We start from the raw sequence: 108,449 nt of genomic DNA on the forward strand, positions 1-108,449 counted from the left end.
CATCCCCTGCACGAGAAGACGCCGCGTGCATGCTGGTCGTTCAAGGGGCTGGAATAGGGACGTTCGGTTCCGTCGTGCCGCATGACGCGCCAGGAGGCGTCGCCCAAGCGTCGTCGCCAATCCGCATCCGACACCCGACGATAGGACGAGGCGGCGTACTGACTTTCCCCGGCTTCGGACATCTCGGGCGAACAGGCGGAAAGAGCGAGCGCGCCGGCGCTCATCAGAAGGCCCCGGCGATGCAGGATCAGGGACTGGGTCATGTCCCTGATACGACGAAGGCCGCCGAATGGTTTCAGCGCCTCAGATCAGGCCTGTCGCCTCGTCCAGGCCCAGCATGATGTTCAGGTTCTGAACCGCCGCGCCCGAGGCGCCCTTGCCCAGATTGTCCAGCAGGGCGACCAGCCGCGCCTGTTCGCCATTGCGATCACCGAACACGTGCAGCCGCAAGCGGTTGGTGCCGTTCAGACCCTCGGGCTCGATACCGGCCATGGCCTCGGTCTCCTCCAGATCCGCGACCTCGACGAAACGCTGGCCGTCATAGGCCTCGACCAGGGCGCCGTGCAGCCGTTCGACCGAGGGCGTTTCGGGCAGCGCCGCCAGATGCAGCGGAACCTCGACCAACATGCCCTGGCGATAGGCGCCGACGGCGGGCGTGAACAGGACGTCGCGGCTCAGCCCCGCATGCCGGGTCATCTCGGGCACATGTTTGTGCTTCAGCGTCAGCCCATAGGCGCGATAGGCGGTCGCGGCGCCGGGCGCTTCGAACTCGGCGATCATGGCCTTGCCGCCACCGGAATAGCCCGACACCGCATTGACCGTGATCGGATAGTTGGCCGGAACCAGACCCGCCTTCACCAGCGGCCGCATCAAACCGATGAAACCCGTCGGATAGCATCCGGGATTCGACACGAACTGGGATCGCGCGATCAGCGCGCGCTGCCCCGCATCCATTTCTGGAAAGCCGTAGGCCCAGCCTGGCGCGACCCGATAGGCGGTCGAGGCGTCGATCACCTTCACGGACGGGTTCTCGACCATCGTCACGGCTTCCCTCGCCGCATCGTCGGGCAGGCACAGGATCACGGCGTCTGCACCGTTCAACGCCTCGCGCCGCGCCTCCACATCGCGACGACGCTCCCCCAGCAGGACCAGTTCCAGATCCGGGCGCGCTTCCAGCCGCTCGCAGATCTCAAGCCCCGTGGTGCCGGCCTCGCCGTCGATGAAGATGGTGTGGGTCATCTGTCTCTCCCGTCCCTTCTCCGCTTAAGGAGCAAAGGCGCAAGAAAAAGGGCGCTCCGGGTGTCCCCGAAGCGCCCAAAATCCGAACCGCGTGAACGCGATCAGCGCTTCGAGAACTGGAAGCTGCGGCGCGCCTTGGCGCGGCCGTACTTCTTGCGCTCGACGACGCGGCTGTCGCGGGTCAGGAAGCCGTGCGGCTTCAGAACCTTGCGGAGTTCCGGTTCGAAGTGCGTCAGGGCGTGCGACAGGCCGTGGCGGATGGCGCCGGCCTGGCCCGACAGGCCCGAACCCTCGACGGTGCAGATCACGTCATACTGGGTGGCGCGGTCGGCGACGTTCAGCGGCTGGGCCACCATCATCTGCAGAACCGGACGGGCGAAATAGGAGGCCACGTCCTTGCCGTTCACGGTGATCTTGCCGGCGCCGGGCTTCACCCACACGCGGGCGATGGCGTTCTTGCGCTTGCCGGTCGAATAGGCGCGGCCCTGCGCGTCCAGCTTCTGGACGTAGACGGGCGCGTCGTTCTCGGCCGAGGCCGACAGGCCCTTCAGGGCGTCAAAGCCGGTGGCGGTTTCGGTGTTGGTCACGTCGGTCATGCTCAGACGCTCCGGGTGTTCTTGGGCGACGCCGACTTGAAGTCGATCGTTTCCGGTTGCTGGGCTTCGTGGTCGTGCTGGCTGCCGGCGAACAGGCGCAGGTGCGTCATCTGCTTGCGGGCCAGGGGGCTTTCCTTGGGCAGCATGCGCTCGACGGCCTTCTCGAGCACGCGCTCGGGGAAGCGACCGCCCAGAACCTTTTCCGGGGTCGTCGACTTGACGCCGCCGGGGTGGCCCGTGTGGCGATAGTAGATCTTGTCGGTGTTCTTCTTGCCGGTGAACACCACCTTGTCGACGTTGGTGACCACGACGTAGTCGCCGCAATCGACGTGCGGGGTGTAGTCGCCGCGGTGCTTGCCGCGCAGACGGTTGGCGATGAAGGTCGCGAGGCGGCCCACGACGACGCCTTCGGCGTCGATGTGGATCCACTTCTTCTCGACCTCGGCCGGCTTCAACGAAGCCGTGGTGCTCTTCAGCATGAGGGGGTTCCTGGAGACGAAAATCGGGTCCGGCCCCCGAAGGAACCGAATGAAGGCGCGCTGATACCGGAGACGATCAGTCGCGTCAATGCGCAAGATCGGCGTCCGCATGATGTAAGTATCGGATTTTTATACATATTTGCAATGCGGTATCAAAATACCCGACTGCATAACCCGTATGGACGTTACAAAATAACAAATTCTGTCATCAAACCATGACGTTTTGCCGCCATCCGGGGCGCCAAGCCTTTCGGAGCATCCCATGCATCTTCATCGTCGCGGACTGATCGCCTCCAGCGCCGCCCTCGCCTTCTCGGGTCTAGCCCGAAGCGTCCAGGCGGCCGAGGAGACCTATCTGAACGAGGTCGAAGGTTATGGTCCGCTGACGCGCGATCCCAACGGCCTGCTGGATCTGCCGGACGGCTTTTCCTACCGAATCGTGTCCCAGGGCGGCGAGACCATGGCGGATGGTCTGCTGGTCCCCGGTCAATTCGACGGCATGGGCTGTTTCGGCCTGGGCGGGACGCGCGTCGCCCTGGTCCGCAACCATGAACTGAAAGGGTCGTCCGCCGCGCACCGCAACTGGGGACCGGGGGGCTATAATCAGCAGCGGATCGGCCTGCTGGATGCAACGTGCGCCTATGACACCTATAAGGACGGCCGCCCTCTGCCCGGCGGCACGACTACGGTGGTCTATGACCTGGCGACCGGCAAGACCGAGCGCCAGCACCTCAGCCTGGCGGGCACCAGCACCAACTGCTGTGGCGGGCCGACGCCCTGGGGTTCATGGCTGACCTGTGAAGAGACTCAGGAGACGCCTGCCGACGCCGACGTAAACAAGGCCCACGGCTATGTCTTCGAGGTGCCGTCGCGCGCCGAGGGGCTGGTGGATCCCATTCCCTTGACCGCCATGGGCCGGTTCGACCACGAGGCTGTGTGCGTCGATCCGCGCACCGGCATCGTCTATCTGACTGAGGATAAGCAGGACGGCCTGTTCTATCGCTTCATCCCCGAGAGGCCGAGAGAACTGGCCAGGGGCGGCCGGTTGCAGGCCATGGTCGTGCGCGCGCGGCAAGGGGCTGACACCTCCAACCACCAGGATCGGCTGTGGTCGGTCGGCGACTGGCTGGACGTGAACTGGATCGACATGGCCGAGGTCGACAGCCCCAAGGGCGACCTGCGCCAGCGGGGTCACACAGACGGCGCCGCCCTGGTCGCCCGGGGCGAAGGCGTCTGGTGGGGCGACGGCGAGCTTTATCTGACCGCCACCTCGGGTGGGCCGATCCAGCGGGGGCAGATACTGCGCTACGTCCCCTCGCCCGACGAAGGCCGTGCGGGCGAGGCGCGTCGACCGGGCCGGCTTCAGTTGTTCGTCGAAAGCACGAATGAGAAGACGCTCAACATGGGCGACAACATCACCGTCGCCCCTTGGGGCCATCTGATCGTATGCGAGGACAACTATTCCAGCGACATCAGGAACCACCTGAAAGGCGTGACGCCGGACGGCAAGATCTACACCCTGGGCCGCAATGTGTTTCAGGGAAACTCGGAGTTCGCAGGCGCGGTCTTCTCGCCGGACGGATCGACCCTGTTCGTCAACATCCAGTATCCCGGCATGACCCTGGCGATCACCGGCCCATGGCGCGCGGCCCGGACATGAAGATGCGGGGCTGGGCGCGCAGCACCAGCCACAGGTTCGCCGTCGCCAAGGCCAGGACGACGGCGGCCCCGCCCTGGTGCAGCACCCCCAGCCACACCGGCACGGCGTTGATCAGGGTGACTACGCCCAGCAGGGCCTGGGCCCAGATCGCGCCGGCCAAGGCGAAGGCGCCGAACCCCATGCCTTCGGCCACGCGCCAACGCCAGGCCTGGAAGGCGTAGACGGTGACGGCGATCAGCAGTCCATAGGCGACCATTCGGTGGTTGAACTGGGTCAGGGCCTGATCGTGCAGCAGGGCGCCCGCCCCCAGGCTCCAGTCAGCCGGCGGCAGGACCTGGCCGTTCATCAGGGGCCAGTCGGTATAGACCAGCCCGGCATGACCCCCGGCGACCAGGGCGCCCAACAGGCACTGCAGGAAGACCAGCCCCAGCAGCAGACCCGCGCCCCGCGCCCAGCCGGCAGGCGGACGACCGTGATCCTGGCCGCTCCAGGCCTCCAGCCCGGTCCAGATCAAGGCGGCGAACAGAACGAAGGCCAGGCCCAAGTGAGTCGCTAACCGCTCGGGCGCGACACTCACGCGCTCGGACAGGCCGCTGGACACCATCCACCAGCCGATCAGCCCCTGAAGCCCGCCCAGCGCCAGCAGAACCACACAGCGCCAGATCAGCCGATCCGGCATAGCCCATTGACGAAACACCGAGCGCGGCGGCGCGGCGCGGCACAGCAGGAAGAAGACCAGCGGCAGGGCGAACACCGCCCCGACCAGCCGCCCGATCAGCCGGTGCAGCCATTCCCACCAGAAGATGCCCCGGAACTCCCCCAGGCTCATGCCGGCGTTGATCTGGGCGTATTGGGGAATCTGTTTGTACTTCTCGAACGCCTCGTTCCACTGGGCGTCGTTCAGAGGCGGGATGGCGCCCATGATGGGCTTCCACTCGGTGATCGACAGGCCCGAACCCGTCAGGCGCGTAATGCCGCCGATGACGACCATCAGGAACACGATGACCGCCGTGGCGAACAGCCACGCGGCCACGGCGCGATTGCGATCTGGATTTCCGAAACGGTTCATTCGACGCCCGACGCTGACCCGGATATGCTGTCGCGCTCGACCATGACCAAATCGCGACCGTGGCGGTATGCCCCGGTCTCGACGCAAGATCGAGTCGGATTGAGTTAACGGCGCTGACGCCGCAGGAGATCAGGGTTGCAGTACGCCGATATCGCCGCCGCCATCGCAGGTGGATTGCTTCTGGCCTGGATCGCGGACCTGCTGACCGGGCGTCGCGGATTCGGCGGGACGTCGCTGGTGTCCGGGGTCGGCCTGGTCTGCGGCTGGTTCCTGGCGGTGCGGGTGTTTGCGATCGGCACGATGGACAGCTGGGTTTGGGTGCCCTGGGCCCTGGTCGGATCTGGGGTCTGCCTGGTCGCCTTCTTCCTATTCAGGAACAAGCGCTGATGCCGCCCCGCGCGCGTCGATTCGTCGCCGCGATCGGCGTGCTGGCCTTTCTGGTCTTCTGGGTCTGGAGCCTGATCGCCCTGCGCGGCCTGTTCCCGGCCTCGGCCTGGATCGACTTCATCTTCTTCGGCGTGGGCGGCACGGCCTGGGGCCTGCCGTTGATCCCATTGCTGAAGTGGGCCGAACGCGGCTGAGGCCGGATATGGCGATGGGGCCGCCCGCAAGGACGACCCCACCATCAACATTCTATTTTTCAAGAATGGTCGGAGCGACAGGATTCGAACCTGCGACCCCTTGACCCCCAGTCAAGTGCGCTACCAGGCTGCGCCACGCTCCGAAGGCGCTCCCTATAGACGGGGGAATCCGGGATCGCAAACGCTAAAACGACTTATCCACCTACCGCGCGAGAATGGCGTCCAGCCGGGCCTTGGCCTGTTCCAGATCGGCTAGAAGCCGCTGCAAACCGGAGGTTTCAAGTCGCGCCGCATCGGGGGTCGGCGTCTGTTCGCGCGGCCCGTCCTCGATCAGATCGGCGGCGTCGGCGCCCACCAGCTTTTTCAGCCCCTGCTCCTTGTGCAGACGCTGGACGCCGCGAATGGTCAGACCGTCGTCATGCAGCAGCCGCTTGACCGTCTTGAGCACCAGAACGTCCTGCGGTCGATAGAATCGACGCCCGCCGGCGCGTTTGACCGGCGTTACGAACTCGAACTTGGTTTCCCAGAATCGAAGCACATGCTGCGGCGCCCCGACCTCTTCGGCCGCTTCGGAAATGCTGCGAAAGGCGCCGGGGCTCTTGGCCACCAGCGTCAGGCCTCGACAACGGCGTCGTGAACCCGGCTTTTCATGATCTGGGAGGCGCGGAAGCTGATGACGCGGCGCGGATTGATGGCCGCCGGCTCGCCCGTCTTGGGGTTGCGACCCATGCGGGCGCGCTTCTCGCGAACCTGAAAGACGCCGAACCCCGACAGTTTCACCGTCTCGCCGCGTTCCAGCGATTCGACGATCAGCTCCAGCGTTCGTTCGACTAGTGCCGAACATTCCTGACGCGACAGACCGACCTCGTCGTGGACGGCCTCGCACAGATCCGCGCGGGTCACAGTCTGTTGGCTGGCCATCATATCCCCCGCTCGCGCGATCAACTCGTTGTCATAGGGACGCAAAGGCCCCGAAAAATCAATGCCGCTAGGCGACTTTAGAGCCGCAGGGCGCAGGCGCCCCAGGTCAGGCCGCCGCCCATGGCCTCAAGCAGCACCATGTCGCCCTTCTTGATGCGGCCGTCTTGGATCGCGGCGTCCAGCGCCAGCGGGATGGAGGCGGCAGAGGTGTTGGCGTGCGTGGCGACGGTCGAGATCACCTTGTTCTCGTCCAGCCCCAGGCGGTCGCCCACGCCCTTGATGATGCGCTGATTGGCCTGATGAGGCACGAACCAGTCGACGTCCGAAATCTGGATGTTCGCCGCTGCACAGGCCGCGGTGATTCCCTCAGCGATATTGACGACCGCATGACGGAAGACCTGGTTTCCGGCCATGCGCAGATGCCCGACCGTGCCGGTCGTCGCAGGCCCGCCGTCGACATAGAGAAGGTCGGTCTTGGAACCGTCCGCGCGCAAAGCGAAGCCCAGCATCCCCTGATCGTCCGATGTCCCCTGCCCTTCGCGCGGCTCCAGCACGACCGCGCCGGCGCCATCGCCGAACAGGACGCAGGTGGTTCGGTCGGTCCAGTCCATCAGCCGAGTCATTTCTTCGGCCCCGATCACCAGGGCGCATTTCGACAGGCCGCGCGCCACGAAACCGTCGGCGACGCTGAGCGCATAGACGAAGCCCGAACAGACCGCCTGGACATCGAAGGCCACGCCCACGCCGGCCCCCAGCTTGCTTTGAACGATGGAGGCCACGGCCGGGAAGGTCATGTCCGGCGTGGTGGTGGCCACGATGATCAGATCGACGTCCGTCGGCGTCTTGCCGGCGTCCGCCAGAGCTTTCCTGGCCGCCTCGACCGCCAGGTCGCTGGTCGGCTGGTCGTCGCGCGCCTTGTGGCGCTGCTTGATGCCGGTGCGTTCCTGGATCCATTCGTCGGAGGTGTCGACGATCTTGGCCAGATCGGCGTTGGTGACGATCTGCTCCGGCAGGAAGGAGCCGACGCCGGTGACGACGCTGCGGGTGACGCTCACTGGACGGTTTCTCCCACGGGGGCGGCGGCCTTGGCGTGATCGAACACGGCGTCCAGCTTGCCCAGGTTGTCCCCCACCTTGCTCATATAGTCGCTGCGGGCCAGATCGACAGCGATGCGGATGGCGTTGCCGAACCCCTTGGCGTCCGCGCCGCCGTGGCTTTTCACCACGATGCCGTTCAGACCCAGCAAGGGACCGCCGTTGATGGCGCTGGGGTCGATCTTCTGACGCATCTTCTTCAGGGCCGGCATGGCGATGGCGGCGCCCAGCTTTGACTGCAGATTTGAAGTCAGGGCTTCTTTCAGCAGGGCCGAAATATAGCGAGCCGTGCCCTCGGCGGTCTTCAGGGCGATGTTGCCGGTGAAGCCGTCGGTGACAACAACATCCACCGTGCCCTTGGCGATGTCGTCGCCCTCGACGAAGCCATGATAGTTCAGGTCGAACGGGCCATCGCGCAGGATAGCATGCGCCTCCTTGACCTGTTCATTGCCCTTCATGTCCTCGGAGCCGACATTCAGCAGGCCGATGGTCGGGCGCGCCACCCCGCGCACCGCCGCCTGGAAGGCCTCGCCCATGATGGCGAACTCGATCAACTGCTCCGCGTCGCTGCCGATGTTGGCGCCCACGTCCAGAACGGCGGTATGCCCCTTGAAGGTCGGCCAGCTCGCGACGATAGCCGGCCGTTCCAGGCCGGGCGCGGACATCCGCAGGATCAGCTTGGCGATGGCCATCAAGGCGCCGGTGTTGCCGGCCGAGACCACGCCACCCGCCTCGCCCGTCTTCACGGCCTCGATGGCGTTCCACAGGCTGGAGCCCTTGCCGCGCCGCATCGCCTGGGCCGGCTTCTCGTCCATAGCCACGACCTTTTCGGTGTGTCGGATGTCGATGATGTCGGCCGCCAGGTTGCAGCGGGCCAGCTGCGCCCGGATCTGGGTCTCGTCGCCATGCAGCAGGAACCGCACGCCCTCGCCATTGTGGGCGGAGAGGTAACTGCTGATGCCGGGAACGACGACGGACGGCCCGTGATCGCCGCCCATGGCGTCAAGCGAGATCGTAACTGGGGTGGGCAAATGGACCTCGTGTGGCCGCGTCGTCTTGTCGCGCGACGCTTTCAGATTGGGCGCTGGACGATAGCGCCGACGCCGGGGGATGCAACCACCCGGTCCCTACGTCAACCTCGGCCCCGCCTCAGGCCGGATCTTCGCGATCCTTCAAGGCCTTCAGAGCGGCGAACGGCGAGATTTCACTGGGTTCTTCCGGTTGCACGAACTCCGCGCCCGGCTTGCGGGGGAACGGGTCCAGCGACAGCACCAACTGTTCGACGGCGTACTGGCCCAGGTCGATCTTGCCATCCTCGATCAGGTCGGCGCCCTCCTCGTCCAGCGTGATCTCGATCTCGTCGGTTTCCTCGGCCGCCGCCTCGGCCATCTGGATCGAGAAGCGTCGGTCAACATCGACCGGCAGCGGCTCCAGCGTCAGACCGCAGGTCTGGACGGCGTGGGCGACGACCCGGCCCCTCATCGTCCATTCGCTGGTGGAAGGCGTGGGCTTTATCTCCAGATCGACGATGAAATCCTCAAGCCGCTGCAGATCCAGGGATTGAGCGATTCGTTTGCGGGTGTCGGCGTCCGGTTCCAGCCGACGGCTCAGGCCGGCGCCGATCTGATTGATGCGAACCACGTCGCTGAAAGGCTGCGTCATGCTCATCTCGTTAAACCTCGGCCCAGGCTGGCGTCGCCAGCACGGTCTTGTAATCTTGTGCGCCCAGCGCCGACCGGCTGGCCAGGGCGTAGTCCGCCAAGGCGGCGGCGTGATCAGCTTGCGTCTCCGCATAAACGTTGCGGGCCATGGCCTCGGCCAAGGTCGTGGCGTCGCCGGCCCTTAGCGGCGCCTCATAGGCGTTCATGCGGCCATAGACCGCTTCGCCCAGCTTACGCATCTTCTTGCCCACCGAGACGTCGCCCACGCCTTCCTCGCGCAACGCATTATCCAGCGCTGATACATAGACGTCGAATACCGCCTGGGCCGCGTCGCGTCCTTGGGCCGTGTCTTCATCGCGCAAGCGCAGCACCAGCAGCAGCACGTGCAACGTATAAAGCTCGAATCGGGCGTCTATGCGGTCGGCGACGCCCAACCGCGTGTAAAAGACGGGATTTCGCGCCTGAGACACGGCCTTGGCGTAAAGATCGTCGCCGATGCGCGGCCCAGATCTGGGTTTGAACAGGTTTTTCAGCATGGGTTCCTACGGCCCCTTTTCCGCCGCGCCGTTGAACTAGGACGCAGGTCCGTCTAGGTCAAAGACCTTGTTCTCTCGCAGGCGCCCGACCATGTCCCGTTTCGTCCCGCTTCTCGCCGCCGTTTCGCTGGCCGGTTTCAGCGCCGCCTGCGCGCCCGTTATCGGCTCCAACGGCTTCCAGGCCATCGACGCCAAGCCCCAGGACGTGGTCGCCGGGACCGACACCAAGGAGACGGTGCTGGCCAAGCTGGGCTCGCCCTCGACCACCTCGACGTTCGAACCTAACCAAGTCTGGTACTACATCAGCCAGACGACCGAGAAATACACCTACAACCTGCCCAAGGTCTCCAGCCGCACTGTGACCGAGATCACCTTCGCGCCCGGCGGCGATCAGGTGGCGGCGGTGCGGACCCTGGGTCTGACCGACGGCGAGGACGTCGCGATGAACCGTAACGAGACCCCGACGCGCGGCCGCTCGCTGACGGTTCTGGAGCAACTGCTCGGCAACGTCGGTCGCGGCCAATTGCCCCGCACGGAAGACGACACGCCCGGTCAGCGCCGCCCCGACTAAGTTCGCCCGCCTCCAGACAAGCGAACGGCCCGGAGATCGTTCTCCGGGCCGTCGTTGTTTCGGAACGGCTCTAACCGACCGAGCCGCTGGCCAGCATCGCCAGCAGAAGCAGGGCGACGATATTGGTGATTTTGATCATTGGATTGACCGCCGGGCCGGACGTGTCCTTGTAGGGATCGCCGACCGTATCGCCGGTCACGGCCGCCTTGTGCGCCTCCGACCCCTTACCGTGGACGACGCCGTTCTTGTCGGTGAAGCCTTCCTCGATCACCTTCTTGGCGTTGTCCCAGGCGCCGCCGCCCGAGGTCATCGAAATGGCCACGAACAGGCCGGTCACGATCACCCCCATCAGCATGGCGCCGAGGGCGGCGAAGGCGTTGGCCTTGTCCGAAATGCTCAGCACCGCGACGAACAGAACGATAGGCGACAGCACCGGCAGCAGCGACGGCGCGATCATCTCGCGGATCGCCGCCTTGGTCAGGATGTCGACCGCCCGCCCGTATTCCGGTTTGACCTGATAGGTCATGATGCCCGGGTTCTCGCGGAACTGCCGCCGCACCTCTTCGACCACCGATTCGGCCGCCCGCCCGACCGCCATCATCGACATGCCGCCGAACAGGAAGGGCAGCAGCCCCCCGAACAGCAGACCGACGACGACGTACGGATTGGTTAGGTCGAATGCGACCTCCCCCATATTAGCGAAGAACGGATAGTCCGCCGGATTGGCCGAGAAATACTGCAGGTCCGACGTGTAGGCCGCGAACAGCACCAGCGCGCCGAGACCCGCAGAACCGATGGCGTAGCCCTTGGTCACCGCCTTGGTCGTGTTGCCGACCGCATCCAGCGCATCTGTCGAATGGCGCACCTCAGCCGGGAGGCCGGCCATCTCGGCGATGCCGCCGGCGTTGTCGGTGACGGGACCGAAGGCGTCCAGCGCCACGATCATCCCCGCCACGCCCAGCATGGTCGTTGTGGCGATGGCGATGCCGAACAGGCCCGCCAACTGGAAGCTGACGATGATGCCGACGATGATCGTGAGAGCCGGGAGAGCCGTGGCCTCCAACGACACCGCCAGACCCTGGATGACATTGGTGCCGTGACCGGAGACCGAGGCGTTGGCCACCGACCGCACCGGCCGGAAGCCCGACCCGGTGTAGTATTCCGTCACCACCACGATCGCCGCCGTCACTACCAGTCCGACCATGCCGGACCAGAACAGCGCCATGGGCTGGATCTCCAACCCGCTGGCCGTGACGATAGGCCCTGTCACCATCTGGTTGATGACCCACCAGACCGCCCCAATCGATAGGACGCCGGTCACGATCAGGCCCTGGTACAGCGCGCCCATGATGTTGCGGCTCTTGCCCAGTCGCACGAAGACGCTGCCGACGATGGAGGTGACCACGCAGACGGCGCAGATCGCCAGCGGCAGGACCATCATGACATCCACATAGGGCTGGCCTCGGAAGAAGATGGCGGCCAGCACCATGGTCGCCACCGTCGTCACCGCATAGGTCTCGAACAGGTCGGCAGCCATGCCGGCGCAGTCGCCGACGTTGTCACCGACATTGTCGGCGATGGTGGCGGCGTTGCGGGGATCGTCTTCCGGGATGCCCGCCTCGACCTTGCCTACCATGTCGCCGCCGACGTCGGCGCCCTTGGTGAAGATGCCGCCGCCCAGACGCGCGAAGATGGAGATTAGCGATGCGCCGAAGCCCAACGCCACCAGCCCGTCGATGACGTCGCGTCCGGTCGACGCCAGCCCCAAATGCTGGGTCAGCACGATATAGTAGCCCGACACCCCGATCAGGGCGCCGCCCGCCACGAACATGCCGGTGATGGCGCCCGATCGGAACGCCAGGTCCAGCCCCTTTGCCAGACCTTGGGACGCGGCCTGGGCTGTGCGGACATTGGCGCGCACGGATATCAGCATCCCTGCATAACCGGCCGCCCCGGACAAGAAGGCCCCGATCAGGAAGCCGATGGCGGCATAGACGCCGATCAGAAAATAGGCCGCGATCAGGATCAAGATCCCGACCAGACCGATGGTCAGATATTGCCGTTTCAGATAGGCGGAAGCGCCTTCCTGAATGGCCGCTGCGATCTCTCGCATCTTGTCGTTTCCGGTGCTCGCCTTCATCAGCACGGCGGTCTGAACGGCGCCGTAAAGCACCGCCAGAACGCCCGCCGCGAAGACCAGCGTAAGTGAGTTCGTCATTGGCGTTTCCATGCCCTTGCAACCAGGCGCGCAGGCCATGGGCGGCGGTCGGGCGTTGTCGCCTCTGTCCGCCTTCCGGTCCCCCCGCACGCGGCGAACGCGTCAGTGCGTCCTTTGGGATTTGCATACCAACGGTGTCACGGCGGGAGTTTCGATGCAATCACACCAGGTGGCCGTGAGAGCGACCCGCTTCAAAACAACCTGAGACCGTTGCCACTTCGCGCAGATCGTGAGACCCTTCATGAGAATGAGGTTTTGCAAATGATCTTGAATGTCGCGTTTTTCGTCGCAGCCTTAATGGTTCAAGACCAACCGGCGGCGCCCGCACCGGCTACGGCCCAACCCGCGCCCACCACGCAGGCGGCGCCTCAAAGGTCGCGTCGGATCTGCGAAACGCGCGCTCCTACCGGCCGACGGCTGCAGCAGCGCATTTGCTATACGCCTGAGCAGCACGCGGCGCTTGTCGCGGCGAAGCGCAAGGAAGCGGAAGACGTGGTGGCCGGCGGGAACACCTTAGACGAGGAAGCCAAAATCCTCGGTGGCATCTAACGCGGCGTCGGTATCCCTGTCCGGCGACGCGGTGTCTGGCTGAGCACCTGGACACGCCGGATGGAGCCGCGCCCGGAAATCGCGGCCGAAGCCGAAACAAGGGCGGCGGAAAGGGCGCGTTCATCCAATCGGGTCCAGTCGCCGGGCACGGTGAAGGGCGTGCGATGGGCGGCGCGGACCAGGGCGTCGCGAAAGAAGGCTTCCTTGGGCTTGATCTGTTCCATCGTCTTGCCGGCGCCCAGTTCCAGTCGAAGCGCGACGAAGACGTAGTTGCGAAGCCGGCCGCCGTCGATGACCGGTAGGCCCAATCCGGCGATGCTCAAGGACGCAGGCGCGGCAGGTGCGTCGCTGGAGGCGGCGGGGCGCGGCAGGCCGCCTGCAAGGGCGACGGTCCCGGCGGCTATCAGGGTTCTGCGATCCATCACGACTCTTTAGCCGATGGGCGTTAGGATTCCCTTGCCGCCTCAGCCATGGGTCCAGCCGCGACGTCTCATTTCGATCGGACGACCGTCGTGGATCGCGGTCAGGCCGGCGCCGGAAGTTACGTCGCCTATTCGCGTCAGTCGGACCAGTCGCTTCTCGGCCTCGCGACGCAGCGCCTCCTCATGGCGGGGACGGGCGGTGAAGGCGATCTCGTAGTCGTCGCCGCCGCTGGCCAGGTCTTCCAACGACAGTTGAGCATCGACGCGGTCGTCGAACCACGCCTGGGCGGCGGCCGACAGCGGCAGAACGTTCAGGTTAAGGGTGACGCCGACGCCGCTGACGTGGGCGATATGGCCCAGGTCCGCCGCCAGACCATCGGACACATCCACCGATGCCGTCGCGAACTCTCGGATCGCCTGTGCGAAATCCAGGCGCGGCGTCGGCGTCCGGTAGCGGTCGATCAGAGCCGCGAGACGCACCTCGTCCAGCGACAGTTCACCCCGCGCCGCCCGCAGGCCCAGAAACCCATCGCCGATGGCGCCGGTGACGAAGACCAGATCCCCCACCTGCGCCCCCGCCCGCGAAACCGCCGCGCCCGCCGACACCCAGCCCAGGGCAGTCAGGGAGAAGCTGGCCGGTCCCGGCGTCCTGACCGTGTCGCCGCCCAGCAGGGCCACGCCGAACCTGGCCTGATCCTCGGCCAGACCCGCCGCAAAGGCTTCGCGCTCTGGCCAGCCGCAGCGTTCCGGCCAGAAGCAGGACAGCAGATAGCCGAACGGCTCGGCGCCCTTGGCCGCCAAGTCCGACAGATTCACCCGCAGCAGCTTCCTGGCCACGGTATTCATCGGATCGTCGGGCAGGAAATGCACGCCCTCGACCATGGCGTCCTTGGTCAGGACGAGGTCATGGCCGGGACGCGACGGCAACACAGCCACGTCGTCCATAAGCCCCCTCGCCCACTCGGGATGGGCCAGGGGCCTCAGCAGCCTCTCGATCGTCTCGAACTCGCCCGCGACGTCGAGCGCGGGCATTATTTGCGCGTGTCTTTGGCTACGCCGTCCAGCGCGGCGTTGACGAAGCGCGCCTCGGCGTCGTCGAAGAAGGCCTTGGCCAGCTCGACGTATTCGTCGATCACGACCTCGCGCGGCGTCTCGGGGTGTTTCATCAGCTCCCAGGCGCCCGACCGCAGAAGGGCGCGCAGGGTGGCGTCGATCCGCTCCAGCTTCCAGTTGGAGGCCAGGCGCGCCTTGATGGCGGCGTCGATATCGCGCTGGCTTTCGATCACGCCGCGCACGATGTCTGCGAAATAGGCCTCGTCGGCCTCGGCCAGGGCCTCGCCCTCGATGTCGGCGTCGAAGCGGAAGTTGGAGAATTCGGTGATCACCGTCTCCACGCCCTCGCCCGCAAGCTCCATCTGATAGAGCGCCTGCACGGCGGCGAGACGCGACACGGTTCGGGCGCGGCGCTGTTTGGAGGTCAGATTCGGCTCGGCGCGCTGCCTTTGGGCTTCGGCGAGTTGTTCGAGGACGGCTTTTACGCTGTTCGGTTCAGTCATGCGCCGACGCCTACGCGCAATCGCTTCTTCAAGGCAATCAGTTCCAGACAGGCTTTCGCCGCCCCGCCCCCCTTATCCCCTTCCGACAACCGCGCCCGATACCAGGCCTGATCCTCGTCCTCGGTCGTCAGCACGCCGTTGCCAATGGCCAGACCCTTGACCCCCAGGGCCATGATGCCGGCCGCCGACTGATCCGAGACGATCTCGAAATGATAGGTCTCGCCGCGGATGACCGTGCCGAGCGCGACATAGCCGTCATAGCGTGGCGCGGTCGGGAAGCGTCCCGCCTCTTCGGCCATGGCGATCGCGGGAGGGATTTCCAGCGCGCCGGGCACGGTGATCACGTCGAAGTCGGCGCCGCGCGCCTTCAGCGTCTCCTTGGCGCCCTCGAGAAGGGCGTCCGCCAGCTCGTCATAGAACCGAGCCTCAACGATCAGAATACGGGGGGCTTCGCTCACGCCTTGGTCTCTCCATCCATGTCCCGCCAGCCGACGATGCGCAGGCCGTAGCCTTCCAGCGCGGTTGGTTCGGGTCGGGTCGAACTCATCACGATCATGTCCTTGACGCCCAGGTCCAGCAGGATCTGCGCCCCGACTCCGTAAGCCCGCAGCGACCGATCCACCGCCGTTGGCCGGTCCGCCCCCGCCAGCCGCTCGGCCAGCGATGTCAGCGACGGGTCGCGCAGGAACACGACCACGCCGGGGCCCTCATGGTCGGTGATCTGGCGCAGGGCGCTGGGCACATAATCCTGGCGCGCCTCCACGTGACCCAGCAGGTCGCAGGCGAAATCGACCTGATGCATCCGCACCAGGGTCGGCTTGGACGGGTCGATCCGGCCGTGGACCAGGGCGACGTGTTCGGCCCCCTCGATGGTGTTCTTGTACAGCATCAGGCGGAACGGTCCGCCGTGCACACTGTCGAACGGGGTGTCCATAATCCGCTCGACGAAGCGTTCTGTGCGGCGGCGATAGGCGATCAGATCGGCGATGGTGCCGATCTTCAGCCCATGCAGTTGGGCGAAGGCCACCAGATCGGGCATCCGCGCCATCTCGCCGTCGTCCTTGATGATCTCGCAGATCACCCCGGCGGGCGTCAGGCCGGCCATGCGGCTGATGTCCACGGCCGCCTCGGTGTGGCCAGCGCGGACCAAAACGCCGCCATCGCGCGCCACCAGGGGGAAGATGTGGCCGGGTGAGACGATGTCGTCCATGCCCTTGGACGCATCGGTCGCCACATGGATGGTGCGCGAGCGGTCGGCGGCGGAGATGCCGGTCGTGACGCCCTCCTTGGCCTCGATGGAGACGGTGAAGGCCGTCTTCATGCTCTCGCGATTGTCGGCGGCCATCGGCGGAAGGCGCAGTTGCTGCGCCCGCTCGGCCGTCAGGGCCAGGCAGACCAGGCCCCGCGCCTGGCGGATCATGAAGTTGATCTGGTCCGGCGTGGCGAACTGGGCGGGGATGATGATGTCCCCCTCATTTTCGCGGTCCTCGGCGTCCACCAAGATGTAGGGACGGCCGTTGCGGGCGTCCTCCAGGATGTCCTCGATCGGACTGATTGGGCTGTCGTTCACATTGGCGGCCGGGACTTGCATCATGCCGTCTCCTGCCACCGCGCGAGGTAACGCGCCAGCATGTCGATCTCCAGATTGACCAGATCGCCGACCTTGAGCTCCCCCAGCGTCGTCACCGCCCAGGTGTGGGGGATGATGTTCAGCCAGAAGACCTGCCCCTCGACCGCGTTAACGGTCAGGGACACGCCATCAACGGTGATCGAACCCTTGCCGGCGATATAGCGATGCAAAGGGGACGGAGCCTCGACCCCGATCCGGTGCGATCCGCCCTCCGGCGTGATGGAAACGATGCGTCCCAAGCCGTCGACGTGTCCTGAAACGACATGGCCGCCCATCTCGTCGCCCAGTTTTGCCGCCCGTTCCAGGTTGACGCTGTCCCCCACGGCCCAGGAGCCAAGCGTGGTCTTGGACAAGGTCTCGTTCGACACCTCGACGGCGAACCAGCCCCCATTCTCGTCCAAGCCCTTCTCCGTCACAGTCAGGCAGCAGCCCGCATGACTGATGGAGGCGCCCAGGTCTATGCCTGCGGTGTCCCAGGCCGTCTCGATCTCATAGCGCAGGTCGCGGTCGGTCTCGCGAACGTCGCGGACGCGGCCGATGTCGGTGACGATGCCGGTGAACATTTGGCGTTGGCCCCTTTCGGACCCCGAAAACACAGTCTGAATAGTCTCAATCGTCTGAAATCGACATCACAGACGGACGTAGCGTTCCCACAGATCGGCGCCTACGGGCTCAACGCCCAGGCGACGGAACTTGGGGGCGTCGGACAGCTTTGCAAGAGCCAAGGCGGCGACGCAGGGCCGCCCCTCCCCTCCCAGCAGCATGGGCGCGCGGAACCATTCCAACGCATCGACGGCCTTGGCGCGCAGGAAGGACGCCGCGACCTGCCCGCCGCCCTCGATCAGAACCGAGGTCACGCCAGCGTCTTTCAGGGCCTTCAGCACAGCGGGGATGGCCGGACGGCCGTCTTCCGCTTCAACCCGCCGCACCTTGGCCGACCCGATGGCTTGGGGCTCGGCGGAGGTCAGGATCAGGGTGTTCTCGCCAGCGACCTTCGCTGTGCAAGGCGTCCGAAGCCGGCTGTCCAGCACAACCCGCAACGGCTGGTCCACGGCGCGGCCCGGCAGGCGGGCGGTCAGTTCGGGATCGTCGTGCAGCACCGTCGCCACGCCGACCAGAATGGCGTCATGGGCGGCGCGCAGCCTGTGGCCCTCCAGCCGCGCCGCCTCGCCGGTGATCCACTGGCTTTCACCCGAGGCCGTGGCGATCCGCCCGTCCAGCGAGGTCGCCAGTTTCAGGGTGACCCGCATCAGACCTTGCCGGTCGGCTCGTCCAACCCTTCGTCGCCCAGGAATTTTGCGAAATCGCCGGTGTGGCGGAAATCCTTATAGACCGAGGCGTAGCGGACATAGGCCACCTCATCCACGCCCTTCAGCGCCTTCATGATGAAGTCGCCGACGGTGCTGGACGGGATTTCCGTTTCGCCCAGACTTTCCAACTGGCGGACGATCCGGTTGACCATCTGCTCGACCTGATCGGCCTGGACCGGGCGTTTGCGCAGGGCCACGCCTAAAGAGCGTTCCAACTTGTCGCGTTCGAACGGGGTGCGTCGTCCGTTGCGCTTCAAGATGACCAGTTCGCGCAACTGGACGCGCTCGAAGGTCGTGAAGCGGCCGTTGCAGTTGGGACAGGACCGGCGGCGACGAATGGCCGAGCCGTCGTCCGACGGTCGGCTATCCTTAACCTGCGTATCCTGATGACCGCAAAACGGGCACTTCATCAGCGGCTTACCCGTAGATTGGGAAGCGATGCGTCAACTCGCGCACCTGAGCAGCGACACCAGCGACCACGGCCGGATCGGCTTCGTCGCCGCCGTTCATCGACGAGACGACGTCGGCGATCCAGTGACCGATCTGTTTGAACTCTTCTTCGCCGAAGCCGCGCGTGGTGCCTGCGGGGGCGCCCAGGCGGACGCCCGAGGTGACGGTGAAGGGCGCAGTGTCGAACGGCACGCCGTTCTTGTTGCAGGTCATCAGCGCCTTTTCGAGTTCATGCTCGGTCGCCTTGCCGGTCACACCCTTTGGCCGCAGGTCGACCAGGGCCAGGTGGCTGTCCGTGCCGCCCGAGACGATGGCCAGACCGCGCTCGATCAGCACGCCGGACAGGGCCTGGGCGTTCTTGACGATCTGTTGGGCATACAGCTTGAACTCGGGCTTCAGCGCCTCGCCGAAGGCCACGGCCTTGGCGGCGATGACGTGTTCCAGCGGGCCGCCCTGCAGGCCGGGGAAAACGGCCGAGTTGATCTTCTTGCCCAGATCAACGTCGTTAGACAGGATCATGCCGCCGCGCGGGCCGCGCAGGGTCTTGTGCGTCGTGGTCGTCACGACGTGGGCGTGCGGGATCGGGTCGGGATAGGCGCCCCCGGCGATCAGACCGGCATAGTGGGCCATATCGACCATCAGATAGGCGCCGACCGAATCTGCGATCTCGCGGAAGCGCTTGAAGTCGATGTGGCGCGAATAGGCGCTGGCGCCCGCCAGGATCAGCTTGGGCTTCTCCTTCTCGGCCATTTCGGCGACGTGATCGTAGTCGATCAGGTGGGTGTCTTCGCGAACCTTGTAGGTCACGGGGCGGAACCACTTGCCCGACTGGTTGGCTGGTGAACCGTGCGTCAGGTGTCCGCCGCAGGCCAGATCCATGCCCAGGAAGGTGTCGCCGGGCTGCAGCAGGGTGAAGAAGACGGCCTGGTTGGCCTGGGCGCCAGAGTGAGGCTGGACGTTGGCGAAGGCGGCGCCGAACAGCTTCTTCGCCCGCTCGCGCGCAAGATCCTCGGTGATGTCGACGAACTCGCAGCCGCCGTAATAGCGGCGACCGGGATAGCCTTCCGCATATTTGTTCGTCAGGACAGAGCCTTGCGCGTCCAGCACAGCCTGGGAGACGATGTTCTCGGAGGCGATCAGTTCGATCTGTTCGCGCTGACGGCCCAGTTCACCCTGGATGCCCTTGAAGACGTCCGGGTCGGCGTCAGCGAGCGTTTTGGTGAAATAGGCGTCGTGAGTGAAGGCCGTCACGCTGAAATCCCCGCAAATCAGAAGCTGGCCTATCTATCCCCAGCCGCGCGCGACCACAACATCTTGTGGCGCGGCGTTCAATGAATGGCCTGCGCCCGCTAGACTGTCGAAGTCTGTGGCACCCGCCACTCGCGCCGAAGCGCGCCATAGACCACCATGTCGCACAGCCCCTTGTGGGTCGTCTCGTGCTCCCTCAGACAGCCCTCCCGCACTAGGCCGAGGCTTTCGGCCAGAGCGATGGACGCGACATTCTCGGCGTCGATTTCCGCATAGACCCGTCGGCGGCCCTCGCGCGCGAAAAGATAGGAAATCAGGGCAGTCATACACTCCTTGGCCGCCCCACGACCCTGATGGTCGATGACCGTGACATAGCCGACTTCGAACACGCCCTCGTCTCGACCGGGAAAGGCGACGTATCGACCGGCGACGGCCCCTGTGGTTCGATCCACGGCGATCCAGCTGCGGCCTGGCCATGTCGGATCGGTCAGCCAGTCCGCCAGTTCCGCCTCGCTGCCGAACGCGCCGCGCGACATGTAGAGACACTGGGCGTCGTCGGACAGGGTGGGAAACAGCGCCGTTGCGTCCTGGCGAACCAGCTTCCGCATTTCGAAACGGGGTGTGTCGAGGGTGGGCGTATCAAGCATCGTCGTGTTCGAACCAGCGAGCGTGACGCGGGCTATGTCGCCAAGGCGCGTCGCAACTTGGCGATCGCCACCCGTTCGACGGACTTCGGCTCGTTCACCGGGCCCATGGCGCTGACCTCGCGGCCGGTGGCGACGTGGATGGCCGAGCATTTGACGTAGGGGCCGTTACGGGTGAACTCGACGATGACCTCACCGAGGTCGTCGCCGGTCGTCATGCGGCGACGGGACGGCGCGCCACGTTGCAGTGGGCGAACAGCTTGTCCATCGCCTGGACCAGATGGTCCATCATGGCGTCGGTGTGGTTCGGCGAGGGTGTGAAGCGCAGGCGCTCGGTTCCCTTGGGCACGGTCGGATAGTTGATCGGCTGAACATAGACGCCGTATTCATCCAGCAGCATGTCCGAGATCATCTTGCAGTGGATCGGATCGCCCACATGCACAGGCACGATGTGGCTCTCGCTTTCCATCACCGGAATGCCGGCAGCGGCGAAGCGAGCCTTCAGCGTCGCGGCGCGTTCCTGATGTTTTTCACGCAGTTCCGGATGGCTTTTCAGGTGACGCACAGAGGCTAGCGCCCCCGCCGTCAGGGCCGGCGGCAGGCTGGTGGTGAAGATGAAGCCCGAAGCCCAGCTGCGGACCGCGTCCACGATCACGGCGTCGGCCGCGATATAGCCGCCCATCACGCCGATGGCCTTGCCCAAAGTGCACTCGATGATGTCGATCTGGTTCAGAACGCCGTCGCGTTCGGCCACGCCCGCGCCCGTGCGTCCATACAGGCCAACGGCGTGCACCTCGTCGAGATAGGTCATGGCGCCGTATGTCTTGGCCAAGGCGATGGTGCCGGCCAGGTCGGCGATGTCGCCGTCCATCGAATAGACGCTCTCGAATGCGATCAGCTTGGGCGCGTCGGCGGGCGCGGCGGCCAGCAGGCTTTCCAGATGCGCCAGGTCGTTGTGCATGAACACATGACGCTCGCCCCCGCCATGGCGGATGCCGGCGATCATGGAGGCGTGGTTCACCGAGTCGGAGAAGACGATCAGGCCGGGCAGAATCTTCTGAAGCGTCGACAGCGTCGCCTCATTGCCCACATAGCCCGATGTGAAGAGCAGCGCCGCTTCCTTCTGGTGCCAGTCGGCCAGCTCGGCCTCCAGGTCCACCGCCGAACGGGTCGTGCCGGAAATGTTGCGGGTGCCGCCGGCGCCGGCGCCCACGGCGTCGATCTCTTCGTGCATAGCCGACAGCACCGCGTCGTGCTGGCCCATGCCGAGATAGTCGTTGGAGCACCAGATGACGACATCCTGTTCGGACCCATCTTCACGGCGACGCACGGCGAGCGGGAACTGGCCACGCACGCGCTTGAGATCGGCGAAGACGCGATAGCGTCCTTCGCTGCGAACCTGCTCCACGGAGCGGTTGAAGGCGGCCTTGTAATCGAACAACGCGGAGTCTTTCGCTTATGGCGACGGCTGAACGTTTTCTGCTCTCCCCGCGCCGCCTTGTCCATGTCCGCGACATGGACAAAACGACCCAAACCGTTAATTGATAACGGTTCTCACTAGCCTGAGCGGGTTAGCCCGGCTTGCGGAAGCGATAGACGAATTGGTCTGTCCTGCCGCGAATCCTCTCGTCGAAGACGTTCAGGCTGTGATCGTCGGCCGGGTTGGCGACGGCTGTGCTTTCGCCCTCATAGACAAATCCGGCCGCCTGGACCTCGCGCTTCAGATAGTCGCCTTCGATCCGGTGCAGGGTCTGGACCGCCGAAACGCCGGTTCCCGGCGCGGCCTGGTGGTCGATCAGGATGTAGCGACCACCCGGCCTCAGGGCGGCGAAGGCGGCGGCGTTCATCCGGGCGACGTCGGTGTTGAAACCGGGGATGTGGAAGTCGTGGTACTCCTGGCTCATGAAGATCATGTCCAGCGGCTCGGCGAAGGTCATGGAGTCCAACAGGCCGTTGACCCGCGCCACGTTCGGATAGGCAGCGGCCAGGGCGTCGGCACCCGCGTTTTCGCGCGCCATCGTCCGCTCGGGCACGAAGGCGTAGACGCGGCCAGTCGGGCCGACGACGTCGGAGAACAGGCGGGTGAAATAGCCGGAGCCGGGGCGGATGTCGGCGACCTTGTCGCCGGGCGCCAGCTGGGCGAAGGCCAGCATCTCGGCCGGATGACGCAGCGCATCGCGCGCCACCTCTTCGGCGGGACGCCTGGGGTCGGCGAAGGCCTCGGCGTACAGGTCGGCATAGCCTGCGGGTTCGGCGTCAGCCGCTGCCTGATCTGCCCTCAAGGCATAATCCGAAGCCGATCTGACGACCGTGCGCTCCCCACCGTCCGAGTCGATGATGATACAGCCGGATAGGCCCGCCGCCGAAGCCAAGGCCGTCACGTTCGTCGCCAATTTCCAGATCATCGCCGTCTCCCTTGATTGTCGCGATAGGCCCGCATTTCACCGATCCGCGCAAGCGGCGATCACGACCGAAACGATCCGACGCATCTCGCGATTTGCGCCGTTCGCCCTGCGGCGCTAGTCCCACGCCAGATTTCGCAAGGTCACGCCATGCTTCCGTATCAGCCCGCCCCCTTCCCGCTCGCCCGGCCGCGCCGCCTGCGCGCCAGCTCATGGGTGCGCCGCCTGGTGGCCGAAACCACCCTGACGCCGGCCGATCTGATCTGGCCGCTGATCGTGCATGACGGGGTGGAGGATCGTGTTCCGGTCGCCTCCATGCCCGGCGTGTTTCGGCTTTCGCCCAAGGCGGCCGCGGCTGCGGCGGTCCAGGCGCGTGACCTCGGCATTCCGATGGTGGCTCTGTTCCCCAATGTCGATGGCGCGATCAAGGATGCGGTCGGCACCGGGGCGACCGATCCCGACGGCCTGATCCCCGACTGTATTAAGGCGATCAAGGACGCTGCTCCCGAGATCGGCGTCATGACCGACGTGGCGCTGGACTGCTACACCGACCACGGGCACGACGGGGTGATGGAGGGAGAGCGGGTTTTAAACGACGCTTCGCTGGACCGCCTGGCAGAACAGGCCTTCATTCACGCCCACGCCGGAGCCGACGTCGTGGCGCCTTCCGACATGATGGACGGGCGCATCCAGGCGGTGCGCGAAGCGCTGGAGGCCAATGGATTTCAGGACACGCTGATCCTGTCCTACGCGGCCAAGTTCGCCTCGGCCTTCTATGGCCCCTACCGCGACGCCGTGGGGTCGTCCGCCATGCTGAAGGGCGACAAGAAGACCTATCAGATGGACTACGCCAACTCCGACGAGGCGCTGAAGGAGGTGGCCATGGACCTGTCGGAAGGCGCCGATGCGGTGATGGTCAAGCCGGGGATGCCCTATCTGGACATCGTGCGCCGGGTTTCGGAAACCTTCCGCGTGCCCACCTTCGCCTATCAGGTGTCGGGCGAGTATGCGATGATGCAGGCCTCCATCGCCAATGGCTGGCTGAATCAGGATCGTGCCATTCTGGAGACCCTGCATGGATTCAAGCGGGCCGGTTGCGCGGGCGTCCTGACCTATTTCGCCCCCCAGGCCGCGCGTTTGCTGGGCCGATGACCGTCGAGATTCGGCCGGTCACGGACGCCGACTGGCCGGGGCTCTGGCCGATCATCGAGGCCGTCACGCGCGCGGGCGAGACCTACACCTATCCGCTGGACATGACCGAGGCGCAGGCGCGCGGGTTTTGGACGCCGTCGGCTCCCGGCGGAACCCTGGTCGCGGTCGAGGACGGTCGGGTGCTGGGCGCCGCCAAGATCATCCCGAACCAGCAGGGAAACGGCGCCCACGTCGCCAACGGCAGTTTCATGGTCGCGCCCCAGGCGCGCGGACGCGGCGTGGCCCGCGCCCTGGGCGAGGCCGCCCTAGCCTTCGCCCGCGACGCCGGATTCAAGGCCATGCAGTTCAATGCGGTCGTGGAAACCAATACAGTCGCCGTCGCCCTGTGGCGAAAGCTTGGCTTCGACATCGTCGGGACGGTCCCCGAAGCGTTCGATCACCCGACGCACGGCCTGGTCGGGCTGCACGTCATGTATCGGCGCCTCTGAACCATCAGTTGCGAGGCTGCAGCCGCGCCGCCAGGCTGGAAGTGTCCCAGCGATTTCCGCCGATGCCCTGCACCTCGGCGTAGAACTGGTCGACCAGAGCCGTCAGGGCCAGTTTGGCGCCGTTCGACCGCGCCTCGTCGAGCACCAGACCCAGATCCTTGCGCATCCAGTCGACGGCGAAACCGAATTCGAACTCGCCCCTAGCCGCCGTCTTCCAGCGGTTGTCCATCTGCCAGCTCTGCGCCGCGCCCTTCGACACGGCCTCATAGGCGGCGTCGGTGTCGAGACCCGCGACCTGTGCGAAATGCACCGCCTCGGCCAGGCCCTGGACCACGCCGGCGATGGCGATCTGGTTGACCATCTTGGTCAGTTGGCCCGATCCCGCCGGCCCCATGTGTTTGATCGCCTTGGAATAGGCGTTCAGGGCGGGCTCCACCCTAGCCAGAGCCTCGGCGTCCCCGCCCGCCATGACGCTGAGCTGGCCGTTTTCAGCCCCGGCCTGACCGCCCGACACGGGGGCGTCCACGAAGCGGCGCCCCTGCCCCGCCGCCAGATCGGCCATCTCGCGCGCCAACTTGGCCGACGTGGTCGTGTGGTCGACGATGACGGCGCCCTCGGCCAAATGCGGCACGGCCTCGGTCACAACCGCGCGCACATCGTCGTCATTGCCGACGCACAGGACGAACAGGTCCACGCCTCGTACCGCCTCGGCCACGGTCATCGCAGCCCGCCCGCCGGTCGCGGCGGCCCAGGCCTGGGCCTTCGCGGGCGTGCGATTGAAGCCGGTCACGTCGTAGCCCGCCTGAACCAGATGACGCGCCATGGGGGCGCCCATAACGCCCAGGCCGGCGAAAGCGATCTTCATGTCAGGCTCCTGAAAGCGTTTGCGTCGGACTAGGCCGCGTCGCGGCGGCGTTCAAGGTCAACGCGCGGTTAACCTTGCCGGGTCAGAATGGGACACCACTCCTCGGGATGCATATCCATGTCCGTGAGCGATCGTCCGATCCTCATCAAGAAGGTCAAGAAGGTCTCCGGCGGGGGCCACCATGGCGGCGCGTGGAAGGTGGCCTATGCGGACTTCGTCACCGCAATGATGGCCTTCTTCCTACTGATGTGGCTGATCAACGCGACCGACCCCGAGCAGAAGAAGGGCATCGCCGAATATTTCGCACCGGCCAGCGTATCGGAGACCACCTCAGGCTCGGGCGGCATCCTGGGCGGTACGGCGTTGGGTGACGACGGCCCCAAGAGTTCCGGCTCCCAATCCGTGCTGCAGCAACTGGCGCCCGAGGCGCCGGCGACCGATCAGACTGGACCCAGCGCCAACCTATCCTCGGCCAGCGACGCCGCGCTCCAGGCCGAAATGCAGAAGCGCGAGGCGGCCGAATTCGCCAGCGCAGCCGAATCCCTGCGTCAGGCCATGCAGTCGATGCCGGAACTGGCCGAACTGTCCAAACAACTGATCGTGGACCAGACGCCGGAGGGCCTGCGCATCCAGCTGGTCGATCAGGAAGGTCGGTCCATGTTCGACAACAACTCCGCCCGCCCCAACGCACGGGCCCAGGTGCTGCTACGAGCGGTGTCCAAGGTCATCAATCAACTGCCCAATCGCATCTCCATCACCGGCCACACGAGCGCCACGGCCGGCTCCAATCGCGCCAGCGCGCCGGCGGACTGGAGCCTGTCGTCACAACGCGCCAACGCCTCGCGTCTGGTGCTGCAATCGGCCGGGGTCGACGCCGACCGTATCTATTCGGTGGCGGGCAAGGCGGGTTCCGATCCGCTTTATCCCGACGACCCCAGCCTGGCCGGCAACCGGCGGATCGCCATCGTCCTGCTGCGTGAGGCGCCCGTCCTGCCCACGGACACCTCGCTGTGACCCGCCCGGCTGCAACGCCGACGCTTGCAGCCGGCCCGCGAATGACGGCAAATCGCGCCATGAGCCTGATGTCGCAAAATCGGCAAGATCGGATGCGGACCTGAGGCCGTGACCCAGCACGTTCCGACACGACAGCTTCGCTTCTTCATGACCTCGGTGGCGCCCTGCCCCTATCTGCCCGGCAAGACCGAGCGGAAGGTGTTCGCCAACCTGCCCTTTTCCGACGGCGCCCACGTCAACGACGAACTGACCCTGGCCGGATTTCGCCGCAGCCAGAACATCGCCTATCGCCCGGCGTGCGAGGCCTGCGACGCCTGCGTTTCTGTGCGGCTGCCCGCACCGCGCTTCGACTTCAGTCGGTCGCAGCGCAAGGTGCTGGCCCGCAACGAGGACCTGTCGCGCGCCCTGGTCGAGGCCGAGGCCACCACCGAGCAGTTCCAACTGCTGCGTCGCTATCTGACGACCCGCCACCCGACCGGCGGCATGAGCGACATGGGCTGGCTGGACTATGTCGCCATGGTCGAGGACACGGCCGTCCGCACCCATCTGATCGAATACCGCCTGCCCTCCACCGATGGCGGGCCGGGCGATCTGGTCGCCGTGACCCTGACGGACCTGCTGAAGGACGGCCTGTCGATGGTGTACAGCTTCTACGATCCGACGATGGATCGGCGCAGCTTGGGACGGTTCGCCATCCTGGATCATGTCCGCCAGGCCGCGATCGTGGGCCTGCCCTATGTCTATCTGGGCTACTGGGTCAGGGGCTCGGCCAAGATGGACTACAAGGCCGACTTCCGCCCGATGGAGATGCTGGGCAAGCTGGGCTGGACCCCGCTGGAGGATCAGGCGACCTGACGGCCGCCTACCTGAACTTCCTGAGGCCGCGCGGGCCCTGACGACCGGCGCCGGCGCGTTTGCCCAGCCAGTCTTTCCAGTCAGGCCAATTGCGACGACGCCCGCCTCCGTCCGCCCATTCCGGCCCCTGCTCGGCGCTGAACACCGCGACATCGGCCAGACCGCCTTGTTTGAAGTTCTGCAGCTTGACACCCTTGCCGCGGCCCATCTCGGGCAGTTCCGCCAAGGGGAAGATCAGCGTCTTGATATTCTCGCCGATGGTGGCGATGTGGTCGCCCGTCACCCGCAGCATGGCCAGCATTTCGCCGTTCAGAACCTGTTTGCCGCCCCGCTTCTGGGCCAGGGTGTCGTCTTCCGGCGCGATGAAGCCGTAACCGGCCTTGGACGCGATCAGCAATTTTGCGCCCGGCTGGTGCGCCAACACGGCGATGATCTCGGCCTTCTCATCCAGATCGATCATCAGGCGCAGCGGCTCGCCATGCCCACGACCGGACGCCAGTTTGTCGGCGCCGATCGTGAAGATGCGCCCGTCCGAGGCCCCGACCAGCAGTTTGTCGGTCGTATAGGCCGGGACCAGATAGGCCAGTTGGTCGCCTTCCTTGAACTTCAGTTCCGATGGATCCTCGACCTTGCCCTTTGCGGCGCGAATCCAGCCGCGTTCCGACAGGATGACGGTGATGGCCTCGCGCGGGATGAAGGCCTCGGGAGCGACAAAGGCGGACGCATCCACAGCGTCGGCGATCAGGGTCCGGCGCGGGGAAATCAGCGCCTTGCGAACCGCCTCCAGTTCCTTGGAAATCGCCTTCCACTGCTTGCCTTCCGACGACGTCAGCGCCTTCAGGTTGGCCAGTTCGTCCGACAGTTCTTTGAATTCCTTTTCGATCGTCATCTCTTCCAGACGCGCCAACTGACGCAGCCGGGTGTCGAGGATGAAGTCGGCCTGAACCTCGGTCAGACCAAACCGCGCGATCAGGACGGCCTTGGGCTGTTCTTCCTCGCGGACGATGCGGATGACCTCGTCCAGATTCAGGAAGACGATCCGCAGACCTTCCAACAGGTGCAGCCGCTTCTCAACCCGCGCGATCCGCCATTCCGAACGGCGGTTCAGCACTTCGCGGCGGTGATCCAGGAAGGCCCGCAGACAATCCTTCAGCCCCATGACGCGCGGCGTGCCGCTGGCGTCCAGCACGTTCATGTTGATCGGGAAGCGGACCTCCAGATCGGACAGTTTGAACAGGCTTTCCATCAGCATCTCGGGCTCGATGGTGCGGTTCTTCGGCTCCAGGATCAGGCGGATGTCTTCGGCCGACTCGTCGCGCACATCGCCCAGCAGCGGCGCCTTCTTGTGCTCGATCAGGTCCGCCAACGCCTCGATCAGGCGCGACTTCTGCACCTGATAGGGCATCTCGGTGATGATGATCTGATAGGCGCCGCGATCCAGCTTCTCCTCGACCCATTTGGCGCGCAGTCGCACCCCGCCCCGGCCCGTCTCATAGGCGTCCAGAATCGAGGCGGCGCCTTCAACAGACACGCCGCCCGTGGGGAAGTCGGGACCGGGAACCAGTTGCACAAGTTCGGCGGTCGTCGCCTCGGGCCGCTCCAGCAATAGCTGGCAGGCGTCGATCAGTTCGCCGACATTGTGCGGCGGGATCGAGGTGGCCATGCCGACCGCGATGCCGGATGACCCATTGGCCAGCAGATTCGGGAATCCGGCCGGCAGGACGACCGGCTCTTCGTCCTGATCGTCATAGGTCGGGCGGAAATCGACGGCGTCCTGATCGATGCCGTCCAGCAGCAACACGGAGGCGGGCGTCAGCTTGCACTCGGTATAGCGCATGGCCGCGGCGCTATCGCCGTCGATATTGCCGAAGTTGCCCTGACCATCGACCAGCGGATACCGCTGGGCGAAATCCTGGGCCAGGCGCACCAGGGCCTCATAGATCGAGGCGTCGCCGTGCGGGTGGTATCCGCCCATGACCTCACCCACGACCTTGGCGCATTTGCGCGCCGCAGCCTGCGGGTTCAGCCGCATCTGGTGCATGGCGTACAGGATGCGCCGGTGCACAGGCTTGAAGCCATCGCGCACGTCAGGCAGGGCGCGGTTGGTGATGGTCGACAGGGCGTAGGCCAAATAGCGGCGGCTGAGCGCCGTCTCCATCGGCTCGTCGATGATGCGGCCGCCTTCCGGCGGCGGGGCGTGGATCGTCATGGCTCTGCGAATCGGGGATCGGAAGCGATAAGTCTAGCCCGCCCGGCCGCAGTTTGGGGGATAAGCCGACGCGGAGGGTGACCGAAAGTCTGCGCCGTTCGTATGAAGTCACACACTCTGCGTCAGGCCGTCCGATGATCCTGTTCCTGCTGTCCTATCTCGCCGGTGTTCTGACCATCGTCAGCCCCTGCATCCTGCCCGTTCTGCCGTTCGTGTTCGCTCGGGCGGGCCGGCCGTTCTTGAGAAACGGCTTTCCGCTGCTTGTCGGCATGGCCGTCACCTTCGCCGGGGTCGCCACCCTGGCGGCCCTGGGCGGCGGCTGGGCTGTGCGGGCCAATGCGGTCGGGCGCTGGATCGCCCTGGCCGTCATGGGCGTACTGGGCCTCAGCCTGTTATTCCCCGCCCTGGGTGATCGGCTGACGCGCCCGTTCGTGGCGGCGGGGTCCTGGCTGACGGACAAGGCCGAGCGGCATGGCGGAGACCAGGGCGACGTGCGGGCCTCCCTGTTGCTGGGCGTGGCCACGGGGCTGCTGTGGGCGCCGTGCGCGGGTCCGATCCTGGGATTGATCCTGACCGGCGCAGCGCTTCAGGGCGCGGGCGTGGGCACGACGGTCCTGCTGCTGGCCTATGCAGCGGGGGCAGCGACGTCGCTGGCCCTGGCCCTGCTGGTCGGGGGGCGGGTGTTCAAGGCTATGAAGGGCGCGCTGGGCGTTGGCGAATGGGTGCGCCGGGGCCTGGGTGTTCTGGTCATGATCGGCGTTGTCGTGATCGGCCTGGGAGCCGACACCGGCTTGCTGACCCGTATTTCGGTTGGCAGCACGGGCCGGATCGAACAGGCGCTGCTGGGCGGGATCGGTCGTGGGATGCCGACGAACGCCGCGCCGACGAACCTGGCCGATCTGCCGGTCGAGGGCGTGATGCCGCCGCTGACCGGCGCCACGACCTGGATCAACACCCCGCCGCTGACGACCGAGCAGTTGCGCGGCAAGGTGGTGGTGGTCGATTTCTGGACCTACTCCTGCATCAATTGCATCCGCTCCATCCCCTACGTCCGCGCCTGGGCCGAGAAGTACAAGGATCAGGGGCTGGTGGTGATCGGCGTCCATACGCCCGAGTTCGCCTTCGAGAAGTCCGAGGCGAATGTGCGTCAGAACATTCGGCGGCTGGGCATCGCCTATCCGGTGGCGATGGACAATGATTTCGCCGTCTGGCGCGCGTTCAGGAACCAGTATTGGCCCGCCCACTATTTCATCGACGCCAAGGGCCAGATTCGCCACCATCACTTCGGCGAAGGCGACTACGCCGGATCCGAGCGCGTCATCCAGCAACTGCTGAAGGAGGCCGGCGCGGCCGGTGTCGCCAATGATGTGGTCAGGGTTCAGGCCAGCGGGGCCGAAGCGGCCGCCGACATGGGACAGGTCGGCTCGCCCGAAACCTATGTCGGTTATGCCCGCGCCGAAAACTTCCGCTCGCCCGGCGGCCTGGGCCGCGACATCGTCAAGACCTATGCGGGCGCGCCGTTGCAACTGAACGACTGGAGCCTGGTGGGCGACTGGCGGGTCACGCGCGAACACGCCGATCTGCAGAACCCTGGCGGTCGCGTCGCTTTCCGGTTCAAGGCGCGCGACCTGCATCTGGTCATGGGCCCCAGCCAGACCGGCGCCACGCCCCGATTCCGCGTCACCATCGACGGCGCCGCCCTGGGCGTCGACGCCGGTTCGGACATCGACGCCCAGGGCCTGGGCCGCATTCAGGGTGAAAGGCTCTATCAGTTGATCCGCCAGGCGGGGCCGGTGCGCGAACGCACCTTCGAGATCGAGTTCCTTGACCCCGGCGTTCAGGTCTTCGCCTTCACCTTCGGCTAAAGCCGGCCGGCCTCGGCCAACTTGTCCAGCATCCAGACGCGGGCGGGCGGCAGAGGCCGGTTCTGGGGGTGGAACACGAACTGCTCCAGGAAGTGGCCGGTCAGGTCGAACCCGGCCCGAACATCGCCCTCGATCAACCCCGCCTGCGCGCCCAGCATGAAGGGCGGCAGCGCCAGCATCTTGTCGGCATAAGGAGCGCCGGCGTCACGGCTGACCGCCCGGCCGGTGCGGGGACTGACATAGATCAGGTCATCCGCCGTGCCGGTCGCCGCACATTTCGACAGGTCCAGACCAAAACCCAGATCCTCCAGCAGCCCGGCCTCGAACCGTACGAAGATGGCGGGCCAGACATCCGGCAGGGCGAAGGCCGTCATCAAGGCCTCGAACGCCAGGAAGACGCCGGGATGCGGCTCGCGCTCCGGCAAGGCGCCCTGCGCCACCCCGGCTGCGGCCGCCAGGCCTGTCAGGGCCAGGGCGTCGTCGAACAGGGCGCTGGGGCCCTCCCCCACAGGTTCCAGCCGCGCAGCGCCCAGATGGTCCGCTGTGCGCGCCCGGTAGTCCGCCACCACCCGCGCCCCTGCCTGCAGAAAGGGCCGCATCTTGCGCGACGCGCCACCCGCCACATAGGCCGAACGCCTTCCGTGCCCCTCGGTCAGCAGGTCGACAACCGCGCCCGTATCGCCGTGGACGCGGGCCGACAGAATATAGGCCTCTTCGTGGAAATCCATCGCCACGACTTAGCGCGGCCCCGCGAAGTTGGCCATACGTTCCGCCCTAATGCGCGGGCGCCGCGTCGCCCTTGATCAGGGCCACGACCGCATCGGCCTTGTCGTTAGGCACTGCGATGCTGAGCACATATTGTTCGATCTTCCACCCGTCGTCCGTCAGGCGCATGACGCCAGAGCCGCGCGTCTCGCCATAGGACGGGCTTGCCAGCTTCTCCTCGAACCAGGCGATGCAGCGGCAGTCGATCGGGGCGATGGTGATGGTGCGAGACATAGCGGGAAACGACCAGGCGCTGTCGTGCTTGAACCACGGCTCGGCGAAGGCGCGGAACTGCTCCATCGTCCAATGCTCACTGGCGTCGGTGCCGACGAAGCGGGCGTCTGGGGCGAACAGGTTGAAATAGGTCGCTTCGTCGGCGGTGGACGAAGCCTGGTTCAGGCGATCCAGCACCGAGGCCACCTGCGCCTCGGCGGTAGGGGCGGCTGTCGTGGACTGCGACAGGGCCAGGGCGGCGATCAAGGCGGTGAACATGGCGATCTCCCTTCGTCGGTTTGGGACGGTGCAGCCCCGGACGTCCTGCCGCAAGCCGCAATCGGGCGCTTAGTCCGCGCTTTCCGGCACGGGATAGGTATCCGGTTTCAGCACCTTGGCCAGGGCCAGCAGATTGCGCGCGGCGTTTCGGCCCACACGGTCGGCGTAGTCGTGGCCCTGGTCCGTCTCAACATAGTCCGGCCCCGGTCCCGGCCCCAGGTGCCAATAGGTCCAGCTTTGCGCCGGCATGGTGAACCCCATGTCGATCAGCGCCTGGGATACGGTGGCGACGATGTGGTGGGCGCCGTCCTCGTTGCCCGTGATCACGATGCCGCCCACCTTTCCGAAGGCGACGGGCCGGCCGCTATCGTCGGTCTCCTCGAACAGGGCGTCCATCCGCTCCAGGGCGCGCATGCAGACGCTGGACATTTGGCCAACCCAGGTCGGCGTGGCGAACACCACGATATTGGCCGCCATTATCTTTTCGTGGACCGCAGGCCAGTCATCGCCCTCGCCCTGATTAGTCTTCACGCCGGGCTTTAGGTTCAGATCGACCAGGCGGACCAGATCCGTGTCCGCGCCGCCCTTCTTCAATTCGTCGATCACCACCTGGGCCAGGGCCTCGGTGCTGGACGTCTCAGGCGACGGCTTCAGCGTGCAGTTCAGGATCAGGGCTTTCATCGGCGGGTCCTTTGATGGGCCTCCAGCTAACCGATGGCCGCATTCGGCGTTCCCCTTGATCGAGATCATGGACGGGGGGCGTCGTCTCGACCAAGGTCGAATGGATCACCGCCGTCGCCCCGACTAGCACCGGGCGGCCCCAGGCCCTCCCCGGCCGCAGCCCACAGCCGTCCATGTCATCGCGTATCCGCAACCAGGCCCTCAAATCCAAGGTCATGTCGGCCCACGACGCCGCCGCCCTGATTTCTCCCGGCTCGACCATCGGCATGAGCGGCTTCACCGGATCGGGCTATCCCAAGGCCGTACCGCCCGAGTTGGCCCGGCGGATCGAGGACGCCCACGCCGCCGGCGACGCCTTTCGCCTGAATCTGTGGACCGGCGCCTCGACAGGGCCGGAGTTGGACGGCGCCCTGGCCAAGGCCGACGGTATCGAGCTGCGACTGCCCTATAACTCCGACCCCATAGCGCGCGAGAAGATCAACGCGGGCCAGATGGAATACCTCGACATGCACCTAAGCCAGCTGGCGCCTGCCGTCTGGCAGGGTGTGCTGGGGGCGCTGGATACGGCGGTGATCGAGGTGTCGGCGATCAACGACGATGGCTCGCTGGTGCCGTCATCGTCCATCGGCAACAACAAGACATGGTTGGACCGCGCCGACCGCGTGATTCTGGAGGTCAACCGCTGGCAGAACGCGGCGCTGGAGGGGATGCACGACATCTACTACGGCACCGCCCTGCCGCCCGACCGCGTGCCTATTCCGCTGACGCGGCCAGACCAGCTGATCGGCCAGCCCAGCCTGCGTTGCGACCCCGACAAGATCGTCGCCATCGTCGAGACAGATGCGCCGGACCGCAACCTGCCCTTCGCCGCGCCCGACGCCACGGCGCGCGCCATCGCCGGTCATCTGATCGAGTTCCTGAAGCACGAGGTGAAGGTCGGCCGCCTGCCCGCCGGCCTGCTGCCGCTGCAATCCGGCGTCGGCAATGTCGCCAATGCTGTGCTGGCGGGCCTGATGGACAGCCCGTTCGAACGGATGGCCGCCTATACCGAAGTCATCCAGGACGGGATGCTCGACCTGCTTGACGCGGGCAAGCTGACGGTCGCCTCAGCGACCGCATTTTCGCTCAGCCCCGAGGCGGCGGCCGATCTGAACGGTCGGATGGCCCAGTTCCAGGGCAAGATCATCCTGCGCCCGCAGGAAATCTCGAACCACCCAGAGCTGATCCGTCGCCTGGGCTGCATCGCCATGAACGGACTGATCGAGGCCGACATCTATGGCAACGTCAACTCGACCCAGGTGATGGGATCGCGCATCCAGAACGGCATCGGCGGATCGGGCGACTTCGCGCGCAACGCCTTTATTTCCTGCTTCGTGACGCCCTCGACGGCCAAGGGCGGCAAGATTTCCGCCATCGTGCCCATGGCCAGCCACGTCGATCACATCACCCAGGACGTGCAGGTTCTGGTCACCGAACAGGGGCTGGCCGATCTGCGCGGCCTGTCGCCCAAGCAGCGCGCCCGGGTCATCATCGCCAACTGCGCCCACCCCGACTATCGCGACGCCTTGGTCGACTATTATGGCCGGGCGCTGAAGGGATCGTACGGCCTGCAGTCTCCGCATCTGTTGGACGAGGCCCTGTCCTGGCACCAGCGCTTCATCGAGACGGGCTCGATGAAACCGACCTAGCGCGCCAGGGTCGTCGGGAAGTCACGCCCGAGGGCCTCGGCCATGCCCTGTTCCGCGATCAGGAACACCTGGTCACGCAGATGATAGTTGTTGGACAGGACAATCACCGTCACGTCCTGATCCGGTTGATAGAGCATCAGGTTGCGAAACCCGCCCCAACTGCCGGTGTGATAAATCTGGCGGTCCTGGAAGCTGGGCCGAACCTGATCGCCCAGACGGTTCGAGAAGATGCCATATCCCCAGTCGCGGCGCGGATGGCTGCGCTCGTTCGGTTTGGTGTCGGCGGGCGCGTGGTCGGCCAGCATCTGCTGATAGCTGGCCGGCGTCAGCAGCGATCCGCGATGCAGGGCCCGCTGCCAGACCAGCAGGTCGTCCAGCGTCGAATAGACGGCGCCCGCCCCCGCCACGATGGAGGTGTTAGCGTTCGGCTGGGCCGCCAGGCCGCCAGGGAAGTTGGCGTATCCCATGATGACGCCGTGATCGCCGCCGTCCAGATCCAGCCCGGTCTCCTTCATACCCAGCGGCTTGAAGAAGGCGTCGCGCATATAGGTCTGGAACGGCTTCCCACTGGCCTTTTCAACAATCGCGGCGGCCAGGTTGAAGCCGGCGTTGTCGTATCGAACCTCGGTTCCCGGCTCGAACTGAAGGCCGAACCGCTTGGAATCCTCGGTCAGGTCCTCCAGCGTGGCGTGGGTTGTGCGACGCATCCCCCAGCCCGGCCGCGCCATCAGGTCTGGAATGCCCGAGGTATGCGACAGCAGATGGCCGATGCGGACGGCCTGCCACGCCGCCGGACACGGCTGAATCCATTTGCAGATCGGATCGGAGACGTTCAGACGGCCTTCGTCCTGAAGCTTCAGAATCGCTGTTGCGGTGAATTGCTTGGAGATCGAGGCCAGGCGGAATCGCGATTCCAGCTTCAGCGGCCGATCCAGTTCGTAGTTCGCCTTGCCGTACACCTGACGGAACAGCACCCGGTCGCCCTTGGCCACCAAAACCGCGCCCATGAAGCGCCCCGCCGCCGCTTCGCGATCAAGGCGGGCGGTCAGTTGCGGCAGGTCCTGGACGACTATGACGGGAGGACGCGGCGGAGCGTTTGCCCGTTCAGCGATCAGGGCCGTGTCGCTTTTGGGCGCGACGGTCGTGGCCACGCCCGCCCAAATCGCCGCGCCAAGGATCAGCGCCCCGAGGACGCCCAGAACGAGCCGGGGATGCCCCCCGGCGGTACGCGGCACTTCAAACACGGGAACTCAGACGTCGAAATCCAAACCGAACTGGGCGTACAGGGCGCGGCTGTCCTGCCATTTCGGATCGACCTTGACGGTCAGGAACAGATGGACCTGGCGGCCCAGGATATCGTTCAACTCCTCGCGCGCCTTCTGGCCGATCCATTTCAAGGTCTGACCGCCCTTGCCCAGCACGATGGGCCGCTGGCTCTCGCGCTCGACATAGATCGTTTGTTCGATGCGGGCCGAGCCGTCGGCGCGGTCCTCGAAACTGGTCGTCTCCACCGCCGCCGAATAGGGCAATTCCTCGTGGACGCGAAGATAGACCTTCTCGCGCGTGATCTCCGCAGCCAGCACGCGGACCGGAACGTCCGCCGCCTGATCCTCGGGATAGAGCCAAGGGCCCTTCGGCATCGAGCGCGCCAACCGCTGCTTAAGGTCTTCGACGCCGTCGCCGTTGGCGGCCGAGATCATATAGACCTCTTCATAGACGCCGCTCTCGAACAGTTTCTGCGACAAGGCCAACAGGGTGTCGCGGCGCATGCCGTCGATCTTGTTCAGCGCCAGGATGACCTTGGTCTGGGTGGCCTGAAGATTGGCGATGATGGTCTCGGTGTCCTCGGCCGAGCGGCGGTCGGCCGCCGTGCCCTCGCGCCCTTCGGAATCGATATGCGACTGGGCGTCGATCAGGTGAACCACGACATCGGCGTCCTCCGCCCCGCCCCAGGCCGAGGCGACCATGGCCCGGTCCAGCCGACGGCGCGGCGTGAAGATGCCCGGCGTGTCCACCATGACGATCTGGGCGTCGCCCTCCATGGCGATGCCGCGCACGGGAAAGCGGGTCGTCTGCACCTTCTGGGTGACGATGGAGACCTTGGACCCGGTCAGCCGGTTGACCAGCGTGGACTTGCCGGCGTTCGGCGCGCCGATGATGGCGGCAAAGCCTGCGCGCTGGTTTTCGATATCGGTCAAATGACGCCTTCACGTTTGAGCAGGGCCATTGCGGCCGCCTTCTCCGCCTCCTGACGCGAACGCCCTTGCGCGGTCAAGGGCTGCACGTCCTGCACCGTCACTTCGACGGTGAATGTCGGCGCATGATCCGAACCCGTCCGATCCGCCACGCGATAGGTCGGCAGCGGCCGTCCCTGCCCTTGCGCCCACTCCTGCAAGGCCGACTTGGGATTGGTCACGGTGCGGGACGGCGGCGCCGACAGTTCCTCAGCCCAGGCCTGTTCGAAGAAAACGCGCGCCGCATCCAGGCCGCCGTCCAGATAGACCGCCGCCAACAGGGCCTCGACCGCATCGGCGATGACGCCCGCCTTGCGACGTCCGCCGGTCTTGGTCTCGCCTGGCGACAGCCTAAGCGCCAGGCCGACGCCCAGGGCCTCGCCCACGCGGGCGCAGGCGTTCTTGTCGACCAGAGCGTGCAGACTGGACGACAACTGGCCCTCGTCGGCCGTGGGAAAGTCGCTGGACAGCCGCTCGGCCACCAGCAGCCCCAGCACCCGGTCGCCCAGGAACTCCAGCCGTTCGTTGTCGCGCGGGCCATGCACGCCCGCCGGCGCCCCCTCACCCACACTAGCGTGGGTCAGGGCGCGCTCCAGCAGCGCCTTTTCCTTGAACGCATGGCCGATACGGCGCTCAAGCGCGACGACCGCCTCGGCCCGCAGATTGGCCATCAGTGCAGGACGTTGAAGAACCGGTCCAGACGCACGTTGAACCAGCTGACGGGGTTCCACAGCGAGGAGCCGGGCTTCCACGAGAACAGGATGATCTGCGCCTTCCCGACCAGGTTCTCGGCCGGGACCATGCCTACGCCGCTGGACTGTTCGACGCGGCTGTCGATCGAGTTGTCGCGGTTGTCGCCCATCATGAAGTAATGGCCGGCAGGCACCTCATACGCGAGGGTGTCGTCCAGATCGTTTCCGGGACCGAAGTCCTGGGTCATGAAGCTCTTGCCCCCGGGCAGGGTTTCGCGGACCTCGGTGACCGGGCGCGGGCCGAAGATGTCCTCGATCTCGGTCCGGCTGACGATCACGTCCTGAACGGGCTTGTCGTTGATATACAGCTTGTTGGCGATCATCTGGATGCGGTCGCCAGGCAGACCGATAACGCGTTTGATGAAGTCGGTCTTGTTGTCGCGCGGCAGTTTGAACACGACGATATCGCCGCGCTTGGGCGCCGAGCCCATGATCCGACCATCGAACAGCGGCGGGCTGAATGGGATGGAGTGTTTTGAGAAGCCGTACGACCATTTCGACACGACGATATAGTCGCCTTCGTACAGGTTCGGCTCCATCGAGGCGGACGGAATGGTGAAGGGCTGGAACAGGAATATCCGCAGCACCATGGCGATCAGCAGGGCGAAGACGATGGTCTTGAAGATTTCGCCGGTCTCGCTGGCGGCCGACGCCTTTTTGCCGCGTTGGCCGGGCTTGTTGGCGTAAACCTTCTGGTTCGCCGTGGTCGGCTCCTGAACCGACTTGACCGGAGCGTCGGCTTCCGACGCCGCAAAACGTTCCTCGGGGGTGGCGTCGCGATTGGCGTCGTCGGGCTTTTGGTCTTCGCTCATGCGATCAGGCATCCTCGCCGCGTCCGCGCGGTCATCGGGCACGCCTATAACCTGATTACGACTGCGGCAAGGCTTCGATCACCACGAAAGCCAGTGCATAGGGATGTTCGTCGCTCAGCGTCAGGTGGATTTTCGCCTCGTGCCCCGCCGGCGTCAGACGCGCCAGATGCTCGGCCGCATGGCCGGTCAGCGCCATCGTCGGCTGGCCCGAGCGCAGGTTCACCACGCCCATGTCGCGCCAATAGACATCGGCCCGCATCCCCGTGCCCAAGGCCTTTGCGCAAGCCTCCTTGGCGGCGAACCGTTTGGCGTAGCTCCAGGCCGGGTCCGGTTTGCGGTCCGAGCGCGTACGTTCCAACTCGGTGAAGCAGCGGTTCTTGAAGCGATCCCCGAACCGATCCAACGACGTCTGGATGCGGCGGATGTCGGAAAGATCGGCGCCGACCCCGATGATCATGCCGCGTCCATCGCAGCGCGCATCCGGCGGATGGCGGCGTCCAGACCGATGAAGATCGATTCGCCGATCAGAAAATGGCCGATGTTTAATTCGCGGATTTCCGGGATAGCCAGCATGCGCGGAGCCGTGTCGTAATCCAGCCCATGCCCCGCATGGACCTCAAGCCCCAGGATGTCGGCCTGGGCGGCGGCGGCGGCGAGACGTTCGAACTCCACCTCGCGTTCGCCGGGATCGGTCAGATGGCAGTAGCGGCCCGTGTGAAACTCAACCACCTGGGCGCCGACGGCGGCGGCGGCCTTGACCTGAGCTTCGGACGGTTCGATGAACAAGGACACCCGGATATCGGCCCCGGCCAGCGTCTTCACGACGGGGGCGATAAGCGCCTCTTGACCGGCGACCGCCAGTCCACCCTCGGTCGTCACCTCCTCGCGCCGTTCGGGCACCAGGCAGGCGGCGTGCGGCCGGTGACGCAACGCGATGGCCAGCATCTCATCCGTCACAGCCATCTCCAGGTTCAACGGCTTGCCCGCGCGGGCACACAGGGCGCTCAGCACGTCGATATCGGCGTCGGTGATATGGCGGCGATCTTCGCGCAGATGGGCGGTGATGCCGTCGGCGCCGGCGGCCAGCGCCGCCTCGGCCGCACGGGCCGGATCGGGATGCGCCCCGCCGCGCGCGTTCCGTACGGTGGCGACGTGGTCGATGTTGACGCCGAGGCGGACGCGCTGGTTCATCTCAATTCCCGCTCATCCCGACGAAAGCCGGGACCCAGTTCTTTTGTATCACCGTCCGCCTGCCGACGGCCTGCGCGTCTAAGTTCCGCCCATCGCCCAAAGTGCCGGGTCCCGGCTTTCGCGGGAATGAGCGGACAGAGGATTTCACTTCGACAAACGCCGGCTGCCAGGATCTTCCACCGGCAGCGCTGCCAGTTCCGGCGGCAGGGCGTGGGCGGGATAGGCCGGTACATCCAGCGAGGCCAGGGCGATCAGGGGCACGCCCACATCCGCCTTTCCGCCCGAGCGATCAACGATACAGGCCGCCGCGATGACCTCGCCGCCGGCCGCCTGGATGGCCGCGATGCATTCGCGCGAGGACAGGCCGGTCGTGACGATGTCCTCGACCATGACGACCTTCTCGCCCGCCTCGACCGAGAAGCCGCGACGCAGTTTGAAAGCGCCGCCTTCGCGCTCGACATACATCGAACGAACCTTCAAGTGCTTGGCCGTCTCATAACCGGGAATGATGCCGCCCACAGCCGGTGAGATGGCGACATCCACCGGACCGACCTTGGCCACGATCTTCTCGGCCAATGCCTTGCACAGGCGCTCGCAGCGCGCGCCGTCCATGAAGACCAGGTTCTTCTGCAGGAAGACCGGGCTGTGCAGGCCGGAGGATAGGACGAAATGGCCTTCGCGCAGGGCGCCGGCGTCGCGGAATTCGTTGAGGACGTCTTGGGTGTTCATGACGGCGTTCTAGACCCGGATCGCGCGCGGATGAACCCACCCGCTGCGCTTCAGTCGATGTTTTCGTTCGGCCGCAGACCGCGCGCCAGAAGTTCCGCCCAGACACCCTCGGCGTCTTCCGCGAAACCGATCAGGTCCATATCCGAGGCCGCGATCATCCCGTGCTCGATCAGGGCCTCGAAACCGATCACCGACGTCCAATAGGCCTTGTCCACCAGAACGACGGGCACCGGCGGCGCCTTGCCCGTCTGGCGCAGGGTCAGGATTTCAAACATCTCGTCGAAGGTGCCGAATCCGCCCGGAAACACCACCAGGGCATTGGCGCGCATCGCCAGATGCATCTTCCGCATCGCGAAATAGTGAAATAGGAAGGTCAGTTCGGGCGTCGAATAGGCGTTCGGCTCCTGCTCGTGCGGCAGGGTGATGTTGAAGCCGACCGAGGGTGCGCCAGCTTCGAGCGCCCCGCGATTGGCCGCCTCCATGATGCCCGGCCCGCCGCCGGTGGCGATGACATTGTCGCGCGGTTCGCCGATCGATCCCCGAAACGCACCGCCCCGTTCGGACGCCAGCCGCCCAAAGGCCCGCGCCTGTTCGTACCAGCGATGGCCTTCGCGGATGCGGGCGCTGCCGAAGACGACGATGGTGGAGCGCACGCCCCAGGCCCTCAGCGCCTCCTCGGCCTTGGCGTATTCCATCAGGAACCGCACGCCGCGCATGGAATCGCCCATCAAGAAATCCTGATCCATCGCCGCCATGCGATAGGACGGCGACGCCATCTGGGCGGCGTTCGGCTTGGTCGTTTCGGTCATTCGCCGCGCGCGCGTTCCACGGAATCCACGGACGGATTGGCGCGCAGCGCCGCGATGATCATGGTCGCGTGCTTGGCGTCCTCGACCTCGACATCCACGTCCACGTCGAAGAAGTCTTGCTGACGGTGCGCCATCGACAGATTGATGATGTTGCCGCCAGCCTCCCCGATCAGGGTCGTCACCTGACCCAGCACGCCCGGCGCATTGCGAATCGTCGCACGGATGCGAGCGGCGGCGACCGCATCCGTCTCGGCCTGGGGCGTCCACTGCAGATCGTGCCAGACCGAATCGTCGTCGGCGAATGCCGCCAGGGTCTGGCAGTCGATGGTATGCACCGTCAGTCCGGCTTCCGGCTCCAGAATGCCCACAATTCGGTCACCCGGCACCGGGGTGCAGCATTGGCCGAAATGGACCGACACGCCGGGCGTCAGACCGCCGCCGCGCACGAACAGACGCGCCTTGTCGCCCTCGATCCGCTGCTTCTCCGGCCCGGCCTTCAGTCGTCCCTTCAGGGCGGGGAACAGAATCTCGGCCGTCGCGGTCGGCGAAAGACGCCCGCGCCCCAGCCCCTCGAACAGATCGTCCTCGCTGGTCGTGGCCAGGGTTTCCAGCACCGGCTTCAGCGACACGTCGGCCAGCGACTTGTCGATGCGCGCCAGGGTCTGGTCCAGGGCGACGCGGCCCAGCTTGACGAACTCCTCGCGCTCGGAGGTGCGGATATGACGACGGATGGCGGACCGGGCGCGGCCCGTCACGGTCAGGCTGCGCCAGTCGGCCGGCACCTCACGCTTGGAGCCGCGAATGATCTCGACCACGTCGCCGTTCTGCAGCGGCGTGCGCATCGGCTTCAGCTCGCCGTTGACCTTGACGCCAACGGCGGTGTCCCCGACCTCGGTGTGGACGGCGTAGGCGAAGTCAAGCGGCATTCCCCCGCGCGGCAAGGTGACCAGTTGCCCCTTCGGCGTGAAGACGAACACCTGATCCAGGTACATTTCCAGCTTGGCGTGTTCGACCCAATCCTCGCCGCCTTCGCCGTGTTCGATGACCTGAACCAGATGGCGAAGGTTCTGCAGCGGGTCGCGACCACCGCCCTGCTCCATCGCCTCGCGGTCGAAGCCATAGGACTGGTTTTTGTAGCGCCAGTGGGCGGCGACCCCGTCCTCGGCGACGCGGTCCATCTCCTCGGTGCGAATCTGCATCTCGATCCGCAGGCCGCGCGGGCCAACGACCGTGGTGTGCAGCGAGCGATAGTTGTTCGACTTCGGCGTGGAGATGAAGTCCTTGAACCGTTCCGGCACCATCGGCCATTCGCGGTGGATGACGCCCAGCGCGCGGTAACAGTCGTCTTCCGCCTCCACGATGACGCGGAAACCATAAATGTCGGACAGCGACGAGAAGCCGACCGACTTCCTCTGCAGCTTGCGCCAGATCGAATAGGGGGTCTTCTGCCGGCCATAGACCTTGGCCTTCAGCCCGGCCTCTGACAGCACTCGCTCGACCTCGCCCGCCACGCCTTCGATGGCGCGACCATGCTCTAGCTTCAGCGCTTCCAGCCGCCGCTCGATGGCGGTCTTGGCGGTCGGGTTCAGATGGGTGAACGCCAGTTCTTCCAGCTCGGACGCGATCGAGTGGATGCCGATGGACCGGCCCAACGGTGCGTAGACCTCCAGCGTCTCGCGGCTGATCCGCTCGCGCTTCTCGGGCTTCACGTACTGGAGCGTGCGCATATTGTGCAGGCGGTCGGCCAGCTTGACCAACAGCACCCGCACGTCCCGACTGATGGCAAGGATGAATTTGCGCAGGTTCTCGGCCTGGCGCGTGTGCTCGGCCTGAAGCTCCAGCCGCGACAGCTTGGTCACGCCCTCAACAAGGACCGCGACCTCTTCGCCGAACATGCCGGCGATGTCGTCGCGCGTCGCGGAGGTGTCCTCCACCACGTCATGCAGCAGGGCGGTGACGATGGTGGCGGTGTCGAGCTTGTAGTCTGTCAGTATGCCCGCGACCTGGATCGGGTGGGCGAAATAGGGATCGCCCGAGGCCCGCAACTGCGAGCCGTGCATTTTCATCGCATAGACATAGGCGCGGTTCAGCAGCGCTTCGTCGGCGGTTGGGTCATAGGCCTTTACGGCCTCGATCAGCTCGAACTGACGCAGAATAGGCGCGCGTTTCAACTTCGGAGCCGAATCGGCGGGCGCCGTCTGGGGTTCGTTTTTGTTTGCAGCTTGGGGCGCCGGCGGAACCGCGTCGGTCCGCGCCGGCAGAATAGTGACGCCAGGGGCTCCCTCGGGCGTCAGTACCGCTCCTCCTGGCCGCCGTCGCGGTCGCTTTGCAACGCGCGGATCAGCTCGGCCTCGGCCATGTTCATGTGCTGCGGTTCGGCCAGCAGGGCGACCGTTTCCGCCTCGTCCTCGGCTTCCGTCCGCTCATCGACGCGCTGCAGCGTGGTGATGATGGTCTCGCGCAGTTCGTCCGGCGCCACGGTGTCGTCGGCGATCTCGCGCAGGGCGACGACCGGGTTCTTGTCGTTGTCGCGGTCGATGGTCAGTGCGGCGCCGTTGGCGATGCTGCGAGCGCGGTGGCCGGCCATCAGCACCAGCCCAAAGCGGTTCGGAACCTTCTCGATGCAGTCTTCGACGGTGACGCGGGCCATGAAATTCCTCGAACGCGGGGGAGAACCGCGTCAAATACAGATGGAGACTGCTTTTTGCAACGCCACAGGGGCGGAAGTTGGGCGCAGCCGCCCTGCCCGGCTCACCTCGTGGGGCGCGCGTCCGATCCGACCGAAGCCGTGCCGGCCAAATCAAGCGCCCTTCTTCCATCGGTCGGATGCGTCCAGTCGGGCGCGATCTCTGCGATCGGCCCCATCACGAACCCTCGTTCGGCTGCGCGGGGATGGGGAAGGATCAGCCCGTCCAGATCGCCGCTCATCCGCCCATAAGCGATCAAGTCCAGATCAAGTGTGCGCGGGGCGTTGCGGACCGAACGCTGGCGGCCGAACGCGTCCTCGATCCGGCCCAGCGTCGCCATCAGAGCATGCGGGTCGTGGGCGGTGCGCACAATCGCAACCCCGTTCAGGAACGGCGGTTCGGATGGGTCGGGCCAGGCCAGGGACGACCACCAACTCGAACGCGCGACGATGTCTATCCCCTCGCTGCGGAACCGCGCCAGCGCCGCCTCCAGCGCTTCGCGGCACGAGGCCCATGCCCCCTTGTCATTGCAGCCCAGCGCAACGATGACTGCCTGATCCAGGTTCAGCGTCTCGTCGATTCCCACATCGGCGCGGGCCTTCGCCGGGGCGTCATTTTCTTCATTTCTTTTGTCGGCTTCAACCATGTTTCATTCCACCGACCGCCTGGCGATCTTCATCGACGGGTCCAATCTCTATTCCGCCGCTCGCGCGCTGCAGCACGACATGGACTTTCGCCGAATGCTGGACTGGTTCCGCGAGAAATCCGTCCTGACCCGCGCCTACTATTACACGGCCATAATCGAGGGCGAAGAGTTCTCGCCGGTGAAGCCGCTGGTGGACTGGCTGGACTACAACGCGTTTTCGGTCGTTACCAAGTCGGTGAAACGCTTCACTGACGGCGCCGGCCACAGCCGGATCAAGGGCAATATGGACATCGAGATCGCGGTGGACATGCTGGAGTTGGCCCCGCACATCGACCACGCCGTGCTGTTTTCCGGCGACGGCGATTTCCGCCGCGTGGTTCAGGCGATTCAGGCCAAGGGGGTGCGGGTCACGGTGATCTCCACCCAAAGGACCCAGCCGCCGCACATCGCCGACGAGTTGCGTCGCCAGGCCGACGCCTTCCTGGACCTGAACGACCTGATGGCCGAGTTCGGCCGCCCGAAGGCCGCGCAATGAGCCTGACGCCCGAGCCGCCTCGCGACTGCCCGCTGTGCCCGCGCCTGGTCGAATACCGCCGGGAGAATGCGCGCCGGAACCCCGACTGGTGGAACGGTCCGGCCGCCTCCTTCGGTGATCCGAATGCGCGCCTGCTGATCGCGGGCCTGGCTCCGGGCCGAACGGGCGCCAACCGCACCGGCCGCCCCTTCACTGGAGACCATGCCGGCTGGCTGCTTTACGACACGCTGAAGAAGGCTGGGTTCGCGCACGGCCATTACGATCCCAACGGGCACGACGACCTGACGCTGACGGATTGCATGATCACCAACGCCGTGCGCTGCGCCCCGCCTGGCAACAAGCCCCTGCCGATCGAAGAGACCAACTGCCGCCCCTTCCTGATCGACCGGCTGAAGCTCCTGCCCAATCTGAAAGTGATCGTGACCCTAGGCGACGTGTCGCGTCGCAACATCCTGAAGGCCTTCGGACGGCCGGCGTCAGCCATGCCGGCGGGCCATGGGGCACAGGGCGAAGCAGGCGGCTATATCATTCTGAACAGTTATCACTGTTCGCGATTGAACACGAACACAGGCCGGCTGACGCCCGAGATGTTCGAGGATATCTTCGCGCGCGTTCGCACTCTGATCGAGGGCTGACCTTCGCGGATCAGCCCTTGTCGCGCATCAGCCGGGCCTTGTCGCGCTGCCAGTCGCGATCCGCGCTGGCCTGCCGCTTGTCGTGCAGCTTCTTGCCCTTGGCCATGGCGATCTCGATCTTCGCCTTGCCCGCCTCGTTCAGATACAGCCGCACCGGAATGATGGTCTGGCCGTCGCGCTGAACGGCGCCGATCATCCGGTCGATCTGTTTGCGATGCAGCAGCAGCCGGCGCGGACGACGCGGTTCGTGGTTGAAGCGATTGGCCTGTTTATAGGGCGGGATGTCAGCGTTGATCAGCACCAGATCGCGCCCCTCGGGCGAGACATAGCTTTCGGCGATATTGGCCCGACCATCGCGCAGCGCCTTGATCTCGGTGCCCAGCAGTTGGATTCCCGCCTCGACGAAATCCTCCAGGAAATAGTCGAACCTGGCTCTGCGGTTCTCCGCCAGAACCTTGGTTTTCGGTTTTTCGGACGCCATCAGCCGACGCCCGCATCCGCCATGGCGCGGTCGATGATCGGCTTGACCGCTTCCGACGTCGGCGAAAGCGGCAGGCGCGCATCCTCATTGCACAGCCCCAACTTGGCCAAGGCGTATTTGGTCGGCGACGGGGAATTGTCCAAAAACAGCGCCTTGCACAGGCCGATCAACCGGCCTTGCCATTCCCGCGCCGTGGCGTAGTCGCCGGCCGTCATGGCGTTGTGAAGCGCGACCATGGCCTCGGGCGCCACATTGGACGCCACGGAGATCAGCCCCACGCCGCCATGCGCGTGATAGCCCAGATAGCTGGGATCATCGCCGGAGATCAGATCGAACTGGCCGGCGATATTGGCGCGCATCCAGCTGACGCGGCTCATGTCGCCCGTGGCGTCCTTGATGCCGACGATGTTGGGGTGGGCGGCTAGACGCGCCACCGTCTCGTTGGTCATGTCTGACCCCGTCCGTCCGGGCACGTTGTAAAGCAGGATCGGCAGTTGAACCGCGTCGGCGACGGCCTCGAAATGAGCGGCCATGCCCGCCTGAGACGGGCGGATGTAATAGGGCGTGACGATCAGCGCCCCGTCCGCGCCCACCGTCTTGGCGTGACGGGTCAGGTCGATGGCTTCCTTGGTGTAGGGCGATCCGGTTCCGGCGATGACGCTGACCCGGCCGGCGACGAGACGCACGCACAGTTCGATGACGTGCTTGTGCTCGTCCAGGTCCATGCTGGCGCCCTCGCCTGTGGTGCCCATTGGTACGACGCCGTGAACGCCTGCGGCGATCTGACGCTCGAGCAGTTTGGCGAATGCGGCTTCGTCCACGTTTCCGTCACGAAGTGGTGTGATCAGGGCGGTGATCACGCCCTTGAACAAGGGGGCGTTCATGAGACTAAGCTGGCCTGCGTGGGGAGTGACGATGGACGGATGTTCATCGCCTTTGCAATGAGCGCGGGACGTTAGGTCGCCAGCGGCTCCGCCGCAACCAGGATTGAATGGGAACAGGACAGATCATGATCGCGACCAGTCTGGCGGCGGCCCTCGCCGTCCTTGCGCCGAACCCGCAGGACGTCCTGCCCACCCAGCCTGTGCCCTATGCGTCGGCGTCCTCGTCCGTGCCCGGCTATTCCGCCACCTATCAGGGCCGCGTGCTGAACGATCAGGACACGGCGCTGTTTCGCCAGGGGCTGGCGGCGGCCCGCGCGCGCGACGTCTTCGGCGCCCAATCCGCCATGTCGCAGATTCGCGACGCCTCGGCCCGCAAGCTGGTCGAATGGGCCCTGATCGACACCTCGGGCGAACAACTGTCCTACGCCGATCTGGCGCGGGGCCAAGGCGATCTGGCCAATTGGCCCCGCGGCGAATCACGTCGCGCCGCCGCCGAGAAGGTTCTGGATCGGTCCGGCCTGGGCGCCGACGCAGCGCTGTCGCTGATGTCGGACGGCAAGCCGACGACGGTCGAGGGCGCCATCGCCTATGCCTCGGCGCTGGAGCAGCGTGGGCGCCAGGATCAAGCCCGCGATCTGGTGCGCGACTGGTGGCGCACGCGTTCGTTCGACGACGCGCCGCAGTCACGAATCCTGGCCCGTTGGGGCGCGTGGCTGACGCCGGCGGATCACGAGACACGCCTGAACATGTTGTTGCTCGGCCCGCACGGCCCGGCGACGCGCAGCATGGTCAATCTGGTGTCGCCCGAGCGCGCCGCCATCGCCAACACGGTCATGACCCTGCGCTCGGCCTACAGCCCCGACGCCGTCATCGCCAATCTGACGCCCGCCCAAGCGGCTGATCCGGCCGTGGTGCTGGAGCGCGTCCGTCTGTTGCGGTCGCAGAACCGCCAGTCTGAGGGCTTCGCCCTGCTCGCCAACCTGCCGCCCGCCCCGTCGCACACGACCGGCGATAACACCCTGTGGAGCGAGCGTCGCAACTATTTCCTGGACGCCCTGCAACAAGGCAACTGGCGCGCCGCCTATGACGCCATGAATGGCCACGGCTTCACCTCGGGCGACCGGATGGTGGACGCCGAGTTCTTCGCCGGCTGGGTCGCCCTGACCAAGCTGAACCAACCCGAGGTCGCGGCCCGCCACTTCGAGGCCCTGCGCACCGCCTCCTCCACCCCCATCACCCAGGGTCGCGCCTACTATTGGCTGGGCCGGGCGGCCGAGGCGCGCGGCGAACGCGACGCGGCGCTGGGCTACTATCGCAACGGCGCCCAGCACTGGCAGACCTTCTACGGTCAGCTGGCGGCCGAAAAGGCGGGCATGACCACGCTTCAGCTTCCCGGCGAACCCGTCCCGTCCCAGGCCGACATCGCCCGGTTCGAAGGCAATGAGATCGTGCGCGCCACACGCATCCTAGGCGAAACCGGCGAGATGAGCCTGCTGCGCGTCTTCGCCTATCAGCTCGACAACGATCTGCCCACCATCAACGATCTGGCGCTTCTGATGGACCTGTCACGCGGCTATGGCGAAGGCTTCACCGCGATGATGGTGGGACGCGCCGCCAGCCAACGCGGCTTCGTCATGCCCGAGCGGATGTATCCGGTGCGTATCCCGCCCCAGGTCGCCGGCGCGGCCCCGTTGGAGTTCACCCAGGCCATCACACGCCAGGAGTCCAGCTTCGATCCCCGCGCCCGCTCCGGCGCCGACGCGCGCGGCATGATGCAGTTCCTGCCGTCCACCGCCTCGGGCGTCGCTCGTCGCCTCGGCATGGGTTATTCGGCCGAACAGTTGTGGGATCCCGACTACAACATGACCTTGGGCAGCTATCATCTGGGCGAGCTGATGGCCGCCAACAACGGCTCCATGCTGCTGGCGACGGTGGGCTACAACGCCGGCCCGGCGCGTCCCAGCCAGTGGATCGCGCGCTGCGGCGACCCGCGCGGCGATGCGGTCAAGACCATCGACTTCATCGAATGCGCGCCCTTCACCGAGACACGCAACTATATGATGCGGGTGATGGAGAATATGGCGGTCTACAAGGCGCGCCTGAACGGCGGCACGGCCCCACTGACGCCCTCGGCCGACATATCGCGCGGCGCGGCGGCAGGCCCCAGGCCCTACGCGGGCTACTGAGCGCGGCGGGCCGTCAGCAGCGGTCCGTTCGGCCCTTCGACCCAGCCGCCGTCCAGCCCGAACGTCCGACGCAGGATGTCGGGCGCCAGGGCCTGCATCGGCGGGGCGTCGGCGACCACTTGGCCGTGAGCCAGCACCACAAGCCGGTCTGCGACGTTCGCGGCCAGGGCGAGGTCATGCAGACTGACCAGCACCCCGGTGCCGCTGTCGGCCCGCACCCTCAATCGCTCCAGTACCAGCCGCTGGGCATCCGGGTCCAGCCCAGCAATCGGCTCGTCGGCCAGCAGCAGCGGCGCATCGACCACCAGCGCCCGCGCCAGCAGGACCCGCGCCCGCTCGCCGCCCGACATTTCCGCCACACCGCGATCCGCCAGATGACCGGCCCCCACCTCCTCCAACGCCGCGCCGGCCCGCGCCAGGGCCTCGGCGCCCGACAGGAAGGGCGCGCCAAGGGCCGCCACCTCAATGGCCGGCAGGTTCCAAGCGATGCGTCGTTCCTGCGGCAGATAGGCCGCTCGTTCCGCGCGCTGACGATGAGACAAGTCGGCGATCCGCGTCCCGCCCAGCCTGACCTGACCGCCAGTGGTCGCCAGCAGGCCGACAGCCGCGCGAATGGCGCTGCTCTTGCCCGCCCCGTTCGGCCCGCACAGGGCGACGACCTCGCCGGCGGACACCGAAAGGTTGACACCATCCAGCACGACGGCCTTGCCCAGCCGCGCCTGAACATGCTCCAGCGACAGCAGGCTCACAGCCGCCACTCCCTCGCCGCGCGCCAGGCGATCAAGGCGAACAGCGGCGCGCCGATCAAGGCCGTGAACACGCCCAGCTTCAGCTCCTGATCCGTGGGCGTCAGCCGCGCCAGCAGATCCGCGACGACCAGCATCAGTCCGCCGGCCAGCGCCGAGGGCGCCAGTATCCGCTTCGCGTCCCCCCGCACCGCCGCCCGCACCAGATGCGGCGCCGCCAGACCGACGAAGCCGATGACGCCGGCCGCCGCAACCGCCGCCCCTGTGGCCAAGGCCGCCGCGATCAAAGCGAATGCCCTGAGCCGCCCCATGTTCAGACCCGACGACGCCGCGCCCTCGTCGCCCAAAGTCAGCATTCTCAGGCCCTGTCCAGACAGGACTGCGAATACGGCCGCGACGATCAACGCCGGCGTCACCCAGGCCACGTCGATCCAGCTTCGGTTCTGCACCGATCCCAACAGCCAGGACATGACCTCGGCCTGCGCAATAGGCGATGGCGACAGGTTGAAGATCAAAGCGGTGGCGGCGCCGGCGAAGCTGGACAAGGCCACGCCGAACAGGATCAACGCTTCCGGCGCCCGCATCGCTCTGGACGCGACGATCAACAGGCCGCCCGCCAGCGCGGCCCCCGTCAAGGCCGAAATTTCGATCAGGCCGGGCACAATCGCTGCGCCCAGGACGATGGCCAAGGCGGCGCCCAGCGCCCCCGTCGCCGACACGCCCAGCACGCCCGGATCGGCAAGCGGATTACGCAACAGCCCCTGCATCACCGCCCCAGCCAGCCCCAAGGCCGCGCCGACGACAAGGGCGCAAACCGCGCGGGGCGCCCGCACCTGCCACAACACTTCCGCCGGTCCCGACGTGGGATCGCCGAAGGCGGCGCCATACTGCGCCCCGGTGAACGCCGTTTCGCCCATCAGGATCGCCAGCGCCAAGGCCGCCGCGATCAGCAGTCCCAGGATAAGGCAGAGTCGCACCATGCCGCTCATGGCCGCCCCTCAGCCATCATCGCCACCGCATCGGCGGCGAACCAGGCTGGGCAGGTCAGGGTCGCTGCGGGCAGGCGCGCCGCCGTCCGCCCCTCGGCGGCCCGACGAACCACCGGATGTCGGCCCGGTCCGCGCAGGTCGGCCCGCAACTGATCGAAGAAGCCCAGGATGAACCGCGCCGGCGGGTTCATGGCGATCCGTTCCACGCTAATCGCGCCGAAACCGGGCGTCGTCGTCAGATTGCGGAAACCCGCCGCCCGCATCATGGCGTCCATCAAGGTTCCTGGTCCCGAGGTGAAGCCTCCCGAGGTCAGATAGACCGCGCCCGGCGCCTGGGTCGCACTTCGCGCAGGCGCGGCGTGGGCCAGCTTGGCGTCCATCCGCTGTTCCAGCCTGTTTCCGCGCTCCACCTGGCCCAGCCCGCCGGCCACCGTGCGAATGTTGCGGCGAACACCCTCCAGATCCACGGCGTCCTCGATCGTGATCACCCGGACCCCGCGCTGTTCAAGCGCCGTCAACAGCCGAGGCTCGCCGCCCCAATAGCGCACCACGACATCCGGCCGAAATCCGACGGCCGCCTCCAGCGTCGGCCGTAAACGCAGCCGCCCGGCGGCTTCGCGCCGCAGCCAGGCGTCGGGATCGTCGGCGCGGGGCGACAGCGCCAATCGCGCATCCGGCGAAAGCGCCAACACATATTGATCCGCACACTGATCAAGCGCCATGACGCGCAAAGGGTCGGCGTCGGCGAAGCCGGCAGCGCCCAGCAGCATCAGGCCCGCCAGAGCCCCCAAGGTCCGCCTCATGGTCTGGGCAGGCCGGCGAACACGGCGTCCAACATCGTGCCGACGAGCAGCTGACGATCCGCCCACGGAAAATACGGCTTGGTGATCATCAGCGACACCACGCCATGCGCTGTCGCCCATATGGCCTGGGCCAAAAGACTGGGGTCGCCCGTCAGCTCGCCCGCCGCCACCGCGTCGGCCACCGTCGCCTGCAACGTCGTGAACAGGCCGGCGCCCAGTTCGCGCGCCATGTCCTGGGCGCCCTCTCGCGCTTCCACCGGCCGCGTCAGATAGATCAGGCGATAGGCGTTGGGATGGGCGAAACCGAACGCGACATAGCCTTCGATCATGCGGCGCAAACGCTGAATCGGCGGCCAATCCTCGTCGGCCACCGCGGCATTGGCGGCGATCAGGCGGGCGAAAGCGTCGCGGCAGATTTCCTGCAGGATCGCGCCCTTGTCCGGGAAATGCATGTAGAGGGCCGTCGAAGACAGGCCGACCTCGTCCGCGATCTTGCGGATGGTGGCGCCTTCATAGCCGTGCTCGACGAAGATTCGCTCGGCCGCCGCCAGGATTTCGCCGCGCCGAGAATGGCCCTCGCCCTTGGGCTTTCGGGTCGTGCGCGAGGATGTCGAGGCGTCGGACAAACGGCTGCTCCAGATCGGGCGTCCTGAATAGCGACAATCCGTCCACGGCGCCAACCGGCTTGCCGAACGCGGTTGCTTGCCATAGCGATTACAGGTTGAACGCAGCGCGGGGGCGAGGTGGCGAAGGACTGGACGCATCCGGGCATCACGCCGCGCACCAGTGGGGCGTGGCGGCGTGCGCCCAGCGGATTTCAAGTCCTGGCGACGACGGTGATCGTCGGCGGCTATGTCTTCGCGGTGATCAGATGGCCTCAGACGGCATTCCTGGCCGGATTGCTGATCGTTCAGGCGGCCATCGTCCTGTCCGCTGTATGGAAGACGGTCATCGCCATCGCCAGCCTGCGACGTCCCAGGCCGGCGCCCGTGCCCATCGAATGGCCGCGCTACAGCATCCTTGCGGCTTTGCACGACGAAGCGGCGGTGGCGCCGGAGTTGATCGCCAATCTGGCGCGCATCGACTATCCGGCCCACCGGCTGGAGGCCTTCATCGTGCTGGAAGCCCACGACGCCGCGACCCTGGCGGCGGTCGAGGCGGCCCCCAGGCCCGCTTGGCTGAAGACCTGCATCGTCCCGCCCGGCCATCCGCTGACCAAGCCGCGCGCGCTGAACCATGCCTTGACCCAGGCGCGCGGCGACCTGGTCACCATCTATGATGCCGAAGATCGCCCCCATCCGCACCAGCTGCGCCGCGCCGCCGCGCGCTTCGTCGCCGAACCCCGGCTGGGCTGCCTGCAGGCGCCGCTACGGATAAGGCCCTCGGGCCGCGTGGGCTCGACCTTTCTGGACCGCCAGTTCGCCCTCGAATACGCGGCCCTGTTCGAGGTGACCCTGCCCGGCATGGCGCGCCTCGGTCTGCCCTTTCCGCTGGGCGGGACCAGCAACCACATCCGAATGACGGCGCTGCGCGCGGCAGGCGGCTGGGACGCGCACAATGTCACCGAGGACGCGGACCTGGGCTTTCGCCTGTGGTCGCTGGGCTGGACGCTCGATGTGATCGATTGCCCGACCTGGGAGACGCCGCCCGGCCCCCTGGATCGCTGGCTGCCGCAGCGCACGCGCTGGCTTAAGGGCTATATGCAGACGTGGGGCGTACATACCCGACGTCCGCGCCGGTTGGGGCGGCGCGGCCTGCTGTCGCTGGTCATGACCCTGGGGACGGCGATCCTGGCGGCGGGAGCCCATGCGCCCACCCTGGCCTGGCTGGCCTCTGCCGTGCTGGTCGGATTGCACGCCGGGATCGCGCCGGCGACGCCTTTGGCCTCCATCGCGGTTCTGGCGGCCGGGGTGATCGCCGCCTGGATGGGGTGCGCGGTCGGGGCGCGGCGCGCCGGGCTGGACTATCGGCTCGGCGACATGTTGGCGGCGCCCGCCTATTGGTCCCTGCTCAGCCTGGCCTTCGTCCACGCCGCCTGGCGGCTGATCGTCGAGCCGCACGTCTGGGACAAGACCCCGCACGACAGCGAGCTTCAGCCGCAAGAACTGGTCGTGATCTCTGACGACGCTGGACGCGAGGCGGCTTGAGCGCCTATCAGCCCGACGATGGCGCCCGTTCTCTCCAAGACCCCCGAAACCCTCGTGACCCGCGGCTGGTCGGACTACGCCCTGCTGGATTCGGGCGACGGCAAGAAGCTGGAACGCTACGGCCGCTATACGGTGGTCCGGCCCGAGCCGCAGTGTTTCTGGTCCCCGCACGATCCCGCCGCCTTCGAGGCCGCGACGGCCCTCTTCGATCCGCAGCAGGAGGAAGAGGATTCCGGCCGCTGGAAGTTCGACAAGCATGGCCCCGTCGACGCCTTCCCGCTGAAATGGCGCGACGTGAAGTTCACGGGCCGGTTCACCCCCTTCCGCCACCTGGCCTTCTTCCCCGAACAGGCCGCCAACTGGGAATGGCTGGACCAGCGGGTCCGCGACTTCCCGCAATCAGCGGGCCGCGCCCTCAAGCTGCTTAACCTGTTCGGATACACCGGGGTCGCCAGCTTGGCTGCGGCTGCGGCCGGCGCCGAGGTCACCCACGTCGACGCCTCCAAGAAGTCCGTCGCATACGCCCGCGAGAACGCGGAACAGTCAGGCCTGGGCCAGCATCCGATACGCTGGATCGTCGAGGACGCCCGCAAATATGTCGCGCGCGAGGTTCGTCGGGGCTCGAAATACGACGGGATCATCCTGGACCCGCCGAAATACGGTCGCGGACCGACCGGCGAAGTCTGGCGTCTGTTCGAAGATATGCCGGGCCTGCTGAAGGACTGCGCCGGCCTGTTGGCCGACGACGCCGACTTCCTGCTGCTGAACGCCTATGCCGCCCGCGTGTCTGGTCTGTCACTGGCGCACCTGATGGCCGAGGCGACGCATGATCGCGGCGGGCGCATCGACTGGGGTGAACTGGCCCTCTCCGAAGACGGGCCGCACGCCCGCGCCATCGGCCTGTCCTTCTTCGCGCGGTGGTCGCGATGAGCGCGCGGGACGAATACCGCGTCATCACCTCGCTGACGAACGACACCATCAAGGCCATCCGCGCCCTGCATATGCGCAAGGAACGCGACCTGACGGGCACCTTCCTGGCCGAAGGTCTGAAGTTTATCGGCGAGGCGCTGGATCAGGGTCGTGCGCCGAAAATGCTGTTGGTCGGCGAGGACGCCCGCGCCCACCCGTTACTGGACCGCGCCAAGGCGGAAACGCGCAAGGCGGGCGGCGAGGTCATCATCGTCACCCACGCCATCCTGGAAAAGATCAGCCGGCGGGATAACCCCCAGACCGTGCTGGGCGTATTCGAACAGGCCTATGCGCCGCTCGACAGCCTGAACCCCGCCGAGGCCCCCTGTTGGGTCGCGCTGGAGCAGGTGCGCGATCCGGGCAATCTGGGCACCATCATCCGCACGGCGGACGCCGCGGGCTGCGGAGGCGTCATCCTGATCGGCGACTGCGTCGATCCCTATTCGGTCGAGGCCGTGCGCGCGACCATGGGCTCGGTCTTCGCCGTTTCGATCACCAGGACGACGCCGGAAGCCTTCGTGGCGTGGCGCCAATCTTGGCCCGGCAGCGTCGTCGGCACCCGCCTCGACGCCACCGTCAGCCACCGCTCGGCGGTGATGCGCAAGCCGGCCCTGATCCTGATGGGCAATGAACAGGCAGGCCTGACCGACCAACTGGCCGCCGCCTGCGACGTCAACGTCAAGATCCCGATGCGCGGCCGGGCTGACAGCCTGAACCTGGCCATCGCCACCGGCATCATGGTCTATGCTGCGACGGACGAGGCCTAGCGCTTCTCTTCCGGCACAACCCAGCCCATGCCCCACAGGGCGGCTATGGAGATCAGGGCTGACAAGGCCAGGTAACCGCCCACCGCCGCCGGCCCGAACCCCTCGGCCAGTTTCAGCGCGATATAGGGCGCCAGCGACGCGCCCAGAATGCCCGCCAGATTGAAGGCCATCGACGCCCCGGTGTACCGCACCGCTGTCGGGAACGGTCGGGCCATGGCCGCGCCGATGGGTCCATAGGTGCAGCCCATCAGGGCGAACCCCAGCGCGAAGAAGATCAACAATCCCGTCAGACCGCCGCCGAACAATGGCGCGAAGAGGAAGCCGAACAGGCCGATCCCGACTGACGACGCGATCAACACCCTCACCTGTCCATATCGATCCGCCAGCAGGGCCGTCACCGGAATGAAGGCGGCGAAGAACAGCACGCCGATCAGCTGGATCGGCAACACGTCGGCCCGCGCCAACCCCATCCCCGTCGTCGCCCATCCCAGGGCGAAGACCGTCATCAGATAGAATAGGGTGAAGGTGGTCACGCCGCTAAATGTCCCTAGAACAAGTGCGGCCTTGTGATGCGAAAACAGGGTCACGGCCGGGGCCTTGACCCGCTCGTCGCGGTCCACGGCCTTCTGGAACTCAGGCGTCTCGGTGATCTTCAGCCGCACCCACAGGCCGACGAACACCAGGATGGCGCTGGCCAAGAAGGGCATGCGCCAGCCCCAGCTCTCGAACGCGCCTTCGCTCAGGGTCGAGGTCAGGGCGATGAAGGCGGTGGTGGACAGGATGAAGCCGATGGGCGCGCCCAGTTGGGGGAACATGCCGAACCATGCCTTCTTGCCGGGAGGCGCATTCTCGGTGGCCAGAAGGACCGCCCCGCCCCACTCTCCGCCTAGACCCAGCCCCTGTCCGAATCGGCAAAGCGCCAGCAGCAGGGGCGCCAGCAGGCCGACCTGCTGGTGCGTCGGCAACAGACCGATGGCCACGGTCGACAGGCCCATGGTCATCAGCGCCGCCACCAGCGTCGCCTTGCGCCCGACCCTGTCCCCGAAATGTCCAAACGCCAAGGCGCCGATTGGCCGCGCGAAGAAGGCGATGGAGAAGGTGGCGAACGACGACAGCAGCGCCGTGCCCGGATCCTCGCCCGGGAAGAACAGCGTCGGAAACACCAGCACCGCCGCCGTGGCGTAGATGTAGAAGTCGAAGAATTCGATCGTCGTGCCGATCAGGCTGGCGAACAGCACGCGACCCGTGGAGTTCTTGGGCAGGACTTCGGACATGGTTTCGGCTCCCAACAGCCCCTGCGATGCCCGCAAGCCGGCCATGCCGTCAAGCCGATCAGGTTCCGCGCGGCTTCACCCGGTTCGTCGGTTGCGCCTGGGCCGGATTCTCGGGCCAGGGGTGCCGCGGATAGCGGCCCCTCATCTCGCCCCGCACCGCCGCCCAGGACCCGGCCCAGAAGCGCGGCAGGTCCTTCGTCACCTGCACCGGCCGGCGCGCGGGGGACAAAAGCGCCAGGGTCAGGGGGACGCCGTTCGCCACGGTCGGATGGGTCGTCACCCCGAACAGTTCCTGCACGCGAATGTCCACGCGCGGTCCGCCCTCGGCCGAATAGTCGATGGCCGCCGATCCCAGCGGCGTCACCAGCCGCGCCGGCGCCAGTTCGTCCAACCGACGCTGCAAGTCCCACGGGATCAGCCCGCGCAGCGCTTCCGCCAGTCGCGCGTCGCTGATGGCGTCCAAAGCCTTCGCACCCTCCAGCAAGGGCCACAGCCAGTCTTCGCGCGCCGCCAGTAGAGCGGCGTCCGATACATCCGGCCAGCCAGCGTCCTGACCGTGCAGAAAGGCCAGTCGCGCCCTGAGGCCCGTCGCCTGTTCTCCCCAGCGCAGCGCGCCCAGACCCTCGGCCTCCACCTCTGATCGCAGGGCGGCGGCCAGCATCTTCGCGTCAGGCGCGCCCATCACCTTCTCATCCAGAACGATGGCGCCGATCCGTCGAGACCGCCGGATCACCGCCCGGCCGGACGGTTCGCGCGCCATCCGGTCCTCGGTCGTGATCAGACGCGCCAGCTTGGTTTCCACTTCGGCGGCGTCGAGAGCAGCCGCCAATCGCACCCGGTCGCGCACATCGCCGCCGCTCAGCTCGGCGACCGCCAACCACGGCGCGCGCGCCAGATGGTCGGACGGCTCCAGCACGGCGCCCCGTCCGCTGGCCAGCAGCAACTCGCCAGACCTGCCCCGCGCCTTCGCGATCCGCTCGGGGAAGGCCTCGGCCAGCAAAAGCCCTGGATGGACCGTTTGGCCCGACCCGCCGCCCGCCGCCTTGGCCCAGCGATCCGCCAGTTTCAGGGCATCACGCGCGCGGGGCGACCGATCCCGCGTCAGGCCGACCAGACGGTCCGAAAGATCGACGCCTGATCCGCCCAGCCCGGGCTCACTCAACACCGCCGCGATCCGCGCGCCGGTCAGGGCGTCGCCCCGATCCGAGGCGACCGCGACCATATGGGCCAGGCGCGGCGACAGCGGGATCTTCGTCAACCGCATCCCATGTGCGGACAAGCCGCCATCAGCGTGCAGCGCGCCCAACCGGGTCAGCACCTTTCGCGCCTCGGCCATCGCGCCAGTTGGCGGCGGGTCCAGCAGCGCCAGTGCTTCGACCGACCGCGCGCCCCATCGCGCCAGATCCAGCGCCAGGCCGGTCAGGTCCGCCTCCTGGATCTCGGGCCGCTGGTGAGCCACAAGCCCCCGCGTCTGCTCCTCTTCCCACAGGCGGTAGCAGACGCCAGGCCCTGTCCGCCCCGCCCGCCCGCGCCGCTGTTCCGCCGAGGATCGGCTGACCTTGACCGTCGCCAGCCGCGTCAGGCCGCTCGACGGTTCGAAACGCGGCACGCGCGACAGGCCGCCGTCGATCACCACCCGCACGCCCTCGATGGTCAGACTGGTCTCCGCGACCGAGGTGGCCAGCACAAGCTTGCGCCGTCCCGGCGCCGCCGGCGCGACGGCGCGGTCCTGTTCGACGCGATCCAGCCCGCCGTAGAGCGGTGTTACGTCCACGTCGCCCAGCCTCAGACGTTCCTTGACCAGACGCGAGACGCGGTGGATTTCCCCCTGCCCCGGCAGGAAGACCAGGATCGACCCGCTTTCCTCGCCCAAGGCGGTCAGGCAAGCCCCCGCCACCGCCTCTTCGAGCCGCTCCGCCGGATTGCGGCCCAGATAACGGGTTTCGACCGGAAACGCGCGGCCTTCCGCCTCGATCACCGGCGCGCCGTCCAGCAGACGCGAAACGCCGACCACATCCAGCGTCGCCGACATGACCAGCAGACGCAAATCCTCACGCAACAACCCTTGCGTCTCGCGCGCCAACGCCAGGCCCAGGTCTGCGTCCAGACTGCGTTCGTGAAATTCGTCGAACAGGACCGCGCCAACGCCCTCCAGTCCCGGATCGTCCAGAATCATGCGGGTGAACACGCCCTCGGTGATCACCTCGATCCGGGTCGTGGCCCCGATGCGGCTTTGCAGACGTGTGCGATAGCCCACCGTCCCGCCGGCCTGCTGGCCCAGCGTCGCCGCCATCCGATCCGCCGCCGCCCGCGCCGCCAGCCGCCGCGGTTCCAGCACCAGCACCTTGCCGTCGCCCAGCCACGGCTGGTCCAATAGGGCCAGCGGCACGACCGTCGTCTTGCCCGCGCCGGGCGGCGCCGCCAGCACAGCCGTGTTTCCGGCGCCCAAGGCGGCCTTCAGCGGGTCCAGAACGGCATGGATCGGCAACATATCCGGCCTGTAGCCGACCCTGGGGCGATCACGAAAGCGTCGTCCGGCCTTTACTGCGCCGTCATGCGCGTTGCGCACCGTCACATCCCCCGCTAGCGTCCGCCCAAACCCAGCCGAGGGGCTGGCTTATAATGTGGGGAATAAATCTATGTGGCGCGTCAAATCGTTGGATGCGATTCTCGCATCCGCGGAGAAAAAATCGCTAACCCGAACCCTGGGCCCCGTTCAGCTGACATTGCTGGGCGTGGGCGCGATCATCGGCACCGGCATCTTCGTCCTGACCTCCGAGGCCGCCCAGAAGGCCGGCCCCGGCATGATGTGGAGCTTCGTCATCGCCGCTGCGGTCTGCGCCGTAGCGGCGCTTTGCTATTCGGAAATCGCTTCGATGGTGCCGGTCTCCGGCTCGGCCTACACCTACACCTATGCGGTGATGGGCGAGTTGCTGGCCTGGATGGTGGGCTGGGCGCTCATTCTTGAATACGCCGTCGCCGCCTCGGCGGTCTCCGTCGGATGGTCCGGCTATTTCATCGGCCTCCTGCAGAGTTGGGGCGTAACCTTGCCACAGGCCATAGCCGTCGGCCCCTACGCCGGCGGCATGATGAACCTGCCCGCCCTGCTGATCGCCCTGGTGATCACCGGCCTGCTGATGATCGGCACCAGTGAAAGCGCGCGCGTCAACGCCGTTCTGGTGGCGATCAAGGTCACGGCCCTGACGGTCTTCATTGTCCTGACCGTGCCGGTGCTGAAGGGCGCCAACTTCACGCCCTTCACGCCCAACGGCTGGTTTGGCGATGGTCATGGCGCGGGCCTTGGCGTCGTCGGAGCCGCAGCCTCGATCTTCTTCGCCTATGTCGGCTTCGACGCCGTTTCCACGGCGGCCGAAGAGACCAAGAATCCGCAACGCAACGTGCCCATCGGCCTGATCGCCTCGCTGGGCATCTGCACCATCTTCTATCTGCTGGTCGCCGCCGGCGCGATCGGCGCGGTCGGCGCTCAACCCCTGCTTGGTCCGAACGGCGAGGTGCTGCACGCCGGTTCGTCGGCCCTGGCCGCGCAGTGCTCAACCTTCTCGTCGATGCAGGAGCCTCTGGTCTGCTCGCGCGAAGCCCTGGCCCACGTTCTGCGTGTTGTCGGTCATGAGCGGATCGGCGACCTGATCGGAATTGCCGCCTTCCTGGCCTTGCCGTCGGTCATCTTGATCATGCTGTTCGGTCAGACCCGCATCTTCTTCGTGATGGCGCGCGATGGCCTGCTGCCCGGCTTCCTGGCCACCATTCACCCTAAGTGGAAGACGCCGCACGTCGTCACCATGATCACGGGCGCGGCCGTAGCCGTGTTCGCCGCCTTCCTGCCCGTCGGGCAGTTGGCGGACATCTCCAACTCCGGCACCCTGTTCGCCTTCTTCATGGTGGCGATCGCGGTGATGATCCTGCGCGTGACCCAGCCGAACCGTCACCGCCCGTTCAAGACGCCCCTGGTGTGGATCATCGCCCCGCTGGCGGTGCTGGGCACCCTGGGCCTGTTCTTCAACCTGCCGACGGAATCCAAACTGGTTCTGCCGATCTGGGGCGCCATCGGCCTAGTGGTCTATTTCGCCTACGGCTATCGCAAGAGCCACGTCGGACGCGGTCTGGTCGAGGTCCACGAGACGGACAGCGACGCGCCTCCGCCGCCTGTTCCGCCGATCAAATAAGAAGAAAGGCCCCGGAGCGATCCGGGGCCTTTTTTACTTTGGTGCGGATGAGAGGACTCGAACCTCCACGCCTCTCGGCGCTGGAACCTAAATCCAGTGCGTCTACCAGTTCCGCCACATCCGCATTCAGGTAGGCCGTCGCCTCTAGAGGCTGGCGACCGTCAGGGCAAGGGTCAACGACGCCCCGCCACCAGTTCATTGCGGATATTGCGCCCCAGCGGATCGCGCGCTTGCCAGCTGTCGCCAACGTCGGCCTCGACCATTCGGCTGCAGAAGCGCGGCAGGATCTGGCGCGGAGCGAACTCGCTGAGACAGATTCGACCATTCTCGGCCGTCCAACGCGCGTTCAGCCGCCGCCCGTCTGAAAACTGGGACGTGTATCGCCCGTCAGGCTCGAAGAAATGCTTCACCCATTGTCCGTTGGGATAGTGGGACACGATGGTGTTGCCAAAGGCGTTCGACATGTCCGCGCTGGCCGTCGATGCGGCAGCCAAGCCCGCCAGCGCCAATCCGCCGATCCAGATGCCGTATTTCAACCCGTCCCTCCTGCGCTGTCCCCGGACACGACTATCGACGTTCCATAAGACAGCACAAGCGGGACGGTTCCGCCGTCAGCCGTTGCCGCGACGCCCCGATTCGAAGAGGAACCAGACGCGCTTCTCGCTCTCGTCGATCCAGTTTTCCAGCAGGCTGGCGGTGGCGATGTCGTTATGCTCGTCGCACAGGTCGTGCGCCTCGCGCATCCGGGCGATCAACTCGCCGTTGTCGTCGCGAAGCTCGGCCAGCATGTCCAGCGGATCGACATAGTCCGCATCGTTGTCGGCGACGCGCGTTTCCTTGGCGATCTGACCGATGGAGCGCAATGTCGTTCCCCCGATCTTACGCGCGCGCTCGGCCATCGGATCCGTCATGGCCAGGATTTCCGCCGACTGGTCGTCCAGCAGCAGGTGATAATCCCGGAAATGCGGCCCCGACACGTGCCAGTGGAAGTTCTTGGTCTTGATGTAGAGCGCGAACGTATCGGCCAACAGCGCGGTCAGAGCAGCGGAAATGTCCCGCGTCGCCTCTTCCGACAGGCTGGTTGGCGTCCTCAACGGCGCCAGACGTTTCTCACGGGCGGTGACCATTCTCGTTCTCCTCAGCAACGGCTGCCGTCTAGCTAGGAAGCGGACAAGCCCAACGGAAGCCCTGCATCGGACGATAATGCTGAAACCATTAAAGGTGATCGGCGTCGCGGACCTTTGTCGGCGGTGGCTGGGGAACTAGGATTGTCCTCTTAACCGAAATTCTTGAGCAGTGTCAGTCGCTTCCCAGTCACCCAACGGGGGTTTTGGCACGGTTATTAGCAGCGGTCATTAGCAGCCGATTCGGCTCCTCCCACAAAGAACTACGAGGCATGGATTTATAGGTGACACAGCCCTGATCTGACCGACAATGCCCCCTTCCCAACCCGGAGGTCTCTTGAGCCAGCACACCATCGTCTTCGACCTCGAAACTGTGCCCTGCACGGAGACGCTTGCCCGCCTTCACGGCCGCGAAGCCCTCACCGACGATGAAGCTGCCGAAATCCTCGGCGAGAAGTTCCCGAAGCTTCCACTCCACAAGGTCGCCGTGCTTGCCGCCCTCGTGGCCGAGCGCGTCGATGGCGTCTGGCGTGTCAAATCACTCGGTGCCCCACATAGCGAGGAGCGGACCGAGATCGATCTGATCTCGGCTTTTGCCGCCCGCGTGGACACCCTCCGTCCGACGCTCGTCACGTTCAACGGAAACGGTTTCGATCTGCCCGTCTTGAGGTATCGGGCGATGGTCAACGGGATCGCTGCATCGGGTCTGACCTCCCGCCCCTACTTCAAGCGCTATGATCAGGCCCACGTCGATCTGTGTGACGAACTTGCCAGCTTCCAGTCGAACGCCAAGGCATCGCTGGATGACCTTTGCAAAATGATGGGATTGCCCGGCAAGCCCGACGGGATTGATGGCTCAAAGGTCTGGGAGCACGTTCGAGCCGGTCGCATCCAAGAATGCGCCGACTACGGAGAGACTGATGTCGTGAATACCTACCGCGTCTGGCTTCGCTACGAACTCTTTCGTGGTGCTATCACGCCGGAACAGATGTCAGAGAGCGAAGCTGACCTCACTTCGTTCATTCGGGCACGTTTGGCTGAACGGCCGCACCTTGCATTCCTCGTGGCGTGACGCTCTTCGGCACTGATCGCAACTCGCGGATTGGTTGAGCGGAAGCGTCGCGCTATACGAGAATAATGCCTACAAACGTCGCTTCAGAGATCGATCTCCAAATTGGAAAAACTGTCCGCGCCCGTCGTGAGAAGGCCGGGCTGACACAGGCCGATCTCGGCCACGCAATAGGCGTCACCTTCCAGCAAGTTCAGAAATATGAGCGGGGCACGAACCGGGTGTCGGCCGCTGCCATGATGAGGGTTGCCGACGCTCTCAAGTGCAGCGTCGCAGACCTCTACGACGATCCCGACCCAAGCGGCAGCAGCGTATCTGAACGCACCATCCTGAAACTCTGGGGGCAGCTTCGAGCGGCTGAACGCGATGCGGTCGTCGCGATGATCCGAGAGTTCGTGAAGCGGTAATGTGCGGGCGGTTCGAGACAACCGGGAAGTTCACATGGGCCGAAATTTATGAGGCTCTCTCCACCATCGCGCCCGTCACCACACCACCTCTGAACCTCCAACCCGACGACGATGTTCGTCCCACGACGATGCAGGCAACTGCACGACTGGAAAGCGACGGCTGGGTGGTCGAAAGGATGCGATGGGGCCTCGTGCCCCACTGGCGGACTGGCAAGCCGCTGAAGGACACGGAGAAGGGCAAAGACGACGGCTTCAAGCTCTCGACCTTCAACGCACGATCCGAGACGTGCGCTGGCACCGCCACCTTCCGTGAGGCGTATGCCAAACGTCGCTGCATCATCCCGGCCAGCGCATGGTTCGAATGGACCGGCGACAAGGGAGCCAAGACCAAGCACCGCTTCGCTCGGGCAGATGGCGATCTCCTATGGTTCGCGGGCTTGTGGGATCACGTCATCACACCCGATGCGGGGGAGTTCGGATCATTCACGATCCTCACTGGACCCTCGACGGGATGGCTAGGCGATTATCACACGCGGGCGCCGGTGATCCTCGATCCACACGATTGGGAAGCATGGCTGGACCCGTCCGTAGACGCTCGCGACCTGTTTGCGGCAGTGCGTCCTGAACGGTTTGTGCTGGGCTGACTCGATGACGACCAACACAGTTTGCGATATTGCGACCCATGGTTTCTTTCGACGATCTCGCCGCCGGTAGCGACATCCACATCGTGGTTCCGCTGGCAGGAGCAATCCTGATACAGCCTCGGCCAGAGTGTGAGGAAGAGTTCGATACGCTCGTAGCACACCTCTACGAGGTAGAGGGTCGCGGGTTCGCCATCTTCCCGAAGATGGGACCGGCCGGATTCTATGCGTCGGCCGAGGTCATGCGGCTGAACTAGGATCGGTCTCGTCGCTGTCGTTTTCAGAATTGAGTCGATCCATCTCGTCAGCGCGGGCCATCAACTCTGCTGACTGTTCTTCAATCGCTTTCAGCGCACGAGCGTCACTGGTGAACTTCGAGAGTTCGCGCGTTCGAAGTGCGTGTTCACGCAAGGCGTTGGAAGCGAATGACATGCGCTGCGAACCCGTCGCAAATCATCCGGTTCAGAATATTTCTGAAAATTCATGCACGAACTTCCATCAAATCACTGATCCGCGTCGTGTAGCGCGGCGAACGGTTGTTCGCCCGTGTAGACCATGGTGTCGTCTGGCGGATGCCTCCGGGCCGTAACGTCCCTCGACCGAACTTCGCATTCACCGCGTCTAGCGCGGTCATTAGCTTCTGGGATCGCACCGGATCGACGGTCGGCAACAGATCGCGCGGCGCATCTGCCTCGGCTTGTAGGTCCAGCAGAATCACCCCCGCCTTGGCGTAGCGTGTTTCTGGCTTCCACATCGACCGGCCCGCCGCGACCGCCTGACCGATTATCGCCAAACTGTCGGCAGTCGGCTCAATCTCGAACGACCGCTGGCCATGATACCAAGGGTCGCCGTTGTGCGGGTGCGTGTGGAAGAACACCTGCATCGCGTTGGCCACTAGCCCATGCTTCCGACACTTCTCCGCAGCGCGTGCAGCGTGGGCCGCTAGTGCCTCGCGCATGTCCTGCCATGTCTCGACCGGGTGATGTTTTCGATGTTGGGCGTCTTCGCCGAATTCGAACGAGCCATCCATAGGGAGCGCGTGCTTTCCGGGCTTCGTCGCACGACCAAGAAGAGCGGTCGAAAACCCATGCCTGACGACCGTGTGGAAGCGATCAGGAGGTCGTTGATCAACGGTCAGGGCATCCGCGCCACAGCCCGACTTCACCGGGCCTCCACGACCACTGTGACGACCATCAAGCGGTCTCTGGAGACGGTTTAGGAAGGCCGTCGCGAGCGTCGATGCAAATAAGCTACGCCGCTTGACGACGTGAGCCGAGACCGCTCCTGACGGACTTCTTGCCCTGCCGAGACCTTCACTATGTCAAGCCGACCCACCTGCCTCGAACGTGCCTATCAACTCGCCGAAAGCGGTTCGTGCCGTGACCTTCGCGAGATCGCCGCAGCCCTCAAACGCGAAGGCTTCACGGGCATCCGGGCGCAGCTTGAGGGTCGGTCGCTGACCAATGCGTTGCGTGCGCTCTACCGGTCGAACTTCCGTCAGGCGGACGAGGCCACGGGCTGAACCGGGAATGAAACCTCGACGACCAGACCAGCGGCCGTCCAATCGCGTTTCAACGACCATGTAGTCGTCGCGTGACGTTCGCCACCAGTTTGGAGCCTAACCAGAACCTCCAGACCGGTCGGGCGACCCTTGGGGGCTGACCCTCCGGGCAAGGATCGGAAGTCAGTCGGGCGTGGAGAAGGCAGCGTTTTATCCGCCCCCTCCTCCACCCACGAGATCAGGACTTGGAGGCGAGGGCGTCCTTGTTGACCGCCGCATCGGCGATGGTGGTCAGGTCTTCGTCCGTCTGCGACTCTTCGTTGAGCGTCTCTTCGAGGAGCTTGGCCGCATCCTTCAAACCAAGCACGTTGGCCCAGCGGCGCAGTGTGCCGTAGCGAGTGATCTCGTAGTGCTCCACCGCCTGCGCGGCGGCCAATAGACCGGCGTCGAGAGCAGGCGTGCCTTTGTATTCCTCCATGATCTCATCGCCCTCGGCGAGGATGCCCTCGATGGCGTCGCACGTCTTGCCGCGCGGTGCTTTTCCGATGATCTCAAACACCTGCTGAAGGCGCTCGATCTGGCCTTCAGTCTGATCCTTGTGCTTTTCGAAAGCGGCCTTGAGTTGCGGATGTTGAGCCGCGCGCGCCATTTTCGGCAGCGACTTCAGAATCTTCCGCTCGGCGTAATAGATGTCCTTGAGGGTGTCGTGGAAAAGGTCGTCGAGGGTTTTGTCGGCCACGGTTTTTCTCCTGATAACGTGCGGTTTGAAAATCGCCGCACTTCAAGGAAGTTCCAAAATTCCACCCGTCTGGAGGCAAGGTGTTGATGCGCTCATGCATGCCGCTGCGAGCCATCTGCGCGAGAAAGCCGAAGTGCTCGACCAAGATGCAGAGCCGCAGATTGGCGGGACAGATCAGCGATAGGCCGACCTGATGGGCGGACTATCGTGCCCCTGCCGTAGGCCTAAGCCAGCGCCAGCTTTGCGTTCACCTGATCTTCCTCGCGGCTGAACTGGAAGCGCACCTCGACGCCGCCATTGCCGAGCGGGTAGTGCGGCCAGTTCGACGGCTCGATACCGATAGCTATCACTACCGCCTTCGCACGGTCGGCCAGCACCTGTTCCGCCCGCACGTTCAGCGACAGCTTGCCGACATCGTAGCCAACGCTTTCCAGCACGTCGGCCAGAAGCTGCTCTTCTGCGTCAACATCGGACGCCGTGCCAGCATCCAGATCACCGCCGACCGATACGGGCACCTGTCGGCCGACGATCTCGTGGATATGGTGGATGGCCTCGCCGCTGCCTAGTTACAGTATCGCCGGTCGCAGCGGACGTTTAGGTTGCTGAGGTCAAGCGTTGGCTCATATCTTCTCCGAGATACAAAATGCTATCGCTTCGTCCATGTTGAAAAAGCTCTCATCGCTGCAATCAGGAACGCTAGGCGAACTGCTCGCGGTGGCCAAGCTAAACACACTTGGATTTGCGGCTTATATCAGCCCGGAGGGAGCACCCGGCCACGATATCATCGTCGTTGTTGATGGTCAGGCGAAATCAATCGAGGTTAAGACCCGACAATTCTTGAGCCGACCCTCGGAGATAACGCGCTGGCCCGTCGATATGGAAGCTAAACGCGACGCCGATTTTTTTCTTTTTATAGAACTCGACTTACGAACATTGTCACCAAACTTCTATTTGCTGACGAATATTCAGGCTCGTGAAACTTACAAAAACTATGTCGGCGGTGGAAATTGCATCCCTCCTCATGTGAGGCGATTGGTGACCCCGAACGATTTTTCAGCCCTCGACGGGAAAGCACACTCATAGTCACGGGCATCGATTAAGCGCCCAGCGAACGCCCGTAATGAGTCGGACTGCGAAGTCTGGGAGTCAGAAAGCAGACATCAGGAAGTTTAGACTTCAAAGTCACGCCAGCTTCGGAAACGTAGGGAAGTCGATCTTGTCGATGGCTTCCACCAGCACATCGAACTCTGCCCCATAGCCATACTTCCGGCCCTCTGACGCGATGCCTTTGTGGCCAGAGAGAATGTCGCTGATGTTCTCTTGGATGATGCCACGGGCCTGACGCTTGAAGCTGTGTCGGAACGAGTGGAACACCTTGACCTTCGGCTCGTCGAACCCTTGGCCTTTGACCTTGGCGTTCGCCGCCGTCCAGAAGCCCCACCATTTGGAGAACTGTTTGGTTGCAGCTTCCTCGTCGTTCGGATCGTGAGGGAGTTCGGGGAAGACGAAGCCACCCTTGGGCTGGTTCTTCACATACTCGATAAAGCCAAGTTCGATCAGCTTCTTGTGGACCGGCACAAAGCGGGCTGACGACTCGTTCTTAAGGTCTCGGCCAGTCCAGTCGAACGCCCAGCGGCTGCCGACTTTCACCAGTTCAGACACGCGAGCGCCGCCGATCTCTTCCATGCGGACGCCATGCCAGAGGGCGAAGATGGGGAGCCAGTAGTAGGCATCCTTGACAAGCACGGCGCCCGGCTCCTTGGCGTAGCCGTAGCGACCGCCCTTCCGGTCGAGCATCTTGTCCGCGCCATGGAACAAAGGTGCGGAGAAGATCGCGGCTACGTCGTCGGCATCGTAGGGCTTCCGCTTGATCGCAGCGGCCGGTTTCTTCGGCATGACCACACTGACGGGATTGAACGGAATGAGCCGCCGACCATGGGCGAAGGTCCAGACCATATTGAAGTGACGCCAATAGCCGTAGGTCGTCGTTTCCGACAGGCGCGGATAGCCCGGCTCGTCGCGCTCGAACTTGGCGATGACCTCTAGGAAGCCCAGCTTCGAAACGTCCTTCTTGGTGAAGGGGTATTTCCGCAGTTCCAGCTTGAAGCGGTCGAGGTCTTGGTGGTCGATGTCCGCCATCGGCTTGTCATTCAGGAAGCTGACCAACAGCTTGAAGTAGGCGCGGACCCGCTCGGGTTCCTTGGGCTGCTCGCTGGCGTTCCACATCTCGAACGCCTCCATGATCCGCAGGGAGTTGGCCGCAGGTTGCGTCAGCGCCACAGGAGCCGGAGCCGAGACATCTTGGATGATCGTCTCTGGCCAATGGTCGAAGTCACCTCCCCGGAAACGCTCGATGTGGCGTTCGACGTTGGCCCATGCATCGGCGAACAAGGTCGCCAGCTTGGGAAGGATCGGGTGAGCCGGATCGGCACCGACGCCTTGCGAGTTCAGGGCATCGGAAAACGTCGGATAGAATGTCGGGATGCTGCCGATGTCATGGACCGACAGCTTGTATCGAATGTCGGACAGGCGAACGGCTTCATCCGAGAACTTGGCGAAGGCCGGGGTCACGTCGTTCCAGTGTTCATCATAAGATCGCTGGATGCTGGCAATCCGCCAGCGCTCGATAGCCGCAAGGGCGTGGTCGCGAGGTATGATGATCCGTGTTTGGACGGCAGACGGGAGCGGGGTTGGTGCGACGTGAACGCTTGCGGCTTTCACCTGAGCTTCCAGCGCGGCCAAGATCGGAACAGCCCGGTTTCGGGCTTCAGTTTTGTCCTTAGTCCGAAGCGACTTCCAGACCTGATTCTTGCCCGCGAAGGCGTGGCGCGCGACAGGCGGAATGTTGAGGACGACGTAGTAGGTCGAACCCCGAAGCATGACGTTTTGCATGAAGGTCATTATTAGCAGATTTCTTTAGCACGATGGCCCGAAACCCTTGAAGATTGGGCTAATCGGGGCTGCGCCTGAGACTGCTAATCGGTGGCTGGGGAACTAGGACTCGAACCTAGAATGACGGTACCAAAAACCGTAGTGTTACCATTACACCATTCCCCAGCAGGACCGGCGTTTCCGCAGCGCTCTGTGCGGCGGAGGCGGTCAGATAGGCCAAACCGATTTGGGATGCAACACCCTCTTTCACGACTATTTTCGGTCTGTGCGAAGAAGGTCGAAATGGGTGCTTGCGGCCTCTCGAACCCATGGCTATAAGCCGCGTCCTCACTTCGGGGCGACGCCTTATGGCCCATCCCCACGGTCGGAGTGTGGCTCAGCCTGGTAGAGCACTGCGTTCGGGACGCAGGGGTCGGAGGTTCGAATCCTCTCACTCCGACCATCTTCTCCTTCGAGATTTCCGACGATCATGCGTCGCCCGACGCGCGGTCAATCATCGTTCGCCGCCGCCTCCATCGCCTGGCGCGCCACAGCGTTCAGATGCGCTCCGACCGACTCGATGGTCCGCAAGCCCAAGGCCGTTCGACGCGCCGTCAGATCGGTCGAACCGGCGTCGTAATCGGCCATCAGTCGGCGCACGAAGTCGCCGTCCTGAACCTCGACCAACACCTGATCCATCGCCTGTCGCGATTCCGGGCCGATGACGCGCGGGCCTGTCAGATAGGCGCCGTATTCCGCCGTGTTGGAAATCTTGGCGAAGGCGCCCGCGACGCCGCGTTCGTACATCAGGTCGGTCACCAGCTTGGTCTCGTAGAAGCACTCGAACCACGCCACCTCTGGCGGATAGCCGGCGGTCACCAGCTTCATGAAGGCCGCGTCGATCAGTTCGGCGATTCCGCCGCACAGCACCACCTGTTCGCCAAACAGATCGCTCTCGCACTCGTCGCGCATCGTGGTTTCAAGAATGCCCTTTCGCCCGCACCCCAGCGCCGCCGCATAGGACAGACCCAAGGCGTGGGCGTCGCCGGTGGCGTCCTGCTGCACGCCGAACAAGCAAAAAACGCCCTCGCCAGCCTCGTACAGGTCGCGGATGCGCGGCCCTATGCCCTTCGGCGAGGCCAGGATCACGTCCAGATCCGCGCGTGGTTCAACCAGTCCGAATCGGACCGACAGGCCGTGGGCGAACACCAAGGCCGCGCCCGGCCGCACGTTCGGCTCCAACTCGTCTCGCCACAGATCGCGGTGCGCCTCGTCGGACGTCATGACGGCCACCACATCGGCGCCCGCCGCCGCCTGACCGGCCGTCATCACCTCGAATCCATCGGCGCGCGCCAGATCGCGCGTCTTTGAGCCGGCCTTCAGCCCCACCACGATGTCGCTCACGCCAGAATCGCGCAGGTTCAGCGCATGGGTGCGGCCCTGACTGCCATAACCGATCATGGCCACGCGCTTGCCGCGAATGATCGAAAGGTCGCAGTCGCGGTCATGGAAGACGGGCAGAGGATTGGGTATGGTCTGGGTCATGGCCGTCTTCATAACCCCTTCCTCCGTCGTCGCCTTCTGGAAAGAGGCCGGACCCGAAAAGTGGTTCGCCAAGGACGATGCGTTCGACTCTCTTTTCCGCGAGCGGGGCCGCGACGTCCACTGGGCCGCCGCGCGGCGCGAACTGGACGACTGGATGGCGACGGCCGAGGGCGCCCTGGCGCTGCTAATCCTGCTGGACCAGTATCCGCGGAACAGTTTCCGCGGCACAGCGCATCAGTTCGCGACCGATCCGCTGGCGCTGATGTTCGCCAATCAGGCGGTGGCGCGCGAACTGCATCTGGCCGTCGAACCGGCGTTGAAGAACTTCATCCTGCTGCCGTTCGAACATTCCGAAAGGATCGAGGATCAGGACCGCTACATGGCTTTGATCGCCGGCGACGCGGAGTTGGAGAAGTGGGGCAAACTCCATCGCGACATCATCGTTCGCTTCGGCCGCTTCCCCCACCGAAACGCGGCACTGGGCCGTCAGACTACACCTGAAGAACAGGCCTTTCTGGACGACGGCGGATTCGGGGGCTGATTCGCCCACAAGTATCTCCAGCCCCTAGCGTATTGATAAAATTCAAGACGCGACCCTTTAGTTAGGAAGTTCTTAAGTGACTCAGCGCGGCCTTGGCCGAGGTTGGGGACATGATGATGGACGGCAGCGGGCAGTTTGCTACTGGATCGGACTTGAGGTCATCGCCCCTGAACGAGCCCCTATCCGCGCCGGCCGATCATCCTGAGCGTCAGTATCTAAATCTGCTGCACGACATCCTGAACAACGGCGTGAGGCGCGACGACCGCACCGGCACCGGGACCCTGGGCGTGTTCGGTCGCCAGATGCGGTTCGATCTGACCAAGGGTTTTCCTGTCCTGACGACCAAGAAGCTGCACCTGCGCTCCATCATCGTCGAACTGCTGTGGTTCCTGCGCGGCGAGACCAACATCGCCTATTTGAAGGATAACGGCGTCCGCATCTGGGATGAATGGGCCGACGCCGAAGGGGAGCTGGGGCCGGTTTACGGCAAACAGTGGCGTTCCTGGACCGCGCCCGACGGTCGGGTCATCGACCAGATCGAGAAACTGGTCCACGGCTTGAAGACCAATCCTAACAGCCGCCGCCACATCGTCACCGCTTGGAACCCGGCGGACGTGGACGACATGGCCCTGCCGCCCTGTCACTGCCTGTTTCAGTTCTTCGTCGCGGACGGCAAACTCAGCTGCCAGCTGTATCAACGCAGCGCCGACGTCTTCCTGGGCGTGCCGTTCAACATCGCCTCCTACGCATTGCTTACGATGATGCTGGCCCAGGTCGTGGGGCTGGAGGCGGGCGACTTCGTCCACACCTTTGGCGACGCCCACCTGTATCTGAACCATCTGGAACAGGCCGAGCTTCAGCTGACGCGCGAGCCCCTGCCCCTGCCGGTCATGCGGATCTCGCCCAAGACCGACCTGTTCGCCTTCGAGCTGAGCGACTTCACGCTGGAGGGCTATGAGGCCTGGCCGCACATCAAGGCGGCTGTGGCGGTCTGATGAACGTCAAGGACCTGCAGGCCGACGTCCTGCGCATTTCCGACATCTATGCGGCCGAACACGACATCGACCGTGATCGGGACTGGGCGATGTTGAAGCTGCAGGAAGAATTGGGCGAACTGACCGCCGAGCATCTGCGCCTGACCGGCCGTGCGCGGGGAGCGCCCGATACCCACGCGCTGGGCGACGAGGCGGCGGACGTGCTCGGGATGTTGCTGATCTACTGCGCTCGATCAGGCGTCGATCTGGAGCAGGCCATACAGCGCAAATGGCTGAAATGGCTGGAGCCGCAAGCCGCGCCCTAAACCTCCGGTGCAATCATGATCATCGGCTTCAGGCGCTGAACAAGGTCCTGGTCCGTCGTGATCCGATCCACCACGATGCGGTTCTTCATCATCCCCATCTGCATCGTGGCGCGGAAGGCGATCACCTCGCCGGGCGCGGCGATGAAGCCTTCCAGCGTCGGCTTGTTCTGCTTGCCGGCCAGGCCGCCGAACGCCATCGAAAGCTGGTGGCCGCCGGGCGCGACGGAGACGGCGGTGAAGCGCGGGCTCTTAAGCTGGGCCACGAACCGATCGTCCAGCGACAGATCCAGCCCCGCCGCCTTGCCCACGAAACCCTCGCGATAGACGATCAGCAGGGCCTGGTCGTGGGACTGGGGTCGGAACTCCAGCGTGGCCTGCTTCTGCTCCGGAGTCGCGGCCTTGCCCCGCTTCGTACCGACCAGATTGGCCATGATGTAGGCGGTGAACACGCCGAAGAAGGCGCCGGCCATGATTGGCAAAAACCCGGAACGCGCCCCCAGCGACGAGAAGAAGAACGCCAGGCCGAAGCTGACGGCGAAGCCGACCACCAAACCGATGATGATGGAGGGGATATACTTGCTCATGGCTGGGCTCGCGTTCATGGGTGGCCCACCTCAACGCAGCAGTACGGTCAAGGTTCTTGCCCCAGCCCATCATCTCCCTGGTTGTCGCGCGTGGACGCAACGGCGTCATCGGTCGGGACGGCGACCTGCCCTGGCGGCTGCGCAGCGATCTGCAGCGCTTTAAGGCCATCACCATGGGCAAGCCGTGCTTGATGGGGCGCAAGACCTGGGAGAGCCTGCCGCTGAAACCCCTGCCCGGCCGTCTGAACCTGGTCATGACCCGAGACGAATCCTACGAGGCCGACGGCATGGCCAAGGGCGCCCTGGTCTGCTCCACCCTGGACGAAGCCATCGAGATCGGACGCGAAACGGCCCAGGACGACGGCGTGGACGAAATCTGCGTCATCGGCGGCACGGCCCTATTCGCGGCCGCCCTGCCCCGCGCCAAACGCCTTTACATCACCGAGGTCGACGCCGCCCCCGAAGGCGACGCCGTCTTTCCCTCGTTCGACGAAACGGCGTGGGTCGAGGTATCGTCGGAGTCGCATCCGGCAGGCGACAAGGACGATCACGCCTTCACCTTCCGCATTCTCGAACGTCGCTAGGAGACTTCCATGTACGTGACACGACCAACGACCTGCCGGGCTTTCGCGTGACCCGCCACATCGGCCTGGTGCGCGGCGTAACGGTGCGTTCGCGCAATGCCATCTCGGACGCTATCGGCGGCGTGCAGTCCATGCTGGGCGGGCGCGTCGGCGCCTATGTCAAACTGGCCGAGGCCGGTCGCCAGGAGGCATACGACGAACTGGTCAAACACGCCGAGGCCCACGGCGCGAACGCCATCCTGGCCGTCCGCTATGACGCCACTGAGATCATGCCCGGCGTGACCGAGGTGTTGGCCTACGGCACGGGCGTCATCGTCGAGCCGGCCTGACCGGCTCGACGACGCTGAACGGTCAGGACAGGCTCATCAAGGCCGAACGTTCGAAGTTCTGAAGCTCATCGGTGCGGCCATCGCGCACCTTGGCCACCCATTGCGGATCGGCCAGCAAGGCGCGGCCAACGGCGACCAGATCGAACTCCTCCGCCTCCAGACGGCGCAGCAGGCCGTCCAGCGACGCGGGCTGTGACGCCTCGCCGCCGAAGGCTGCGATGAACTCGCCGTCCAGGCCGACCGAACCCACGGTGATGGTCGGCTTGCCGGTCAGCTTCTTGGCCCAGCCGGCGAAATTCAGATCGGAACCGTCAAACTCCGGCTCCCAGAACCGGCGTTGCGAACAGTGGAAGACATCGACCCCGGCCTCCGACAACGGCGACAGCCATTCGGACATCTGATCCGGCGTCTCGGCGATGCGGGCTGCGTAATCCTGCTGTTTCCATTGCGACAGACGCAGAATGACCGGAATGTCCTCGCCCACGCCGTCACGCACGGCCTTGACGACCTCCACGCCGAACCGGGCGCGGTCGGCGATGGTCGCCCCGCCCCAGCGATCTTCGCGCGTATTCAGCCCGCCCCAGAAGAACTGATCGATCAGATAGCCGTGGGCGCCGTGGATTTCGACGGCGTCGAAACCCAGGTCGCGCGCGGCGCGGGCCGAGCGGCCGAAGGCGGCGATCACGTCGGCGACGTCCTCTTCGGTCATCGGCTCGAACTTGGCCTTGCCCGGCGCGGTCATGCCCGACGGGCTGTCGACCTTGCCCAGCGGCTCCCACTCCGCGCCCTGACCGCGCGCCGAGCCGACGTGCCATATCTGCGGCGCGATCAGGCCGCCGGCGGCGTGGACCTCGTCCACCACGGCCTTCCATTGCGGCAGGGCCTCGCCGTGGAAGACAGGCACATTGACGTCATTGCGCGCAGCCGGCCGCTCGATCACCGTGCCCTCGGTCACGATCAGTCCGACGCCGCCCTCGGCCCGCCGACGATAGTAGCCGGCGACATCGGACGTCGGCACGCCATTTGGCGAGAAGGATCGCGTCATGGGGGCCATGACGATACGGTTAGGCAGGGTCAGCCCCTTGACAGTGAAGGGGCGAAACAGGGCGTCGACGCTCATTGGCTATCCTTGGCGATTGGCAGCACCCAAGGTGGCGAATAGGGTTGCCTTTGAAAACCCCCGGCCCGACGGATTTTTCTAAAGGTCGAGCGCAGAGGCCGTCGCCGCAGCGATGATGTCGAAACGGCTAGCCACGTCGCCCAGGGGATCCGCCGCCGCCAACGGTCGTCCCGCATCGCCGGCCTGACGCAAGGCGGCGTCCAGCGGCAGGTCGCCCAGGAAGGGAATGGACAGCCGCTCCGCCTCGGCCTCTCCGCCGCCGCGACCGAAGACGTCGCCGCTCATATTCTCGATCAGGCCCAGGGTCGGCACGCCCACCTTCTGGAACAGGGTATGCGCCCGTCGCGCATCGGCCAGGGCCACCTCCTGCGGGGTGGAGACGATCACCGCTCCGTCCAGCGGCGTCTTCTGGATCAGGGTCAGTTGAACATCGCCCGTGCCAGGCGGCAGGTCGATGACCAGGACGTCCAGCGGGGCCTCTGAAGTGCCCCACCGCGTTTGGCTCAGCATCTGGGTTATGGCCTGCGACGCCATGGGTCCGCGCCAGATCATGGCGTCGTCCATCCTGGTCAGCAGCCCGACCGACATGGCTTTCAGCCCATGCGCCTGATGCGGGATGATGGCGCCATCCTCATAAGCCGGCTGACCGGAGACGCCCAGCATGGTCGGCAGCGACGGCCCATAGACATCGGCGTCCAGCACGCCGACCGACAGACCGCGACGCGACAGGGCGACGGCCAGATTGACCGCGACCGTCGACTTTCCCACCCCGCCTTTCCCGCTGGCCACCGCCAGGACGCGCCGGACGTGGGCGGGACGATCTGTCGGAACGGGCGCCTTGGGCCGTCCCTGATCGACGGCCGCTTTCGACAGGCCGGCCGTGCGCGGCGCGGGCGCCGACGCCGCTTCCGCCGTCAGGATGACGGACACTCGCGCCATGCCAGGAATAGCCTTCAGCGCAGCCTCGGCCGCATCGCGCACCGGGGCGTAGGCGGCCGCCTGGCGACGATCGACCTCCAGCGCGAAACCCGCGCGGTCGTCGGTCACGACCAGGCCCTGGACAAGGCCGGCGGCGACCAGCCCCTGGCCCGACAAGGGGTCGATGACGGCGTCCAGAGCGGCGATGACGGCGGTGCGTTCGACCAAGACGATCTCCCAGAAGGCTTGCAGGCGATAAGGCGCGCGTTCTATCGCCGTCCAAGCCCTGCCGCGAGCCTCGATTTGCCCAAACCGCCATCCGTCACCTTGCTCGCCGGCCCCACTGCGTCCGGCAAATCCGCGTGGGCGTTGAAGATGGCGCTCGAAACCGGCGCGGTGATCATCAACGCCGACAGCCAGCAACTCTACGCCGACCTGCGCATACTGACGGCCCGCCCCTCGCCCGAGCATGAGGCGCTGGTCGACCATCGGCTGTATGGCGTGGTCGATGCGGCCGAGGCCTGGTCGGTCGGCAAATGGAGCCGCGCCGTTCTCGATCTGCTGGCCGAACTGCGCGACGAAGGCCGTCCGGCCATCCTGGTCGGCGGCACTGGCCTCTACTTCATGGCGCTGACGCGCGGTCTGGCCGAGATTCCCCCGGTGCCGTCATCGGTGCGTGACAGGACCGAGGCAGACTATCTGCAGGACGGCGAGGCCGCCTTCCGCCAGCGATTGGCCGAGGTCGATCCGGCCTCCGCGCTCGCCATCGAACAGGGCGACCGCCAGCGGCTGGTGCGGGCCATGAGCGTCCATGCCGCCACGGGCCGCACCATCAGCGCCTGGAAGGCGGAGACCCGGCCCCTCCTGTCGCCAAGCGACTGGACCGGCCTGGTGATCGAACCTGAGCGGGCGCGGCTTTACGAAAACTGCGACCGCCGCGTGGACCAGATGATGGACGAAAGCGTGCTGACAGAGATTCGGGCCCTGATGCAGCGAAACCTGGACCCCACGCTGCCCGTGATGAAGGCTGTCGGTCTGCGGGAACTGACCGCGCATCTATCGGGCGAAACCGACATCTCGACCGCCGTCGCCGCCCTGAAGCAGGCGACCCGAAATTACGCCAAGCGCCAGTTGACCTGGTTCCGAAACCAGACCGCGGAATGGTCGCGAATCCAAGGCCCTTAGACAACGCGCTTGGAAAGCGTCCGCCATCGCCCTATATTAGAACCGTCCGGTTTCGGCCGGACTATGGCGATAAACGCGCTTGTAATAAGCGGACCGGACCCGGGTGCGATTCCCGGCGGCTCCACCAACTTTCTCCCCGCGTTATCGGCGGAGGCGACATGGGGCCGACTAGCATCGACGGACGTGTAAAGAGGATTGCTTTCGCTCGTCCTGGCCCACCGTATCGGGCCATTTTCTAACTGCGAACGATAACTTCGCTGGAGAAGTCGCTCTCGCCGCGTAATGCGGTTCGGGTGATTTCGAACCTTAAGTCCTAGGGGTTCAGATCCTTGGGCGGGGCCTGTCGGGAGCCTGGCAACAGAATCCCGGCGCTTTACCGTAATGACATCTATCGTCCGCGCCCCAGCGCCGCTATCAGTCGCGCTCTGTTGCGAGGTGACGATGAGCGACCAGACCCCTCCGGTCGATGAGATGCAGTATGAGCGGCTGGCGCACGAGGCCCTTCGTGGCGTCATGCGCGCGGCGTTGGAACGGGTGCTGTCTGACGGCCTGCCCGGCGCACATCATTTCTACATCACCTTCAAGACCCGCGCTCCGGGCGTCAGCGTCGCCCCCGATATCCTGGCGAAATACCCCGACGAGATGACGGTCGTTTTGCAGCATCAGTACGAGGACCTGCGCGTCGAGGCGGACAAGTTCTCCGTCAAGCTGCGCTTTGGCGGCATGCCCAAGAGCCTGGTCATCCCCTATTCGGCCGTCACCCGCTTCTACGATCCCAGCGTGCAGTTCCTGCTGCAGTTCGAGGAGCCGGAGATCGTCGAGGTGGTCGAGGAAACGCCGGCCCCGCCCCACGACCCGTCGCCCGCTTCGGATGGCCCCAAGGTCGTCTCGCTGGACCAGTTTCGCAAGAAATAGGCGTCAGGGCCGACGCGGATAGGAGCGGATCACGATCCGCTCTCTGTCGCCCTCGTGCCGCTCGACCAGAAGCCGTGCGACCTGAGCGTCGTCGTGGAACAGATAGCCCTTGATCGAATCCAGCAGCGCCTTGGCCAGATTGTCCAGGTCCATCCACGGCGGTTCGCCGACATGCTCCATGCGGATTTCCACGACATGGTCGCCCCAGGAAGGCCGCGCGCCGCGCCACTCCTTGCGCATGAACTCATAGACCAGCGGCTTGTAGTATTTGGCCTGGGTCGTCAGGCCGTCGATCACGATCTCGACCGCGTCGCCGTCTTCGCGCGCCCTGACCTTGCCGGTCCCGATCCAACCGGCGGTCAAGGGCGTAGGCCCGCCGTGCAAACCTTGGGCGAAGGGTCCAGAAGTCGAGCCGAGCGGATGGCGACAGGCGGGATCAATCGTTCTTGGGCGTCGGCTGGCATCTTTTGTATTCGCCGCGCGACATCAAACCCCTGGATCACCTTACCAAAGGCGGCGAAACCCTGACCATCGGGATTACGCATCCCGCCAAAGTCGAGACTGGGCGTATCCTCGATCACGATGAAGAAACTGGAGGTGGCTGTGTCCGGCCCATCACGCGCCATCGACAGGGTTCCGGCGGTGTGGCGCAGGCCGGTGTCTCGCGTTCGCTCCAGCACGATGGGCGGACGCGAGTCGTCGTCACTGCCGCGCGGGGTCGCCGCCTGGATCACATCGATGGGGTGGGGATTGGCGGTATTGGTCGACCGGACGACGGTGCGGAAGAAACTGCCGCCGTCATAGTCCCCGAAGACGACATAGCCGATGAAGTTGCAGGCCGTCACCGGCGCCGCCGCGGCATCCAGCGCCAACACGATCCCACCGGCAGACGTCTCCAGGGCCACGCGGGGACGCTGTGGATCGACCTGGGTCGTCGCACAGCCTGCGAGCGCCAGCAGCGCCGCAGCCGCCATCGCCTCTCGCCTCATGGCCGTCCCCTCGCCTTGCCCTGCATGACGACCGTGCTACACCGCCGCGCAACCCATCGCCACGCCTGACAGACGAGATTTCCGCCCATGAGCAACGTCCGTATCGAAACCGACACTTTCGGCCCCATCGAGGTCGCCGCTGATCGTTACTGGGGCGCCCAGGCGCAGCGTTCGCTGGGCAACTTCAAGATCGGCTGGGAAAAACAGCCCCTGCCAGTCGTGCGCGCGCTCGGCATCGTCAAACGGGCGGCCGCCGAAACCAACCGCGACCTGGGCAAGCTGGACCCCGCCCTGGCGGAAGCCATAGTCAAGGCCGCCAACGAGGTCATCGAAGGTAAGTTGAACGACCACTTCCCGCTGGTCGTCTGGCAGACGGGTTCGGGCACCCAGTCGAACATGAACGCCAACGAGGTGATCTCGAACCGCGCCATCGAGATCCTGGGCGGCGAGATGGGCTCCAAGAAGCCGGTCCACCCCAACGACCACGTGAACATGAGCCAGTCGTCCAACGACACCTATCCCACGGCCATGCACGTCGCCTGCGCCGAACAGGTGGTCAACGACCTGCTGCCCGCGCTGAAGCACCTGCACGCTGCGCTGGACGCCAAGGCCAAAGCCTGGGCCCACATCATCAAGATCGGCCGCACCCACACCCAGGACGCGACCCCCCTGACGCTGGGTCAGGAGTTCGGCGGCTATGCCCAGCAGGTCGAGAACGGAATCAAGCGCATCGAACAGACCCTGCCCGCGCTTATGGAACTGGCCCAGGGCGGCACCGCCGTCGGCACGGGCCTGAACGCCCCCATCGGTTTCGCTGAAAAGGTCGCCGCCCAGATCGCCGAGATCACCGGCCTGCCCTTCACCACGGCGCCGAACAAGTTCGAGGCCCTGGCCGCCCACGACGCCATGGTCTTCAGCCACGGCGCCATCAACACGGTCGCCGCCTCCCTGTTCAAGATCGCCAACGACATCCGCTTCCTGGGCTCCGGCCCGCGTTCGGGTCTGGGCGAACTGGCCCTGCCGGAGAACGAGCCGGGTTCGTCGATCATGCCGGGCAAGGTCAACCCGACCCAGTGCGAAGCCCTGACCCAGGTCTGCGTCCAGGTGTTCGGCAACAACGCCGCCCTGACCTTCGCCGGATCGCAGGGCCACTTCGAACTGAACGTCTATAACCCCGTGATGGCCTACAACTTCCTGCAGTCGGTGCGTCTGGTCGCCGATGCGGCCATCAGCTTCACCGACAACTGCGTCGTCGGCATAGAGGCGCGTGAGGATAATATCGCGCGCGGCCTGAACAACTCGCTGATGCTGGTCACGGCGCTGAACGGCAAGCTGGGCTATGACATCTGCGCCAAGATCGCCAAGACGGCGCACAAGAACAGCACCACCCTGCGCGAAGAAGCCGTAGGCGGCGGCTATCTGACCGACGCCGAGTTCGACGAGGCCGTCCGTCCCGAGAAGATGATTTCCCCGGGCTGAGCCTCGAGACAGACCCATAAGGACACGGCCGGTTCTCGCAGGAGAACCGGCCGTTTTCGTTTCTGCAGCGACTAAGGCTTGTCGCGGATCGTGCGCCCGACCGGCGCCAGCGCCAGCTTGGCCAGTTCCAAATCTTTCAGAGCGAACGGAATGCCGATGATCGAAACGAACTCGGCGACCGCGATCATCAGATGAGACAGGGCGATGTACCAACCCGCGAACACGAACCAGATCACGTTCAGCACCACGCCCAAACACCCGGCCACAGGGTGCGCCTCCTGCCAGACGATCTCGCGGCCAAACGGCCAAGACGAGTAGCCGGCGATACGCCAAGCCGCGAAGGTCCACGGCAGACCAACCACGGTCAACGCCAGGATCGCGCCGCCAAGCAACCACAGCAGGCCCGACAGCCAGCCCCCGAACACGAACCACAGAATATTCAGGATCAATCGGATCACGGGGCGGCTCCAGCATGGCGGTTCTGCATGGCGAGATACCGAAAAGGCCCCGCCGGTGACAGCGGGGCCTCCATCCGTAACGCCTTCCTTGACGTCTAGTGCGGCTTTTCCGACCAGCGCGACTTGGCCTCGTCCTTGGTCAGGGTCAGATGGACGTGTTTGTCATCGACGCTGGCGACCCAGCTGACGGGGATCAAATGGTGTTTGAAACCCCCGGCCAAATCCATCTTCGCCAGTTCGATCTGGTCGCCGAGCACGTGGTCCACGCGACCGACATGACCGCCGTCCGAACCGACGACTTCCAGATGTTCCTTGATGAGTGAAACGTCGACCATGGTGTCTCCAATACAGGGTTTGTCCTGTCTGCGAGAACGTGAGCCTCCTGCCGGGGTTTCAAACGGCGACGCTTAGGAATGCGCCTTGTCTCTGGCGGCCGGAACCGTGACGCTGTATGTGACGGGCGTTCATACACACTGGAACTGAGCGAATGCGGCGGATCGGGTTTGGTCTTTTCGGCGTCGTTATGGCCTTGGCGCTGTCCGCTTGCGGCACGCTGGATCGGCCCACGGGTCCGCTCAGGATCGCGGACGGAACCTTGGTCAAGGCCGAGGATCCCCGTATTCGCAGCAACGACCAGGCGCGCCTGCAAGCCTTCACCCAGGAAATCGCCGGCCGTCTCCGCCCCGATCATCCGACAACCATCCTGGCGCTGTCTGGCGGCGGGGCCAACGGCGCCTATGGCGCAGGCCTTTTGACGGGCTGGAGCGAGCATGGGGACCGACCGACCTTCGACGTGGTGACGGGGGTCAGCACCGGCGCCCTCGCCGCCCCCTTCGCCTTCCTGGGCTCGGACTGGGATGACGAACTGCGCCACGCCTACACCAGCGGCGGGGCCAGCAATATCCTGAGCTGGCGCAGCTTCGCCGCCTTCCTGAACCCCAGCCTGTTCTCGTCACAGGTCCTGCGCAATCTGGTCGACGACAATGTCACCCCCGAACTTCTGCAAGCCGTGGCGCGCGAACACGCCAAGGGGCGTCGCCTGCTGGTCGCGACGACCGATCTGGACAGCGAGCAGACCGTCATCTGGGACATGGGCCTTCTGGCCAGCCAGGGCGACGACAATGCGCGCGAGTTGTTCAAGGAGGTGCTGGTCGCCTCGGCCAGCATTCCAGGCGTCTTTCCGCCCGTTCTGATCGCTGGCCTGCAGGGCCATGATAAGGTGGTGCTGGAGATGCACGTGGACGGCGGGGTGAACACGCCGTTCCTGGCCATTCCAGAGGACCTGATGCTGTGGACACGGCCTCGCGACGAGGGTCGCGTCGGCGCTCTCTACGTCATCATCAACGGCCAGACGGGCCGCAACGACGGCGTCACCCCTGGCCGTTTGTCGGGCATCCTGTCGCGCACCTACGACAGCATGAGCAAGGCGTCTCTACGCACCCATCTGGCGATCACCACGGCCTTTGCTCAGCGGAACGGCCTGGACATGTCGCTGTCGGCCATTCCCGACAATGTAGAGGCGTCCAGCCTGAAGTTCGATCAGGAAACCATGTCCGCCATGTTCGAACTGGGCCGTCAACGCGGCCGCGGCCCGGATGCCTGGACCCGGCTGGACAAGAAGCAGGCCGACCAGCCCTTCATCCCCCAGACCCGCGTGGACGAAAGCCAGGTGCCGGCCGTCCTGGCGCCCGAGCCGTCCAGAAAGCCTGACCAAGCCGAAACGCCCAAGACCTGATCGTGGGCGAGATCGTCAACCTGAACCGCGCCCGCAAGTCCCGGGCCAAGGCGAGCCAGAAGGCCGAGGCCGCCGCCAACCGGGTCGCCCACGGCCGCACGAAAGTCGAGAAACAGGCCGCCAGCCTGGATCAGGCCCGCGCGTCCCGCCTGCTGGACGGCAAGAAGCGCGAAACACCCGACGACTAGGTCTTAGGCGCTCGGATCAGCATGACCTGCCCCGCCAGCACCAGGCCCAGACCGATCAGGGCGCTCCAGCCGAAGCGCGCGCCTTCGAACATCACCGACACGAGCATGGCGATGGGCGGCGTCAGGGCCGAGATATAGCTGGCCAGGGCGTACCCCCGCTGGCGGGCGATGGTGAAATACAGGCCGAAGGCGATCACAGACCCGAACAGCGAAAGGTGCAACAACGACAGCAGATAGGCCGGCGTCGGCTCGATCCGCCACGTCACGCCCGTCGCAAATCCATACAGCGCCAGCATCGCGGCGCCGTAAGCCATCGCCCAGGCTGTCGCGGGCAGAACCGGCGCCCCCGCCTGTTGCGAACGCCAGGCGAACCAGTTGCCGAGCGCCGAAGCCAGCACCGCCGTCAAGGCGAAGGCCACGCCCAGTCCCGGATTGAGGCCCGCCCCATTCGTCGCCATCTGCCCATAGGACAGGACGCTGACCCCGATCACGCCGAACACCGCGCCCATCCAGGCCAAAGGCGCCGCCTTCTGTCCCGCCAGCACCCGGAACAGGATCAGGTTCACGAAGGCCAGGGCCGCGAAAATGACCGCCACGACGGCCGAGGCCACCTGCCCCTCGGCCGCATAGACAAAACCATAGCTCACCGCGAAGACGAAGGCGCCCTGGCCGATGGCGGCCATATGCTGCGGCCGTGTCAGCCCCAGCGGACGGCGCGTCGCCGCACAGAAGCCAAACAGCACGACGGCGGCCAGACCGAAGCGCCAAACGATGGAGACGACCGAATCCACCGGCCCCAGCTGCAGGGTGATCGCATACCAGGTCGTGCCCCAGATCAGGGCGCAGGCGGCGATGGCGGCGATGGCGAAGCGGCGGCTCAAGCGCGGTCTCCAGACAGGCGCGCCCCGCTTATCAGCCCCAAGGCCCTTCCGCCCCTCACATCTTGCGCCCGAGTGTGACATGCTGGCCCAAAAAAGGAGATCGTCATGCGAAACGCCGTCTTCGTTCTGCCCGCCGCCGTGGTGCTGGCCGCCTGCGCCACGCCGAGCCAAACGCCGCCGCCGATGACCACGGGCACGACCATCGTCAATGTCACCGCCCTCGATCGCGAACGGATCATGCTGCCGCCCGGCCATGTGCTGACGGTGCGGGTCGAGGATGTCAGCCTGGCCGACGCCCCCGCCCAGGTCCTGGCGGAAACGCGACAGACCCTGACTGGCGGACCGCCCTATTCGGTCACGCTGGGCTTTCCGACATCGCAGATCGATCCACGTCGCACCTATGCCGTGCGGGCCGAAATTCGCGATCCGTCCGGCGCCCTGGTCTTCACGACCGACACGCGCCACGCCGTCCTGACCCATGGCGCGCCGGCGTCGGCCGAGATCGTGCTGAAGTCCGCACGTTGAGCGGCCTGTCCAAACGTTCCGTCGCCCTTGCGGGTCATGCGACATCGGTGGCGCTGGAGCCCGAGTTCTGGGCCGTGCTGGACCGGATCGCGGCGACGCGCAGCCTCAGCAAGGCCCAACTTCTGGCCGAGATCGACGCCGGGCGCGGACGACGTCCGTTGGCTTCGGCCTGCCGCCTGCTTGCGCTGGACTGGGTGGCGGACAACGGGCACGCGGCATAACCTGGCGAGAATGGAGATGCGATCATGAGCGACAATCGTCTGGTCCCCGCTGCGTTGTTCGGCGGACTGCTCGCTGTCGGCTTTATCGGCGCGGGCGCCCTGATCGGCCAGGGGGTGATCCATGCCCGCGCCGGCGACCGCACGGTGACGGTGCGCGGCCTGTCAGAGCGAAACGTAAAGGCCGACCTGGCGGTGCTGCCGCTTCGGTTCACGGCCTCTGGCGATGTCCTGTCCGAAGTGCAGGGCAAGATCGACAATGACCTGGGCCTGGTCCGCCGTTTTCTGACCGGCCAGGGCTATCCCGCGTCCGCCATCGAACTGGGACGGCTGGAGGTCGCTGATACCCGGTCACGCGAATACGCCGCTCAGAACGGCGGCCCGCGCTTCATCCTGGCCCAGACGGTGGTGGTGCGGACCAACGACGTCGCGCGCGTCCAGGCCACGACCCGCGCCTTGAACGACCTGGTTCGCCAGGATGTGGTGCTACAGGACTTCCAAGGCCCGTCCTACATCTTCACCAAGCTGAATGACGTTCGGCCGCAGATGATCGCCGAGGGCACGGCCGCGGCCCGCGCCGGCGCCGAACAGTTCGCCAAGGACAGCGGAACGCCGCTGGGGCCCATCCGCCAGGCGACGCAGGGCTCCTTCGAGATCCTGCCCCGCGACGGCTCCGGCGACAACGAGGGCGCCTCGATCGACAAGAAGGTGCGTGTCGTGACGACCATCACTTACAGCCTGAAATAGCGCTGTCGTCACAGGCGTCTTGCGTGCCGATCACGGAAGCGGGGCGCTTGGCGGAAGGATCGGCCTCGGCGGCGCCGGGGCCGCCCATCTCGACCAGCACGACCCACGCCCCCAGCAAGACGAACATCCCGAGCATGCCCGCCGTAAAGGCGATCCAGCCGGAGCGACCCCTCTGTCGTTGGGCGCTCGACGCCGCCCGGTCGATGTTGGTCGTGCGTTGCATCGCAACAGGGAACCGGCCGTCGGACCGGCAGGTTCCGTGTTTTGATTGCGGCGCCGGCCCTGACATTGCCTTTCGGTCCCCTTATGTTCCGCTCTCGATTCTGCCTGACGCCCCTGAACGACGGATAGTTCTTCGCCCGTGACCGATCTTCCCGCCCCCCGTATTTCCGACCTGGCCCGCGCCCGCGCGCCCGAGGAGGCGCAGGCGCGCGACTATCTGGCCGGGCTGAACCCCGAACAGCGCGAAGCGGTGGAGACGACCGAGGGGCCGGTGCTGGTGCTGGCGGGCGCGGGCACGGGCAAGACGCGGGTTCTGACAACCCGACTGGCGCACATCCTTGCGACGGGCCGGGCCAAGCCGTGGGAGCTGCTGGCCGTCACCTTCACCAACAAGGCCGCGCGCGAGATGCGCGAGCGGATCACCCATCTGATCGGCCCATCGGCTGAAGGTTTGCGCTGGCTCGGCACCTTCCACTCCATCGCCGCCCAGATTCTGCGCCGGCACGCCGAACTGGTCGGGCTGAAGTCCACCTTCACCATCCTGGACACGGACGACCAGGAACGGGTGCTGAAACAGCTGTTGGAAGCGGCCAATGTCGACACCAAGCGCTGGACGCCCAAATCGCTGTCGGGCCTGATTGACCACTGGAAAAACCGCGGTTGGACGCCCGATAAGCTGCCGCCCGGCGAAGACTTCGCCAACGGCAAGGGTCAGGGCTTGTATGCCGCCTATCAGGCGCGGCTGCGCTCGCTGAACGCCTGCGACTTCGGCGACCTTCTGCTGCACAACATCACCATCCTGTCGCAGCACGCGGACCTGGCCGAAGAATACCGCCGTCGCTTCCGCTACATCCTGGTGGACGAGTATCAGGACACCAATGTCGCCCAGTATCTGTGGCTGCGGCTGCTGACGGCCTCGACCGGCAATGTCTGCTGCGTCGGCGACGACGATCAGTCGATCTATGGCTGGCGCGGCGCGGAGGTGGACAACATCCTGCGGTTCGAGCGTGACTTCCCCGGCGCCAAGATTGTCAAGCTGGAGCGCAACTATCGCTCGACCCGTCATATCCTGGGCGCAGCGTCCGGCCTGATCGCCGCCAACCGCGATCGTCTGGGCAAGACCCTGTGGACCGAGGACGACGGCGGCGACAAGGTGCGCGTGCGCGGCGTCTGGGACGGCGAGGCCGAGGCCCGGCTGATCGGCGACGAGATCGAAACCGCGCGCCGCCCCCACGCCGGCGAACCCGGCCTGAAATACAAGGACATGGCCATCCTGGTCCGCGCCTCGTTCCAGATGCGCGCGTTCGAGGAACGGCTGGTCATGCTGGCCATCCCCTACACAGTCATCGGCGGGCCGCGCTTCTTCGAGCGGGCGGAAATCCGCGACGCTCACGCCTATCTGCGTCTGATCCTGTCCGAAGACGACGACCTGGCGTTCGAGCGGATCGTCAATGTGCCGAAACGCGGCATCGGCGACACCTCGGTGCAGAAGATCCTTCAGATCGCCCGCGAACACGGCCTGTCGGCCCTGACCGCCGTGCGCGGCCTGATCAACACCGACGAGCTTCAGGCCCGCACCCGCACCGCCCTGTCCAACTTCGTGCGCGACATCGACCGCTGGCGCGTGCTGTGCGAGACCACGCCCCACTGGCAGGTCATGGAGACGGTGCTGGAGGAAAGCGGCTATACCGACATGCAAAAGGCCGACCGCACCAGCGGCCAGACGCGGCTGGAAAACCTGAAGGAGCTGGTTCAGTCGATGCAGCAGTTCGAGACGCTTCAGGCCTATCTGGAGCACGTCTCGCTGGTCATGGACCTGGAGCGCGCCAACAGCGACGATCCCAACGGCGACGGGGCGGTGCAGATCATGACCCTGCACGGCGCCAAGGGGCTGGAGTTCCCTCTGGTCTTCCTGCCCGGCTGGGAGGAAGGCGTCTTCCCCTCACAGCGCAGCATCGACGAGAAGGGCGAAAAGGGTCTGGAGGAGGAACGCCGCCTGGCCTATGTGGGCGTGACTCGCGCCAAGCAGGATGCGCGGATTTCGTTCGCCGCCAACCGGCTGGTCTATGGCCGCTGGACCTCGCAACTGCCCAGCCGCTTCGTCGACGAACTGCCCATCGCACACGTCGATCCGCAATCCGACACCGGCTACTACGGCGCCTCGGCCGGAATGAAGGAAGCCAAGAGCCGCTGGGACGACGCGCCATCGTTCGGCAGCGGCTATTCCTCGCCCGGCTGGAAACGCGCCCAGAGCTTCACCGCCGCCCAGACGCCCGCGCGCATTCCCGCCCGCAAAGCCGTCATCGAAGGCGACGGCCGCCTGGTCGCCACCGCCGTCAAATCAAGCTCGAAATGGGCCAAGGGCGAGCGGGTCTTCCACCAGAAGTTCGGCTACGGAAACGTCCGTGTCATCGAGGGCAACAAGTTGCTGGTCGAGTTCGAGAAGGCGGGAGAAAAGCGCGTGATCGACAGCTTTGTCGAGAAGGCCTAGATCTGGCGATCTACCGCAATTGAAATAGCCGCCCATAGCAGCCCTTTAGGCGGGCTAAGGCCGTTTACAGGATCGAAAAACGGCCCCGAAATCCATTTCGGGGCCGTTTGTGTGCCGGAATCAGAGGTGAATGGTGCGCCCGTAGGCGTCCAGCGCCGCCTCGTGCATGGCCTCCGACATCGTCGGGTGCGGATACACGATGCCGTGTATGTCCTCTTCCGTCGCCTCCATGGTGATGGCGGTGACGTAGCCCTGGATCATCTCGGTGACTTCGTGGCCCATCATGTGGGCGCCGATCAGGGCGCCGGTCTTGGCGTCGAAGATCACCTTGACGAAGCCGTCAGGCTCGCCCGCCGCAACGGCCTTGCCATTCACGCGGAAGGGGAAGCGGCCGATCTTGACGTCGCGCTTCTCGGCGCGGGCGGCCTGTTCGGTCACCCCAACCGAAGCGACCTGCGGCTGGGCGTAGGTGCAGCCAGCGATGGGCGAATGGACGTTCGGCGTCTTGTAGCCGGCGATGTGTTCGGCGGCGTGGATCCCTTCATGCGACGCCTTGTGCGCAAGCCAGGGCGCCCCGGCGCAGTCGCCGATGGCGTACAGGCCCTTGACGTTGGTCTGGCAGTGGCTGTCGGTCTTGATGTGGCCGCGGTCCAGTTCGACGCCCAGCGCCTCCAGACCGATGCCGTCGGTGTTGGCGGTGATGCCGACCGCAGAAATGCAGACCTCGGCCTCCAGCGTTTCGGCCTTGCCGCCGATCTCGACATCCACCTTCACACCCGTCGCGCTCTTGGTCACCTTGGTCACCTTGGCGCCGACCTTGAACTTGATGCCGCGCTTTTCGAACGACTTTTGCGCCGCCTTGGAGACCTCTTCGTCCTCCACCGGCATGATGCGGTCCACGGCCTCCACGACCGTCACCTCGGCGCCCAGGGCGCGATAGAAGCTGGCGAACTCAATGCCGATTGCGCCCGAACCGATGACGACAAAGGTCTTGGGCATTTTCTTGGGCGCCAGGGCGTCGCGATACGCCCAGATCTTGTCGCCGTCGGCTTCCAGACCGATCTGCGGCAAGGCGCGGGCGCGGGCGCCGACGGCCAGCATCACCGACTTGGCCTCAACGGTGCGCGATCCGCCCGCCTTCAGGGCGATCACGACCTTGGGCGCAGCCGCCCCCTTCTCCAGCTTGGCCGCGCCTTCGATCACCTCGATCTTGTTCTTCTTCATCAGGAAGGCGACGCCCTTGTTCATCGTCGCCGCGACGCCGCGCGAGCGCTGGATGATGGCGTCGAAGTCGAACGACGCGCCGGACGCCGACAGACCGTATTCCTTCAGGTGCGACAGGCTCTCGAACTTCTCGCCCGACTTCAGGAGGGCCTTGGTCGGGATGCAGCCCCAGTTCAGGCAGATGCCGCCCAGATTCTCGCGTTCCACGATGGCGACCTTCTGGCCCAGTTGACTGGCGCGGATGGCCGCGACGTAACCGCCGGGGCCCGAGCCGATAACGACGAGATCGAATTCAGCAGCCATTAGATCAACTTCTCGATGTCGGCCTTGATGGCCTCGGGTTCAGTCTGCGGGGCGTAACGGGCGACCACCCTGCCCTCGCGGTCGGTCAGGAACTTGGTGAAGTTCCACTTGATGGCCTGGGAGCGCAGGAAGCCCCGCTTCTGCTGGGTCAACCAGGCATAGAGCGGATGCCGGTTCGGCCCGTTGACCTCCACCTTGTCGAACAAGGGGAAGCTCACGTCGAAACTGGCGGCGCAGAAGGCGGCGATCTCCGCCGCCCGGCCGGGCTCCTGATTGCCGAACTGGTTGCAGGGAAAGCCCAGCACCTCGAACGGCGCATCCGCGAAATCCCGGTGCAGCTTCTCCAGACCGTCATACTGGCCGGTGAAGCCGCACTTGGACGCCGTGTTCACGATCAACAGCGCCTGACCGCGAAAGCGGTCCAGCGAGACGTCCGCGCCGTCGATGGCCCGGGCGGAGAAGTCATAGACCGAGGTCATGACCTCACCCTCCCCTTACGCCAGCATCGCGACGGGATCTTCGATCAGCGGCTTGAACGCCTGCAGGAAGCGGGCGCCGGTCGCCCCATCCACCACGCGGTGATCGCAGGTCAGGGTCACGGTCATGACGGTGGCCGCGACGATCTGGCCATCCTTGACGACGGCGCGCTGCTCGCCCGCGCCCACGCTCATGATGCAGCCCTGCGGCTCGTTGATGATCGAGGTGAACTGCTTGATGCCGAACATGCCCAGATTAGACACCGAGAAGGTGCCGCCCTGGAACTCTTCCGGCTTCAGCTTGCGGTCGCGGGCGCGCTTGGCTAGGTCCTTGGACTCGGTGGCGATCTGCGCCAGACCCTTGGTCTCTGCCTTCCTGATGATCGGCGTGATCAGGCCGCCATCGATGGCCACGGCCATGGAGACGTCGGCATTGTGATGCATGGCGATGCCTTCCGGCGTGTAGGAGGCGTTCGCTTCCGGCACGGCCTTCAGCGCCAGGGCGGCCGCCTTGATGACGAAGTCGTTGACGGAGACCTTGATCCCCTGCGGCTCCAGCATCTTGTTGACCTTGGCGCGCACGGCCATCAACTGATCGATCTCGACATCGATGAACAGCGGGAAGTGCGGCACGTTCTGAACGCTGTCGACCATGCGACGCGCCACGGCCTTCTTCATGCCGTCCAGCGGGATCAGGTCGTAGCTGCCGTCGGGAATGCCCATCTGAGCCAGCGATTGCGCCTTGCGCGGTTCGGCTGCTGCGGCGGCGGTCGTCGTCGCGGTCGACGCGGCTGCGGGCTGGGCCGAACCCTTGCCGGCGGCCTCCACGTCGCGCTTGACGATACGGCCATGCGGGCCGGTGCCCTTGATCGACTTCAGATCGACCCCGTTCTGGGCAGCGATGCGACGCGCCAGGGGCGAGGAGAAGATGCGTTCGCCGTTGTCGGACTTGGGCGCCGCCGGCGCCGGCGCAGCGGCGGCCTTCGGAGCCTCGGCGGCAGACGCAGCCTTGGCGGCCTCCTGCGGTTTGGCGGCGGGCGCGTCTTCGGCTTTGGCCGCGGGCTTGGGCGCAGCAGCGCCGTCCTCGTCCTTCAGGCGGGCGATGGGCGTGTTGACCTTCACGCCTTCAGTGCCTTCAGCGACCAGAATGTCGGTGACTTCACCTTCGTCCACGGCCTCGACCTCCATCGTGGCCTTGTCGGTTTCGATCTCTGCGATCACGTCGCCGGCGGACACGACGTCGCCGACCTTGACGTGCCACTTGGCCAGCACGCCCTCCTCCATGGTCGGAGACAGGGCCGGCATCAGGATATCGGTCATCAGGCGTTTCCCCCGGTTTGCGTGGTCGGCTCGGCGACGGTGCGGACGTCGTTCGCCTTCACCACTTCGCTGAGACCTTCGAGGATGCGGTGGTAGGCCGCGGTTTCATCGTGATCGTGACGCACGGCGTAGCCATGAGCCATGTGACGCGCCGCATAGGCCAGCAGACGGCCGAACTGGATCGGATCGGTGAAGGCGGGCTTGACCGCCATCACCGGCTCTTCCTTGGACCACCACATCCGCAGCAGTTCGATGGCCTGGGGATCAGCCGCGACGCTGTCCGGCGTCGTCAGCATGAACTCCGAAGCCTCGGTCACGCCATCACCTGCTTCACGGCGGCGACGATCTTGTCAGCGCCCGGCAGCGACAGGGCTTCCAGGTTGGCGGCGTAAGGCAGCGGCACGTCTTCCTGGTGAACGCGCAGCGGCGGCGCGTCCAGATAGTCGAAGGCGTGTTCGATCACGCGGGCCACGACCTCGGCGCCCACGCCCATCGGACCCCAGCCCTCTTCGGCCGAGACCAGACGGTTGGTCTTCTTGACGCTTTCGACGATGGTCTCGTGATCCAGCGGACGCAGGGTGCGCAGGTCGATCACTTCGGCCTCGATCCCTTCTTCGGCCAGCTTCTCGGCGGCTTGCAGGGCGAAACCGACCATGCGGCTGTGCGCCGTGATGGTGACGTCCTTGCCTTCACGCCGGACCTTGGCCTTGCCGATGGGCAGGACATGGTCCTCGACCTCCGGCACGTCGAACTCCAGGCCGTACATCATCTCGTGTTCGAGGAAGACGACGGGGTTAGGGTCGCGGATGGCGGCCTTCAGCAGCCCCTTTGCGTCGGCGGCGTCATAGGGCGCGATCACCTTCAGGCCCGGAACCTGTGCGTACCAGGCGGAATAGTCCTGGCTGTGCTGGGCGCCCACGCGGCTGGCGGCGCCGTTCGGACCGCGGAAAACGATGGGCGCCTTGATCTGACCGCCCGACATATAGAGCGTCTTGGCGGCCGAGTTGATGATGTGGTCGATGGCCTGCATGGCGAAGTTGAACGTCATGAACTCGACGATCGGCTTCAGGCCCGCCATTGCGGCGCCGACGCCCAGGCCGGCGAAGCCGTGCTCGGTGATCGGTGTGTCCACGACGCGCTGGTCGCCAAACTCCTGCAGCAGGTCGCGGCTGACCTTATAGGCGCCCTGATACTGGGCGACTTCCTCACCGATCAGGAAGACGCGGTCGTCGCGACGCATCTCTTCGGCCATGGCGTCGCGCAGCGCGTCGCGCACGGTCGTCTTGACCAGTTTGGCGTCAGCCGGGATTTCCGGGTCGCGCAGTTCGACCTTGGGCGTCGAGGTTTGCGACGGCGCCTTTTCGGGGTCGCCGGTCTTGCCGTCAGCCGTCGCCTTGGGCGCATCGGCTTCGGCCTTGGCGGATTCAGCCTTGGGCGCAGGCGCTGCGGCGCCGTCTTCGCCGGCCAGACGCGCGATCGGCGTATTGACCTTCACGTTCTCGGAACCCTCGGCGACCAGGATTTCCAGCACTTCGCCTTCATCCACGGCCTCGACTTCCATCGTGGCCTTGTCGGTTTCGATCTCGGCGATCACCTGGCCGGCCGACACGGTGTCGCCCGCCTTGATATGCCATTTGGTCAGCGTGCCCTCTTCCATCGTGGGGGACAGCGCCGGCATCAGAATGTCGGTCACGGATCAGGCCTCCACGTAGACGTCGGTATAGAGCTCGGACGGATCGGGTTCCGGGCTCTCTTGGGCGAATTGAACAGCTTCGGCGACGATCGCCTTGATTTCGTTATCGATGACCTTGAGCTCCTCTTCGGTCGCCTTGGCGGCCGACAGCAGCATCTTCAGATGATCGATCGGGTCGCGGGTCTTCTTGACCTCGTCGACCTCTTCCTTGGTGCGGTATTTCGCCGGATCGGACATCGAGTGACCGCGATAGCGATAGGTCTTCACCTCCAGGATGAAGGGGCCGCCGCCTTCGCGGGCGCGCTTCACCGCGCGGGCCGTGGCGTCGCGCACAGCAAGCACGTCCATGCCGTCCACCTGCTCGCCCGGAATGCCGAAGCTGGCGCCGCGCTGGTACAGTTCGGTCGTCGAGGACGAGCGTTCGATGCTCGTGCCCATGGCGTACTGGTTGTTTTCGATGATGTAGATGGCCGGCAGCTTCCACAGCTGCGCCATGTTGAAGCTCTCGTACACCTGACCCTGGTTCGAGGCGCCGTCGCCGAAATAGACGAAGGCCACCGAATCGTCGCCGCGATACTTGCCGGCGAAGGCCAGGCCGGTGCCCAGCGCCACCTGGGCGCCGACGATGCCGTGACCGCCGTAGAAGCCGGTCGGCACGTCGAACATGTGCATCGATCCGCCCTTGCCCTTGGACGAGCCGCCGCTGCGGCCGGTCAACTCGGCCATGACTTCCTTCGGATCCATGCCGGCGGCCAGCATGTGGCCGTGGTCACGGTAGCCGGTGATGATCTTGTCGTGGCCCTGTTTGACGCTCTCCTGAACGCCCACCGCCACGGCCTCCTGGCCGATGTACAGGTGGCAGAAGCCGCCGATCAGACCCATGCCGTACAGCTGGCCCGCGCGCTCCTCGAAGCGGCGGATCAGAACCATCTCGCGATAGAAGCGAAGCAGGTCTTCCTTGGACGCCGTCGGCGTATTGGGCAGTTTGTGAGGCGTGGTCGTCTGAGCGGATTTGGCTGGGGCTTTCGCCATCCGGTATCTCCCGGCTAGGCGTCGAAAAGCGACGCCTTCTTATCGTTACGGAAGGGGGCTTTAGCAGCCTTCCTTCCCGGAACGCAAAGGGGTGCGGGCCGGGCTGTAACAATAGTTCAAGTGGCTGGGGCGGCTTCAGCCCTGCTCGGCCGGCGCCGAGACGCGGATCACATAGTCCCGGGGGTCGGAGAAGCCCAGCACGGCGCGTGCCCGTTCCTCCAGCAGATCGCGCGACAGACTGTCGGTGCGCAGATATCGAACCCGGGTCTCCAGGTCGCGCCGCTGTTCCGTCAGATGCGCCAACTGATCTTCGCGTTGACCCAGCAACGCATCGCGCGAGGCGCCGCTCAGCAACCCGCGCTCACCCGTCAAAGCCTGCACGCCGAGATAGGCGAGCAACAGCAGCAGGGCACAGGATACGCGGTAAGGTTTCATCCGTTCGGGCACTAAAGACGCTCCTTCTGAGCGCGAGAACACAGTTCATGAACCGTGCCAGAAAATGCCTAACGAAATGTAGCTTGACCGTAAGAAAGTCGGCGAAGAACGCTGATTCTCCGCCGACAATTCCGATGCTTACTTCAACAGCATGCCGTCGCCGAAATAGACGCCCTGGTCACCCAGCATCTCTTCGATGCGCAGCAGCTGGTTGTATTTGGCCACCCGGTCCGAACGGGCCAGCGAGCCGGTCTTGATCTGTCCGCAGTTGGTGGCGACGGCCAGGTCGGCGATGGTGGAATCCTCGGTCTCGCCCGAACGGTGGCTCATCACGGCGGTGTAGCCGGCGCGTTGGGCCATATCGACCGCATCCAGCGTTTCGGAAAGCGTGCCGATCTGATTGACCTTGATCAGGATCGAGTTGGCCAGCCCCTCGCCGATGCCGGCCGCCAGACGCGCCGGATTGGTCACGAACAGATCGTCGCCGACCAGCTGGACCCGGTCGCCCAGACGCTCGGTCAGCAGGCGCCAGCCATCGAAATCATCCTCGGCCATGCCATCCTCGATCGATACGATGGGGAAGCGTTCGCACAGATCAACCAGATAGGCGGCCATGCCGTCGGCGTCGACGGTCTTGCCCTCGCCGGCCATGACGTATTTGCCGTCCTTGAAGAACTCGGTCGAGGCGACGTCCAGACCCAGATGGAAGTCCTCGCCCGCCAGATAGCCGGCGGCCTGCCCCGCCTTGGTGATGAAGCTCAGCGCCTCTTCGGCCGAGGCCAGATTGGGGGCGAATCCGCCCTCGTCGCCGACGTTGGTGTTGTGGCCGGCGTCCTTCAACTGCTTCTTCAGCGCGTGGAAGATTTCCGTACCCATCCGCAGGGCGTCGGTGAAGGTTTCCGCGCCGGTCGGCAGAATCATGAACTCCTGGATGTCGATGGGATTGTCGGCGTGGGCGCCGCCGTTGATGATGTTCATCATCGGCGTCGGCAGGACGCGGGCCGAGACCCCGCCGATATAGCGATACAGCGGCAGCCCCGACGAAATGGCGCTGGCCTTCGCCGCCGCCAGCGACACGCCCAGGATGGCGTTGGCGCCCAGACGGCCCTTGTTGGGCGTGCCGTCCAGTTCGATCATCGCCTCGTCCAGGCGGCGCTGGTCTTCGGCGTCCATGCCCGACAGAGCGTCGAAGATTTCGCCGTTCACGGCGTCGACGGCCTTCTGAACGCCCTTGCCGCCCCAGACTTCCTTGTCGCCGTCGCGCAGTTCCACGGCCTCGTGCGCCCCGGTGGACGCGCCCGAGGGCACCGCGGCGCGGCCGAACGAGCCGTCGTCCAGAATCACATCCACTTCGACCGTCGGGTTGCCCCGGCTGTCGAGGATCTGGCGGGCGACGATGTCGGCGATGTCGGTCATGGCTCGGCTCTTTGGCTCAAGGCGGAAGTGAAGTCAGACGGGTTTAGCCGCCCGTCCGTGAAAGGCCAATGCCGCCGTGCGCCGTCAGGTCAGGAACAGCCCTCGACCAGTTGGATCGACGGATCGCCCGCGTGGATAGCCATGACCTTGCCATCCGTTCCGATCTCATAACGGACGCCGCGCGCCGACGGATCTGTGACATAGTTTGTGGAGCCGCCACGGGCCCAGGCGAACAGGTCCTCGCCTGGCGCGGGCTGATATTTGTGGGGCTGGGCGAAGATCGCACCGCCATAGGCCTGCTTCACCGCCATGGCCGTATCGCCCAGGCCGAAGCCCCGGTCGGTCTTGATCTTGGCGTCGCGCATCAGGGTGATTCGCGTCAGCTTGCCATCCTGAATCATGACGTTGATCCCCTGCGGCGCGCGGACGGGATGGAACTGATCGCAGACCTCGGGCTCCGCGCCGCCGACGGCGTTCGGGTTGGCCCGGTCGCCCCAGGCTGCGACCAGATCGGTCTTGCTCATGCCGATCCGCGCGCTCCCCAGACCTTCGGCGGTCAAGATGTGGGGATCGGCGGCAGGTGTCGCGGCTGGAGACGTCTCTGCCGGCGTCATCGCGACCGGGGTCGCGTCAGACGGCGCCTCTCCAGTCCGCCGGTCATCACGTCCGCAGGCGGCGAGGGTCAAAAGCGCGCAGGCGCTGACGGCGGTGAGACGAATCATCATGCGGTGATCTCCAGTAGAAGCTTCACCGCGCACAACGCACGAAAACGGCGCGCGGATCACCGCGCGCCGCAAATTCTCGCTCGACCCTAAGGGCCGACGTCCGTGAAAGACCTAGTCTTCCTTGGGCGTGATGACCTGACGACCACGATAGGTGCCGGTCTTCAGGTCGATGTGGTGCGGGCGCTTCAGCTCGCCCGTGTCCTTGTCCTCGACGTAGACGTTCGAGGTCAGGGCGTCGTGGGCGCGGCGCATGTTGCGACGCGAGGGGGATACTTTGCGCTTCGGAACGGCCATGTCCGTCTCAATCTTCTAAGTCGGGCGCCGCCCAGAGCCTAAGCCTGTCTGGCGCGAAAACGATAGCGGCGGCCCCCAACCCTCATCAGAGGTATCAGAGCCGCCACGCGAGGCGCGGCTTATGCATGAACCGCGCGACGATTTCAAGGCGTTTAAGCAGGCGTCAGACGACGCACGATCCTGGCCGGATTGCCGACCACAACGACATCTGACGGCACGTCCCTGGTGACCACCGCGCCGGCCCCGATGACCGACCGATCGCCAATGGTCACGCCGGCCAGAACGATGCCCCCTCCGCCGATCCATACATCGTCGCCGATCACGATGGGCCGCGCCGTCTCCTTGCCCCGGCGGGCGACCGCATCCAGCGGATGCTCGGGCGTCAGCAGTTGAACGCCCGGCCCGGCCTGGAAGTTGTCGCCGATTCGAATCTCCGCGCAGTCCAGAAAAACGCAGTTGGCGTTGGCGAAGGCCCGCGAACCCAGATGGATATTGACGCCATAGTCGCAGAAGAAGCCCGGCATGATGACAGCCTTGCCGTCGGCGGCGTTGACCAGTCGGTTGACCAGGGCGCTGCGACGGTCGCGATCCGGTTCGGCGTTGATGGCGACGGTCAGGCCCACGGCGCGGGCGCGACCGTCCCGCAGGTCCGCATCGCCCGGATCATAGGGCAGGCCCGCCAGCATCTTCTCGCGTTCGGTCATTGGGTCTCCGTCAGAGTGTCGGCCACGGCCTCGCCGATGGCGAGGGAACTGGTCAGGCCGGGACTTTCGATGCCGAACAGGGCCATCAGGCCGTCGATGCCGTGATGCTCGCGCCCATGCAGCTGAAAGTCCGGCTGCGGCTCGCCCGGACCATGCAGCTTGGGTCTGATGCCCGCATAGTCCGGCGTCAGGGCGCCATGGGGCAGGCCGGGCCAGAAACGACGGATGTAACGCGCGAACTCAGCGGCCTTGGCCGGATCGACCGAATAGTCTTCGACCTCGACATAGGCCAGATCGGGGCCGAACACCCCCTGCCCGCCCAGGTCCTTGCGGTAGTGGGTGCCCAGGGCGCCGGGGATGGGCGGCGGATAGATCAGCCTATCGAACGGCGCCTTGCCCATCAGCCGGAAATAGACGCCCTTGCCGAAATGGCCGACGGGAATGTCCTGGGCTGGATAGCCCTCGATGCACGCCGCGACGGCCTGCGCCGACAGGCCGGGCGCGGTGATCAGAAGGCGGCTGGTGACGGTCATCGCCCCCTCCCCGCCGACGCGGACGGAGAACCCGCCGCCCGACATCGGCTCGGCGCCCTCGAACGGGGCGGATGTCACGACCGACCCGCCCGCATCCTCGATCTCGCCCTGCAGGGCCAGCATATAGCCGTGACTGTCGAAAAGACCGCTTTCTGGCGACAGGATGGCGGCGTGGGCGTTCAGTTCCGACTCCAACGCCCGCGCCTGGGCGCCTGTCAGATGCGCCAGCCCCTCCACGCCGTTCGCCGTCGCCTGTTCGAAGATGGCTTCGATCCGTCCGACCTCGGCCTCCTCGGTGGCCACGACCAGCTTGCCGCATTTCCAATGGTCGATCTTGCGACTGGCCAGGAAGTCATACAGCGTCCGCCGCCCCTTGACGCAGAACTTCGCCTTTAAGGAGCCGGTCGGATAATAAAGCCCGCCGTGGATCACCTCGGAATTGCGCGAGGAGACTCCCTGACCGATTTGGCCTTCCTTCTCCAGCACCAGCACCGTCAGGCCGCGCTTCGACAACGCCCGACCGCAGGCCAGGCCCACAGCCCCGGCGCCCACGACAGTCGCGTCGAAATCGAAGTCTTTCAGCAAAACGCAGCCATCTTTGTACTCACGAACAGCGACAGCGGCCACAAGGGCAGGATCGCAAAACCCCACCATGCGCGCGGCTCGTTACGAACGACGAATGCTCTCCACCCATTTATGAGCACGCCGATTATTGCGATCGGCAAAGTCAATGCGCTCATGATGAAGAGGTGTGCCGGCCATCCTGCACATGAATCACTCGCCATTCCGGACATGGCCGCGAACAGCAACAGCATGGGAGAGGCGAGAACGAAGGCGCAGGTCGACAAAACAAGAACCGTGAGCAGAACCCAGCTGCGACGCTTGTACAACACGGGCCTCGACATCGACATCGCGCGTCCTCAGCGAAACCGTCTAGCGGCTTCGCTTTCGAAACACCCTATCAGCTTTTCAACGGCATGGTCGAAGTTGGCCGACAGCATCAGGTCCAGCATTCGCGACTTGAAGGCGAAGTCGATCATGAACTCCAGCCGGGTCCCCTCGGGATGCGGGAAGAACTCCCAGCGGTTCTTCAGGTGTTTGAACGGCCCGCGCAGCAGGCCGACCTCGACCTTCGGCGCATTGCGGTCGTGCCGGACCCAGGTCGAGAACCGCTCTTTCAGCACCGCGAAGCCGACGCCTGCCTCGGCGTCCACCACGGTCACGCCGTCGCCCTCGACCCGGTCGTTCCAGACGCGCATCGATGTGACCCAGGGCACGAAATCGGGATAGGCCCGCACATCGGCCACCAGATCGGCCAGCTGTTCGGGCGCATAGGGCAATATGCGCGTGACGCGATGGACAGCCATTCCAAGCTTAACGCTTCAGCTGCGCCTCGCGCGCGGCCTTCAGCCGGGCGAAGTCGTCGCCGGCATGGTGCGACGAGCGCGTCAGCGGCGACGAGGACACCATCAGGAACCCCTTGGCGCGGGCGATCGCCTCATAGGCCTTGAACTCTTCCGGCGTGACGAAACGGTCGATGGCGGCGTGTTTGCGCGTCGGCTGCAGGTATTGGCCGATGGTGATGAAATCGACGCCGGCGGACCGCATGTCGTCCATCACCTGCATGACCTCTTCCTTGGTCTCGCCCAGGCCGACCATGATGCCGGACTTGGTGAACTGCTCGGGGTCGCGTTCCTTGACCATCTGCAGCAGGCGCAGCGAGTGGAAGTAACGCGCGCCCGGCCGGATCTTCAGATACAGGCGCGGAACGGTCTCCAGGTTGTGGTTGAAGACGTCCGGCTTGGCGTCGATCATCACGGCGGCCGCCCCATCCTTCCTCAGGAAGTCGGGCGTCAGGATCTCGATGGTGGTGTTCGGCGCCTGAATGCGAATCTGGCGCACGACCTCGGCGAAGTGGGCGGCGCCGCCGTCGGCGACGTCATCGCGGTCGACCGAGGTGATGACGACGTGGTTCAGGCCCATCTGCTGAACCGCCAGGCCTACCTTGCCGGGTTCGTCCGGGTCCAGCGGCTGCGGCAGACCGGTCTTGACGTTGCAGAAAGCGCAGGCCCGCGTGCAGGTGTCGCCCATGATCATCAGCGTGGCGTGCTTCTGGCTCCAGCACTCGCCTATGTTCGGGCAGGCCGCCTCTTCGCAGACCGTGACCAGCCCCTTGGAGCGGACGATGTCTTTGGTGGCGTTGTATTGACCCGAACCGGGCGCCTTGACCCGCAGCCAGTCGGGCTTCTTCAGAACCACGGATTCCGGCCGGTTCTGCTTTTCTGGGTGACGCAGCTCCGACGGCTTGCGCTGCAGGGTGTCGATCAGGGTGACCATGGCCGGTATTTCGGCTTTCCGCGCCCGGAAGGCAAGGCACAGCCGGTTACAGACCGCGACCTTACGGGAACTCACGCGACGTTACGCATCTTTTCAAGAAGACGCGGGGTCATTAATGACAGACGCCGGAAAAACAGCGAGGGCTTCTTGCGCCCTCCATAGGAGACGCGCTTGCGCCAGGCCCTGGATCCGTCGCTTTACGAAGAAACCCTGATCGACGCCTTGATCGAGGCGCGCGCACGGTTCGGCGACAAGGAAATCCTTGAAGACCAGGACCGTCATCCCCTGACCTATACCGGCCTGATCCGCGCGGCCTTCGTGCTGGGCCGCAAGATCGCGCAGATGACCGAACGGGACGAACGGGTCGCCATCCTGCTGCCGTCGTCGATGGGGGTGGTGGTCACCTTCTTTGGTCTGCACGCCCACGGCCGCGTGCCCGTGATGCTGAACTTCACCGCCGGCGAGGCCAATCTGAAGGCGGCCATCAAGGCGTCGGGCGTCAGGAAGGTGCTGACCGCCAAGCGCTTCGTCGACCAGGCCAAGCTGGACGATCTGATCGTGGAGCTGAAGACGGTCGCCGACGTCGTCTGGCTGGACGATGTGCGAAAGACCATCGGCCTGGCCGACAAGCTGTATGGCCTGGCCGCCGGCGCCGCGCCCAAGCGGTTCCGCGTCAGGACCGACCCGGATTCGCCGGGCGTCGTCCTGTTCACCTCGGGCAGTTTCGGCACGCCCAAGGGGGTGGTGCTGAGCCAGAAGAACCTGGTCGCCAATGCCCGTCAGGTCGCGGCTCACATCGACCTCGATCCGTCCTGGGTCATGTTCAACCCCCTGCCGACCTTCCACTGTTTCGGCCTGACCGGCGGCGTCATCCTGCCGCTGCTGCAAGGGCTGAAGGCGTTCCAATATCCCTCGCCGCTCCACGCCAAACAGATCACAGACCTGCTGCCCCAGGTGAACGCCTCGATCCTGTTTGCGACCGACACCTTCCTGAGCCAGTACGCCCGCGTCGCCGAACCGAACGATTTCGCCACGCTGAAGTTCGCCGTCGCCGGCGCCGAGAAGGTGCGCGAGGAGACCCGCACCCTGTTCAACACCAAGTTCGGCGGCGTCGAACTTCTGGAAGGTTATGGCGCGACCGAGGCCTCGCCCGTCATCGCCGTCAACCACCCGGACCGCAACGCGCCGGGGACCGTGGGCCAGATGCTGCCGGGCATTGACTGGAAGCTGGAGCCGGTCGAGGGGATCGAGGGCGGCGGCCGCCTGTTCCTGAAGGGTCCGAACGTCATGAGCGGCTATGTGACTTCGGCCGAGCCGCTGGCCTGGGATGCGGTCGGCGACGACTGGCTGGACACCGGCGACATCGTGGACGTGGACGCCGAGGGCTATGTCACCATCAAGGGGCGCGCCAAACGTTTCGCCAAGATCGGCGGCGAGATGGTGTCCCTGACCGCGGTCGAGGGCATAGCCGGCGCGGTCTGGCCCGAGCGTCGCCACGCCGTCGTCGCCATTCCCGACAGCCGCAAGGGCGAGAAACTGGTGCTGGTGACGGACCACGACACGGCCGAGGTCGCGCCCTTGGCCGAATGGGCCCGCACCAACGGCGCGCCGGAACTGATCGTGCCCAAGAAGATCGTCAAGGTCGCCGAGGTGCCCGTCCTGGGCACCGGCAAGACCGACTATGTCGCCATCCAGAAGATGGTCGAGGCGGAAAAGGCGGTCTGATCGGGCCGCCTCTGGGCGTCAGCCGATCCGCACGCCGGTCATCGAGATTGAACCGCCGTCGATGTGGTCCTTGAAGAAGCTGACGGGCTCGCCCGGCTGCTGCTGGGCGGCGATATAGAGGACCGGCAGATAGTGTTCGTCGGTCGGCACGCTCAGTTGCGCGTCTTCGGCCAGGCCCACCCAATTGATCAGGGCGTCGTGGTCTCCCCGTTCGAACGCCGCCTTCACCGCCCCATTGAAGCCGGTCGCCCAGGCATAGGGCTCGGCCCCGCCCTCGCGCTTCCAGGTGCGCAGATTGTGCACGAAGTCGCCCGATCCGGCGATCACGATCCCCTCGTCCCGCAGCGGCGTCAGTGTCCTGGCCAGATCGTAATGCTGGCGCGCCGTCAGATCGCGATCCAGCGACAGTTGCACCACCGGCACGTCGGCCTCCGGCCAGACGTGGCACAGCACCGACCAGGTTCCGTGATCCAGACCCCACTGTTGGGTCTGGACCGCGCCGGTCAGCGCCGACACTCGGGCCGCCAGTTCGGGCGATCCGGGCGCCGGATACTGCATCTCATGCAGTTCACGCGGGAAGTTGCCGAAATCGTGGATGGTTTCAGGCTTGTCCTGCGCCGTGACGCCCAGCCCGCGCGTCTCCCAATGGGCGGAGATCATCACCACGCCCCGGGGCTTGCCGATGGCCTCACCCAGGTGGCGCCAGGCGGCCCCATAGGGACCGCCCAACGCATTCATGGGCGAACCGTGGCCGAAGAAGACGGCGGGCTGGCGCATGGGGTCAGCCGTGCAGCTTCTTGGCCAGTTCGGCGATGTGCTTGCCCTGGAAGCGCGCGCCGCCCAGGTCGATGTCGCTGGGCTGACGCGAGCCGTCGCCGCCGGTGATGGTCGAGGCGCCATAGGGCGAACCGCCGTGGATCGCATCCAGCGTCATCTGCGCCTGATAGGAATAGGGCAGACCGACCACCGGCATCCCGTGGTGCATGAAGAAGTTGTGCAGCCCCTGGAAGGTGGTTTCCTGGCCGCCGTGCTGGGTCGCCGTGGCCGTGAAGGCGCCGCCGATCTTGCCGATCAGCGCGCCCGAGAACCACAGGCCGCCGGCCTGGTCCAGGAAGGCGCGCATCTGCGAGGCGGCCGAGCCGAAACGGGTGCCGGCGCCGATGATGATGGCGTCATAGTCCTTCAGGTCGTCGATCTTGGCGACCGGCGCCTTCTGATCCAGCTTGTAGTGCGAGGCCTTGGCCAGTTCTTCCGGCACGGTTTCCGGTACGCGCTTGATGTCGACCACCGCGCCTTCGACCTCGCGCGCGCCTTCGGCGACGGCTTCGGCCATGGTTTCCAGGTGGCCATAGGTCGAATGATAGAGGACCAGAATTTTCGGCATCGGGGAGAGGCTCCATTGAATGACAGGGGCCGTTATTTGCAACAACGACCGTTGCTAACTTGGCGCGTCATCCGGCTTGGCGCAAGTCCCAGGCTCGGTTTCCGGCTCGAACGGACACACGGCCGCGTAGAAGTCCGCCGATCCCGGCGCGACGCGGCCGCCCTGGCGATGAAAGCGATGCTCCATCACCATGGCCTGCTGCTCGATGTTCAGGTCGTCCCAGCGACAGGTCGCGACCGCTTCATAGGCGTAGGAGGCGGCCGTGTCGCCGGCCTTCAGCTTGGCCCACAGCAGATTGACGCCCTGCTGCGCCTGCCAGACGTGGGTCAGTTCGTGGATCAGCACGCCCTGCGCGCGCACCGACACGGCGGTGAAATCCGCGATCAGGTCCCGTTGCGGCCAGACGATCCAGTCGCGCCCGAACCAGCGCCCGGCCACGAAGGCGCGCCGGAACGGCCATCCGATCAGCCGGACGGTGTCCAGCCGCAGCGCGGCGCCGAACGCCTCGCGCGCCAGCGCCGCCTCGGCCTGCGTCAGGGCGCGAATGAAGAATCCCACGGCCGCACATACTCCCAATGCCACGGTTCATAGACGTAGGGGACGAATCCGAATCGACCCGCATTCTCGACCAGCCAGCGATAGGTCGCCGTCCGCGCCATATATTCGCGGCTGGCCGGGGTTGTAGAGTCGACACCCAGCCCCGGCGCCTGACCGACGTACAGATCGACCGCCGTTCCGGTGCGATGCGGCGAACAGACGGCGCGGCGCAGGCCATCGCAGTTGCCCTGCTGGGCGCAGCGCGCCGCATCCGCCTCAGGATCGCGGAAGCCCGAGAAGATCTGCAGCAGTTCGGGGTCGGCCGCGACCTCTGGAGCCTCGGCGCGGGCGGCGGCGACCAGCCGGCGATAGGCGTCCAGCACGTCGCGCCGCAACAGCCGCGTCAGCCGGTCGGCGTGTTCCTCTTCCGCGACCAGATAGCCCAGTTGGTTGATCGGCGGCGGCTCGGGGCACAGGCCGCCGACGCGCGCCATCACGAACGGCCGCCGCTCCTGCCACAGACCGCGAAACACCTGAAAGGTCGCGGCGTCCAAGAGGCCGGTCGGCGCCAGCCCGTGCGTCTGCTGGAACCCCGCCAATTGCGAGGCGAAGATCGGCGTGCCCGCCCCGCAGCGCGTGTGAAGCTCCTGCTGGATCAGCGGCAGATAGGGCCGCCACCCCCATTCCATCGCCCCGAACGGCGTCCAGGGCATGGCGTAGGCCGCCTCGGCATTGGCCAGACCTTGCGCGCGCCAGACGTCGGCGTTGGTGTGGCAAGGCCCCGCCGCCCTGGCCTGCCCGGCGAAGAGCGTTCCCAGGACCAGACCAAACAGGGCGAACAGGCGAAGCGACATGACCTCAGAAGGCCCCAAGCCGGCCGTGAAGTCCACCATACCGCTGACGCGCCAAAGCTGCGATGGTGCAGGAGGTCCGACTCATCCGGGCCGTTTCGGACCCTCTTTCATGACCGCCCGATCCGCGCCCGCCCGCGCCACGCCCCGCCGCTCCAACGCCGTTCTGGCCGCCTTCTCCGGCCCCTGCCTGCCCCTGGCGGCCTTCGGCGTGGCCCTGCCCGTCACCCTGCCCGAGTTCTACGCCACCTTCGTCGGGCTGGAGCTGGGCGTGGTGGCGACCGTCTTCATGGCGGTGCGCCTGATCGACATCGTCTTCGACCCCTTCATCGGCTGGGGCATGGATCGGACCAGGACCCGGTTCGGGCGCTATCGTCCGTGGATGGCGCTGTCGACGCCCATGCTGATGCTGGCCGCCTATATGATGTTCGTCGTGGTTCAGCCGGGCGCGCCGCCTATCTACCTGTTCGGCTGGCTGCTGTTTCTCTATCTCGGCTTTTCCATCGGCACCCTGGGCCAGTTGGGCTGGGCCGCCGTCCTGGCGCCGCAGTACGATCAACGTAGCCGCGTCTATGGCTGGTGGCAGGTGTTCAACATCATCGGCGTGGTGTTGATCCTGGTGCTGCCGACCGTGGTGGTTCAGACGGGGATCGGGACCTATGCCGACGGCGTGCGGATCATGGGCTGGGCCATCGTGATCGCCCTGCCCGTCACAATCGGCCTAGCCATGGTCGCCGTGCCCGAGCCGGTCACGACCGGCGGCCAGCCGCACGGCAGCCTGGGCGCCTATCTCAGCCTGTTCAAAAAGCCGGTGGTCAGAAAGCTGCTGCTGTCGGACCTGCTGCTGGGCGTGGCCCCGGGCATCACCGGCTCGTTGCTGTTCTTCTTCTTCGGCCAGATCAAGGGCTACGATCACACCCAGGCCGGGCTGTTCATGCTGTTCTATTTCGTCGCAGGTCTGTGCGGTGCGCCCTTCTGGGCCTGGTATGCGACCCGCGTCGGCAAGGATCGCGGCCTGGCGGCGGCCAGCGTGGTGTCCGCCGTCCTCTACGTCGGCGCGACCCTGGTTCCGGGCGGCAACTTCGTCTTGACGGCGGTGGTCATGTTCATCGCCGGCCTGCCCTATGCGGCGGGCCTGTTCCTGACGCGCGCCATGATGGCCGACGCCGGCGACGAGGAGCGGTTCGAGACCGGCGTGGACCGCACCGGCCTGATGCTGTCGATCCTTTCGGCCACCACCAAGATCGGCCACGTCGTCGCCCTAGTGCCCTATCTGATCCTGCAGGGCGTCGGCTTCCGCGCCCTGCCTGGCCCGGCCGGCAACAGCGACCTGGCCCTGCTGACGCTGCAGATCCTGTTCATCGCCGTGCCGGGTGTTCTGCTGGTCCTGGCGGGCGTGGTGTTGAAGAACTATCCGCTGACCGCCAAACGCCACGACGAAATCCGCGCCGCTCTGGAAGCCCGAGACGCCGGGGCCAGGGTATGAGGCCGATCGACCGCCTGCTGGGCGTGATGGAACGACTGCGCGACCCGGACGGCGGCTGCCCCTGGGACGTGGAGCAGACCTTCGCCACCATCGCACCCTACACCATCGAGGAAGCCTATGAGGTCGCCGACGCCATCGAGCGCAACGATCTGACCGAACTGAAAGGCGAGCTTGGCGACCTGCTGTTCCAGGTCGTCTTCCACGCCCGGATGGCCGAAGAACAGGGGCTGTTCGCCTTCGACGACGTGGTCACAGCCATCGCCGACAAGCTGGAACGTCGCCACCCCCACGTCTTCGGCGACGAGGCCCAGCGGTCGTCCAGGGAACAGAACGTGGCCTGGGAGGTCATCAAGGCCGCCGAGCGCAAGGACCGCCAGAAGCCCGGCGTCCTGGACGATGTGCCCGTCGGCCTGCCCGCCCTGACCCGCGCCGCCAAGCTGACCAAACGCGCCGCTCGCGTCGGCTTCGACTGGCCCTCGACCGACGAGGTGTTCGACAAGCTGGCGGAAGAGGTCGAGGAGTTGCGTGTCGAGATCGCCGCCGGCGACCGGGCCAAGGCGCGCGAGGAGTTGGGCGACCTGCTGTTCGTCGTCGCCAACCTGGCCCGTAAGCTGGATGTCGAGCCCGAGGATGCGCTACGCGCCGCCAACGCCAAGTTCGTTCGCCGTTTCGGCTTCATCGAAGCGGCGTTGGCCAGCGAAGGCCGCACGCCCGACCAATCCACGCTCGAAGAGATGGATCGCCTCTGGGACGCCGCAAAGGTCTCGGAGAAGGCCGCGCTCCACAGCTGAACGGCCCCGCGTGACCTACGACCTGATCATATTCGACTACGACGGCGTCGTCGCCGACAGCGAGGTGCTGAACAGCACCGTCATGGCCGAACAGCTGACCGCCCTCGGCCTGCCGACCACACTGGACGAGGTGCTGGGCGCCTATATGGGCAAGCGCTGGCGCGACAATCGCCCGGCGGTCGAGGCCCGTTTGGGTCGCCCCTGCCCGGACGACTTTCATACCACCTGGTTCGCCACCTGCCGCCAGCGGGCGCCGCATCAGCTGACGCCCGTTCCCGGCATGATCGACTTCGCCTACGCCCGGCCAGAGGCGCGCTGCATCGCCTCGTCCAGCGGCCCGGACTGGATCGGCGTCGGACTGGATCTGTTCGGCCTGACCGATCATTTCGACGGCTCGGTCTTCACAGGCCTGGCGGTCGAGCGTGGCAAGCCGCACCCCGATCTTTTCTTGCACGCCGCCCGGACCATGGGCGTTGATCCAGCCCGCACCGTGGTCATAGAGGATTC

Annotated in this window: 127 protein-coding genes, 4 tRNA genes and 1 other RNA gene (2 of these 132 cut by a window edge); 44 read left to right on the top strand and 88 right to left on the bottom strand. The window is 65.6% G+C overall.

The features are described from left to right. The 4 genes from msrB to rplM all read right to left on the bottom strand — a co-directional run. A protein-coding gene (gene msrB / locus KZX42_RS01770; RefSeq protein ID WP_248116505.1) for a peptide-methionine (R)-S-oxide reductase MsrB crosses the window boundary here: on the bottom strand, positions 1–263 show its 5' portion. Its footprint begins 241 nt before the window's first position; 263 of the gene's 504 nt are visible here — the first part of the coding sequence; it begins with the start codon at positions 261–263; the stop codon falls past the left edge of the window. Positions 264–303: 40 nt separating this feature from the next. Continuing rightward, positions 304–1,239 carry an N-acetyl-gamma-glutamyl-phosphate reductase gene (gene argC, locus KZX42_RS01775; RefSeq protein WP_248116507.1) on the bottom strand — a complete coding sequence of 312 codons (936 nt, stop codon included), beginning with the start codon at positions 1,237–1,239 and terminating at the stop codon, positions 304–306. Between the two features lie 101 nt (positions 1,240–1,340). Further along, positions 1,341–1,835 (bottom strand): 30S ribosomal protein S9, encoded by a 495-nt coding sequence (gene rpsI, locus KZX42_RS01780; protein WP_248116509.1) that lies wholly within the window; start codon positions 1,833–1,835, stop codon positions 1,341–1,343. A 2-nt stretch (positions 1,836–1,837) separates the two neighbouring features. Next, positions 1,838–2,314 carry a 50S ribosomal protein L13 gene (rplM, locus tag KZX42_RS01785; RefSeq protein ID WP_054765955.1) on the bottom strand — a complete coding sequence of 159 codons (477 nt, stop codon included), beginning with the start codon at positions 2,312–2,314 and terminating at the stop codon, positions 1,838–1,840. A 262-nt stretch (positions 2,315–2,576) separates the two neighbouring features. Here rplM and KZX42_RS01790 point away from each other — a divergent pair, with 262 nt between their 5' ends. Next, entirely contained in the window at positions 2,577–3,974 is a 1,398-nt protein-coding gene (locus KZX42_RS01790) for an alkaline phosphatase PhoX (protein ID WP_248116511.1), read from the top strand. Here the strand turns inward: KZX42_RS01790 and KZX42_RS01795 are convergent. Beyond that, on the bottom strand, positions 3,943–5,043 hold the full coding sequence (locus tag KZX42_RS01795; protein ID WP_248116513.1) for a COX15/CtaA family protein: 1,101 nt from the start codon (positions 5,041–5,043) through the stop codon (positions 3,943–3,945). The genes KZX42_RS01790 and KZX42_RS01795 overlap by 32 nt on opposite strands. 135 nt (positions 5,044–5,178) lie before the next feature. On the opposite strand from KZX42_RS01795, the gene KZX42_RS01800 reads away from it, so the two are divergent. Both KZX42_RS01800 and KZX42_RS01805 read left to right on the top strand, forming a co-directional pair. Next, a complete protein-coding gene (locus KZX42_RS01800; RefSeq protein WP_248116515.1) occupies positions 5,179–5,430 on the top strand; it encodes a transglycosylase in 252 nt (83 codons plus the stop codon). Then, positions 5,430–5,624 carry a DUF2842 domain-containing protein gene (locus KZX42_RS01805; RefSeq protein WP_248116517.1) on the top strand — a complete coding sequence of 65 codons (195 nt, stop codon included), beginning with the start codon at positions 5,430–5,432 and terminating at the stop codon, positions 5,622–5,624. Before KZX42_RS01800 ends, KZX42_RS01805 begins: the two co-directional genes overlap by 1 nt. 66 nt (positions 5,625–5,690) lie before the next feature. On the opposite strand, the gene KZX42_RS01810 is transcribed toward KZX42_RS01805, so the two are convergent. The 7 genes from KZX42_RS01810 to KZX42_RS01840 all read right to left on the bottom strand — a co-directional run bounded on the left by KZX42_RS01810 (position 5,691) and on the right by KZX42_RS01840 (position 9,836). Continuing rightward, positions 5,691–5,767: transfer RNA gene (locus KZX42_RS01810), tRNA-Pro, on the bottom strand. Positions 5,768–5,826: 59 nt separating this feature from the next. Further along, positions 5,827–6,231, bottom strand: coding sequence for a MerR family transcriptional regulator (locus KZX42_RS01815; protein WP_248116519.1), 405 nt, complete (start codon positions 6,229–6,231; stop codon positions 5,827–5,829). Positions 6,232–6,236: 5 nt separating this feature from the next. Then, positions 6,237–6,545: an integration host factor subunit alpha gene (locus tag KZX42_RS01820; RefSeq protein WP_248116521.1), complete on the bottom strand. Its 309-nt coding sequence runs from the start codon at positions 6,543–6,545 to the stop codon at positions 6,237–6,239. Between the two features lie 77 nt (positions 6,546–6,622). Continuing rightward, positions 6,623–7,600 carry a beta-ketoacyl-ACP synthase III gene (locus tag KZX42_RS01825; protein WP_248116523.1) on the bottom strand — a complete coding sequence of 326 codons (978 nt, stop codon included), beginning with the start codon at positions 7,598–7,600 and terminating at the stop codon, positions 6,623–6,625. Beyond that, on the bottom strand, positions 7,597–8,670 hold the full coding sequence (gene plsX, locus KZX42_RS01830; protein WP_282438745.1) for a phosphate acyltransferase PlsX: 1,074 nt from the start codon (positions 8,668–8,670) through the stop codon (positions 7,597–7,599). Before plsX ends, KZX42_RS01825 begins: the two co-directional genes overlap by 4 nt. A gap of 118 nt (positions 8,671–8,788) precedes the next feature. After that, a complete protein-coding gene (locus tag KZX42_RS01835; protein WP_248116524.1) occupies positions 8,789–9,301 on the bottom strand; it encodes a DUF177 domain-containing protein in 513 nt (170 codons plus the stop codon). A 10-nt stretch (positions 9,302–9,311) separates the two neighbouring features. Then, positions 9,312–9,836 carry a ubiquinol-cytochrome C chaperone family protein gene (locus KZX42_RS01840; protein ID WP_248116526.1) on the bottom strand — a complete coding sequence of 175 codons (525 nt, stop codon included), beginning with the start codon at positions 9,834–9,836 and terminating at the stop codon, positions 9,312–9,314. Between the two features lie 91 nt (positions 9,837–9,927). Here KZX42_RS01840 and bamE point away from each other — a divergent pair, with 91 nt between their 5' ends. Next, positions 9,928–10,407 carry an outer membrane protein assembly factor BamE gene (gene bamE / locus KZX42_RS01845; RefSeq protein WP_248116528.1) on the top strand — a complete coding sequence of 160 codons (480 nt, stop codon included), beginning with the start codon at positions 9,928–9,930 and terminating at the stop codon, positions 10,405–10,407. Between the two features lie 70 nt (positions 10,408–10,477). On the opposite strand, the gene KZX42_RS01850 is transcribed toward bamE, so the two are convergent. Next, a complete protein-coding gene (locus tag KZX42_RS01850) occupies positions 10,478–12,625 on the bottom strand; it encodes a sodium-translocating pyrophosphatase (protein ID WP_248116530.1) in 2,148 nt (715 codons plus the stop codon). 261 nt (positions 12,626–12,886) lie between these two features. Here KZX42_RS01850 and KZX42_RS01855 point away from each other — a divergent pair, with 261 nt between their 5' ends. Further along, a complete protein-coding gene (locus KZX42_RS01855) occupies positions 12,887–13,174 on the top strand; it encodes a hypothetical protein (RefSeq protein ID WP_248116532.1) in 288 nt (95 codons plus the stop codon). Here the strand turns inward: KZX42_RS01855 and KZX42_RS01860 are convergent. From KZX42_RS01860 to KZX42_RS01920, 13 genes are all read right to left on the bottom strand, one after another. After that, positions 13,171–13,596, bottom strand: coding sequence for a hypothetical protein (locus KZX42_RS01860; RefSeq protein ID WP_248116534.1), 426 nt, complete (start codon positions 13,594–13,596; stop codon positions 13,171–13,173). The genes KZX42_RS01855 and KZX42_RS01860 overlap by 4 nt on opposite strands. 42 nt (positions 13,597–13,638) lie before the next feature. Then, a complete protein-coding gene (gene thiL / locus KZX42_RS01865; protein ID WP_248116536.1) occupies positions 13,639–14,628 on the bottom strand; it encodes a thiamine-phosphate kinase in 990 nt (329 codons plus the stop codon). Continuing rightward, on the bottom strand, positions 14,628–15,152 hold the full coding sequence (gene nusB / locus KZX42_RS01870) for a transcription antitermination factor NusB (RefSeq protein WP_248116538.1): 525 nt from the start codon (positions 15,150–15,152) through the stop codon (positions 14,628–14,630). Before nusB ends, thiL begins: the two co-directional genes overlap by 1 nt. Continuing rightward, positions 15,149–15,610 carry a 6,7-dimethyl-8-ribityllumazine synthase gene (gene ribH / locus KZX42_RS01875; protein WP_248116540.1) on the bottom strand — a complete coding sequence of 154 codons (462 nt, stop codon included), beginning with the start codon at positions 15,608–15,610 and terminating at the stop codon, positions 15,149–15,151. The genes nusB and ribH overlap by 4 nt, the downstream gene beginning before the upstream one ends. Further along, positions 15,607–16,746 carry a 3,4-dihydroxy-2-butanone-4-phosphate synthase gene (ribB, locus tag KZX42_RS01880; protein ID WP_248116542.1) on the bottom strand — a complete coding sequence of 380 codons (1,140 nt, stop codon included), beginning with the start codon at positions 16,744–16,746 and terminating at the stop codon, positions 15,607–15,609. Before ribB ends, ribH begins: the two co-directional genes overlap by 4 nt. After that, positions 16,743–17,345, bottom strand: coding sequence for a riboflavin synthase (locus KZX42_RS01885; RefSeq protein ID WP_248116544.1), 603 nt, complete (start codon positions 17,343–17,345; stop codon positions 16,743–16,745). Before KZX42_RS01885 ends, ribB begins: the two co-directional genes overlap by 4 nt. Before the next feature lie 66 nt (positions 17,346–17,411). Next, positions 17,412–18,032, bottom strand: coding sequence for a RibD family protein (locus tag KZX42_RS01890; RefSeq protein ID WP_248116546.1), 621 nt, complete (start codon positions 18,030–18,032; stop codon positions 17,412–17,414). Beyond that, on the bottom strand, positions 18,032–18,502 hold the full coding sequence (gene nrdR / locus KZX42_RS01895; protein WP_248116548.1) for a transcriptional regulator NrdR: 471 nt from the start codon (positions 18,500–18,502) through the stop codon (positions 18,032–18,034). The genes KZX42_RS01890 and nrdR overlap by 1 nt, the downstream gene beginning before the upstream one ends. Positions 18,503–18,509: 7 nt before the next feature. After that, entirely contained in the window at positions 18,510–19,793 is a 1,284-nt protein-coding gene (gene glyA / locus KZX42_RS01900) for a serine hydroxymethyltransferase (protein ID WP_292046249.1), read from the bottom strand. Between the two features lie 98 nt (positions 19,794–19,891). Next, positions 19,892–20,437, bottom strand: coding sequence for a GNAT family protein (locus KZX42_RS01905; RefSeq protein WP_248116550.1), 546 nt, complete (start codon positions 20,435–20,437; stop codon positions 19,892–19,894). A 32-nt stretch (positions 20,438–20,469) separates the two neighbouring features. Next, on the bottom strand, positions 20,470–20,652 hold the full coding sequence (locus KZX42_RS01910) for a hypothetical protein (protein ID WP_248116552.1): 183 nt from the start codon (positions 20,650–20,652) through the stop codon (positions 20,470–20,472). Continuing rightward, positions 20,649–21,875 (bottom strand): 5-aminolevulinate synthase, encoded by a 1,227-nt coding sequence (hemA, locus tag KZX42_RS01915; protein WP_248116554.1) that lies wholly within the window; start codon positions 21,873–21,875, stop codon positions 20,649–20,651. Before hemA ends, KZX42_RS01910 begins: the two co-directional genes overlap by 4 nt. Before the next feature lie 130 nt (positions 21,876–22,005). Beyond that, positions 22,006–22,716: a hypothetical protein gene (locus KZX42_RS01920; RefSeq protein ID WP_248116556.1), complete on the bottom strand. Its 711-nt coding sequence runs from the start codon at positions 22,714–22,716 to the stop codon at positions 22,006–22,008. Between the two features lie 270 nt (positions 22,717–22,986). Here KZX42_RS01920 and hemB point away from each other — a divergent pair, with 270 nt between their 5' ends. Further along, on the top strand, positions 22,987–23,988 hold the full coding sequence (gene hemB, locus KZX42_RS01925) for a porphobilinogen synthase (RefSeq protein WP_248116558.1): 1,002 nt from the start codon (positions 22,987–22,989) through the stop codon (positions 23,986–23,988). After that, a complete protein-coding gene (locus KZX42_RS01930) occupies positions 23,985–24,476 on the top strand; it encodes a GNAT family N-acetyltransferase (RefSeq protein ID WP_248116559.1) in 492 nt (163 codons plus the stop codon). Before hemB ends, KZX42_RS01930 begins: the two co-directional genes overlap by 4 nt. Positions 24,477–24,480: 4 nt before the next feature. On the opposite strand, the gene KZX42_RS01935 is transcribed toward KZX42_RS01930, so the two are convergent. Beyond that, positions 24,481–25,341 carry an NAD(P)-dependent oxidoreductase gene (locus KZX42_RS01935; RefSeq protein WP_248116561.1) on the bottom strand — a complete coding sequence of 287 codons (861 nt, stop codon included), beginning with the start codon at positions 25,339–25,341 and terminating at the stop codon, positions 24,481–24,483. Positions 25,342–25,458: 117 nt separating this feature from the next. Here KZX42_RS01935 and KZX42_RS01940 point away from each other — a divergent pair, with 117 nt between their 5' ends. Together KZX42_RS01940 and KZX42_RS01945 are read left to right on the top strand one after the other, a co-directional pair. Continuing rightward, positions 25,459–26,355 carry a flagellar motor protein MotB gene (locus KZX42_RS01940; RefSeq protein WP_248116563.1) on the top strand — a complete coding sequence of 299 codons (897 nt, stop codon included), beginning with the start codon at positions 25,459–25,461 and terminating at the stop codon, positions 26,353–26,355. A gap of 108 nt (positions 26,356–26,463) precedes the next feature. Continuing rightward, positions 26,464–27,210, top strand: a complete 747-nt coding sequence (locus KZX42_RS01945; protein WP_248116565.1) for an arginyltransferase — start codon at positions 26,464–26,466, stop codon at positions 27,208–27,210. Positions 27,211–27,217: 7 nt separating this feature from the next. Here KZX42_RS01945 and parC read toward each other — a convergent pair whose 3' ends face one another. Beyond that, positions 27,218–29,419 carry a DNA topoisomerase IV subunit A gene (gene parC, locus KZX42_RS01950; RefSeq protein ID WP_248116567.1) on the bottom strand — a complete coding sequence of 734 codons (2,202 nt, stop codon included), beginning with the start codon at positions 29,417–29,419 and terminating at the stop codon, positions 27,218–27,220. Between the two features lie 134 nt (positions 29,420–29,553). Between parC and KZX42_RS01955 the strand changes: the two genes are divergently transcribed. Further along, positions 29,554–31,284: a cytochrome c biogenesis protein DipZ gene (locus KZX42_RS01955; protein WP_248116570.1), complete on the top strand. Its 1,731-nt coding sequence runs from the start codon at positions 29,554–29,556 to the stop codon at positions 31,282–31,284. Here the strand turns inward: KZX42_RS01955 and recO are convergent. The 3 genes from recO to KZX42_RS01970 form a co-directional block, all read right to left on the bottom strand. Continuing rightward, positions 31,281–32,012 (bottom strand): DNA repair protein RecO, encoded by a 732-nt coding sequence (gene recO, locus KZX42_RS01960; protein ID WP_248116572.1) that lies wholly within the window; start codon positions 32,010–32,012, stop codon positions 31,281–31,283. The two genes, KZX42_RS01955 and recO, sit on opposite strands and share 4 nt — an antisense overlap. Positions 32,013–32,058: 46 nt before the next feature. Continuing rightward, positions 32,059–32,541 (bottom strand): nuclear transport factor 2 family protein, encoded by a 483-nt coding sequence (locus tag KZX42_RS01965; protein WP_248116573.1) that lies wholly within the window; start codon positions 32,539–32,541, stop codon positions 32,059–32,061. 69 nt (positions 32,542–32,610) lie between these two features. After that, a complete protein-coding gene (locus tag KZX42_RS01970) occupies positions 32,611–33,222 on the bottom strand; it encodes a flavodoxin family protein (protein WP_248116575.1) in 612 nt (203 codons plus the stop codon). 173 nt (positions 33,223–33,395) lie between these two features. Here KZX42_RS01970 and KZX42_RS01975 point away from each other — a divergent pair, with 173 nt between their 5' ends. After that, complete coding sequence (locus tag KZX42_RS01975) at positions 33,396–34,910, top strand: acetyl-CoA hydrolase/transferase family protein (protein WP_248116577.1); 1,515 nt, start codon at positions 33,396–33,398, stop codon at positions 34,908–34,910. On the opposite strand, the gene KZX42_RS01980 is transcribed toward KZX42_RS01975, so the two are convergent. From KZX42_RS01980 to folK, 11 genes are all read right to left on the bottom strand, one after another. After that, on the bottom strand, positions 34,907–36,145 hold the full coding sequence (locus tag KZX42_RS01980; RefSeq protein ID WP_248116579.1) for a serine hydrolase domain-containing protein: 1,239 nt from the start codon (positions 36,143–36,145) through the stop codon (positions 34,907–34,909). The genes KZX42_RS01975 and KZX42_RS01980 overlap by 4 nt on opposite strands. A gap of 15 nt (positions 36,146–36,160) precedes the next feature. Then, positions 36,161–37,108 carry a GTPase Era gene (gene era, locus KZX42_RS01985; RefSeq protein WP_248116580.1) on the bottom strand — a complete coding sequence of 316 codons (948 nt, stop codon included), beginning with the start codon at positions 37,106–37,108 and terminating at the stop codon, positions 36,161–36,163. After that, positions 37,105–37,815: a ribonuclease III gene (gene rnc / locus KZX42_RS01990; RefSeq protein ID WP_248116583.1), complete on the bottom strand. Its 711-nt coding sequence runs from the start codon at positions 37,813–37,815 to the stop codon at positions 37,105–37,107. The genes era and rnc overlap by 4 nt, the downstream gene beginning before the upstream one ends. Continuing rightward, positions 37,815–38,708 carry a signal peptidase I gene (gene lepB, locus KZX42_RS01995; protein ID WP_248116585.1) on the bottom strand — a complete coding sequence of 298 codons (894 nt, stop codon included), beginning with the start codon at positions 38,706–38,708 and terminating at the stop codon, positions 37,815–37,817. Before lepB ends, rnc begins: the two co-directional genes overlap by 1 nt. A gap of 55 nt (positions 38,709–38,763) precedes the next feature. Continuing rightward, on the bottom strand, positions 38,764–39,165 hold the full coding sequence (gene acpS / locus KZX42_RS02000) for a holo-ACP synthase (protein WP_248116587.1): 402 nt from the start codon (positions 39,163–39,165) through the stop codon (positions 38,764–38,766). Then, the gene (locus KZX42_RS02005) at positions 39,162–39,899 is read right to left on the bottom strand and encodes a pyridoxine 5'-phosphate synthase (RefSeq protein WP_248116589.1); all 738 of its coding nucleotides are present in this window, start codon (positions 39,897–39,899) and stop codon (positions 39,162–39,164) included. Before KZX42_RS02005 ends, acpS begins: the two co-directional genes overlap by 4 nt. Positions 39,900–40,043: 144 nt before the next feature. After that, positions 40,044–40,628 carry an orotate phosphoribosyltransferase gene (gene pyrE, locus KZX42_RS02010; RefSeq protein WP_248116591.1) on the bottom strand — a complete coding sequence of 195 codons (585 nt, stop codon included), beginning with the start codon at positions 40,626–40,628 and terminating at the stop codon, positions 40,044–40,046. Between the two features lie 50 nt (positions 40,629–40,678). Beyond that, complete coding sequence (locus KZX42_RS02015) at positions 40,679–41,437, bottom strand: TIGR00730 family Rossman fold protein (RefSeq protein WP_248116593.1); 759 nt, start codon at positions 41,435–41,437, stop codon at positions 40,679–40,681. Next, complete coding sequence (locus KZX42_RS02020; protein ID WP_282438746.1) at positions 41,434–43,608, bottom strand: bifunctional (p)ppGpp synthetase/guanosine-3',5'-bis(diphosphate) 3'-pyrophosphohydrolase; 2,175 nt, start codon at positions 43,606–43,608, stop codon at positions 41,434–41,436. The genes KZX42_RS02015 and KZX42_RS02020 overlap by 4 nt, the downstream gene beginning before the upstream one ends. A gap of 119 nt (positions 43,609–43,727) precedes the next feature. Continuing rightward, complete coding sequence (gene rpoZ / locus KZX42_RS02025) at positions 43,728–44,087, bottom strand: DNA-directed RNA polymerase subunit omega (RefSeq protein ID WP_054765722.1); 360 nt, start codon at positions 44,085–44,087, stop codon at positions 43,728–43,730. Between the two features lie 101 nt (positions 44,088–44,188). Further along, a complete protein-coding gene (folK, locus tag KZX42_RS02030; protein WP_248116595.1) occupies positions 44,189–44,770 on the bottom strand; it encodes a 2-amino-4-hydroxy-6-hydroxymethyldihydropteridine diphosphokinase in 582 nt (193 codons plus the stop codon). On the opposite strand from folK, the gene KZX42_RS02035 reads away from it, so the two are divergent. Together KZX42_RS02035 and KZX42_RS02040 are read left to right on the top strand one after the other, a co-directional pair. Beyond that, positions 44,769–45,305: an NYN domain-containing protein gene (locus KZX42_RS02035; protein WP_248116597.1), complete on the top strand. Its 537-nt coding sequence runs from the start codon at positions 44,769–44,771 to the stop codon at positions 45,303–45,305. The two genes, folK and KZX42_RS02035, sit on opposite strands and share 2 nt — an antisense overlap. Beyond that, complete coding sequence (locus tag KZX42_RS02040; protein ID WP_248116600.1) at positions 45,302–45,940, top strand: uracil-DNA glycosylase; 639 nt, start codon at positions 45,302–45,304, stop codon at positions 45,938–45,940. The genes KZX42_RS02035 and KZX42_RS02040 overlap by 4 nt, the downstream gene beginning before the upstream one ends. A gap of 10 nt (positions 45,941–45,950) precedes the next feature. On the opposite strand, the gene smpB is transcribed toward KZX42_RS02040, so the two are convergent. Both smpB and dapA read right to left on the bottom strand, forming a co-directional pair. After that, positions 45,951–46,421 (bottom strand): SsrA-binding protein SmpB, encoded by a 471-nt coding sequence (gene smpB, locus KZX42_RS02045; RefSeq protein ID WP_248116602.1) that lies wholly within the window; start codon positions 46,419–46,421, stop codon positions 45,951–45,953. Next, positions 46,421–47,305, bottom strand: a complete 885-nt coding sequence (dapA, locus tag KZX42_RS02050; protein WP_248116603.1) for a 4-hydroxy-tetrahydrodipicolinate synthase — start codon at positions 47,303–47,305, stop codon at positions 46,421–46,423. The genes smpB and dapA overlap by 1 nt, the downstream gene beginning before the upstream one ends. Positions 47,306–47,430: 125 nt before the next feature. Between dapA and KZX42_RS02055 the strand changes: the two genes are divergently transcribed. Next, entirely contained in the window at positions 47,431–49,491 is a 2,061-nt protein-coding gene (locus KZX42_RS02055) for a lytic transglycosylase domain-containing protein (RefSeq protein WP_248116606.1), read from the top strand. On the opposite strand, the gene KZX42_RS02060 is transcribed toward KZX42_RS02055, so the two are convergent. Genes KZX42_RS02060 through KZX42_RS02075 form a run of 4 tightly spaced genes read right to left on the bottom strand, consistent with a single transcriptional unit; the run spans position 49,485 to position 52,655 of the window. Then, entirely contained in the window at positions 49,485–50,240 is a 756-nt protein-coding gene (locus KZX42_RS02060) for an ABC transporter ATP-binding protein (protein ID WP_248116608.1), read from the bottom strand. The two genes, KZX42_RS02055 and KZX42_RS02060, sit on opposite strands and share 7 nt — an antisense overlap. Beyond that, positions 50,237–51,226, bottom strand: coding sequence for an iron ABC transporter permease (locus KZX42_RS02065; RefSeq protein WP_248116610.1), 990 nt, complete (start codon positions 51,224–51,226; stop codon positions 50,237–50,239). The genes KZX42_RS02060 and KZX42_RS02065 overlap by 4 nt, the downstream gene beginning before the upstream one ends. Next, a complete protein-coding gene (locus KZX42_RS02070; RefSeq protein ID WP_248116612.1) occupies positions 51,223–52,029 on the bottom strand; it encodes an ABC transporter substrate-binding protein in 807 nt (268 codons plus the stop codon). Before KZX42_RS02070 ends, KZX42_RS02065 begins: the two co-directional genes overlap by 4 nt. Further along, positions 52,026–52,655, bottom strand: a complete 630-nt coding sequence (locus KZX42_RS02075; RefSeq protein ID WP_248116614.1) for a TetR/AcrR family transcriptional regulator — start codon at positions 52,653–52,655, stop codon at positions 52,026–52,028. The genes KZX42_RS02070 and KZX42_RS02075 overlap by 4 nt, the downstream gene beginning before the upstream one ends. A gap of 117 nt (positions 52,656–52,772) precedes the next feature. On the opposite strand from KZX42_RS02075, the gene KZX42_RS02080 reads away from it, so the two are divergent. The 3 genes from KZX42_RS02080 to KZX42_RS02090 are packed head-to-tail and all read left to right on the top strand — an operon-like array spanning position 52,773 to position 55,912. Further along, complete coding sequence (locus tag KZX42_RS02080; protein ID WP_248116615.1) at positions 52,773–54,176, top strand: glycosyltransferase family 2 protein; 1,404 nt, start codon at positions 52,773–52,775, stop codon at positions 54,174–54,176. Between the two features lie 18 nt (positions 54,177–54,194). Beyond that, the gene (locus KZX42_RS02085) at positions 54,195–55,106 is read left to right on the top strand and encodes a class I SAM-dependent methyltransferase (protein ID WP_248116617.1); all 912 of its coding nucleotides are present in this window, start codon (positions 54,195–54,197) and stop codon (positions 55,104–55,106) included. Further along, positions 55,103–55,912 carry an RNA methyltransferase gene (locus tag KZX42_RS02090; protein ID WP_248116619.1) on the top strand — a complete coding sequence of 270 codons (810 nt, stop codon included), beginning with the start codon at positions 55,103–55,105 and terminating at the stop codon, positions 55,910–55,912. Before KZX42_RS02085 ends, KZX42_RS02090 begins: the two co-directional genes overlap by 4 nt. On the opposite strand, the gene KZX42_RS02095 is transcribed toward KZX42_RS02090, so the two are convergent. Beyond that, the gene (locus KZX42_RS02095) at positions 55,909–57,186 is read right to left on the bottom strand and encodes an MFS transporter (protein WP_248116621.1); all 1,278 of its coding nucleotides are present in this window, start codon (positions 57,184–57,186) and stop codon (positions 55,909–55,911) included. The two genes, KZX42_RS02090 and KZX42_RS02095, sit on opposite strands and share 4 nt — an antisense overlap. Before the next feature lie 58 nt (positions 57,187–57,244). Further along, on the bottom strand, positions 57,245–59,677 hold the full coding sequence (gene hrpB / locus KZX42_RS02100) for an ATP-dependent helicase HrpB (RefSeq protein WP_248116623.1): 2,433 nt from the start codon (positions 59,675–59,677) through the stop codon (positions 57,245–57,247). Between the two features lie 148 nt (positions 59,678–59,825). Here hrpB and KZX42_RS02105 point away from each other — a divergent pair, with 148 nt between their 5' ends. Continuing rightward, positions 59,826–61,370: an amino acid permease gene (locus KZX42_RS02105; protein WP_248116625.1), complete on the top strand. Its 1,545-nt coding sequence runs from the start codon at positions 59,826–59,828 to the stop codon at positions 61,368–61,370. A gap of 39 nt (positions 61,371–61,409) precedes the next feature. Here the strand turns inward: KZX42_RS02105 and KZX42_RS02110 are convergent. The 3 genes from KZX42_RS02110 to KZX42_RS02120 form a co-directional block, all read right to left on the bottom strand. Next, positions 61,410–61,494 (bottom strand) — tRNA-Leu (locus tag KZX42_RS02110). 49 nt (positions 61,495–61,543) lie between these two features. Beyond that, positions 61,544–61,906, bottom strand: coding sequence for a hypothetical protein (locus KZX42_RS02115; protein WP_248116627.1), 363 nt, complete (start codon positions 61,904–61,906; stop codon positions 61,544–61,546). A 75-nt stretch (positions 61,907–61,981) separates the two neighbouring features. After that, positions 61,982–62,497, bottom strand: a complete 516-nt coding sequence (locus tag KZX42_RS02120; RefSeq protein ID WP_248116629.1) for a DNA starvation/stationary phase protection protein — start codon at positions 62,495–62,497, stop codon at positions 61,982–61,984. A 334-nt stretch (positions 62,498–62,831) separates the two neighbouring features. On the opposite strand from KZX42_RS02120, the gene KZX42_RS02125 reads away from it, so the two are divergent. From KZX42_RS02125 to KZX42_RS02135, 3 genes are all read left to right on the top strand, one after another. After that, positions 62,832–63,566: a 3'-5' exonuclease gene (locus KZX42_RS02125; protein ID WP_248116630.1), complete on the top strand. Its 735-nt coding sequence runs from the start codon at positions 62,832–62,834 to the stop codon at positions 63,564–63,566. A gap of 65 nt (positions 63,567–63,631) precedes the next feature. Beyond that, positions 63,632–63,970: a helix-turn-helix transcriptional regulator gene (locus KZX42_RS02130; RefSeq protein ID WP_088582866.1), complete on the top strand. Its 339-nt coding sequence runs from the start codon at positions 63,632–63,634 to the stop codon at positions 63,968–63,970. After that, positions 63,970–64,614 (top strand): SOS response-associated peptidase, encoded by a 645-nt coding sequence (locus KZX42_RS02135; RefSeq protein ID WP_088582865.1) that lies wholly within the window; start codon positions 63,970–63,972, stop codon positions 64,612–64,614. The genes KZX42_RS02130 and KZX42_RS02135 overlap by 1 nt, the downstream gene beginning before the upstream one ends. Before the next feature lie 237 nt (positions 64,615–64,851). On the opposite strand, the gene KZX42_RS02140 is transcribed toward KZX42_RS02135, so the two are convergent. Both KZX42_RS02140 and KZX42_RS02145 read right to left on the bottom strand, forming a co-directional pair. Further along, a complete protein-coding gene (locus tag KZX42_RS02140; RefSeq protein WP_146112063.1) occupies positions 64,852–65,043 on the bottom strand; it encodes a hypothetical protein in 192 nt (63 codons plus the stop codon). A gap of 49 nt (positions 65,044–65,092) precedes the next feature. Next, positions 65,093–65,641 carry a DUF4113 domain-containing protein gene (locus KZX42_RS02145; protein ID WP_348983603.1) on the bottom strand — a complete coding sequence of 183 codons (549 nt, stop codon included), beginning with the start codon at positions 65,639–65,641 and terminating at the stop codon, positions 65,093–65,095. Here KZX42_RS02145 and KZX42_RS02150 point away from each other — a divergent pair. Further along, positions 65,594–65,830 carry a hypothetical protein gene (locus KZX42_RS02150; protein ID WP_282438747.1) on the top strand — a complete coding sequence of 79 codons (237 nt, stop codon included), beginning with the start codon at positions 65,594–65,596 and terminating at the stop codon, positions 65,828–65,830. The two genes, KZX42_RS02145 and KZX42_RS02150, sit on opposite strands and share 48 nt — an antisense overlap. 99 nt (positions 65,831–65,929) lie before the next feature. Then, positions 65,930–66,133: a hypothetical protein gene (locus KZX42_RS02155; protein WP_184280365.1), complete on the top strand. Its 204-nt coding sequence runs from the start codon at positions 65,930–65,932 to the stop codon at positions 66,131–66,133. A gap of 217 nt (positions 66,134–66,350) precedes the next feature. Here KZX42_RS02155 and KZX42_RS02160 read toward each other — a convergent pair whose 3' ends face one another. Both KZX42_RS02160 and KZX42_RS02165 read right to left on the bottom strand, forming a co-directional pair. Then, positions 66,351–66,851: a ferritin-like domain-containing protein gene (locus KZX42_RS02160; RefSeq protein ID WP_184280366.1), complete on the bottom strand. Its 501-nt coding sequence runs from the start codon at positions 66,849–66,851 to the stop codon at positions 66,351–66,353. A gap of 224 nt (positions 66,852–67,075) precedes the next feature. Further along, positions 67,076–67,366: a hypothetical protein gene (locus tag KZX42_RS02165; RefSeq protein WP_248116634.1), complete on the bottom strand. Its 291-nt coding sequence runs from the start codon at positions 67,364–67,366 to the stop codon at positions 67,076–67,078. A gap of 145 nt (positions 67,367–67,511) precedes the next feature. Between KZX42_RS02165 and KZX42_RS02170 the strand changes: the two genes are divergently transcribed. Continuing rightward, positions 67,512–67,934, top strand: coding sequence for a DUF3883 domain-containing protein (locus KZX42_RS02170; RefSeq protein WP_248116636.1), 423 nt, complete (start codon positions 67,512–67,514; stop codon positions 67,932–67,934). A gap of 99 nt (positions 67,935–68,033) precedes the next feature. On the opposite strand, the gene KZX42_RS02175 is transcribed toward KZX42_RS02170, so the two are convergent. Then, entirely contained in the window at positions 68,034–69,752 is a 1,719-nt protein-coding gene (locus KZX42_RS02175) for a DUF6538 domain-containing protein (RefSeq protein WP_248116638.1), read from the bottom strand. Between the two features lie 82 nt (positions 69,753–69,834). Next, positions 69,835–69,908: transfer RNA gene (locus tag KZX42_RS02180), tRNA-Gln, on the bottom strand. 200 nt (positions 69,909–70,108) lie between these two features. Here KZX42_RS02180 and KZX42_RS02185 point away from each other — a divergent pair. Further along, positions 70,109–70,185: transfer RNA gene (locus KZX42_RS02185), tRNA-Pro, on the top strand. 47 nt (positions 70,186–70,232) lie between these two features. Here KZX42_RS02185 and ilvC read toward each other — a convergent pair. Further along, complete coding sequence (gene ilvC, locus KZX42_RS02190) at positions 70,233–71,267, bottom strand: ketol-acid reductoisomerase (RefSeq protein ID WP_248116640.1); 1,035 nt, start codon at positions 71,265–71,267, stop codon at positions 70,233–70,235. On the opposite strand from ilvC, the gene KZX42_RS02195 reads away from it, so the two are divergent. The 3 genes from KZX42_RS02195 (at position 71,266) to KZX42_RS02205 (ending at position 73,108) form a co-directional block, all read left to right on the top strand. After that, entirely contained in the window at positions 71,266–71,808 is a 543-nt protein-coding gene (locus tag KZX42_RS02195; RefSeq protein WP_248116642.1) for a DUF924 family protein, read from the top strand. The genes ilvC and KZX42_RS02195 overlap by 2 nt on opposite strands. A 152-nt stretch (positions 71,809–71,960) precedes the next feature. Continuing rightward, on the top strand, positions 71,961–72,803 hold the full coding sequence (locus KZX42_RS02200) for a thymidylate synthase (RefSeq protein ID WP_248116645.1): 843 nt from the start codon (positions 71,961–71,963) through the stop codon (positions 72,801–72,803). Continuing rightward, positions 72,803–73,108: a phosphoribosyl-ATP pyrophosphohydrolase gene (locus KZX42_RS02205; RefSeq protein WP_248116647.1), complete on the top strand. Its 306-nt coding sequence runs from the start codon at positions 72,803–72,805 to the stop codon at positions 73,106–73,108. The genes KZX42_RS02200 and KZX42_RS02205 overlap by 1 nt, the downstream gene beginning before the upstream one ends. Here the strand turns inward: KZX42_RS02205 and KZX42_RS02210 are convergent. Next, entirely contained in the window at positions 73,105–73,692 is a 588-nt protein-coding gene (locus KZX42_RS02210) for a hypothetical protein (RefSeq protein ID WP_248116649.1), read from the bottom strand. The genes KZX42_RS02205 and KZX42_RS02210 overlap by 4 nt on opposite strands. Positions 73,693–73,748: 56 nt before the next feature. Between KZX42_RS02210 and KZX42_RS02215 the strand changes: the two genes are divergently transcribed. Together KZX42_RS02215 and KZX42_RS02220 are read left to right on the top strand one after the other, a co-directional pair. Further along, on the top strand, positions 73,749–74,276 hold the full coding sequence (locus tag KZX42_RS02215) for a dihydrofolate reductase (RefSeq protein ID WP_248116666.1): 528 nt from the start codon (positions 73,749–73,751) through the stop codon (positions 74,274–74,276). A gap of 32 nt (positions 74,277–74,308) precedes the next feature. Then, a complete protein-coding gene (locus KZX42_RS02220; protein WP_282438773.1) occupies positions 74,309–74,605 on the top strand; it encodes a YbjQ family protein in 297 nt (98 codons plus the stop codon). A gap of 22 nt (positions 74,606–74,627) precedes the next feature. Here KZX42_RS02220 and KZX42_RS02225 read toward each other — a convergent pair whose 3' ends face one another. Both KZX42_RS02225 and KZX42_RS02230 read right to left on the bottom strand, forming a co-directional pair. Next, entirely contained in the window at positions 74,628–75,725 is a 1,098-nt protein-coding gene (locus KZX42_RS02225) for an NADH:flavin oxidoreductase (RefSeq protein ID WP_248116670.1), read from the bottom strand. Positions 75,726–75,803: 78 nt separating this feature from the next. Beyond that, the gene (locus tag KZX42_RS02230) at positions 75,804–76,871 is read right to left on the bottom strand and encodes an Mrp/NBP35 family ATP-binding protein (RefSeq protein ID WP_248116672.1); all 1,068 of its coding nucleotides are present in this window, start codon (positions 76,869–76,871) and stop codon (positions 75,804–75,806) included. A 75-nt stretch (positions 76,872–76,946) separates the two neighbouring features. On the opposite strand from KZX42_RS02230, the gene miaA reads away from it, so the two are divergent. The 3 genes from miaA to KZX42_RS02245 all read left to right on the top strand — a co-directional run bounded on the left by miaA (position 76,947) and on the right by KZX42_RS02245 (position 78,743). Then, the gene (gene miaA, locus KZX42_RS02235) at positions 76,947–77,828 is read left to right on the top strand and encodes a tRNA (adenosine(37)-N6)-dimethylallyltransferase MiaA (RefSeq protein WP_282438748.1); all 882 of its coding nucleotides are present in this window, start codon (positions 76,947–76,949) and stop codon (positions 77,826–77,828) included. Between the two features lie 5 nt (positions 77,829–77,833). Further along, positions 77,834–78,201: a transfer-messenger RNA gene (gene ssrA, locus KZX42_RS02240) on the top strand. Between the two features lie 68 nt (positions 78,202–78,269). Further along, positions 78,270–78,743, top strand: a complete 474-nt coding sequence (locus tag KZX42_RS02245; RefSeq protein ID WP_248116676.1) for a ClpXP protease specificity-enhancing factor SspB — start codon at positions 78,270–78,272, stop codon at positions 78,741–78,743. 3 nt (positions 78,744–78,746) lie between these two features. Here KZX42_RS02245 and KZX42_RS02250 read toward each other — a convergent pair whose 3' ends face one another. Both KZX42_RS02250 and KZX42_RS02255 read right to left on the bottom strand, forming a co-directional pair. Next, positions 78,747–79,106 (bottom strand): RusA family crossover junction endodeoxyribonuclease, encoded by a 360-nt coding sequence (locus KZX42_RS02250; RefSeq protein WP_248116678.1) that lies wholly within the window; start codon positions 79,104–79,106, stop codon positions 78,747–78,749. After that, positions 79,103–79,732, bottom strand: coding sequence for a peptidylprolyl isomerase (locus tag KZX42_RS02255; RefSeq protein ID WP_248116679.1), 630 nt, complete (start codon positions 79,730–79,732; stop codon positions 79,103–79,105). Before KZX42_RS02255 ends, KZX42_RS02250 begins: the two co-directional genes overlap by 4 nt. Before the next feature lie 87 nt (positions 79,733–79,819). On the opposite strand from KZX42_RS02255, the gene fumC reads away from it, so the two are divergent. Next, positions 79,820–81,211, top strand: coding sequence for a class II fumarate hydratase (fumC, locus tag KZX42_RS02260; RefSeq protein WP_248116681.1), 1,392 nt, complete (start codon positions 79,820–79,822; stop codon positions 81,209–81,211). Positions 81,212–81,282: 71 nt separating this feature from the next. On the opposite strand, the gene KZX42_RS02265 is transcribed toward fumC, so the two are convergent. Both KZX42_RS02265 and KZX42_RS02270 read right to left on the bottom strand, forming a co-directional pair. Continuing rightward, positions 81,283–81,669 (bottom strand): YccF domain-containing protein, encoded by a 387-nt coding sequence (locus KZX42_RS02265; protein ID WP_248116683.1) that lies wholly within the window; start codon positions 81,667–81,669, stop codon positions 81,283–81,285. Positions 81,670–81,764: 95 nt separating this feature from the next. Next, positions 81,765–82,004 (bottom strand): DUF2171 domain-containing protein, encoded by a 240-nt coding sequence (locus KZX42_RS02270; RefSeq protein ID WP_248116685.1) that lies wholly within the window; start codon positions 82,002–82,004, stop codon positions 81,765–81,767. A 152-nt stretch (positions 82,005–82,156) separates the two neighbouring features. On the opposite strand from KZX42_RS02270, the gene KZX42_RS02275 reads away from it, so the two are divergent. Further along, positions 82,157–83,404, top strand: a complete 1,248-nt coding sequence (locus KZX42_RS02275; RefSeq protein ID WP_248116687.1) for a patatin-like phospholipase family protein — start codon at positions 82,157–82,159, stop codon at positions 83,402–83,404. Between the two features lie 2 nt (positions 83,405–83,406). Next, a complete protein-coding gene (locus tag KZX42_RS02280) occupies positions 83,407–83,592 on the top strand; it encodes a DUF4169 family protein (RefSeq protein ID WP_248116689.1) in 186 nt (61 codons plus the stop codon). Here KZX42_RS02280 and KZX42_RS02285 read toward each other — a convergent pair. Continuing rightward, positions 83,589–84,473 (bottom strand): EamA family transporter, encoded by an 885-nt coding sequence (locus tag KZX42_RS02285; RefSeq protein WP_248116691.1) that lies wholly within the window; start codon positions 84,471–84,473, stop codon positions 83,589–83,591. The two genes, KZX42_RS02280 and KZX42_RS02285, sit on opposite strands and share 4 nt — an antisense overlap. A gap of 105 nt (positions 84,474–84,578) precedes the next feature. Between KZX42_RS02285 and KZX42_RS02290 the strand changes: the two genes are divergently transcribed. The 3 genes from KZX42_RS02290 to KZX42_RS02300 are packed head-to-tail and all read left to right on the top strand — an operon-like array spanning position 84,579 to position 85,963. Continuing rightward, positions 84,579–84,998, top strand: coding sequence for a YbaY family lipoprotein (locus tag KZX42_RS02290; protein WP_248116693.1), 420 nt, complete (start codon positions 84,579–84,581; stop codon positions 84,996–84,998). Next, a complete protein-coding gene (locus tag KZX42_RS02295) occupies positions 84,995–85,219 on the top strand; it encodes a ribbon-helix-helix domain-containing protein (RefSeq protein WP_248116695.1) in 225 nt (74 codons plus the stop codon). The genes KZX42_RS02290 and KZX42_RS02295 overlap by 4 nt, the downstream gene beginning before the upstream one ends. 24 nt (positions 85,220–85,243) lie before the next feature. Continuing rightward, positions 85,244–85,963: an SIMPL domain-containing protein gene (locus tag KZX42_RS02300; protein WP_248116697.1), complete on the top strand. Its 720-nt coding sequence runs from the start codon at positions 85,244–85,246 to the stop codon at positions 85,961–85,963. Here the strand turns inward: KZX42_RS02300 and KZX42_RS02305 are convergent. Continuing rightward, on the bottom strand, positions 85,944–86,186 hold the full coding sequence (locus KZX42_RS02305) for a hypothetical protein (protein WP_248116699.1): 243 nt from the start codon (positions 86,184–86,186) through the stop codon (positions 85,944–85,946). The genes KZX42_RS02300 and KZX42_RS02305 overlap by 20 nt on opposite strands. A 138-nt stretch (positions 86,187–86,324) precedes the next feature. Between KZX42_RS02305 and KZX42_RS02310 the strand changes: the two genes are divergently transcribed. Next, the gene (locus KZX42_RS02310; protein ID WP_248116701.1) at positions 86,325–88,676 is read left to right on the top strand and encodes a UvrD-helicase domain-containing protein; all 2,352 of its coding nucleotides are present in this window, start codon (positions 86,325–86,327) and stop codon (positions 88,674–88,676) included. 120 nt (positions 88,677–88,796) lie between these two features. Here the strand turns inward: KZX42_RS02310 and lpdA are convergent, their stop codons facing one another. The 15 genes from lpdA to lipA form a co-directional block, all read right to left on the bottom strand. Beyond that, positions 88,797–90,203: a dihydrolipoyl dehydrogenase gene (lpdA, locus tag KZX42_RS02315; RefSeq protein WP_248116703.1), complete on the bottom strand. Its 1,407-nt coding sequence runs from the start codon at positions 90,201–90,203 to the stop codon at positions 88,797–88,799. Beyond that, positions 90,203–90,682: a glutathione peroxidase gene (locus KZX42_RS02320; protein ID WP_248116705.1), complete on the bottom strand. Its 480-nt coding sequence runs from the start codon at positions 90,680–90,682 to the stop codon at positions 90,203–90,205. Before KZX42_RS02320 ends, lpdA begins: the two co-directional genes overlap by 1 nt. Positions 90,683–90,697: 15 nt before the next feature. Continuing rightward, positions 90,698–91,999: a pyruvate dehydrogenase complex dihydrolipoamide acetyltransferase gene (locus tag KZX42_RS02325; RefSeq protein WP_248116707.1), complete on the bottom strand. Its 1,302-nt coding sequence runs from the start codon at positions 91,997–91,999 to the stop codon at positions 90,698–90,700. Further along, positions 91,999–92,316 (bottom strand): DUF5076 domain-containing protein, encoded by a 318-nt coding sequence (locus KZX42_RS02330; RefSeq protein WP_248116709.1) that lies wholly within the window; start codon positions 92,314–92,316, stop codon positions 91,999–92,001. The genes KZX42_RS02325 and KZX42_RS02330 overlap by 1 nt, the downstream gene beginning before the upstream one ends. After that, on the bottom strand, positions 92,313–93,692 hold the full coding sequence (locus tag KZX42_RS02335) for a pyruvate dehydrogenase complex E1 component subunit beta (protein WP_248116711.1): 1,380 nt from the start codon (positions 93,690–93,692) through the stop codon (positions 92,313–92,315). Before KZX42_RS02335 ends, KZX42_RS02330 begins: the two co-directional genes overlap by 4 nt. A 3-nt stretch (positions 93,693–93,695) precedes the next feature. After that, entirely contained in the window at positions 93,696–94,724 is a 1,029-nt protein-coding gene (gene pdhA, locus KZX42_RS02340; RefSeq protein WP_248116712.1) for a pyruvate dehydrogenase (acetyl-transferring) E1 component subunit alpha, read from the bottom strand. Positions 94,725–94,859: 135 nt separating this feature from the next. After that, a complete protein-coding gene (locus KZX42_RS02345; protein WP_248116714.1) occupies positions 94,860–95,171 on the bottom strand; it encodes a septum formation initiator family protein in 312 nt (103 codons plus the stop codon). Positions 95,172–95,297: 126 nt separating this feature from the next. Then, complete coding sequence (gene eno, locus KZX42_RS02350; RefSeq protein WP_248116716.1) at positions 95,298–96,575, bottom strand: phosphopyruvate hydratase; 1,278 nt, start codon at positions 96,573–96,575, stop codon at positions 95,298–95,300. Positions 96,576–96,664: 89 nt separating this feature from the next. Then, entirely contained in the window at positions 96,665–97,300 is a 636-nt protein-coding gene (locus KZX42_RS02355; RefSeq protein WP_248116718.1) for a hypothetical protein, read from the bottom strand. Positions 97,301–97,411: 111 nt separating this feature from the next. Then, positions 97,412–97,594, bottom strand: a complete 183-nt coding sequence (gene rpmF / locus KZX42_RS02360) for a 50S ribosomal protein L32 (protein WP_026108365.1) — start codon at positions 97,592–97,594, stop codon at positions 97,412–97,414. Between the two features lie 152 nt (positions 97,595–97,746). Beyond that, positions 97,747–98,298, bottom strand: a complete 552-nt coding sequence (locus KZX42_RS17195) for a sugar O-acetyltransferase (RefSeq protein ID WP_282438749.1) — start codon at positions 98,296–98,298, stop codon at positions 97,747–97,749. Continuing rightward, the gene (locus KZX42_RS02375; protein WP_248116720.1) at positions 98,295–99,416 is read right to left on the bottom strand and encodes an NAD(P)/FAD-dependent oxidoreductase; all 1,122 of its coding nucleotides are present in this window, start codon (positions 99,414–99,416) and stop codon (positions 98,295–98,297) included. The genes KZX42_RS17195 and KZX42_RS02375 overlap by 4 nt, the downstream gene beginning before the upstream one ends. Then, positions 99,410–99,742, bottom strand: a complete 333-nt coding sequence (locus tag KZX42_RS02380; protein WP_248116722.1) for a hypothetical protein — start codon at positions 99,740–99,742, stop codon at positions 99,410–99,412. Before KZX42_RS02380 ends, KZX42_RS02375 begins: the two co-directional genes overlap by 7 nt. 9 nt (positions 99,743–99,751) lie before the next feature. Beyond that, positions 99,752–100,198, bottom strand: coding sequence for a type II toxin-antitoxin system RatA family toxin (locus KZX42_RS02385; RefSeq protein ID WP_248116724.1), 447 nt, complete (start codon positions 100,196–100,198; stop codon positions 99,752–99,754). 7 nt (positions 100,199–100,205) lie between these two features. Beyond that, on the bottom strand, positions 100,206–101,168 hold the full coding sequence (gene lipA / locus KZX42_RS02390) for a lipoyl synthase (RefSeq protein WP_248116726.1): 963 nt from the start codon (positions 101,166–101,168) through the stop codon (positions 100,206–100,208). Positions 101,169–101,339: 171 nt separating this feature from the next. Here lipA and KZX42_RS02395 point away from each other — a divergent pair, with 171 nt between their 5' ends. Continuing rightward, entirely contained in the window at positions 101,340–102,893 is a 1,554-nt protein-coding gene (locus KZX42_RS02395; RefSeq protein ID WP_248116728.1) for an AMP-binding protein, read from the top strand. An 18-nt stretch (positions 102,894–102,911) separates the two neighbouring features. On the opposite strand, the gene ygiD is transcribed toward KZX42_RS02395, so the two are convergent. The 4 genes from ygiD to KZX42_RS02415 are packed head-to-tail and all read right to left on the bottom strand — an operon-like array spanning position 102,912 to position 105,668. Beyond that, the gene (gene ygiD, locus KZX42_RS02400; RefSeq protein WP_248116730.1) at positions 102,912–103,670 is read right to left on the bottom strand and encodes a 4,5-DOPA dioxygenase extradiol; all 759 of its coding nucleotides are present in this window, start codon (positions 103,668–103,670) and stop codon (positions 102,912–102,914) included. Positions 103,671–103,674: 4 nt separating this feature from the next. Beyond that, positions 103,675–104,277 carry an NAD(P)H:quinone oxidoreductase gene (wrbA, locus tag KZX42_RS02405; protein ID WP_248116732.1) on the bottom strand — a complete coding sequence of 201 codons (603 nt, stop codon included), beginning with the start codon at positions 104,275–104,277 and terminating at the stop codon, positions 103,675–103,677. 54 nt (positions 104,278–104,331) lie between these two features. Continuing rightward, a complete protein-coding gene (locus KZX42_RS02410; RefSeq protein WP_248116734.1) occupies positions 104,332–104,835 on the bottom strand; it encodes a hypothetical protein in 504 nt (167 codons plus the stop codon). Then, positions 104,811–105,668: a D-alanyl-D-alanine carboxypeptidase family protein gene (locus KZX42_RS02415; RefSeq protein WP_248116736.1), complete on the bottom strand. Its 858-nt coding sequence runs from the start codon at positions 105,666–105,668 to the stop codon at positions 104,811–104,813. The genes KZX42_RS02410 and KZX42_RS02415 overlap by 25 nt, the downstream gene beginning before the upstream one ends. A gap of 109 nt (positions 105,669–105,777) precedes the next feature. Between KZX42_RS02415 and KZX42_RS02420 the strand changes: the two genes are divergently transcribed. The 3 genes in view from KZX42_RS02420 to KZX42_RS02430 are tightly spaced (at most 10 nt apart) and all read left to right on the top strand, a layout consistent with a single transcriptional unit that may run on beyond the window. After that, positions 105,778–107,151 (top strand): MFS transporter, encoded by a 1,374-nt coding sequence (locus KZX42_RS02420; RefSeq protein ID WP_248116738.1) that lies wholly within the window; start codon positions 105,778–105,780, stop codon positions 107,149–107,151. Continuing rightward, positions 107,148–107,942, top strand: coding sequence for a nucleoside triphosphate pyrophosphohydrolase (gene mazG / locus KZX42_RS02425; RefSeq protein ID WP_248116740.1), 795 nt, complete (start codon positions 107,148–107,150; stop codon positions 107,940–107,942). Before KZX42_RS02420 ends, mazG begins: the two co-directional genes overlap by 4 nt. 10 nt (positions 107,943–107,952) lie before the next feature. Further along, positions 107,953–108,449 carry the 5' portion of an HAD-IA family hydrolase gene (locus KZX42_RS02430; protein ID WP_248116742.1) on the top strand. Its footprint extends 160 nt past the window's final position, so only the first 497 of its 657 coding nucleotides appear in the window; the start codon lies at positions 107,953–107,955; its stop codon lies beyond the right edge, outside the window.

This window comes from Brevundimonas sp. EYE_349, from assembly GCF_023147505.1.
Taxonomy (GTDB): Bacteria; Pseudomonadota; Alphaproteobacteria; order Caulobacterales; family Caulobacteraceae; genus Brevundimonas.

Coding starts and splice junctions, on each gene's coding strand:
- folK (WP_248116595.1), bottom strand. CDS start 44,770: ATGGTTGAAGCCGACAAAAGAAATGAAGAAAATGACGCCCCGGCGAAG.
- KZX42_RS02245 (WP_248116676.1), top strand. CDS start 78,270: ATGAGCGACCAGACCCCTCCGGTCGATGAGATGCAGTATGAGCGGCTG.
- KZX42_RS01955 (WP_248116570.1), top strand. CDS start 29,554: ATGATCCTGTTCCTGCTGTCCTATCTCGCCGGTGTTCTGACCATCGTC.
- KZX42_RS02135 (WP_088582865.1), top strand. CDS start 63,970: ATGTGCGGGCGGTTCGAGACAACCGGGAAGTTCACATGGGCCGAAATT.
- lepB (WP_248116585.1), bottom strand. CDS start 38,708: ATGAGCGAAGACCAAAAGCCCGACGACGCCAATCGCGACGCCACCCCC.
- KZX42_RS02095 (WP_248116621.1), bottom strand. CDS start 57,186: ATGTCCGAAGTCCTGCCCAAGAACTCCACGGGTCGCGTGCTGTTCGCC.
- KZX42_RS02380 (WP_248116722.1), bottom strand. CDS start 99,742: ATGTCGATGTCGAGGCCCGTGTTGTACAAGCGTCGCAGCTGGGTTCTG.
- KZX42_RS02155 (WP_184280365.1), top strand. CDS start 65,930: ATGTCAAGCCGACCCACCTGCCTCGAACGTGCCTATCAACTCGCCGAA.
- KZX42_RS02105 (WP_248116625.1), top strand. CDS start 59,826: ATGTGGCGCGTCAAATCGTTGGATGCGATTCTCGCATCCGCGGAGAAA.
- KZX42_RS02130 (WP_088582866.1), top strand. CDS start 63,632: ATGCCTACAAACGTCGCTTCAGAGATCGATCTCCAAATTGGAAAAACT.
- KZX42_RS02290 (WP_248116693.1), top strand. CDS start 84,579: ATGCGAAACGCCGTCTTCGTTCTGCCCGCCGCCGTGGTGCTGGCCGCC.
- KZX42_RS01890 (WP_248116546.1), bottom strand. CDS start 18,032: ATGCGGGTCACCCTGAAACTGGCGACCTCGCTGGACGGGCGGATCGCC.
- KZX42_RS02355 (WP_248116718.1), bottom strand. CDS start 97,300: ATGATGATTCGTCTCACCGCCGTCAGCGCCTGCGCGCTTTTGACCCTC.
- KZX42_RS02210 (WP_248116649.1), bottom strand. CDS start 73,692: ATGAGCAAGTATATCCCCTCCATCATCATCGGTTTGGTGGTCGGCTTC.
- nrdR (WP_248116548.1), bottom strand. CDS start 18,502: ATGAAGTGCCCGTTTTGCGGTCATCAGGATACGCAGGTTAAGGATAGC.
- argC (WP_248116507.1), bottom strand. CDS start 1,239: ATGACCCACACCATCTTCATCGACGGCGAGGCCGGCACCACGGGGCTT.
- hrpB (WP_248116623.1), bottom strand. CDS start 59,677: ATGTTGCCGATCCATGCCGTTCTGGACCCGCTGAAGGCCGCCTTGGGC.
- smpB (WP_248116602.1), bottom strand. CDS start 46,421: ATGGCGTCCGAAAAACCGAAAACCAAGGTTCTGGCGGAGAACCGCAGA.
- KZX42_RS01970 (WP_248116575.1), bottom strand. CDS start 33,222: ATGAAAGCCCTGATCCTGAACTGCACGCTGAAGCCGTCGCCTGAGACG.
- lipA (WP_248116726.1), bottom strand. CDS start 101,168: ATGGTCACCCTGATCGACACCCTGCAGCGCAAGCCGTCGGAGCTGCGT.
- rpsI (WP_248116509.1), bottom strand. CDS start 1,835: ATGACCGACGTGACCAACACCGAAACCGCCACCGGCTTTGACGCCCTG.
- KZX42_RS02040 (WP_248116600.1), top strand. CDS start 45,302: ATGAGCCTGACGCCCGAGCCGCCTCGCGACTGCCCGCTGTGCCCGCGC.
- KZX42_RS02065 (WP_248116610.1), bottom strand. CDS start 51,226: ATGAGCGGCATGGTGCGACTCTGCCTTATCCTGGGACTGCTGATCGCG.
- lpdA (WP_248116703.1), bottom strand. CDS start 90,203: ATGGCTGCTGAATTCGATCTCGTCGTTATCGGCTCGGGCCCCGGCGGT.
- KZX42_RS01840 (WP_248116526.1), bottom strand. CDS start 9,836: ATGCTGAAAAACCTGTTCAAACCCAGATCTGGGCCGCGCATCGGCGAC.
- KZX42_RS02170 (WP_248116636.1), top strand. CDS start 67,512: ATGTTGAAAAAGCTCTCATCGCTGCAATCAGGAACGCTAGGCGAACTG.
- KZX42_RS02205 (WP_248116647.1), top strand. CDS start 72,803: ATGAACGTCAAGGACCTGCAGGCCGACGTCCTGCGCATTTCCGACATC.
- KZX42_RS02385 (WP_248116724.1), bottom strand. CDS start 100,198: ATGGCTGTCCATCGCGTCACGCGCATATTGCCCTATGCGCCCGAACAG.
- KZX42_RS02175 (WP_248116638.1), bottom strand. CDS start 69,752: ATGACCTTCATGCAAAACGTCATGCTTCGGGGTTCGACCTACTACGTC.
- KZX42_RS02195 (WP_248116642.1), top strand. CDS start 71,266: ATGGCCGTCTTCATAACCCCTTCCTCCGTCGTCGCCTTCTGGAAAGAG.
- KZX42_RS01885 (WP_248116544.1), bottom strand. CDS start 17,345: ATGTTCACCGGCATCGTCACCGACATCGGCCGCGTCCGCGACGTTCGC.
- KZX42_RS02320 (WP_248116705.1), bottom strand. CDS start 90,682: ATGACCTCGGTCTATGACTTCTCCGCCCGGGCCATCGACGGCGCGGAC.
- KZX42_RS17195 (WP_282438749.1), bottom strand. CDS start 98,298: ATGACCGAACGCGAGAAGATGCTGGCGGGCCTGCCCTATGATCCGGGC.
- recO (WP_248116572.1), bottom strand. CDS start 32,012: ATGGATTTCCACGAAGAGGCCTATATTCTGTCGGCCCGCGTCCACGGC.
- KZX42_RS02070 (WP_248116612.1), bottom strand. CDS start 52,029: ATGAGGCGGACCTTGGGGGCTCTGGCGGGCCTGATGCTGCTGGGCGCT.
- KZX42_RS01935 (WP_248116561.1), bottom strand. CDS start 25,341: ATGAAGATCGCTTTCGCCGGCCTGGGCGTTATGGGCGCCCCCATGGCG.
- eno (WP_248116716.1), bottom strand. CDS start 96,575: ATGACCGACATCGCCGACATCGTCGCCCGCCAGATCCTCGACAGCCGG.
- KZX42_RS02090 (WP_248116619.1), top strand. CDS start 55,103: ATGAGCGCGCGGGACGAATACCGCGTCATCACCTCGCTGACGAACGAC.
- rnc (WP_248116583.1), bottom strand. CDS start 37,815: ATGGCCAATCTGCGGGCCGAGGCGGTCGTCGCGCTTGAGCGCCGTATC.
- KZX42_RS01905 (WP_248116550.1), bottom strand. CDS start 20,437: ATGCTTGATACGCCCACCCTCGACACACCCCGTTTCGAAATGCGGAAG.
- KZX42_RS02015 (WP_248116593.1), bottom strand. CDS start 41,437: ATGACCGAAACGACCAAGCCGAACGCCGCCCAGATGGCGTCGCCGTCC.
- KZX42_RS02270 (WP_248116685.1), bottom strand. CDS start 82,004: ATGGTCGACGTTTCACTCATCAAGGAACATCTGGAAGTCGTCGGTTCG.
- KZX42_RS02150 (WP_282438747.1), top strand. CDS start 65,594: ATGTTTTCGATGTTGGGCGTCTTCGCCGAATTCGAACGAGCCATCCAT.
- KZX42_RS02085 (WP_248116617.1), top strand. CDS start 54,195: ATGGCGCCCGTTCTCTCCAAGACCCCCGAAACCCTCGTGACCCGCGGC.
- KZX42_RS02415 (WP_248116736.1), bottom strand. CDS start 105,668: ATGTCGCTTCGCCTGTTCGCCCTGTTTGGTCTGGTCCTGGGAACGCTC.
- acpS (WP_248116587.1), bottom strand. CDS start 39,165: ATGATCATCGGGGTCGGCGCCGATCTTTCCGACATCCGCCGCATCCAG.
- KZX42_RS01850 (WP_248116530.1), bottom strand. CDS start 12,625: ATGACGAACTCACTTACGCTGGTCTTCGCGGCGGGCGTTCTGGCGGTG.
- KZX42_RS01855 (WP_248116532.1), top strand. CDS start 12,887: ATGATCTTGAATGTCGCGTTTTTCGTCGCAGCCTTAATGGTTCAAGAC.
- KZX42_RS01835 (WP_248116524.1), bottom strand. CDS start 9,301: ATGACGCAGCCTTTCAGCGACGTGGTTCGCATCAATCAGATCGGCGCC.
- fumC (WP_248116681.1), top strand. CDS start 79,820: ATGAGCAACGTCCGTATCGAAACCGACACTTTCGGCCCCATCGAGGTC.
- nusB (WP_248116538.1), bottom strand. CDS start 15,152: ATGACTGAACCGAACAGCGTAAAAGCCGTCCTCGAACAACTCGCCGAA.
- KZX42_RS02255 (WP_248116679.1), bottom strand. CDS start 79,732: ATGAGGCGAGAGGCGATGGCGGCTGCGGCGCTGCTGGCGCTCGCAGGC.
- dapA (WP_248116603.1), bottom strand. CDS start 47,305: ATGAACGCCCCCTTGTTCAAGGGCGTGATCACCGCCCTGATCACACCA.
- bamE (WP_248116528.1), top strand. CDS start 9,928: ATGTCCCGTTTCGTCCCGCTTCTCGCCGCCGTTTCGCTGGCCGGTTTC.
- KZX42_RS01790 (WP_248116511.1), top strand. CDS start 2,577: ATGCATCTTCATCGTCGCGGACTGATCGCCTCCAGCGCCGCCCTCGCC.
- rplM (WP_054765955.1), bottom strand. CDS start 2,314: ATGCTGAAGAGCACCACGGCTTCGTTGAAGCCGGCCGAGGTCGAGAAG.
- KZX42_RS02140 (WP_146112063.1), bottom strand. CDS start 65,043: ATGTCATTCGCTTCCAACGCCTTGCGTGAACACGCACTTCGAACGCGC.
- KZX42_RS01795 (WP_248116513.1), bottom strand. CDS start 5,043: ATGAACCGTTTCGGAAATCCAGATCGCAATCGCGCCGTGGCCGCGTGG.
- KZX42_RS02225 (WP_248116670.1), bottom strand. CDS start 75,725: ATGAGCGTCGACGCCCTGTTTCGCCCCTTCACTGTCAAGGGGCTGACC.
- KZX42_RS02325 (WP_248116707.1), bottom strand. CDS start 91,999: ATGACCGATATCCTGATGCCGGCCCTGTCTCCGACCATGGAGGAGGGC.
- rpoZ (WP_054765722.1), bottom strand. CDS start 44,087: ATGGCCCGCGTCACCGTCGAAGACTGCATCGAGAAGGTTCCGAACCGC.
- KZX42_RS02145 (WP_348983603.1), bottom strand. CDS start 65,641: ATGGATGGCTCGTTCGAATTCGGCGAAGACGCCCAACATCGAAAACAT.
- KZX42_RS02300 (WP_248116697.1), top strand. CDS start 85,244: ATGAGCGACAATCGTCTGGTCCCCGCTGCGTTGTTCGGCGGACTGCTC.
- KZX42_RS02005 (WP_248116589.1), bottom strand. CDS start 39,899: ATGAACCAGCGCGTCCGCCTCGGCGTCAACATCGACCACGTCGCCACC.
- KZX42_RS02420 (WP_248116738.1), top strand. CDS start 105,778: ATGACCGCCCGATCCGCGCCCGCCCGCGCCACGCCCCGCCGCTCCAAC.
- KZX42_RS01805 (WP_248116517.1), top strand. CDS start 5,430: ATGCCGCCCCGCGCGCGTCGATTCGTCGCCGCGATCGGCGTGCTGGCC.
- wrbA (WP_248116732.1), bottom strand. CDS start 104,277: ATGCCGAAAATTCTGGTCCTCTATCATTCGACCTATGGCCACCTGGAA.
- ygiD (WP_248116730.1), bottom strand. CDS start 103,670: ATGCGCCAGCCCGCCGTCTTCTTCGGCCACGGTTCGCCCATGAATGCG.
- KZX42_RS01930 (WP_248116559.1), top strand. CDS start 23,985: ATGACCGTCGAGATTCGGCCGGTCACGGACGCCGACTGGCCGGGGCTC.
- thiL (WP_248116536.1), bottom strand. CDS start 14,628: ATGCCCGCGCTCGACGTCGCGGGCGAGTTCGAGACGATCGAGAGGCTG.
- hemB (WP_248116558.1), top strand. CDS start 22,987: ATGCTTCCGTATCAGCCCGCCCCCTTCCCGCTCGCCCGGCCGCGCCGC.
- KZX42_RS02035 (WP_248116597.1), top strand. CDS start 44,769: ATGTTTCATTCCACCGACCGCCTGGCGATCTTCATCGACGGGTCCAAT.
- ribB (WP_248116542.1), bottom strand. CDS start 16,746: ATGATGCAAGTCCCGGCCGCCAATGTGAACGACAGCCCAATCAGTCCG.
- KZX42_RS02305 (WP_248116699.1), bottom strand. CDS start 86,186: ATGCAACGCACGACCAACATCGACCGGGCGGCGTCGAGCGCCCAACGA.
- KZX42_RS01820 (WP_248116521.1), bottom strand. CDS start 6,545: ATGGCCAGCCAACAGACTGTGACCCGCGCGGATCTGTGCGAGGCCGTC.
- pdhA (WP_248116712.1), bottom strand. CDS start 94,724: ATGGCGAAAGCCCCAGCCAAATCCGCTCAGACGACCACGCCTCACAAA.
- KZX42_RS02120 (WP_248116629.1), bottom strand. CDS start 62,497: ATGGTCACCGCCCGTGAGAAACGTCTGGCGCCGTTGAGGACGCCAACC.
- rpmF (WP_026108365.1), bottom strand. CDS start 97,594: ATGGCCGTTCCGAAGCGCAAAGTATCCCCCTCGCGTCGCAACATGCGC.
- ilvC (WP_248116640.1), bottom strand. CDS start 71,267: ATGACCCAGACCATACCCAATCCTCTGCCCGTCTTCCATGACCGCGAC.
- KZX42_RS01975 (WP_248116577.1), top strand. CDS start 33,396: ATGTCATCGCGTATCCGCAACCAGGCCCTCAAATCCAAGGTCATGTCG.
- KZX42_RS01860 (WP_248116534.1), bottom strand. CDS start 13,596: ATGGATCGCAGAACCCTGATAGCCGCCGGGACCGTCGCCCTTGCAGGC.
- parC (WP_248116567.1), bottom strand. CDS start 29,419: ATGACGATCCACGCCCCGCCGCCGGAAGGCGGCCGCATCATCGACGAG.
- KZX42_RS02055 (WP_248116606.1), top strand. CDS start 47,431: ATGATCGCGACCAGTCTGGCGGCGGCCCTCGCCGTCCTTGCGCCGAAC.
- KZX42_RS01910 (WP_248116552.1), bottom strand. CDS start 20,652: ATGACGACCGGCGACGACCTCGGTGAGGTCATCGTCGAGTTCACCCGT.
- mazG (WP_248116740.1), top strand. CDS start 107,148: ATGAGGCCGATCGACCGCCTGCTGGGCGTGATGGAACGACTGCGCGAC.
- KZX42_RS02275 (WP_248116687.1), top strand. CDS start 82,157: ATGCGGCGGATCGGGTTTGGTCTTTTCGGCGTCGTTATGGCCTTGGCG.
- KZX42_RS01940 (WP_248116563.1), top strand. CDS start 25,459: ATGTCCGTGAGCGATCGTCCGATCCTCATCAAGAAGGTCAAGAAGGTC.
- KZX42_RS01965 (WP_248116573.1), bottom strand. CDS start 32,541: ATGTTCACCGCCTTGATCGCCGCCCTGGCCCTGTCGCAGTCCACGACA.
- pyrE (WP_248116591.1), bottom strand. CDS start 40,628: ATGAACACCCAAGACGTCCTCAACGAATTCCGCGACGCCGGCGCCCTG.